The following is a 112,790-nucleotide window of genomic DNA, read 5'->3' on the forward strand; positions in this document are numbered from 1 at the left end:
GAAGTGTTTCCGCCGTTTTGCGTTTTGCGTTTTGCGTTTTGCCTGATGTGCCGTGTGCTTTGGGTTGGCGACTGCTGCGCAGCCGGACGCAGGCTTCGCCAGCTGCTACATAAAGTACGGTTATTTGGGCTCGGGCGTTGCTATCCACTGACCCAAAACTTTTTGGTAGTTGCCTGTGACTTTGGCCAGGTGCAGCCACTGATCGACGTACAACTTCCAAGTCATGTCATCACGCGGTAGCAAGTAAGCCTTTTCGCCGTATTGCATGAATTGCTTCGGGTTCACCGCGCACAGACCGGGTTTGAGTTTCTGCTGATACAGCGCTTCCGAAGCATCGGTGATCATCACGTCAGCCTTCTTGTCCAGCAGCTCCTGGAAGATGGTCACGTTGTCGTGAAGGCGCAATTGCGCCTTGGGTAGAAAGGCGTGAACAAAGGCTTCGTTGGTGCCGCCGGCCGGTTCGACCAGGCGAACCGAAGGCTGGTTGATTTGCTCGACGGTCTGGTACAGCGCCTGATCTTCGCAGCGCACCAGCGGGATCTTGCCGTCGACGTCCAGCGTGGTGCTGAAGAAGGCTTTTTTCTGGCGTTCCAGGGTGACCGAGATGCCGCCCACGCCGATGTCGCATTTGCCGGCCAGCATGTCGGGCATCAGGGTTTTCCAGGTGGTCTGCACCCACTCGACTTTGACACCGAGGCTGTCGGCCAGCGAGCGGGCCATGGCGATGTCGATGCCTGAGTATTCGCCGTCCTCGGCTTTGACGGTATAGGGTTTGTAGTCGCCTGTTGTGCACACGCGCAGTTGACCCTGTTGGATGACGCTGTCCAGATGCGATGGCTCGGCCTGAGCGCCAAACGATAGAGCGAGCAGGCCACCGAGCATCAGTGTGCTTTTCAGGTTGTTCATTGTTATCCGGCTTCCATGATGGAGTGGGGGCTGAGAGTACTTACTTTCTGCTGCCCCGCTCAACATCATCTTCGCCGGGGCGGACTCAGTGACAGCAGCAACTCGAACCGCCGCAGCCAGATTTCTTCTTTACGCCTTCATGTTTGTCTTCTGCCAGTACGCTTGCTGGATACCCTGCCGCCTTCAGTGCCGATAACAGCACATCGCTCTCGGCATCCCCTGTCACCTTGACCCGACCGGACGCCAGATCGACTGTCACTTCACCCACCCCGGCGAGCGGCTGCAACGCGGCGTTGATGTGTTTGACGCAGCTCCCGCAGTTCATGCCTTCGACTTGCAGTTCAGTGCTGTTCATTTCGTAAGCCTCTTTTACTCTGAGCGGCAGGTGGTGTGATGACGTGGATCGATCATTGACCCTGCCACGGTGGCAAGGTCAAGCGCTTCTTTAAGGGCGTTAGTTGTTCATCGGCATCTTCATCATGCTCGACTGCTGATCCATCATTTTCATCATCATGCCCATCATCTGGTCTGAGCGGTCCTTGCCGCCGGACATACCTTTGCCCATTCCCATGCCTTGGCAATGGTTGTGCATCATGCCCATGCTGTCCTTCATCGTGGTCATGCCTTCTTGCATGGCGGCCTGGCGTTCGGCCGGGGTTTTGGCAGCGATCATTTTTTCGTGGGCCGCTTGCATCTTTTGCATCTGTTCGCCCATGGCCTTGTCTTGCGTGGTGGCGGTGGCGGTGGCGGTGGCGGCGGCTGGTGTGGTTGGCGGTGTGTCGGGGTGATGTTCCTCGACGGCCAGAGCAACCAATGGGCTACTGATGAGCAGTGCGGCGACGAGTGCTTTGAAGTGCGTATGCATGGCAATCTCCAGTGAGTCAGGGACGTACAGGAACTATTGAGTCGCGCTAAAGAGGCGAAGCCAAAGGGGGCGTCCGCAATTCCGGACGCTCGGAAGATGGTTTTAATCGTTGAAGCGAACGAAGCGCAGGCGTGCTGGCGGCCCCAGTGCGAGCACTTGGCGGATCAGCAGCGGTAGGTAAGTGCGGAACCAGAGCATGGTGTGTACCCGATCCGAGGGATTATCTTGAGCTTAGTCCCGAGCAAGAGGCCGTCATTGATCCATATCAAGTGGTGCCGCTTTACGTTACTCCGCGCTCATTTGCATCTCTGGACTCAACGTCCCCAACCAAGCCACCAACCCCACAATCAACACCGCCGCCGCCAATTCAACCACCACGCTGCGCCGCAACGTGTTCGCCGCCACCCGATACTGACCCCCACGCAACGACCGCTGCAAAAACGGCCCCAGGTGAAACCGGTTCAAGGCGGCGAGTACCAGCATCCCGGCAAACAGCGCGATTTTGATGGACAGCAAAATCCCGTAGGTAGTGAGCAAGACGTCGTCGAGCGTTGGGCCGACGATGAACAGGTAATTCACGACGCCCGTGACCGTGATGACGGCCACGATCACCGCACCCACCCATTCAAATCGGCGGACAGCCCGAGCCAGTAATCTGATGCGTTCCTCGGTTTGTAGATCGTTGATCTTTGCCATCAAGGCAAGCGCGACCAGCGCACCGAACCAGGCCCCCGAAGCCAGCAGATGCAAAATGTCAGTGATGAAATGCCAATAACGACGGCTGCCTTCATCCATCGCTCCGTGACCGCTCCAGGCCAGGCTGGCCAAGGCGATAGCGCCGGCAAAAGACGCGATCAGCAGGCTGAAGCCGGGCGCACGGTGATTGAGCATCACCGCCAGGCTGGCGATAACCAGGGCGATGATGCGCACGACCCAGGCCAACCCGACATCCGTCTCCAACACCATCATCTCGATATGCGGACGCAGCTCGGCAAAGTCCGTCTCACCGCTCATAGCGCTCGCCATCATCACCATGCTGGCGACAGATAGCAGCACGCCCAGCAACGCCGTTCCCGTCAACATCGACCGAAACGGAAGCGCCACCCCTGACACCCGTTCCTGTTCTTTCAGGCTATAGAGCCCAAACAGCGCCAAGCCAAACAGCAACATCAAATCCACATACAACCCAAAGCGCAGTGCAATGCTGACCGAGTCGCTCATCAATCACTTCACTTTGAACGTAACGTTGCCGGTAATCGGGTGGGTGTCAGAAGACACGGCGCGCCATTCGACTTTGTAGGTGCCGGCAGGCAGTGGCGAAAGCGGTGTGATGACCATGGTTTTCGGATCGCTGCCACCCGAGACTTTGGCTTTCATGGGCATGGGGGAGTGCGCCATGCCGGGCATTTCCGTCATGACCAATTTTGCGCCGGAGAACTGGGTCATGAGGTTTTCGGAAAAGTGCAGTTCGATTTTGGCGGGTGTCGCGCCATCCGCACCTTCCGCCGGGGTGGAGGAGAGCAGTTTCGGGTGCGCTTGAGCGAGCGCGCTCATGAGCAGCCCAATGGCAACGGCGGTCGTTTTAATCATGCGCATGCAAGGCCTCTTACCGCTTTAAGCGGTTGTTTTTTTGGTTGTTGAGTTAATGCGTTTAAAACCACAGGCGAACACCGAGGACCAAGCGTGCTTCGCTGCGATCCTCGCCTTCATCGTTGGCGTAGTCGGCGGTTTTGCCGTAGGTGCGGTTCCAGGTCACGCCGATGTAGGGCGCGATTTCCCGACGGATTTCATAGCGCAGTCGCAAGCCGGCTTCGGTGTTGGATAACCCGGAACCGATACCCCGTTGCGGATCGTTTTTGCCGTAGAAGTTGAGTTCGGCGGTCGGTTGCAGGATCAGCCGGTTGGTCAGCAGGATGTCGTAGTCGCCTTCCAGTCGCGCGGCGGTTTGGCCGCCTTCGCCGATGAAGGCGGTGGCTTCGGTTTCGAAGTTGTACAGCGCCATGCCTTGCACGCCGAACGCGGCCCAGGTTTGCGGGGCGCCGGGTTTGAAATCCTGGCGAACGCCGGTCACCACGTCCCACCACGGGGAGATCGCGTGGCCCCACAGGGCCTGGATTTCGGCGTCTTCGGTTTTGCCGTTGGTGCGTTCGCCTTCGGAGCGCAGCCACAGGCGATCGATGTCGCCGCCAATCCAGCCGGAAAGATCCCAGGCCAGGGTGCTGCCGTCGTCAGCGTCCTGCCATTCGAGTTTATCGGCGAGGAAGTAATGGTTGAGCGCGGTGTCATGCACGCCGTGGCCGGTTGGGCTGGCGTACACGGCGGCGCGGTCGGCATCGGTCAGCGCCGGGATCGGCGTGCGGCTTTCGGTCGGCGCGGCGGGCTGCATCTGGCCGTCGTCCATGCTTTGCATTTGGCTAGGGTCCATGCCCTGCATCTGGCTGTGATCCATGTTCTGCATGTTGTCGGTGGCGGCCATCGCCGAAGAGAGCGTCAGGCTCGCGGTCATGAGTGCCAATGAAATGGGAGTGAGTCTGGTCATCGGTAGGCGCCTCATTCTTCCACCCGAACTTCACGGAACATGCCCATTTCCATGTGGTACAGGAGATGGCAGTGATAGGCCCAACGGCCGAGCGCATCGGCGGTCACCCGATAGCTGCGTCGGGAGCCGGGCGGCATGTCGATGGTGTGTTTGCGCACCATGAACTCGCCGTTCTCGTCTTCGAGGTCGCTCCACATGCCATGCAGATGGATCGGGTGGGTCATCATCGTGTCGTTGACCAGCACCACCCGAACCCGCTCGCCGTATTTGAGGCGCAGAGGTTCGGCATCGGAGAACTTCACACCGTTGAACGACCAGGCAAATTTCTCCATGTGGCCGGTGAGGTGCAGTTCGATAGTACGGCTGGGCTCGCGGCCATCCGGGTCTTCGAAGGTGCTGCGCAGGTCGGAATAGGTCAGGACGCGGCGGCCGTTGTTGCGCAGACCGAGGCCGGGATCGTCGAGTTTGGGGGCGGTGGTCATGGCTTGCATGTCCACCAGCGGGTTGTTGTTTTCCGTCGCAGGGTGGGACTGCATGCCGGGCATGGCCATGGCGCTGTGATCCATGCCCGCCATGCTGCCGTGATCCATCCCGCCCATGCCCATGTCATCCATGGTCACCCGCGGTCGAGGGTCCAGCGGCGGTACCGGCGCGGATAAACCAGCCTTCGCTGCAAGTGTGCCGCGTGCAAAGCCAGTCCGATCCATCGACTGGGCGAACAAGGTGTAAGCCGCTTCGGTCGGCTCGACAATCACATCGAAGGTCTCCGCCACCGCAATGCGAAACTCATCGACGCTCACCGGTTTGACGTGCAACCCATCGGCTGCGACCACCGTCATTTTCAGCCCCGGAATGCGCACGTCGAAGTACGTCATGGCGGAGCCATTGATGAAGCGCAGGCGCAACTTCTCGCCCAGTCGGAACACGCCCGTCCAGTTCGAATTCGGCGCCTGGCCGTTCATCAAGTAGGTATAAGTTGCGCCGCTGACGTCGGCGAGGTCCGTGGGGTTCATCTTCATTTCGGCCCACATCTTTCGATCGGCGACCGTGGAACCCCAGCCTTTCTCGCTGACGTCGTGGATGAAGTCACCCACGGTGGGCTTGTTGTAGTTGTAGTAATCGGACTGTTTTTTCAGCGTCTTCATCAGGTCGACGGCATCTTCGTCGGTCCAGTCGGTCAGCATCACCACGTAATCGCGGTCGTACTGGAACGGCTCCGGCTCCTTCGCATCAATCACCAACGGCCCGTAAACGCCGGACTGTTCCTGTAAGCCTGAATGGCTGTGGTACCAGTACGTGCCGTTCTGCCGAACCTTGAATTGATAGACGTACATCCCACCCGGTTCGATGCCGTGAAAGCTCAGCCCCGGCACGCCGTCCATGTTGGCCGGCAGCAAGATGCCGTGCCAGTGAATGGAGGTGTCGGCGTTGAGTCTGTTTTTCACCCGCAGCGTCACCGTGTCGCCTTCGCGCCAGCGCAGCAGGGGCCCGGGAATGCCGCCGTTGATGGTCATCGCGGTGCGCGGGTTGCCGGTGATGTTGACCGGGGTTTCGCCGATGAACAGGTCGAAATCGGTGCCCGCCAGCACCTGCGGCTCGCCGGGACCGGTGACCGCCCAGACAGGCGTGCGCCATAACCCGAGGCCGCCGAGGAGCCCGCCCGCGGCCAGCCCCTTTACGAAGGTGCGTCTTGATGTGTTGGAGTGCATGCCGTGTTCCCGGTCCGTCAGCGTGGAGAGAGCTTGATGACGAGGCTAGCGGGCGGTGCCTTTCAGCAGGCTGAGGTGGGGATTACAGTTTTGTCAGTTTCATGCCGTACTTATTGGCGTGTACCGGGCGTTGACGCTGCAGCCACAGTGCCGCCACCGCAATTGATATACGAGGACGACTTCAACCAGCGTTGATCCGGGTAATAAGAAAACAACAACTGCCCATCTTTCATCGAATCAATCAACTTATGCGCAATGGCCGGCCGCACAGCCGGACACCCCAGGCTTCTACCGATCCGGCCATTCGCTCGGGCAAGCACCGGACTGACATAGGGCGCCCCGTGAATAACGATCGCTCGCTCGAACGCGTTATCGTTGAAACCCGGCTCCAGTCCTTCCATGCGCAAGGAATAACCGTTCTGCCCGACATAGCTCGACTGGGTGCGGTACAAACCGAGGCTGGTGGCAAAGCTTTCATTCTGATTGGAGAACTTGACCGCCATGTTCTCACCGCTGTTGCGACCGTGGGCGACCAGTTCGTGGAACAGTAATTTACGTTTCTTCAGATCGAACACCCACAACCGTTGTTCGGTCGAAGGCAGTGAGTAGTCGATGACAGCAAGTCTTTGGACAGGTGCTTTACCTTGGGCCAAGCTGCATTGGGTAGCGCGTACGGCCAGCCCGATGACTTTGGCGTTGGCGCCTGGTGCTGCTTTGAGCAGCGCGGCTTCAAGCGAATCGGCGTAGGCTGCCGGTACCGAAACTGACGTCAGCAGCAGGGCCGTGAATAGGAAACCAAAGCGGTCTAGCGCCATATGTAAGTCTCACATTAATGTTTCGAGTCTAGCAGTGTGCAGGATGCTAGCCGTTGAATACGGGGCGATTAAGGATTATCCATGGGGCAGTTAACAAGGTTATTCGTCATAAGCCGCATCTTTTTTATGGGCTTTCTGATCAGCGGCGCAGCGATTGCAGAAACTTCGCCGATTGAGGCGGTATCTGCCGTCATCAGCAGAAATGGCGCAGCACCTGACGATTACGTCGCTCAAACGATTCAGGCGGCACTTGAGCCATTGAGTTCAGCGTTTCCACCTTTGCTCACTTCACGTGGTCATCAACGGGTGGATCCGAGTCGCGTGGTCATGGATTTTTACATGCATCGGAGTTACCGCTCGGCCTGGGCGAACGACAGCGATGTCATTCAGTTATTGAAAAGCCTGAGCGAGACCCAGGCCGATGGGTTGGAGCCTGCGGACTTTCATATCGATGAGTTGGCGAAGGCCAGAGCGTCGATGCAGGCAGCAGAGCCGACGGTGGAGCAACGGGCGGCGTTCGATATCGCGGCGACCCGGACCTTTATCACGGCGCTGCTGCAATTGCGGCGCGGCAAGGTTGACCCTTCGCGTCTGGACATCCATTGGAACTTCGACCCCGTCGGCGCCGATCCTCGTGGCGACATGAATAATTTGTTCGCCGCGCTCGATGCTCATGACGTGGCGCGCGCTTTCGCGCAAGCGCCACCACAAGAGGCGGTTTACCGCAGTCTGCGCGTGGGCCTGGCGCAACTGCGCAAGGTTCGGGACGCGGGCGGCTGGCCGAAGATTGCCGAAGGCCAATCGCTCAAGCCAGGGATGGATGACGCCTCTGTCGCGCAGTTGCGAGCACGTTTGGTGGTGGGTGGTTATCTGGCCCCATCAATCAAGAAACGCACTGATTACGACGACAGCGTCACCACAGCGGTGAAAAAGTATCAGACCGAACAATACCTGGGGGCGGATGGCGTGGCGGGGGCCGCGACACTGGCTGCGCTGAATGTGCCCGTAGAGGCGCGGATAGACCAGGTCCGGGTGAACATGGAGCGTGCGCGTTGGTTGCTGTACAAACTTCAGGGCACTTTTGTCATCGTTGATATTGCGGGTTACAAGGTGGCGCTTTATCGCGACGGTAAAGCGATATGGCGTTCCCGGGTTCAGGTCGGTAAGCCGTTCCGCAGTACGCCGGTGTTTCAATCCGAGATTACTTATGTAACGTTCAACCCCACCTGGACCGTGCCACCGACCATCCTGGTCAAAGACATGCTGCCCAAGATTCAACGAGATCCGGGCTACCTTGCCGCCAGCCGTATAAGAGCCCTTGATCGAGAGGGGAATGTGCTCGACCCGTCGACCGTCGACTGGGATAACGCGCGCGGTATCACGCTGCGACAGGATGCCGGGCCGGATAATTCTCTGGGGCAGGTGGTCATTCGGTTTCCCAATGAGTATTCGATTTACCTCCACGACACGCCGCATCGCGAGATGTTTGCGCAATCACGCCGTGCTACCAGTTCAGGCTGCATACGGGTGGAGAACCCGCTGCAGTTAGTAGAGCTTCTGTTCAACGACCCGGTTCGTTGGAACAGCGCCGGGATACAGGCTCAACTGGCGAACGGCAAGACCGAAAACATCAGGCTTCCCGTCAAGGTGCCGGTGCTGTTGGCTTACTGGACCGTGGACCTGAGTAACGATGGTCGAGTGATATTCAAACCCGATGTCTACGGGTACGATTCCGCGGTACTGCGGGGGTTGAATCTGCCTTCGGAACTGCCCGTTCTGGATGTGCGACGAGCAGGAACTTCTGCTGTGGCGACGGGGCAAAACCGGTAATGCGCATCAGTCAGCGGGTTGCTCTGTGGCAAGAGCACATCTGGCATACGACGGTAGCGGCTGTGGGCGAACTGTATTTACTCGGCCGAGCACCCAAGCTCTCCTGGGCGGACCTGGTTTTCAGGGCCGATAAAGAACTCGTCAGAAGTCGCAAACTCGGAACTGGCCGCAATAGAAACCTTGGTTTCAGCAGGAACCTTAAACGCGGTTTTTTTGATGCCCGTACCGTGGCTTATCTGGCTTTGCAGATTGCGTATCACGTGGGGTTTACCAAGGTGTTTTTGGTTGGCGTCGACTTGAATCAGTCGGTGAGCCGTTTTTACGAAGAGGGCGACACGGTAGCGTCGCCATGCCTGCTCGATCAGCATTTCTATACGAGAATCCTGCCGTCGTTCGAGATCTTGTCGAAGTACGTCGTGGATGATGATTTTCAGGTCTACAACTTGTCCGGTTCTTCCAGGATTCCGGGTGATCTCATTCCCCGAGTGACGCTGGACGAGATCGACAAGTTGATCTAAAAGTTGTCCGTGCTTTATTGAAATGGGCGCCCTCGGGGCGCAATGCCGATCAGTTAAGCCATTTCAGCTGCTACAGATCGTGTTACGGCTTAACTGATCGGCATTGCCCGCGAGGCACCCTTTTTTTCTCTGGTGATTATGTCTGGCGCAGCCCCTCGCGCAAAAACTCCACCAGCGCCCGTTGCAACCCGGTCAGCGCTCCTTCGCGGCTGATTAACGCCAACTCCGTCGGCGGCAGTTCGGGCAGGTCGGTGCACACGCTGTGCTCAGGCAATACGGCCGAAGCGGGCAGTACCGACACCCCCAGACCTGAAGCCACCGCCGCCTGAATGCCCGTCAGGCTATGACTGCCAAACGCAACCCGCCAGGGCCGCTGAGCCACATCCAGCAGGCGGATAGCCCGTTGACGGTAAATGCAGCCCTGCGGGAACAGCGCCAATGGCAATACCCCGTTGGCTGAATCCACGCCGGCACCTTTGACCCACACCAACACTTCCGGCCAGGCTGCCCAGCACGGCCCGCTGTCCGGTTCGCGCTTGACCAGCGCAATGTCGAGGGCGCCCGCGTTCAGTTTCTGCTTGAGATCGATGCTCATGCCGCTGACGGTTTCCAGGCGCGCTTCAGGTCTGGCCCGGTTGAAACCCGCGAGGATGACTGCCAGGCGCCGAGCGTCGAAATCCTCCGGTACACCAATGCGCAAAATCTCCAGATCGAGGTCGCTGGCCAACGCTTCAACCGCCTCAGAGGACAGCGCCAGCAAGCGTCGGGCATAGTGGATCAGCAGTTCGCCATGCTCGGTGAGACTGACGTTCTGCCCGGTGCGATCACGCAGCAACAGCGTATGCCCGACCAGTTCTTCGAGTTTGCGAACCTGTTGGCTCACCGTGGATTGGGTTCGATGCACGCGTTCGGCGGCGCGGGTGAAGCTGCCTTCGTCGACCACGCAGACGAAGGTCTTGAGCAATTCGAGGTCGAGCATGGCGGCTTCCTTGATATTTGATTTGTAACTGACGAGTCGATATTAATTTAATTTAACACTATCACCAATGGCTCGTAGTCTGAAGATCACCTTTCAGAGGACACGAACATGGCACTCAAAAACACCCCACGCCCCGAGTGGCTGACTTTCGATTGCTACGGCACGCTGATTCAATGGGATGAAGGCTTGAAGGCCGTGGCCGCCGAGATTTTGCGCGACAAGGGCGACCACGCCGTTGATGTCGATCGCCTGATCGAGGTGTACGACCGGCATGAACACCGCTTGGAGCAGACCCCGCCGCATCGCTCGTTTCGCCAGTTAAGCACGCAGGGCTTGCACCTCGCGCTGGAGGAGTTGGGGCTGGCGAGCGCGCCCGAAGACAGTCAGCGGCTGGCCGGGGCGATCCCGCGAATGCCGCCGTTCCCCGAAGTGGTCGAGACGCTCGCGCGGCTCAAGGCGATGGGGTTCAAGCTGTGCATCGTGTCCAACACCGATGACGACATCATTGCCGGGAACGTCGCGCAACTCGGTGGGCATATCGACCGGGTCGTCACCGCGCAGCAGGCGGGTGCTTATAAGCCGAATCCGCGGTTGTTTGACTACGCTCATGAACAGCTCGGCGTCAGTCGTGATCAGGTGGTGCACATCTGCGCGAGCCCGATGCTGGACCATACTGCCGCCCGCGACATGCACTTTCGCTGCGTCTGGATTGACCGCGGCACGGGTCGGCAGTTGCTGCCGGACTATCAACCCGATGCGATATTAAGCACGCTGGACCAGGTCGTGCCCTTGTTCACATCCCTTGGCTGGTAAACACGGAGTCGTCATGGCACACACCCTTGCAGGCAGTTCCCGTCCCTCGCGTTACGCCGATCTGAATCTCGATTCGCAGGCTGCCATCACCGCTCGCACGGAATTGGCAGCGTGCTTTCAACTGGCGGCGCTGTACGGACTGGAGGAGGGCATCTGTAACCATTTTTCCGCCATGGTGCCGGGCCGGGATGATCTGTTTTTTGTGAACCCCTACGGCTACGCGTTCGAAGAAGTCACCGCTGACAACCTGCTGGTCTGCGACTTTCACGGCAATGTCGTGATGGGCGAAGGGCTGCCGGAAGCGACCGCTTTCTACATCCATGCGCGACTGCACAAAAAGCTGCCGAGGGTGAAAGTGGCGTTTCACACGCATATGCCGCACGCCACGGCGTTGTGCCTGCTGCAAGGCCCGCCGCTGTTGTGGCTGGGGCAAACGGCGTTGAAGTTCTACGGCCGTACGGCGGTGGACGAGGATTACAACGGTCTGGCGCTCGACGAGTCCGAAGGCGACCGGATTGCCAGCGTCATGGGCGATGCCGACATTCTGTTTTTGAAGAACCACGGGGTGATCGTCTCCGGGCCAACCATCGCCGAAGCCTGGGACGATCTCTATTACCTTGAGCGTGCCGCCCAGGTGCAGTTGATGGCGATGGCGACCCAGCGTGAACTCAAGCCGGTGCCCCATGAGATTGCCCAGCGGGCCTATGAGCAAATGCGCCTGGGGGATGCAGAAAGTGCCCGGGCGCATTTGCACAGCGCGATGCGGCGACTAGCCAAAGGGCATTTGCCCCATACCCCCCCGTAGACTAAGCTCACAAAAAATAAGGGTTTTGGGGTGTTACCCATGCCTTACCCTTACAGGACGAGCTTTTGCCTATCCCCCTTCACGATCCGCACAACGCCACCGGCGTCACGTTGAAACGGTTACCTCTGCGCAAAGCAGCGGTACTGTTTATCGCGGTCGTGTGCCTGAGCCTGTGCGGTTTGCTTTACCTGCAACTGGAGCAGTCGCGCCGGCATGACCTGGCGTTGGCGCAAGTGGCGTCATCAAACCTGACGCGGGCCATGGCGCAGCAGGCCGAAGACACCTTCATGCAAGCCGATCTGGTGCTGACCAGTCTGGCCGACTGGATTCAGGCTGACGGTTTCGGCGCGCCCCAAAAGGCACGCTTGCAGAAAACGTTCGCCCGGCGGGTGCAGGCACTGAATCAATTGCACGGGATATTTCTGTTCGACCAAAAGGGGCAGTGGGTCGTTACCTCTTTTGACGAACTGCCACGCGGACCCGGTGTGGGGGATCGCGATTATTTCAAGTTCCACCAGCAGAATGTCTCCTCGCTGGCGCACATCGGGCCGGCGATTCGCAGTCGGGAAAATGGCGAGTGGATCATTCCGGTTTCCAAGCGTGTGAGCGACAAGAATGGCAATTTCCAGGGCGTCTTGTTGGCCGGCATCAAGATGGCGTACTTCGATGAGTTCTTCAAAAGCTTCAACATTGATGACAACGGTTCGATGTTTTTGGGCTTGACCGACGGAACGGTTCTGGCGCGACGGCCGTTTGTGGATTCGCTGATTGGCACATCGTTGGCCAAGAGCGAGATCTTCGAGAAATTGCTGCCCAACGCGCCTTCTGGTAACGCGATGTTCAGCTCGCTGGTCGATGGTGTTGTGCGGTTGTATGGCTACCGTCAGCTCGACGCTTATCCGTTGGTCGTGTCTGCCGCCTCGTCCAGGGAATCGATTCTCAAGGATTGGTACGACACGGCATTTCACTCCACAGTCATCGTTGCCCTGGTGGTGTTGGGCGTGGGGCTGTTCGGCTGGGTGTTCCTTTATCAGGTGCGTGTCGGCGAACAGGTCGAGGCGGATTTGCGCAAGGCAAAGGAAGCGCTGAAGCTGATCGCGACCCACGACAGCCTGACCGGCCTGGGCAATCGCCGGCTGTTCGAGGGAGCGCTGGACATCGAGTTCGGCCGAGGCGCCCGGCAGTCGAGTTCGCTGAGCCTGATCATGCTCGATATCGATTACTTCAAGCGCTACAACGACGCTTACGGCCACGTGGCGGGAGACCATTGCCTGGCAGAAGTGGCGCGGGCGGTGAAGGGGTGCTGCCATCGAAAAGCGGATTTGGCCGTGCGCTACGGCGGTGAGGAGTTTGCGGTGTTGCTGCCCGACACCGACATTCACGGCGCGATGGTGATTGCCGAGCAGATCCGCCGCAGCGTCATGGACAAGAACATCATCCACAGCGGTTCACCCTCGGGCTTCGTGACGGTCAGTCTGGGTTGTTACTCGTTTGTGCCGGCGGGGCGGGACAGCATGGAAGTGTTCATCGAACGTGCGGACGCGGCGCTGTATCAAGCCAAACATTCGGGGCGAAACCGCTCGGCGGTGCTGTCGATGGAGGGCGGTGTCGAGGCACTGCTGCGTTCGGATCGTTGAGGTGTCTCGAGAGGGTGTTTCACCCGCGCAACACCCCGGCCAGCCGGCTGTCCGCCTGTCAGATCCTCTTCAATTGATCGTCTAGAGTTGCGGTAGCCCTGCCGATCCCGGCAGATCTCCCCACCGCACGGATGATCGTCAAAATGTTGATTACTCAAGCATTGGCAGCCGTTGCTCTAACCGTTGCAGCCTGCGCCATCTTTCCGCTCGCGAGCCACGCTCAATCGAAAGTCACAGCCGAAGAAGCACACGCCATTGGCGTGGATGCCTACCTTTATTTTTACCCGCTGTTGACCATGGACATCACCCGCAAGCAATTCACTAACATCGAACCGGGCAAGGAATTCGGTAAAGGTCCGATGAATATGTTTGTCAGCGTGCCGCAGTATCCACCTGCAGATTTCAAAGGGGTGGTGCGCTCGAACTTCGACACTTTGTATTCCATTGCCTGGCTGGATCTGACCCAAGAACCGCTGGTGATCGCGGCGCCCGATACGGCCGGGCGTTTTTACCTGCTGCCGATGCTCGACATGTGGACCGATGTATTCGCTTCACCGGGCTGGCGCACTACGGGCACCCAAGCGGGGCAGTTTCTGGTGACACCGCCGGGCTGGACCGGGACGGTGCCCGCCGGACTGAACCATCTGCCGGCGCCGACGCCCTTTGTCTGGGTCATTGGCCGCACCAAGACCGACGGCGCTGCGGACTACGCGGCCGTGCACAAAATTCAGGCTGGCTACACCGTGACACCGTTGTCCCGACTGGGTAAAAGCCCCGAGCCGGTCAGCGTGAACATTGACCCGGCCGTGGACATGAAGACCCCGCCCAAGATCCAGGTCGACTCAATGTCGACGGCCGACTACTTCGCCTACGCCGCCGAATTGCTCAAAGTGCACCCTGCGCACATCACCGATCAACCGATCCTCGCGCAGATGAAGCGAATCGGTATCGAGCCTGGAAAATCCTTCAACATGGATGCACTGGCCCCTGAAATCAAAGCAGCGCTTCAGACCGTGCCCGAAGATGCGCAGGCGCTGATGACGTGGAAGGTTCCAACCCTCGCTCGCGTGGTCAACGGCTGGTCGATGAACACCGACACCATGGGCGTCTACGGCAACTACTACCTCAAGCGCGCGATCGTTGCGCAGATGGGGCTCGGCGCCAACTTGCCCGAGGATGCGATTTATCCGCTGAACATCGGCGATGTCGAAGGCAAGCCACTCGATGGAGCGAACAAGTACGTGCTGCATTTCGACAAGGGTGAAATGCCGCCGGTAAACGCTTTCTGGTCGATCACCTTGTACGACCCCGAGGGATTCCAGGTCGGCAATGCGCTCAACCGGTTTGCGTTCAGTAGCTGGATGCCGTTCAAGACGAACGCCGACGGTTCGCTGGACATCTACTTCCAGCACGAAAACCCCGGCAAGGACCTTGAAGCCAATTGGCTGCCGGCACCGAAGGGCGGGTTCAATCTGACCATGCGTTTGTATGGGCCCAAGCCCGAGGTTTTGAACGGCAAGTGGAACCCGCCGCCGGTCAAGCCAGCCTAGTCCCGCGTTTCAGGCCAAAAAGCAGCCGATGATCATCGGCTGCTTTTACGCGTCCAGCTGCCCGTCCCGCCACCGGCACCGCCCGTTCCACCGCCCGCCGCGCCTGTGCCACCCCCCGCGCCAGAGCCGCTGTTCCCGGCATTGCCACCATTTCCGCCACCCGACGAGCCCGATCCGCTATTGCTGCCGTTAGCGTTTTGGTCGCTCGAGGGGTGGTCAGGGTTATTGTTGGGCGCCATGTTCGAGGCGCCGATTGATCCTGACTTGGTTCCGGTCGCTTCAGCGCCATCGCCAGAGGCTGCAAAAGTGCCGACGGCCACGGCGGACAGCACTCCCGCCAGTAACAGCGAGGTCATTTTGATGCTCATCATGGTGCGTCTCCAAAGATGAGTCGTTACCTGATGATGGTATGAAGGGCACGGCGGTTGGTGTCGATTGGTTGACGAGTGGCCGGTGTGCGTTTCAGGCGAAAGCCTCGCGCAGGTGGCTGATCGCTGCTGCTACTGTCATTCCCGGTGCGGTCGGCGGATCAGGCCGCTCACAAAACTCACGCCATACAAACAGCGTTAGCTCGGCACCATCGGTGATGCTGTCCGGGTTGGGGGATGAGAAGGTCTCTAGCACTCTGTAGCGTTCATCCTGCCAGAACAAATCCTCCACCCAGTCGTAGATCGGTATGACATGAAAGTGAATCGGATGGCCGGGTTCATGTCCGTAGCGACCAATGTACAGCCGTTTGGGTTTGAACAACGTTTCGACAATCCGTTGAGTTTTCGCCAGCATCGGGCCGAGCTCGGCGAGGGCGCTTTCGGGCAGTTCGTGGAGCGCGCTGACGTTAGCTCGGGCGCCGAGCATCACGTAACCAGGCAATGCCGAGTTGAGGCGGTGGTTGACGATCCAGTGTTCGGTTTCATGGAGGATGAAGTGCTGGGGGATGAGGGGCATGTCATGACTTCCTTTTCTTGCGCGGCATCAAAAGGTACGCGGGCGATCCGTGCAATTACAGGTTTGCGGCCGTCGATTGGCAAGGGTTGCGTAATCGGTTCTCCATTAGCGGCAATGACTTGCGTTATCCAGGCGCCAGGGCCCAGCATGGCTGCTATGGTCAATAAACGCTCGGCCATCGCTAGCGTTGCATCCCGATCAGGCAATCGATTGACAGGATAAGTGTATGGATATGACCGCCGTTACCACTGTCGCCGCTCCCCGTCATACGCCGATAACCCGCAACCTGGTGTTGGTCGTCGGCTTGCTGTTTGTGCTGGGTGTGCTGATCGCCCTGTTGGCCTTGTTCAACATTGCCGGGCGTCTGGACGCCCAGGACCTGGCCAAGACCACGTTCTACACCCAGCGTGCGCTGGAAAACCGCATCACCGCCTCGAAAAACTACGTCGCCAGTTATGCAAACTGGACGACCGCCTACGACCATTTGAACGGCACGGTCGATGTGCAATGGGCTTACGTCGAGCAGAACCTGGGCAAAACCTTGTTCAGCATCGATCACTACGATGGCGTCTTTGTGGTCGATCATCAGCAAACCAAATACGCCGTGGTGCGCGGGCTTCAGGTGCAGGAGGCGGCGAGCACCTATCTTTCGGCATCAATGGCGACGCTGATACAGGCAGTCCAGCGTCAGGAAAGCCTCATTGATCCGGTCAGCCAGTTCACGCTGTTCGAGGGCAAACCGGCATTGCTGACGGCTGCCGCAATCGTCCCCAATGACGAAAGGCCGGCGGTCGATCCTCAAAGCACCTCGGTGCTGGTGTTCGTCGACCAATTAAACCCTGACAAGCTCAGCGCCCTGAGCGCCGATTACGGTTTGCATGATTTAAACCTGACGCCTGATAACGCCATCTCGCCCGGCAGTCCAGTCGTGGCACTGGCGGACACCGGCTACAGTCTGGTTTCCCGGCTTGAGCAGCCTGGTCACCAGTTGCTCTGGTCGCTGCTGCCGCCATTGGGCGGCGCGCTGTTGGTGCTGGCGTTGTTAACGGCTTATTTCTTCCGGTATGTCTTGCGCACGTCCGGGCACGTGGATGCCAGCTACACCAGCCTCGATTTATCGAACCAGGCGCTGGAGGCCAGTGAAGAACGTTTTCGTGCCGTGGCTGAGGCTGCTTCCGACTGGATCTGGGAAATCGACGACAAGCATTGCATCTCTTATCTGTCAGGACGTTTCGCCACCGTCACCGGTTTTTCCGATCAGCAATGGATAGGGCAGGACATCGGGCAATTGCTCAATTGCGATACGCTGCCCTTGTCGCTGTGGCTGCATAAGCTCAATGAAGAACAGCCCGTCAGCCATTTGCGCTGCTCCTATCGCGATCAGTCGGGGCAACAGCGTATTTGCCGGGTTTCGGCACGACCGATCTATCGCAAGGGCGCGGTGCTGGGCTATCGCGGAACGGCCAGCGACATCACCGATGAAGTCGCCGCCCATGCCCAGATCCAGCATCTGTCGTTGCACGATGCCCTGACGGGGCTGCCGAATCGCAACAAACTGGCGCGCTTCCTCGACGAGGCCCTGGCGCAGAAAGAGCATTCGGCGGCGCTGGTGCTGTTGATGATTGATCTGGATAACTTCAAGCCGATCAACGATTCCCTCGGTCACCCGGCCGGCGACGCCGTGCTGCTGGAAGTGGCCACCCGATTGCGCGAGTGCACACGGGACATCGATCTGGTCGCCCGGCTCGGTGGTGATGAGTTTGTGCTGGTGCTCAACGGCATGGACAGCCACGCCGAAATCGACCGGTTCTGTGAACGTTTGCTCGAGAGCCTGCAGCAGCCGATTCATTACGAGCATCACACGCTGCACATCGGGGCGAGCATCGGTGTCGCCTTGAGTCGGCGTCAGGGGCACATTCCCAATGAGCTGATCCGGTGTGCCGACATTGCGCTGTACCAGGCTAAATCCGACGGCAAGAAGACCTGGTGCTACTTTGCGCCGCACATGAACGATCAGATCCAGCACCGTCGGCAACTGGAAAACGACCTGCGCCGGGCGATCAAAAACAACGAGTTCGTGATGCATTACCAGCCGCGCTACAACATGGGCGGCAAGCAGGTGGTCTCGGTGGAAGCGTTGCTGCGCTGGCAGCATCCGGAACAGGGGCTGCTGGGCCCCGACGAGTTTATCCCTTTGGCTGAACAGACTGACCTGATCGTGCCCTTGGGGCGTTGGGTGTTGCGCGAAGCCTGTGAAACGGCCCTGACGTGGCCCGGTGCGTTGATGGTGTCGGTCAATTTGTCGCCTGTTCAATTTGCCCGCAGCGATGTGGTGGAGGACGTCAGGGAGGCATTGATCCAGTCCCGTTTACCGGCCAGTCGTCTGGAGCTGGAGATCACCGAAAACGTGATGCTCATCGATGTGGAGGGCGCGTTGGCGACCATGAATGCGCTCAAGGAGCTGGGCGTGCGGTTGAACATGGACGACTTCGGCACCGGCTATTCGTCCCTGGGTTACTTGCGCACGTACCCGTTCGACGGGATCAAGATCGACAAGCGTTTCATCTCGTCCATGAGTGGCGGCGGCAATGACCGCGCCGTGGTGCAGGCGATCATCAACCTGGGCAAAGCCATGGGTCTGACCGTGACGGCAGAGGGCGTCGAGACCCTGGAGCAACTGGACTTCCTGGTCTTGGACCAGTGCAACGAGGTGCAAGGTTTTTACTTGAGTCGGCCTATGGAAAAGCAGGCGTTGCTGCCGTTGCTGAAGGCATCGCATGACGAGTTTCCAGTGTAGGGGCGTGCCTTTAGTCGCCTGACTCGCTCGTAGAGGCAACTGTCGGGACGCACTCCCGGTCACAACTGGACATCGACCCTGCGTTGCGAGCGTTGGCCCATGAAGAACCTGAAAATCGCGACATTCAACGTCAACGGCATGCGCGCCCGACTGCCGAACTTGCTGGCCTGGCTTGAGCGAGAGCAGCCAGATATCGCGTGTTTGCAGGAGCTCAAGTCAGTCGACAGTGCATTCCCCGCCGCCGAGCTTGAGGCCGCTGGCTACGGCGCGATCTGGCAAGGTCAGTCTTCGTGGAACGGGGTGGCGATTCTGGCGCGGGATGCTCAGCCGCTGGAGAGTCGTCGAGGCCTGCCGGGCGATGACAGCGACACCCATAGCCGGTATCTGGAGGCCGCCGTGCACGGGATTCTGGTGGGCTGCCTGTACCTGCCCAACGGTAACCCGCAGCCGGGGCCGAAGTTCGATTACAAGCTGGCGTGGTTTGAACGGCTGATCCATTACGCACAGACGCTTCAGGCCAGTGAGCATCCCGTGGTCCTGGCTGGTGACTACAACGTGGTGCCCACCGACCTCGACATCTACAACCCGCGATCCTGGCTGAAGGATGCGTTGCTGCAACCCGAAAGCCGCGAGTGTTATCAGCGCCTGCTGGCCCAGGGCTGGACCGACTCCTTGCGCCATCTGTATCCAGAGGATCGGCTCTATACCTTCTGGGATTATTTTCGCCAGCACTGGCAAAAGAACTCAGGGCTGCGCATCGATCATCTGTTGCTTAACCCGGCGCTCAGCCCTTATCTGCAGGAGGCCGGAGTCGATGCCTGGGTTCGCAACGAGCCCCATGCGAGTGATCATGCGCCGACGTGGATTCGATTGAGTTCGCGCAAGCTGCGTTGATATTGGCGTGTGCGGCGATTGGTTAAATCAATTGTCGGTCGAACCGCTTTTTCCCTTATACATGGCGCCCATCGGCGGAGAAATCCGGCCCCATGCATAAGGACTGAGCAATGAGCGAGCCACACCTGAGCAATCTTGCGTTGTACCTGCAACGCCTGGGCTTCGACGCGCCGCCGGCGCCGACCCTGGAAACCCTGCGCCAACTTCAACTGCGCCACACCGGCGCTTTCGCGTTCGAAAACCTCAGCACGTTGTCGGGTCAGCCGGTGCTCATCGACCTGCCGTCCATCGAGCAAAAGGTTCTGCACGACGGTCGCGGCGGTTACTGCTACGAACTCAACAACCTGTTCCTGGCCTTGCTCCAGGCGCTGGGCTTCGAGGCTCGCGGCCTCTCCGGCCGAGTGGTCATGGGCCAACCCGAAGGCGCATGGACCGCCCGTACACACCGCTTGAGCCTGGTGACCCTGGACGGCGTGCGCTACATCACCGACGTCGGCTTCGGCGGCATGGTGCCCACCGCACCGCTGATGCTCGATACCCCGGCTGAACAGTTCACACCTCACGAACCCTATCGCATCGAGCAGCACGAGGATGGCTACACCCTGCGCGCCAACGTCGCCGGCGAATGGCGGGCGATGTACATTTTCGATTTGCAGCGCCAGGAAGACATCGATTACGCCGTCGGCAACTGGTACGTCTCGACCCATCCCGAATCATCGTTCGCCAGGCAGCTGATGGTGGCGCGCACCGGCGAAGGGTGGCGCCGCACGCTGAACAACGGCAGTTTTGCGATTCATCGGATCGGCAGTGAGACTGAACGGCGGCAAGTGACGGATGTGGATGAATTGCTGGGTTTGTTGCGCAGCGAATTCGACATTCGAGTGCCACGGGAGGCGGCGTTGCGCCGGGTTATTGAAGGGCTGATTCAACAGCCCTGAGCCTCACAGCTGCAGTCCCTCCTGCACCACCGACAGCAGATTGTCTTCGGTCATGGCGATCGCATCCGGTTGTTGCCCGGATTGATCGATCGCCTGCAGCCACCACTGCGTCTCGCCGTGTTCGCTCACGGTTCGCAGCATCGAGAGTGTTTTCCCTTGGGTGCGGATCTCGACCCGCCCGGCACCATCCTCAGTGAAACGAGCGACGGGGTCGAAAGTGATGCTGTGGTGGTTGCCTTCAATCAGTAACTGGTCGATGGCGTAGTCGTAGGTCGCACCGTCAGGATGACGCTCGAAGACGTGCGTCGGCACTCGCCGGATGTTCAGCCCGGCTTCGCTGAGCGGCGCCAGCCAGGTTTCGATGAGGTGGTACAGCTCGTAAACCTGTGCAGGCCAGCTGTCTATTTGGTGATCTACACGAAGTGTCTCGTCGGCGCTGGACTGCTGGGTTTGCTTCAGTTTCGCGGCGAGTTGGTCAGCCTTGCTCATGTCGATTTCCTATCCTGGACTCAGTAAGAGCGTACCTCTATCAAGGTAGTGCACGTCTTGCCTTGCGTCATGTTGCCGGGAGATTTTGGCTTCAAGGGGCTTGTTCCTGTTTTAACGAATATCCCGTCGCCACGTTCCGCTCTTGGGATGAAAGCGCCTGCACGCCACACCCAGTCGCGGGTAAATCCAGGGGATACCGAACCGGCGAATCGTGAAGTAAAACCGGTAATCGGCCAGGCCCGCGAAGGTCGCGAAAAAGTGAGCCTCATCCAGCCATACCAGCTCTTCCAGATAGTACGAGCTGTACATGCATCCGACGACGTGTTCGCCCAATACGCTTTGAAGGTCTTTACTGATCAACGAAAAGCACACGGCTTCTTCAAAGGGGCAATCGAAGTCGGTCACCAACAGATAGCTGGACGCGGTTTCGTATTGGCCCAGCAGCGTGCGACCAGAAATGGCCAGCGCTGAGCGGTGGCCGTCGATGATCAGCGGTGATGCTTCGGGGTTCGGGTCGTCGGGGGCTTCAGGCTGCCAAAGGGCGAATCGCTCCAGGGGATTCATGGTCGTGAGAGCGTCCGTGATTTTGCGTTACGTTGGTTTTTTTGGACTCGACGCCACGCCCAGTGGGTGATCAGCCCGACTGCCGCGCCATCGACCAGCCAGTACGACCACAGCAACCGACATTCCGGGTGAAGACAGACCAGCCCGGCGATCACCAGTCCAGCCAACACGCCAGTCACCCAGTTGGCGTAACCCTTGGCGCTGAGCCAGGCGTACAGCGGCGTGAAACCCAAGAGCAGCGGCACTACGCCGTAAAACATGCCGTCGACCAAAAAACTCACAAGGATGTCAGCGCCAAGGACGAGGCCAAATTCCAGGTCAGGGGGATCCATGGCATAGGGCACGGCAATGGCCAGGGCTTGCACGACGACCACAGTGCAAAACGCGCCGAAGGTCAGGGGCAGGATCCGGGCAAGGTGTTCGAGTGCTGAGCGATTATTCAAGGTGGCGGCTTCCATGTCCGTGATTGTCCGCCAGAGTGCGGAGCGGCAGAGTTTATCAGGGAAGGTGAGGCGCAAGCCTCTGGTGTGGAATGGCCATGTGTCCATCATCTGACTGATGAGTTGTATACAACTCTATAGACATTTGTCCTGAGTCTTGCATACAGTGTGCGCACAACAAAAACCAGGGAACCCCCCAAACCATGAAAACGCCCCATGTTTCACACCAACGGCCTGAGGATGAAAATCTCGGGGTCGGCGCGAATATGGCTTACGGCCTGCAACACGTTCTGACCATGTACGGCGGCATCGTCGCGGTGCCTTTGATCATCGGCCAGGCGGCCGGGCTCTCGCCAGCGGACATCGGTTTGTTGATTGCTGCTTCATTGTTTGCAGGGGGGCTGGCGACATTGCTGCAAACCCTGGGTTTACCGTTTTTCGGCTGTCAATTGCCGCTGGTACAGGGCGTGTCGTTCTCTGGCGTCGCGACGATGGTGGCGATTGTCAGCAGTGGCGGGGAGGGCGGGTTTCAATCGATTCTCGGGGCAGTGATAGCCGCGTCGTTGATCGGCCTGCTGATCACGCCGGTGTTCTCTCGAATCACCAAGTTTTTCCCGCCGCTGGTCACGGGCATTGTGATCACCACCATCGGCCTGACGCTGATGCCAGTGGCTGCACGCTGGGCCATGGGCGGTAACAGCCATGCCCCGGACTTCGGCAGCATGGCGAACATCGGTCTGGCGGCGGTGACGCTGGTGCTGGTGCTGCTGTTGAGCAAGATCGGCAGCGCGACCATCTCGCGTTTGTCGATCCTGTTGGCGATGGTCATCGGTACGGTGCTCGCGGTGTTCCTTGGCATGGCGGACTTCTCGTCCGTCACTCAAGGCCCGATGTTCGGCTTCCCGACGCCGTTCCACTTTGGCATGCCGACCTTCCACTTCGCCGCGATCCTGTCGATGTGCATCGTCGTCATGGTGACCCTGGTGGAAACCTCGGCCGACATCCTGGCGGTCGGTGAAATCATCGGCACCAAGGTCGACTCCAAACGCCTGGGCAACGGCCTGCGCGCCGACATGCTGTCGAGCATGATCGCGCCGATCTTCGGCTCCTTCACCCAAAGCGCGTTCGCCCAGAACGTCGGACTGGTGGCGGTGACCGGGATCAAGAGCCGCTTCGTGGTGGCTACCGGCGGTTTGTTTCTGGTGATCCTCGGTTTGCTGCCGTTTATGGGGCGCGTCATCGCCGCTGTACCGACTTCTGTCCTCGGCGGTGCCGGTATCGTGCTGTTTGGCACCGTGGCCGCCAGCGGTATTCGTACGCTGTCCAAGGTCGACTACCGCAACAACGTCAACCTGATCATCGTCGCCACCTCCATCGGCTTCGGTATGATCCCCATCGCTGCGCCAAACTTCTACGACCATTTCCCAAGCTGGTTCGCCACGATCTTCCACTCGGGCATCAGCTCGTCGGCGATCATGGCCATCGTGCTGAACCTGACCTTCAACCACCTCACTGCCGGTAACTCGGATCAGCAGTCGGTGTTCGCGGCCGGTACTGAGCGCGTTCTGCGTTATCAGGATCTGGCAGCGTTGCGCGAAGGGGATTATTTCAGCGAAGGCAAATTGCGTGACTGCGACGGGAATGAGATTCCGGTGGTGGAGGTGGCCCATGCATCAGATGAGCACCACCCCATCCATGCGAAAAGCAGTGAGCATGTCTGACGGTTTATAGCCGCAGGATCAAAAGATCGCAGCCTGCGGCAGCTCCTACAGAATTTGTGTTCGCCCGATGAATCACGGGTGTACGCGATTCCCATGTAGGAGCTGTCGCAGGCTGCGATCTTTTGACTTTATGAAACGCCACAAAAAAGCCCCTGAACCTTTCGATTCAGGGGCTTTTCGATATTACTGTCTGGCTCCACGACCTGGACTCGAACCAGGGACCCAGTGATTAACAGTCACTTGCTCTACCAACTGAGCTATCGCGGAATGGCGTGTATGTTACTGATTCAAAAAGAGAAGTCAAGCACCTGTTAACAACTTGGCGGGTTCATGGGGACGGACGGTGGTTTATCGACCGCGGGCGGTTACCAGAATCGCCTCAGAGGTCTACCATGGTCGCCCGGAAGTGGTTACACGCGCTGCCGGCCATTCGCCGAAAAGGTACGCGCCATGAATCACCCAACCACCACACCTTGCCACAACGGGGTGTTCGCATGAGCATCGCTCAGATCAGCCTGCCCAAAGGCGTCGGCCCTCACGCCGAAAAACTGTTCGACGCAATCACTCAGGCCAGCACCGCTGACGATTTGAACCGTGCCGGTGGCAAGGCGGAAGGTTTTGTATTGGGCCTGGAAAGCGCCAAGGCCATCAAAAGCCAGGTCGCCGAATCGCTCTACGTCGCCTATGACGACGCTGCCAGCCAGCGCGCAACCGAACTGGCCTAACCGCCGAAAGTTACGGTGGCGAGCATCAGTTTGGCGTACAGCATCGTTGCGGCCAGTTGCACCAGCCACAAGGCCAGGCCGCCGAGAAACACGCCGGCAGCGACTTGCACTACCAGGTTGTTACCGCGTTTGGCCGGGGTGCGAGGCACGAAGTGGTCCAGCTCATCGCGGTCTGCGCGTAGGTCATCGTTTTTCATGTTGGCTCTCAAAAATTCTCGGGTGTACATAAAACCATGTGGGAGCGGGCTTGCTCGCGAATGCGGTGTGTCATTCAGCATAGATGTCGACTGAAACACCGCTTTCGCGAGCAAGTCGGATCGCCGCACCGCCGCTCCCACATTTGATCTGCGTGCAGTCTAGAGCGGTCGTTCGCTGCGCTGGGATTTATCTGAGACAAATAAAAAAACGGGAAGCCATTTGGCTTCCCGTTTTTCGTATCACCGGACGACTCAGATCACCGCAACGATGGCCTTGGTCACAACGTCGATGTTGCTCTGGTTCAACGCGGCCACGCAGATACGGCCGGTGTCCAGGGCATAGATGCCGAACTCGCTGCGCAGGCGGGTCACTTGCTCAACCGTCAGGCCGGAGTAGGAGAACATGCCGCGCTGACGACCGACGAAGCTGAAGTCACGCTGTGGAGCTTGCTTCGCCAGCTGCTCAACCATCTGAATGCGCATCCCGCGAATCCGCAGGCGCATTTCAGCCAGTTCTTCTTCCCACTGCGCGCGCAGTTCCGGGCTGTTTAATACAGCAGCAACGATGCTTGCACCGTGGGTCGGCGGGTTGGAGTAGTTGGTGCGGATCACGCGTTTGACTTGCGACAGCACGCGCGCGCTTTCTTCTTTCGATTCGCTGACGATCGACAGGGCGCCCACGCGCTCGCCGTACAACGAGAAGGATTTGGAGAACGAGCTGGAAACGAAGAAGGTCAGGCCCGATTCAGCGAACAGACGTACAGCCGCGGCGTCTTCGTCGATGCCGTCGCCAAAGCCCTGGTAGGCCATGTCGAGGAACGGTACGTGACCTTTGGCTTTCACCACGTCCAGCACGTTATTCCAGTCCGCCGGGCTCAGATCCACGCCGGTCGGGTTATGGCAGCAAGCGTGCAGGACAACGATGGAGCCGGACGGCAGGGCGTTCAAGTCTTCCAGCAAGCCAACACGGTTCACGTCGTGGGTCGCGGCGTCGTAGTAGCGATAGTTCTGCACCGGGAAACCGGCCGTTTCGAACAGCGCGCGGTGGTTTTCCCAGCTTGGGTCGCTGATCGCCACGACGGCGTTTGGCAGCAGTTGCTTGAGGAAGTCGGCACCGATTTTCAGCGCGCCAGTACCGCCAACGGCTTGGGTGGTGATGACGCGGCCAGCGGCGATCAGTGGCGAGTCATTGCCGAACAGCAGTTTTTGCACAGCCTGGTCGTAGGCGGCAATGCCGTCGATTGGCAAGTAGCCACGGGAAGCGTGTTGAGCGACGCGAATCGTCTCGGCTTCGACAACGGCGCGCAGGAGTGGAATTCGCCCCTCCTCGTTGCAGTAAACGCCGACCCCCAGGTTGACCTTGTTGGTACGGGTATCGGCGTTGAATGCTTCGTTGAGGCCCAGGATTGGATCACGTGGTGCCATTTCGACAGCGGAGAACAGGCTCATTTTGCGGCGGCTCTGAATGGAAAGTGGAGGGACGTGTCGCGCTCCAGCCGAATGCACTAGAGCGGTGCACAAACGGGGAGCTAGTATAGAGGCCATCCGCGATTGATGGCGACAGACGATTCGGCTTTTACGGTAAGTTTTTCCGATTATTTCTCGACCGTTAGTCGATTGACATCGTCAAAGGTTTTACCCGATGTAGGACGTTTGCCTTGAAAGCGATGGCAATCGGCTCCACATTGAGCACAATCCAGTTTTTTCCTCGGGCGACATCGGTCGTTTGCGGTCTTTCCCGTTGCTGCCCGGTTCGCCCGGACAGGCGCGACTCCTGCTTCGAAAACCGAGAGGTATTTCATGTCTGAATTCCAGCTAGTCACCCGCTTCGAGCCCGCCGGCGATCAGCCGGAAGCCATCCGCCTCATGGTCGAGGGCATCGAAGCCGGGTTGGCGCACCAGACGTTGCTCGGTGTGACCGGCTCGGGCAAGACCTTCAGCATCGCCAACGTGATCGCCCAGGTTCAACGTCCGACCCTGGTGCTGGCACCCAACAAGACCCTGGCCGCGCAGTTGTACGGTGAGTTCAAGGCGTTCTTCCCGAACAACGCGGTCGAATACTTCGTTTCCTACTACGACTACTACCAGCCCGAAGCCTATGTGCCGTCGTCGGACACGTTCATCGAGAAAGACGCCTCGATCAACGACCACATCGAGCAGATGCGATTGTCGGCGACCAAGGCGCTGTTGGAGCGCAAGGACGCGATCATCGTCACCACGGTGTCGTGTATCTATGGTCTGGGCAGCCCGGAAACCTATTTGAAGATGGTTCTGCACGTGGATCGCGGCGACAAGCTCGATCAGCGTGCGTTGCTGCGTCGCTTGGCGGACCTGCAATACACCCGCAACGACATGGAGTTTGCCCGTGCGACCTTCCGGGTTCGCGGCGATGTAATCGATATCCACCCGGCGGAATCCGATTTCGAAGCGATCCGCATCGAGCTGTTCGATGACGAAGTCGAGAGCCTGTCCGCCTTCGATCCGCTGACTGGCGAAGTGATCCGCAAGCTGCCGCGTTTCACGTTCTATCCGAAAAGCCACTACGTGACCCCGCGAGAAACCCTGCTGGGTGCCGTCGAAGGGATCAAAGTCGAGTTGCAGGAGCGCCTGGATTACCTGCGCTCCAACAATAAACTCGTTGAGGCCCAGCGCCTGGAGCAGCGCACCCGTTTCGACCTGGAGATGATCCTCGAACTGGGTTACTGCAACGGCATCGAAAACTACTCGCGCTACCTGTCGGGCCGTGAATCCGGCCAGGCGCCGCCGACTTTGTTTGACTATCTGCCGGCTGACGCCTTGCTGGTGATCGACGAATCCCACGTCAGCGTGCCGCAGGTCGGCGCCATGTATAAGGGCGACCGTTCGCGTAAAGAGACGCTGGTGGAATACGGTTTCCGTCTGCCGTCCGCCCTGGATAACCGGCCGATGCGCTTCGACGAGTTCGAAAACATCAGCCCGCAGACCATTTTCGTCTCGGCCACACCGGGCAATTACGAGGCAGAACACGCCGGTCGCGTGGTCGAGCAACTGGTGCGTCCGACTGGCCTTGTAGACCCGCAAATCGAAATCCGCCCGGCGTTGACCCAGGTTGACGATTTGCTTTCGGAGATCGGCAAGCGCGTGGCGCTGGAAGAGCGGGTGCTGGTCACCACGCTGACCAAGCGGATGTCCGAAGACTTGACCGATTACCTGGCCGACCACGGCGTACGGGTGCGTTATCTGCACTCGGACATCGACACCGTGGAGCGGGTAGAAATCATCCGCGATCTGCGTCTGGGCACTTTCGATGTGCTGGTGGGGATCAACCTGCTGCGTGAAGGCCTGGACATGCCGGAAGTCTCGCTGGTGGCGATCCTCGATGCGGACAAGGAAGGCTTCCTGCGTTCCGAACGTTCGCTGATCCAGACCATCGGTCGGGCGGCGCGCAACCTCAATGGCCGGGCGATTCTCTACGCGGATCGCATCACCGGTTCCATGGAGCGGGCGATCGGCGAAACCGAGCGTCGTCGCGACAAGCAGATTGCCTTCAACCTGGCCAATGGCATCACGCCCAAGGGCGTGTTCAAGGACGTTGCCGACATCATGGAAGGCGCCACCGTACCGGGCTCGCGCAGCAAGAAGCGCAAAGGCATGGCCAAGGCTGCCGAGGAAAACGCCAAGTACGAAGCGGAATTGCGCTCACCGGGGGAAGTCGCCAAGCGCATTAAAGCCTTGGAAGAGAAAATGTACGCGTTGGCGCGGGATCTTGAGTTTGAAGCGGCGGCGCAGATGCGCGATGAGATTGGCAAGTTGCGTGAGCGGTTGATCACCGTCTGAGATTCGTGGCGCCAGGGATGGCCTCTTCGCGAGCAGGCTCGCTCCCACAAGGTTCACCGTGATCCCTGTGGGAGCGAGCCTGCTCGCGATGGGGGCGCCGCGGTCTTTAATGTGCCTCGCCAGCCTTCAATCCCGCAGGCAATGCCTTGGTCAGCAACACCGCAATCATGCTGATCCCCAGCGCAATCCCGACAAAGTGAAACGCATCGTTGTAAGCCATGATCGACGCCTGCTGATGCGCGATTTCACTGAGCTTGCCCAGCGCTGCCGTCTCACTGCCAAACCGATCCGTCAGCGACGCCATGCGCTCGGCCACCTGCGGGTTGGTCGGCACAATCGCTTCGCGTAAATAATCAAAGTAAGTCTTGGTTCGCGCATCCAGCAACGTGGCGAGGAGGGCGATGCCAATCGCGCCGCCGAGGTTGCGCAGGATGTTGAACAGGCTCGACGCCGACCCCGCGTCCTGCGGCAGGATGTACGCCGTGGCAATCAACGAGATGGTCACCATGATCAGCGGCTGGCCCAGCGCGCGGATGATCTGGATCTGATTGAACTGCGGCCCGGCGAAGTCCGGGTTCAACACGCCCGATGAAAAACTCGCCAATCCAAACAGCCCGAAACCCAGCGTGGACAGCCATTTCGGCGAGACGTATTTCATCAGCTTCGGCACCAGCGGAATCAGAAACAGCTGCGGCACGCCCATCCACATGATCACTTCGCCGATCTGCAGGGCGTTGTAGTTCTGGATCTGCGCCAGGTACAGCGGCAACAGGTAGATCGAGCCATACAATCCAACACCCATGCCGACACTGGAAATACTCGATAAACCGAAGTTGCGATTGCCCAGGATGCCGAGGTTGATCAGTGGATTGGGCTTGGACGTCTGCACGATCACAAAGGTGATCAGGCTGACGAGCGCAATGCTGCCCAGGGTGACGATCAGGCTCGATTCCAGCCAGTCCTTGCGATGGCCTTCTTCCAAAAACACCTGCAAACAACCGAGGCCGACGCCCAGCGTGAGAATGCCCAGGTAGTCGGTGCTTTTCAGCAGTTCCCAATGAGCTTCTTTCTTCTCCAGGCCGTACATCAGGCCGGCGATCATGATCAGCCCCGGCGGAATGTTGATGTAGAAGATGTATTCCCAGCCCCAATTCTCGGTCAACCAACCGCCGAGGGTCGGGCCGATGGAGGGCGCGAACGTTGCGGTCATGGCAAACATCGCCATGCCTTTGGCGCGGTGGTGTTCGGGGAGTTTGATCAGCGTGAGGGTGAACGCCAGCGGGATCAGCGCACCACCGGTGAAGCCCTGCAAGGCACGGAAGACGATCATGCTTTCCAGGCTCCACGCCATGGAGCAGAGCAGGGAAGCAGCAAGAAATCCGAGGGACACCCATACCGCGAGCCGCCGCGCCGAGAGCAACTGCACCAGCCACGCCGTCAGCGGAATCATGATGATTTCCGCCACCAGGTACGAGGTGGAAATCCACGAGCCTTCTTCCAGGGTGGCCGACAGCGCGCCCTGAATATCCTTGAGCGATGAGTTGGTGATCTGGATGTCGAGCACCGCCATGAAGGCGCCGAGCATCACGCTCATGACCGCGATCCAGTCCCGCCGGGTCGGTTCCCCGACCGGGCGGATCAGTTGATCACCGGCCATCGTCAGGGGCGTCTTTAATGTTCACTTTGGCGGTGACCGACATGCCCGGACGAATCTTGCCTTGCAGCGGATTGTCCGCGGCGAAGGTCAGTTTTACCGGAATCCGTTGTACGACTTTGGTGAAGTTGCCGGTGGCATTGTCCGGCGGCAACAGGCTGAACTGCGCACCCGAAGCGGCAAACAGGCTGTCGACTCGCGCATCAATTGGCATGTCGCTGTAGGCGTCAAAGATCAGTTGGGCTTTTTGGCCGGGTTGCATGTGGCCAATCTGGGTTTCCTTGAAATTGGCCTGAATCCAGATGTCCTGATCCGGGACGATCGACATCAGGTAAGCACCTGCCTGCACATACTGGCCTTCGCGGGCGGCGCGCTGGCCGATCAGGCCGCTGATGGGGGCGTGGATTTCGCTGCGGGTCAGGTTCAGTTCGGCCTGGGCCAGATCGGTTTTGGCGTTGGCGATCATGGCGTCGAGGCGTTTGATCTCGGCGGCCAGGGAGTTGATTTGTTGGCGCTGGCTTTGGGCGTCCGCCTGGGCTTTGGTCACTTGCGAGCGGGCGATGTGGTTGTCGGCGGAGAGGGTGGTCACCCGTTCTTCCGAGACATAGCCGGGTTTGCGCAGGGTCTGCGCGCGAGACAAATCGATCTGCGAACGACCGAGGCTGGCTTGGCTGGAGGCGACTTGCGCCTCGCTGGCGGCGATCAGGCTGGCTTGCTGAGTCAGTTTGCTTCGGGCTTGCAGGCGCTCGGCTTCACGGGTGGCGAGGGTCGCGTTGGCGCGGTCGACGGCGAGGTGGAAGTCATCGCCTTCGAGCTTGATCAGCAACTGGCCTTTCTCGACGTGCTGGTTGTCCTGCACCAGCACCTGATCGATGCGCGCGCCCAATTGACTCGACACGCGGGTGATCTCGCCCTGGACATAAGCGTTGTCGGTGCTTTCATAAAACCGTCCCTTGAAAAACCACTGGGCGAAAAAGCCCCCGGCAATCAGCAGGACGAGCAGCAGGAAAATAAACAGGCGACGCTTGAGTTGGGCAGGCATGGGCAGGCTGTAGTCGAGAAATTGTAAGGAAAGTTATCAGTGGTCAAATCTGGCATACAGCGAATGATGGGTAAATGCCACCGGCTGATAATCGGCCATTCACCAAGGCTGGAGCGCGTTGTAGACGCAACCTTGGCTTAAATGCCCTGCTCACTGGAGCCGGGCGGGCAACGCCTGTTACCATTCGCCCTTTGTTTTATCTTCATTTCGAGACTTGCCATGACCACCGTCCGCACTCGCATCGCGCCATCGCCTACCGGGGATCCCCACGTAGGTACCGCTTACATCGCTTTGTTCAACTACTGCTTTGCCAAGCAGCACGGCGGTGAGTTCATCCTGCGGATCGAAGACACCGACCAATTGCGCTCGACCCGCGAGTCCGAACAACAGATTTTCGACGCCCTGCGCTGGTTGGGTATCGACTGGAGCGAAGGCCCGGACGTTGGCGGCCCGCACGGTCCTTACCGTCAGAGCGAGCGTGGCGACATCTATCAGAAGTACTGCCAGCAGCTGGTCGAGATGGGCCACGCTTTCCCGTGCTTCTGCACCGCCGAAGAGCTGGACCAGATGCGCGCCGAGCAAATGGCCCGCGGCGAAACCCCGCGTTACGACGGCCGCGCGCTGTTGCTGTCCAAGGAAGAAGTCGATCGTCGCCTGGCCGCCGGCGAGCCGCACGTGATCCGCATGAAAGTGCCGAGCGAAGGCGTTTGCGTCGTTCCAGACATGCTGCGTGGCGACGTCGAGATCCCGTGGGATCGCATGGACATGCAAGTGCTGATGAAGACCGACGGTCTGCCGACGTACTTCCTGGCCAACGTGGTCGACGACCACCTGATGGGCATCACTCACGTGCTGCGCGGCGAAGAATGGCTGCCGTCGGCGCCAAAACTGATCCTGCTCTACGAATACTTCGGCTGGGAACAACCAGAGCTGTGCTACATGCCGCTGCTGCGTAACCCGGACAAGAGCAAGCTGTCCAAACGCAAGAACCCGACCTCGGTGACGTTCTACGAGCGCATGGGTTTAATGCCGGAAGCGATGCTCAATTACCTCGGTCGTATGGGCTGGTCGATGCCGGACGAGCGCGAGAAGTTCTCGCTGCAGGAAATGGTCGATAACTTCGACCTGAGCCGCGTCTCCCTCGGCGGGCCGATTTTTGACGTCGAGAAGCTGTCGTGGCTCAACGGCCAATGGCTGCGTGACCTGCCGGTGGAAGAGTTCGCTTCGCGCCTGCAAACATGGGCGCTGAACCCGGAATACATGATGAAGATCGCGCCGCACGTGCAGGGTCGGGTTGAAACCTTCAGCCAGGTTGCACCGCTGGCCGGTTTCTTCTTTGCCGGTGGCGTGAATCCGGACGCCAAGCTGTTTGAATCCAAAAAGCTGTCGGGCGATCAGGTCCGTCAGTTGATGCAGTTGATTTTGTGGAAGCTGGAAAGCCTGCGTCAGTGGGAGAAAGACAGCATCACCGCAACGATTCAAGCGGTGGTCGAATCCCTGGAACTGAAGCTGCGTGACGCCATGCCACTGATGTTTGCCGCGATCACTGGCCAGGCCAGTTCGGTGTCGGTGCTCGATGCGATGGAAATCCTTGGCCCGGACCTGACCCGTTTCCGTCTGCGCCAGGCGATCGACCTGCTGGGCGGCGTGTCGAAGAAGGAAAACAAGGAGTGGGAAAAACTCTTGGGCAATATCGCCTAAACAGCGTTTGACTCTGTAGGAGTTGCCGAAGGCTGCGATCTTTTGATCTCGATCTTCGGCGCTTCTCCCGAATTTACGGGGGGAGGGCGGTAAGTGATTGTTATGTCGGCAAAAAACTTTGAAATATTTTAAAAATAAGTTTGACAGCCTTCCGATGCGCCATTAAGATTCGCCCCGTCCTCAGCGATGAGGGGCTATAGCTCAGCTGGGAGAGCGCTTGCATGGCATGCAAGAGGTCGACGGTTCGATCCCGTCTAGCTCCACCAATTTACACTTCAAGGTCTGGCCACACCGGCCTTGAAGCGATCAACACTCAGTGTTGATCTGTTGTATAGAAGGGTTTGCGTCCCCTTCGTCTAGTGGCCTAGGACACCGCCCTTTCACGGCGGTAACAGGGGTTCGAGTCCCCTAGGGGACGCCAGTTTTACAGAAGCGATGTTGCAAGATGTCGCTCCGCCGCGAGGCGAAAAATCCGGGGCTTTAGCTCAGCTGGGAGAGCGCCTGCATGGCATGCAGGAGGTCAGCGGTTCGATCCCGCTAAGCTCCACCAATTTTACAGTTCAAGGTCTGGCCACACCGGCCTTGAATCGATCAGCTCTCAGCACTGATCAGTTGTATAGAAGGTTTTGCGTCCCCTTCGTCTAGTGGCCTAGGACACCGCCCTTTCACGGCGGTAACAGGGGTTCGAGTCCCCTAGGGGACGCCACGATTACCCGCTCTGCGGGATTTTATAAGGGTCATTCAATTATTGAATGGCCCTTTTGTTTGTCTGGCGTTTGGCCAAATCCCCTAATTCTTTCAAACTGTTCTTCAGACCAGCGGTCACATCCACGACTTGCGTAAAATTATTATGAGAATAATATTCTAGTCGTAATATTCGGAGGCAACGATGAACGATAAAAAAGCTCAAACCCGCGAACGCATCCTCAAGGCTGCCAGCGCAGCGCTGATTCAGCGCGGCCCGGCCGAACCGAGCGTGGGCGAAGTGATGGGCGCGGCCGGCCTGACTGTCGGCGGCTTCTATGCGCACTTCGAAAGCAAGGACGCGATGATGCTGGAAGCGTTCAAGCAACTGCTCGGTCATCGCCGTGGCTTGATCGCCGACATGGATGCCGAATTGACTGGCGAAGAGCGTCGTGCGCTGGTTGCTGCGTTTTATCTGTCACGCAAACACCGTGATTCCTCTGATTCAGCCTGCCCGATTCCGGCTTCTGTCGGTGAGCTGGGCCGTCTGCCGGACGCGTTTCGCGTGGCGTTGAATGAGCATGTGGAAATGATGGTCGCGCAGTTGGCGGCCAGCCCGGAAGACACCGATAAAGCTTTGGCCGACATGGCCTTGATGGTCGGTGGTTTGGCTTTGGCTCGCGCGTTGGGGCCAGGAGAGTTGTCCGATCGATTGCTGCGCGCCGCCAAGTCTGCGGTGCTGTGACCTAAAGGCATTAGCCTGAGGAGTGAGAGCGATGAGCACGTTGAAGTGGGTTCGTGGCGTTAATGGCACCTTGGGCTGGTTCGCACCGAAACTGGTCGCGAGCAAAATGCGACTGGCATTCATGACGCCGCGGGAACTGCCGCCGCGTGATTGGGAATTGCCGCTGCTGGCGAAGTCCGAGCGAATCACCCTGCGCTTCGGCCTCTCGGCGCTGCGTTGGGGGCAAGGCCCCGCGGTGTTGCTGATGCACGGTTGGGAAGGCCGGCCGACGCAGTTTGCCAGCCTCATCACCGCGCTGGTCGATGCCGGTTACACCGTGGTTGCGCTGGACGGCCCAGCTCACGGTCGTTCGCCGGGCAACGAAGCGAACGTCGTGCTGTTTGCCCGAGCCATGCTTGAAGCCGCTGCCGAGTTACCGCCGCTGCAAGCTGTCATCGGTCACTCGATGGGTGGCGCCAGTGCCATGCTCGCCGTTCAGTTGGGCTTGCGCACCGAAACCCTGGTCACTATCGCTGCCCCTGCGCGGATTCTCGGCGTGTTGCGCGGTTTCGCACGCTATGTGCGGCTGCCACCGAAAGCCCGTTCAGCGTTCATTCGTCAGGTCGAAAGAGACGTCGGCATGCGCGCTGCGGCGCTGGATGTTGCGCACTATCAGCTCGACATGCCGGGCCTGATCGTTCACGCCGAAGATGACTGCTTTGTTCCGGTCAAGGAATCGCAGCTGATCAACGAGGCCTGGTTCGACAGCCGTTTACTGCGCTTGGAGGAGGGTGGTCATCAACGGGTGCTGGCTGACCCTCGGGTGATTGAAGGCGTTCTTTCGCTGTTGTCCGGTCGCAGTCTGCAATCGCGCCAATCGGCCTGAGCATCCGTTACACTGCCCCGGTGAAAATTTTCTGACCGGGAGTGGGGCATGGGCTGGGATCGGGCAACGCCATTTATCATTGATCTGGAAGTGGGCGCAGAGGACATCGATGGGTTGGGTCACGCGAACAACGCAGTGTACGTGACCTGGCTCGAGCGCTGTGCCTGGCGCCACTCCCAGCGCCTTGGCCTGGACCTGGTCGAATATCGTCGACTGGATCGGGCGATGGCGGTGGTGCGGCACGAGATCGACTACCTGGCGGCCGCCTATGAAGGCGATGAGTTGCAATTGGCGACCTGGATCGTCGATTGGGACCAGCGTCTGAAAATGACCCGCCACTTCCAGTTGAAGCGACCGAGTGACAACACCACGTTGCTGCGGGCGCAAACCACCTTCGTTTGCATCGAACTGTCGACCGGCAAGCCCAAGCGCATGCCGGCGGAGTTCATCGAGGGCTATGGCCCCGCGTTGCAGATGTTGGAGACGACCAAAATCTAAATGTGGGAGCGGGCTTGCTCGCGAAAGCGGTGTGTCAGTCACATCAATGTTGGATGTGCCGCCGCCTTCGCTAGCAAGCCCGCTCCCACAGTTGATCTGCGATGTTCTGCAGATTTTTCGCGCAATCCAGTAAACTGCCGCACGTTTTTCGTTGAGTGTGTTTTTCATGCAAATTGCTTTGGCGCCCATGGAGGGGTTGGTCGACAACATCCTGCGGGACGTGCTGACCCGTGTGGGCGGTATCGATTGGTGCGTGACCGAGTTCATTCGGATCAACGATCAACTGCTCACGCCTGCCTATTACCACAAGTTCGGCCCGGAGCTGTTGACCGGCGCCCGCACCGCATCCGGCGTGCCGCTGCGGGTGCAGCTGCTCGGTTCCGATCCGGTATGCCTGGCGGAAAACGCTGCGCTGGCCTGCGAACTGGGTTCCGAGGTCATCGACCTGAATTTCGGCTGCCCGGCCAAGACCGTCAACAAATCTCGCGGTGGTGCAGTACTGCTCAAAGAACCTGAGCTGCTGAACCAGATCGTCGAACATGTCCGTCGCGCCGTTCCGGCGCACATTCCGGTGACTGCCAAGATGCGCCTCGGTTTCGACAGCCCGGACGGTGCACTGGTGTGTGCCACGGCCCTGGCCGAAGGTGGCGCGGCGCACATCGTGGTTCATGCGCGGACCAAAACTGACGGCTACAAGCCGCCAGCCCATTGGGAATGGATCCCCCGGGTGCAGGATGTGGTCAAGGTTCCAGTGTTTGCCAACGGCGACATCTGGAGCGTCGAAGACTGGCGTCGCTGCCGCGAAATCAGCGGCGTCGAGGACATCATGCTCGGCCGCGGCCTGGTGTCGCGCCCGGACCTGGCACGGCAAATCGCAATGGCGCGGGCCGGTGAGGACGTCGTCGAGATGACCTGGGCCGAGCTGTTGCCGCTGATTCAGGACTTCTGGCTGCAAGCCAAGGCGCAGATGACAGCACGCCAATCGCCAGGTCGCCTGAAGCAGTGGCTGGCGATGCTGACCCGCAATTACCCTGAAGCGGTTGAGCTGTTCACCGTGCTGCGTCGAGAGACCGAACTGGATCAGGTCTCGCGTTTACTGGGTCTGCAGCACTGAGTCATTCGAAGACACACATTCGTCTGAGCAGGCTGTAATCCGCTGAATGAAGGCCCCGACTCGTCGGGGCCTTTTTGTTACGGCGAAAAAAACAGGCATGCGAGCTTTGCCGCCTTGCGACGGTTTCTCTACAATCCACGCCAGTTTGCCGACTCCCATTCTGCTTGGTCGGCCCGGAGCTTTTTTTCATGGACGAGATACAACAGCGTTGGCTGTATGCGCTTTCTGCGCCTTTGGTTGCCCTTAATCCCGATGCCGATTACACCGCCCCCACGTATTGCTTCGACCTCAAACACGTCGATGTCGAAGGTGGGTGGGGCATCACTTCGCGGCCAGAACTGTTGGAAATGCTGCGCACGGCGGATACCGGTCACGCCACACGGTTGAACGAAGCCTATCGCCAGTGGGAGCGGTGCCTGCCTTCCGAGTGGCATGCGTTGATCGAGGGGCTCGATACCCGTCAGCGGGCCTTTTATGAACTGGCCAGCCGCACGTTCGGAGAGTGCGGGCCGGGTGGCATACGCGCCTGGGACATCGGACGCATGGGCTTTCTGCTACGTAGCGCGGTGCTTCATGGCTGGATCGATCTGACCGAGAGCCTCTGGCTGCACGGCCGCATGGCGGCGCGCGCACGGTATTACTACGACAGCTGGACGACCTACCTGAACGCTTTTATGGTCGGAAAGGCCTTCTGGAGTTGCCTGGGTAATGCCGACGAGCGGTTGACCCACGAGTACGACCGCCAGGGCGACTACCCGGGTAACACCGTCATCCCTGAAAAAATCGACCGCGATGCCCGTGCGCTTTTCGCGCAACTGCCTTGGGACATGCCTCTGCACCTGCCGGAACGCCCGGATACTTTAGGGGAGTTCGACTGGTCATGAGTTGCTGGATTCGCTTGGGTATTGAGCCTACCAAAGACAACGACGCCATTCGCGGAGCCTATCGCGCGCGCTTGCCGCAGCATCACCCCGAGACCGATCCGGAAGGCTTTCAAGCCCTGCGTGAGGCCTATGAAGTGGCTTTACGCTTTGCTCGCGAGGAAGACGTTGATAGCGAAGCATCGCTCGTTGCCGGGCAGAGTGCTGCCGACCAGGTGTTGGTGCGCTTCGAAGCGTTGCTGCTCGACGCGACGCGACGCTTCAATCCGCAGGCCTGGCAAGCGTTCAATCTCGACCTCGATCAAGTGTCGCTAGAGACGCTGGATGAGGTGTGTTGGGCTTTGCTGAGGCAGTTGATCGACGCCGGGCCGATTTCTCACACTTGCGCGCGTTTGCTGGCGCAACGTATGGGTTGGGCAAGCCGGATGTTGGACTTGGCGTTCGAGAATGCCCAGCAGGTCGATGAGTTTCTCCAGCGAATCGATGCACCGGATCCGTTCGACACATCGCTGATGGCCCAATGGTCGGCGTCCGCGCAACTGGAAACCCTCTGGTACGTGCGCACCCTCAATTACCTGCACCACAATGAACCGCTGGCCGATTACAAACATTTCGCAAGCCTTCACACCTGTTTGCCGCTGCCCGCTGACGACAGCCTGCTACAACGTTTGGCCGTGCAGTTCAGTCAGGCCGGAATTGGCAACAAGGATTTTCTCGACATCGTGAGCGAACAGCATCGCCTGGCGCCGCAGAATGTCGACTGGCTTTATTTGGTTGCGTGCCAGCGCAGTGCGCTAGGGCTTGAGGAGCTGGCCTTGCAAGCCTGGGTGCGGCTCTGGAACGAGCATCAGCATCCGAAGGCCGCAACCTGGTTGCTGGAGCTCTGCGCTCGCCACCAACCGTTACGTTTGCCGTTGCTGATACAGGCCTTTGATCGTCTGGAAAACTTTCGCGACTGGTCCCATGACCTCAGCGATGTCACCCAGGAGTACGGCAGCCCGTCTCAACGTCCGGAGACTCTGGCTCGCTGGTTCCACGCCAGGCAACTTGACCTTGTCGGCATTGCGGCGGCCTTCGTCGGATGGCGCATCAGTGGCGACGAATTGCCTTTACTGGCGTGGCTGCTCGAAGAGAGTGACGACCCGCAGCTGCAGACGCTGTACCAACATGCGTGGGCGTTACACCGTGGCGACGTGCCTTTGCTGCAGCGGATGCTGGACGCGCCTGAAAGCCCGGACGTGCTCGACGCGCTGGTATTACAAGGGTTCAAGTATCAGGCCGAACAGCAAATATGCTGGTTGACTCAGGCGCCGATTCCGTTGGCGCTGAAGGCGTTTATCGACTGTCAGTCCGCGCAGCCGGTGCTCGCGCCGGAACTGCAAAAGGGCGAGCCGCGTGAGCTCAGCCTGCTGTGGATGCGTCGTTTGCGATCCTACGACGCTCGAGCATTGGCACGGCTAAATGAGGCATTCGCGCTGGGCAAGCAAGACTCGGTGCTTAGCGGCGTGTGCCTGCAAGCCCAATTGGCCGAGCAGGGCCTGCTGCTGCCCGCCATGGCGACTCAGCGTGATGTTTGGGACTGGCATCGTCAGGCGCTGTACTTGCTGGCAACCCTCGATCAACCGCAGCGTTGGCTGGGCGCGCAATCGGCCGCCTGCGTGGACTCGATGGATGTTCCGCGCGACCATCCGCTGGCTCGTTTGCAGCCGTTGTTGCGCCGATTGAATCGTGAGCAGGGCAGCCTGAGTGGTTTGCTCGGCTGGCTGCAAGCGGCGGATCCGGTTCATGCCTTGCTTGCCCGGCAACTGCTTGGCGTCCAGGAAGCACTCGACAGCACACAGTTGCTGGCCAATGACCGTTTGTTCGAGTGCATGCGCAGCGACATCCACGCGTTCGACGACGATCTGCTAGGCCGGATGCTGTTGTGTGGCGTGCTGTACCAGGACCCGCTGCTCGATGCCGAGCAGCGTGGCTATTTGCTCGGCAGAATTTCCGCCGTCACCAATCCTGAAGAGTGGTTCGACGGATTTCGCGACGGCTTGATTAAAGGTGAGCCGACGCGGCCGCCACGCTCGTCGCTGGAAGACAGCGAAGGGATCGACAGCGAGGCGTTTTACCTTGCCCTCGATGCACTCAAGGGCTTGGCGCGTTATGGCAGTGCCGGGGTGCCGCGCGGGAAGGTTTTGCAGCGTATGCAGCGGGCCAAGGATGATCCTGCTCACGGGCTGGGTTTGCGGTTCGCCTTCAGTGCGTTGCTGTCCTGGAGTGAGCGCCTGCTGCTGGCCAAAGCCGACAGCCGCCCCGCGCCATCCGCGGCTTTCTGGCGTTTAGGCACGCGACTGGGGCGCTCGGCATTTGTCGGACAGGTGCTGGGATGCATGCTGATCACCCTTGTGGCGATGATATTCAGCGGCACCCCTGCTGTATTGTTGCTGGGCGTTGCGTTTCTACTCAGTGCCGTATTAAGGCGCCTGCATGACCTCGGTCGCGGCATTCCCACGTTGCTGATTTGCTGCTGCCTGGCGCCGGCGTTGCCGTTTCTGCCGCTGGTGTTGTTCGGCTTTCCCGGTGACAAACTGCCCAACCGCTATGGCGTACCACCGGACGGCGCGGGTGAGGACACACTGCCCGGTGGTTTGCAGGCCACCCTGCGGCGGCTCAATGGTTAAAGGCGAAGTTGGTCCAGCGCCTTATTGAGTTGTGAGCGATGGCTGGCAATCTCCACGGATTGCTGGCCACCGAGCACGGAGGTAAACGCATCCAGCCAGCCGGCAATTTGTTCACGCTCATCGCCCAGGCTTTGCATCCAGGCACGCTCCAGTCGCGCCAGCAGGGTGCGATTGGGCAGCGCATCGCGCGGGTGAATTTTCAGGGCAGTGAGCCGTTCATGGCTGTTCTGCCGTGATTGCTGATCAAGCCCGGTGGGACTGCGGTCGATGCTGTGGCTGTGACGTTCACCGCTGGCCAGCAAGGTCACATCGACTTCGAGCAAACCATTGATGTCATAGCTGAAGCGTACATCCAGGGCTTGCGTCTGGTCGCCGGGTGTCACGGGTACGTCGAAGGTATCGATGAAAATATTGTCCCGTACCCACGGCCGTTCACCCTGATAGACCGCGATGCGGATAAACGCCTGCTGTGGATGCGTCGTGTAGAAGCGTTGCACCCGGGAGGTCGGGATCACGGTGTTGCGCTCAATGATGGGAGAGAAGGCGCCGCTGACGTCTTCACCGCGATTCGTCGAGATACCCAGCGTGTAGGGGCAGACGTCGGTCAGGATCAGTTCCTCGATGGCGCCATCGCGGGCCTTGCACGCGGCTTGGGTGGCCGCCCCGAGCGCGACAATCGTGTCCGGGTCGAGGTGGCGATAAGGCAGGCGCCCGAAGAGTGTGGCAACCATTTGCTGCACCACGGGCATCCGCGTGGCGCCACCGACCAGCACCAGGCTGTCGAGGTCCCTGGGCTTCAGTCGGGCATCGCGCAGGGCCTGTTCGATGGGGGCGCGTAACCGGGCCAACAGCGGTTCCCAGATTTTCAGCGCCGCGGCTTCATCCAGTGACCATTCGCGCAACTCGCCGGCACCGTTCCAGCTCAGTTGCTGCGCGCCTTCTGTGAGTTTGCATTTGAGTTGCTCAAGCGCATCGCCGAGGCTGGCCATGCCTTGGGCATCAATCATTTGTGTCGTGAGCTGCCAGTCTTTCAGGCAGGCCTGTATCAACGCCGCGGTGAAGTCTTCGCCGCCGAGGAAGTTGTCCCCGGTGGAGGCATGGACCTCGATCAGCGGCAAAGCGTATTCCAGTACCGTGACATCAAAGGTGCCACCGCCCAGATCGAAAATCAGCGTGCGCTCGAACTTTTGCTCGTGCAGCCCATAAGCCATGGCGGCGGCGGTAGGTTCATTGATCAAGCGCGACACTGCCAGGCCCGCCAGTTCAGCGGCAAACAGCGTGCGCTTGCGTTGCTCGTCACTGAAGTAGGCCGGCACCGAGATCACCGCCTCGTGTACCGGGTGGCCCAGCCAGGCTTCGGCATCCTGCTTGAGTGAACCGATCACCAGTGCCGACAGTTCCTCCGGACTGAATTGCCGACCGCCCAATTCGAACTGCTTGTCACTGCCCATGAAACGCTTGAACGCCGCCACCGTGCGTTCCGGATGGGTCGTCAGGCGGGCGCGTGCCGCGTTGCCAACCAGAATGCTGTCGTCCTCATCGAGGCTGACTACGGAAGGGGTGAGGAATTCGCCGAGGGCGTTGGGAATCAACTGTGCCCGACCTTCCTGCCAAACGGCGATCAGGCTATTGGTGGTCCCAAGATCGATACCCAGCAAGGCCGGGCGGGGGAGGGTTGCATCCTGCATGATTGATCTCTTTGAGGCGGTGTAAAAAAACGCGACCCTACAGGTTGAACAAAAAACTGGCAATTGCCCAGGTCAACGCCTCCAAGTAGCAGCAGCCTCGCAGGCTCGGCAGCTGCTAGCGTTATTTGAGGAGCTTTTGGAAGTCCTCCACTGGCAGCGGCGGACTGTGCAGATACCCCTGATAGAAATGGCAACCCAGCCCCTGCAAGAATTCCAGCTGCTCCGGCGTCTCGACCCCTTCGGCAATCACTTTCAATTCCAGGCTGCGGGCCATGGCAACGATGGCGCGGATGATCTCGGCGTCGTTGGGGTCGGTGGTGGCGTCGCGGATGAACGATTGGTCGATTTTCAGGGTGTCGACCGGCAGACGTTTGAGGTAAGTCAGCGAGGAATAACCAGTGCCGAAATCGTCCATGGCGAAACTCACACCGAGTTTTTTCAGGCTACGCATTTTGTTGATGGTGTCTTCCAGGTTCTGGATCACGATGCCTTCGGTGATTTCCAGTTTCAGCAGCGAGCAGGGCAGACCGTGGCTGGCGAGGCTGTGTTCGATGCGTTCGACGAAGTCGTTTTGGCGAAATTGCCGCGGGCTGATGTTCACGCACAGGCTGAAGTCCAGTGGATCGACCAGGCCCTTGGCGATCAGTTGTTTGAAGGCGCTGCAGGCTTCGTCGACGATCCAGGTACCCACTTCCAGAATCAGTCCGCTGTCCTCCAGCACCTTGATGAACTCGGTGGGCGATTGCGCGCCGAGGTCCGGATGGTTCCAGCGCACCAGCGCCTCGGCACCGACGATGCGGTCGTTCCGGGCGTCCACCTGAGGCTGGTAGTGCACGCGGAATTCACCCCGGGAAAGGGCCAGGCGCAGGTCGGTTTCCATGCGCAAGCGTTCGCTCGCCGCCTTCTGCATGGTGTTGTGGTACATCTGCGCGGTGTTGCGGCCCGAATCCTTGGCCCGGTAGAGGGCGATGTCGGCGCGTTTGAGCAGGTCGGTCGGGGTCGAACCGTGATCGGGAATCAGCGCGATGCCGATGCTCGGGGTCACTTGCAGGCGTTGTCCGTCGAGGAACATCGGCTCCGACAGCAACTCACGCAAGGTGTCCGCCAGTTGCAGGACTTGCTCGCTGACCTCGTTGCGCGAGCCTTCGAGTCCGCTGAGCAGCACCACGAATTCGTCACCGCCCAAACGCGCGACGGTGTCTTCCATGCGCACGCTGGCTTCGAGGCGCGCGGTGATGATTTTCAGCACGGTATCGCCCACCGGATGACCGAGCGAATCATTGATGTGCTTGAAGTGATCAAGGTCGAGAAACATCAGGGCGCCGCGCAGGTTGTGGCGCTTGAGCAGGGCGATCTGCTGACTCAGGCGATCCATCAGCAGGGCGCGGTTGGGCAGGTTGGTCAGCGGGTCGTGGTAGGCCAGGTGACGGATCTGCGCTTCGGCGTTTTTCAGCAGGCTGACGTCCCGCGCGGTCAGCAGCAGGCAGGCGGTTTCGTTGAGGGTAATCGGTTCTATCGAAACTTCGACGGTCAGCAACTCGCCGCGTTTATTGCGCCCGAGCATTTCCTGGTGATGCACCCGGCCCTTGAGCTGGAGTTCGGCGAGCAGCGCCGAACGTTGTTTTTCCTCGGCCCAGATGCCGACCTGATACACCGTGCGCCCAACCACTTCATCGGCGCGGTAGCCGGTCAGGCGGCAAAAGCCATCGTTAACCTCCAGATAACGCCCGGTGTCGCGCTCGGTGATGGTGATCGCGTCGGGGCTGGAGTGGAAGGCCTTGGCGAACTTCTCTTCGCTGGCCTTGAGCGCAGCTTCCGAGCGTTGCTGCTGAGTGATATCGCGCAGGGTGGTGACAATGCACGGCTGGTCGCCGACGCTGATCTGGCGGCTGGAAATCACGCAGGTCAGGGCTTGCCCGTCTTTGTGCTGAACGAGGATCGCCACGTTGTTCAGACCCTGTTCGCGGATGACCTGCTCGATCCGTCGCAGGCTTTGCGCCGTAGCATCCCATAGACCGATTTCGTCGGCGCCGCGGCCAATCACATCGGCGGCGCTCCAGCCGAAGGTCTGGGTGAAGCTGGAGTTGATCTCGATAAAGTGGCCGGTGTCCTGACGGGTCACGCAAATCGGGTCCGGGCTGACCTGGAACAGGGTGGCGAACTTCTCTTCGGACGCCACCAGCAGCTGTTCCCGCTCCACCTGATCGGTGATGTCAAGCAGCGTGCCGGCCATGCGCAGCGGGGCACCGTTTTCATCGCGATAGAGTCGGGCGCGGCTTTCCAGGTAGCGCGAGCTGCCGTCCAGCAGTTGCACGCGGTAGGTCAGTTGATAATTGCCGGCCGGGCCTTCTCGCAAGCTGCGATAGGCGTCACGCATGGTGCCGCGTTCTTCGTCGGGCACACCTTCGAAAAACTCGTCGAAGGATTCATGGAAGGGTATGGCTTCCAGCCCATGTAACTGGGCGGCGCGTGCCGAGCCGTACAGCATGCCGCTGGGAATGTGCCAGTCCCAGGTGCCGAGTTGCGCTGAGTCCAGTGCCAGGTCTAGGCGCTCCTGGCTATCTTTCAGGGCATGTTCGGCGGCTTTGCGTTCGGTGGTGTCGAGGAACGTACTCAGCAGATAAGGCTGGCCCTCGAGTTCGACTTTTTGCGCGCTGAGGATGCCGTCGTGGACCTGGCCGTTGCTGGCACGAAATTGCACCTCCATGTTGATCAGTTCGCCCTTGGCCTTGGTGGCTTTGACGAGTTGCGCCCGTTGCTCAGGATGCACCCAGAGGCCCAGTTCCAGGGTGGTGCGACCGATGGCGTCCTGTACTGGCCAGCCAAACAGGCTTTCGAAATACTGGTTGGCTTCGCTGATCAGGCCGTCTTCCTGGCGAGTCAGCAGGACCATGTTCGGACACAGGTGGAACAGCGTGGCGAAGCGTTTTTCCGAGCTGCTCAACGCCTGTTCGCGCTGGCGCTGGTGGGTGATTTCACGGATGACGCCAATCATGCGTGGCCGGCCGTGTTTGTCCGGTAGCAGGCTGCCGTTGATCTCCAGCCAGTGCAGGCTGCCGTCGGGCCAGCGGATGCGGTGATGCATCGCCTGTTCCAGCGGGGCGCCGGCGATCACCGCGTCGAAGGCGCGAATGGTTTTCGCCCGATCCTCTGGCGGCAGCAAGTCGAGGTATTCCAGATCCGCCGGCAGCGGTTGCCGGGGATCGAAGCCGAACAATGCCTGAGTCCCCCGAGACCAACTGATCTGCCCGCGCTCGATGTCCCAATACCAGGCGCCCAAACGTGCACCGTTGAGGGCGGCCAGCAATTGTGGGGCGCTTTCCCAGCTCTGCTCGGACCGTTTTGGGTCAAGCGCCTGTATACGCGGCATCGTCGGAATACGGTCAACAGATTTCGGCATTGGCAAGCCTTGGCTGAGTGGGGTGTCAGGTTCAGTGACCTGAGGCTCTATAGACGTAGCACAGCTTAGCCGAGAGTCCCTGGCAGATCGATTTGAGCATCCAGCAAGGCCATGAAGGCTCGCGCCGCATTCGACAGCGTCCTTTCTGTGTGCAGGATATAGCCTAGCTGGCGAGTGAGTTGTATGCCTGGTAAAGGTATTCGCGCAACCTGATCATCCAGCATCGTGCGCGGCAACACGCTCCAGGCCAGGCCGATCGAGACCATCATTTTGATGGTTTCAAGATAATTCGTGCTCATGGCGATGTTCGGCGTCAGGCCTTGAGCTTCGAACAGACGCTGGACGATGTGGTGGGTAAAGGTGTTGCCGCCGGGGAAAACCGCCGGGTGCAGGGCAATGTCCGCCAGGCTGACCGGGCCGTGGCTGATCAGCGAGTGCTCCGGGGCGACCACGAAGTCCAGCGGGTCGTCCCACACCGGCGTGGCCTTGACCAGTGCGTGGGGCTCCGGCGCCAGGGTGATGACCGCCAGTTCGGCGCGGCCATGGAGGATTTCTTCGTAGGCCACTTCCGAATCGAGGAACTGAATATCCAGCGCCACTTGCGGGTAACGTCGGGTGAACTCCCTTAATAAGGGGGGCAAGCGGTGCAGGCCGATGTGGTGACTGGTGGCCAGGGTCAGGCGGCCGGACACTTCGCCGGTCAGGTTGGTCAGGGCGCGACGGGTGTCGTCCAGCACATTCAGAATCTGATAGGCCCGCGGCAGCAAGGCACGTCCGGCCTCGGTCAGGCTGACTTCACGGCCCAGGCGATCGAACAGGCGCACCTTCAATTGCTGCTCCAGCCCGGCGATACGCTTGCTGATGGCCGGTTGCGTCAGGTGCAGCCGTTCGCCAGCGCCGGAGAAGCTGCCGGTCTCGGCAATCGCGATAAAAGCATTGAGGTTGGCGAGGTCCATTGCGGTATTCCAGTTGGTTATCCAAAGCATGAAAAATATGAATTTGAGTTATTTAATGTAACCCCCTAGGATCGACCTCACAACCCAAGGGGTTATTGAATCTCTCAAGATCCAGGGCATAGAAACACGCTGATGAGGACCGTCTGATGGCCGGCAAAACGCTTTACGACAAGCTTTGGGATTCCCATGAAGTGAAACGGCGCGACGATGGGTCGTCGCTGATCTATATCGACCGCCACATCATCCATGAAGTGACCTCGCCCCAAGCTTTCGAAGGCCTGCGTCTGGCCGGGCGCAAGCCTTGGCGCGTCGACTCGATCATCGCCACCCCGGACCACAACGTACCGACCACTCCTGATCGCAAGGGCGGCATCGAAGCGATTACCGACCAGGTCTCTCGCTTGCAGGTTCAGACCCTCGATGACTACTGCGACGAATATGGCATCACTGAATTCAAAATGAATGACGTGCGTCAGGGCATCGTTCACGTGATCGGTCCGGAGCAGGGTGCCACCTTGCCGGGCATGACCGTGGTCTGCGGCGATTCGCACACCTCGACTCACGGCGCGTTTGGCGCATTGGCCCACGGCATCGGGACTTCCGAGGTCGAGCACGTGTTCGCCACGCAGTGCCTGGTCGCCAAGAAAATGAAAAACATGCTGGTGTCGGTAGAAGGCGAACTGCCGTTCGGCGTGACCGCCAAGGACATCGTGCTCGCGGTGATCGGCAAAATCGGCACCGCCGGCGGTAACGGCCACGCCATCGAGTTCGCCGGCAGCGCCATTCGCGACTTGTCCGTCGAAGGCCGCATGACCATCTGCAACATGTCCATTGAAGCCGGCGCGCGTGTTGGCCTGGTGGCTGCCGACGAAAAAACCGTGGCTTACGTCAAGGGCCGTCCATTTGCCCCGAAAGGCGCGGAATGGGACATGGCGGTCGAAGCCTGGAAAGACCTGGTGTCCGACGCCGATGCGGTGTTCGACACCGTCGTCGAGCTCGACGCTACTCAAATCAAACCTCAAGTCAGCTGGGGCACTTCGCCCGAGATGGTCCTGGCGGTTGATCAGAACGTGCCGGACCCTGCGAAGGAAATGGACCTGGTCAAACGCGGTTCCATCGAACGCGCCTTGAAATACATGGGTTTGAGCGCCAATCAGGCGATCACCGATATTCAACTGGACCGCGTATTCATTGGTTCCTGCACCAACTCGCGGATCGAAGACTTGCGCGCTGCGGCGGTGATCGCCAAGGGCCGTAAAGTCGCTTCGACCATCAAGCAAGCCATCGTGGTGCCGGGCTCGGGCCTGGTGAAGGCGCAAGCCGAGGCCGAAGGTCTGGACAAGATTTTCCTCGAAGCCGGTTTCGAGTGGCGTGAACCGGGTTGCTCGATGTGCCTGGCGATGAACCCGGACCGTTTGGAGTCGGGCGAGCATTGCGCTTCGACTTCCAACCGCAACTTCGAAGGGCGTCAGGGCGCCGGTGGCCGTACGCACCTGGTCAGCCCGGCCATGGCCGCGGCGGCTGCCGTCCACGGTCGTTTCATCGACGTTCGCGAACTGATCTGAGGAACCGCACATGAGAGCTTTTACCCAACACACCGGTTTGGTCGCGCCATTGGATCGTGCCAACGTCGACACCGACCAGATCATTCCGAAGCAGTTCTTGAAGTCGATCAAACGCACCGGTTTTGGTCCGAACCTGTTTGACGAATGGCGCTACCTGGACGTGGGCTATGCCTACCAGGACAACTCCAAGCGTCCGTTGAACAAGGATTTCGTGCTCAACGCCGAACGTTATCAAGGCGCCAGCGTGCTGCTGGCCCGCGAGAACTTCGGTTGCGGCTCCAGCCGTGAACACGCGCCGTGGGCGCTGGAAGAGTACGGTTTTCGCAGCATCATCGCGCCGAGCTACGCCGACATTTTCTACAACAACAGCTTCAAGAACGGCTTGCTGCCGATCATCTTGACCGACGCTGAAGTGGATGAGCTGTTCCAGCAAGTCGAGGCGAATCCTGGTTACGAGTTGACGGTCGACTTGCAAGCCCAGACCGTCACCCGGCCTGATGGCAAGGTCTACAAATTCGAATTGGACGAGTTCCGTAAGCACTGCCTGGTGAATGGCCTCGATGATATTGGTCTGACATTGATGGATCACGAGGCGATTGCGGCGTTTGAAGCCAAACACCGTGCGAGCCAGCCGTGGTTGTTTCGCGACGTTTGATTGATCCGGGATTTACATAGGCAGGACGGGCCTCTTCGCGAGCAGGCTCGCTCCCACATTTGAAATGCATTCCCCTGTGGGAGCGAGCCTGCTCGCGATGACGGCAGCCCAGACAACACAAATACCAGGACATTACGATGACCAGCACCGCCCACAGTCAGGTTGTACAAAAGCAATTCGGTGAACAAGCCTCGGCCTATCTGAGCAGCGCCGTACACGCTCAGGGCACCGAATTTGCGCTGCTACAGGCTGAACTGGCAGGGCAGGGCGATGCTCGAGTGCTGGACCTGGGCTGCGGCGCAGGTCACGTGAGTTTTCACGTGGCCTCGCTGGTGAAAGAAGTGGTGGCCTACGATTTGTCGCAGCAGATGCTCGACGTGGTGGCCGGTGCATCCGTCGATCGCGGTCTGACCAACGTGTCTACCGTGCTGGGCGCCGCCGAGCGCCTGCCATTCGCCGATGGCGAATTCGATTTCGTCTTCAGCCGTTATTCGGCGCACCATTGGAGCGATCTCGGCCTGGCCTTGCGAGAGGTTCGCCGGGTACTGAAGCCGGGCGGCGTGGCGGCGTTCATCGACGTGTTGTCACCGGGCAGTCCGTTGTTCGACACTTACCTGCAAAGCGTTGAAGTGCTGCGCGACACCAGCCATGTGCGTGATTATTCCGCCGGTGAGTGGTTGCGTCAGGTCAGCGAAGCGGGGTTGCATACCCGCAGCACCACCCGTCAACGGCTGCGTCTGGAGTACACCTCCTGGGTCGAGCGCATGCGCACACCCGAGGTGATGCGCGCGGCAATCCTCGAGTTGCAGCAATCGATGGGCAATGAAGTACGCGAATATTTTGAGATTGAGGCCGATGGTTCGTTCAGTACCGACGTGCTGGTGCTGATGGCTGAAAGATAAGCGTCAAACGACTTTTTCCGGGCGTGCCCACGGGCGCACCGACTGATGACATGAGGAAAGCATGAGCAAGCAGATTCTGATTCTCCCAGGTGACGGTATTGGTCCGGAAATCATGGCCGAAGCGGTCAAGGTGCTGGAGCTGGCCAATGACAAGTACAGCCTGGGCTTCGAGCTGAGCCATGACGTGATCGGTGGCGCTGCCATCGACAAGCACGGCGTGCCGCTGGCTGACGAAACCCTGGACCGTGCACGCGCAGCCGACGCCGTACTGCTGGGTGCCGTGGGCGGCCCGAAATGGGACACCATCGAACGCGATATCCGCCCTGAGCGCGGCCTGCTGAAAATCCGTGCGCAACTGGGCCTGTTCGGCAACCTGCGTCCGGCGATCCTGTACCCGCAATTGGCCGAGGCTTCGAGCCTTAAGCCTGAAATCGTGGCTGGCCTGGACATCCTGATCGTCCGTGAACTGACCGGCGGTATCTACTTCGGCGCGCCACGTGGCGTGCGCACCCTGGAAAACGGCGAGCGTCAGGCTTACGACACGCTGCCGTACAGCGAAAGCGAAATCCGCCGCATCGCCCGTGTCGGTTTCGACATGGCCATGGTGCGCGGCAAGAAGCTGTGCTCGGTGGACAAGGCCAACGTACTGGCTTCCAGCCAACTGTGGCGTGAAATCGTCGAGCAAGTGGCCAAGGATTACCCTGAAGTCGAACTGAGCCACATGTACGTCGACAACGCCGCCATGCAGCTGGTGCGTGCACCGAAGCAATTTGACGTGATCGTCACTGACAACCTGTTCGGCGACATTCTTTCCGACCAGGCGTCGATGCTCACTGGCTCCATCGGCATGTTGCCGTCGGCGTCGCTGGATACCAACAACAAAGGCATGTACGAGCCGTGCCACGGTTCGGCGCCGGACATCGCTGGCAAAGGCATTGCCAACCCGTTGGCGACCATTCTGTCGGTGTCGATGATGCTGCGTTACAGCTTCAAACTGCAGGATGCGGCCGATGCGATCGAGAAGGCCGTCAGTCTGGTATTGGACCAGGGCCTGCGCACTGGCGACATCTGGTCGGCCGGTTGTACTAAAGTCGGTACGCAGGAAATGGGTGACGCAGTAGTCGCCGCGCTGCGGAATCTGTAATCTCTCGGGCCCGCTGCAACTTTCACTCTTGAAAGCAGCGGCCCACTTTTTAAAGAAGGTGTAGTTGCGATGAAACGTGTAGGTCTGATCGGTTGGCGCGGTATGGTCGGTTCCGTGCTCATGCAGCGGATGCTGGAAGAGCAGGATTTCGATCTTATTGAGCCGGTGTTTTTCACCACTTCCAATGTCGGTGGCCAAGGCCCGTCCGTGGGCAAGGACATTGCTCCGCTCAAGGACGCTTACAGCATTGATGAGCTGAAAACCCTCGACGTGATTCTGACCTGCCAGGGTGGCGACTACACCAGCGAAGTCTTCCCGAAGCTGCGCGAAGCCGGCTGGCAGGGTTACTGGATCGACGCCGCTTCCAGCCTGCGCATGCAGGATGACGCGGTGATCGTGCTGGACCCGGTGAACCGCAAGGTCATCGACCAGCAGCTCGATGCCGGCACCAAGAACTACATCGGCGGCAACTGCACCGTCAGCCTGATGTTGATGGGCCTGGGCGGTCTGTTTGAAGCCGGTCTGGTCGAGTGGATGAGCGCCATGACTTATCAGGCGGCTTCCGGTGCCGGCGCGCAGAACATGCGCGAACTGATCAAGCAAATGGGTGCGACCCACGCCGCTGTCGCCGATCAACTGGCCGACCCGGCCAGCGCGATCCTCGACATCGACCGCCGTGTGGCCGAAGCCATGCGCAGCGAAGCGTACCCGACCGAAAACTTCGGCGTACCGCTGGCCGGCAGCCTGATCCCGTGGATCGACAAAGAACTGCCGAACGGTCAGAGCCGCGAAGAATGGAAGGCCCAGGCCGAGACCAACAAGATCCTCGGTCGCTTCAAGAGCCCGATTCCGGTGGATGGCATCTGCGTGCGCATCGGCGCCATGCGCTGCCACAGCCAGGCGCTGACCATCAAACTGAACAAAGACGTGCCGATCGCCGATATCGAAGGGCTGATCAGCCAGCACAACCCTTGGGTCAAACTGGTGCCGAACAGCCGCGAAGCCAGCATTCAGGAACTGAGCCCGACGAAAGTCACCGGCACCCTGAACGTACCGGTCGGCCGTCTGCGTAAGCTGAACATGGGCACGCAGTACGTTGGCGCGTTCACCGTCGGCGACCAACTGCTGTGGGGCGCGGCTGAACCGCTGCGTCGCATGCTGCGGATCCTGCTTGAGCGTTGATCGATTGAAGTAATGAACGAACCCGTGCCTTGAAAGAGGTGCGGGTTTTTTCTTTTGGTATGTTCGTCGCCTGCAAAAAGATCGCAGCCTTCGGCAGCTCCTACATTGGCCGCGTGCAAACCTGATCTTGTAGGAGCTGCCGAAGGCTGCGATCTTTTGCTCTAAATTGCCGAACTGCCAACCACCCGGTAAAGTGCCGCTCCCCCCGTTTCGCCAGAGGTAGAACCATGAGCCAGTCCTTTGATATCGCCGTGATCGGCGCCACCGGTACTGTCGGCGAAACGCTCGTGCAGATTCTCGAAGAGCGCGACTTCCCGGTGGGCAATCTGCACCTGCTCGCCAGCAGCGAATCGGCCGGGCATTCGGTGCCGTTTCGCGGCAAGAACGTGCGGGTGCGGGAGGTCGATGAATTCGACTTCAGCAAGGTCCAGCTGGTGTTCTTCGCGGCCGGCCCGGCAGTAACCCTGAGTTTCGCTTCGCGTGCCACGGCCGCCGGTTGCTCGCTGATCGACCTGTCCGGCGCATTGCCGGCTGATCAGGCTCCACAAGTCGTGCCTGAAGCCAACGCGCAGGTGCTGGCCGGTTTGAAAAAACCGTTCCAGGTCAGCAGCCCAAGCCCTTCGGCCACCACACTGGCGGTAGTGCTGGCGCCGTTGCTCGGTTTGCTCGACCTGCAACGCATCAATTTGACCGCCAGCCTGGCCGTGTCTGCCCAGGGCCGCGAAGCCGTCACCGAGCTGGCACGGCAAACGGCCGAGTTGCTCAATGTGCGTCCGCTGGAGCCGACCTTCTTCGATCGGCAGATGGCCTTCAACCTGCTGGCGCAAGTGGGCAAGCCTGATGATCAGGGTCATACGCTGCTGGAAAAACGCCTGGTACGCGAGTTGCGTCAGGTCATGGCGCTACCTTTATTAAAGATTTCCGTCACTTGCATTCAAGCCCCGGTGTTTTTTGGCGATAGCTTTAACGTGACCTTGCAGTCATCGAGCGACATTGACCTGGCAAAAGTCAACGCCGCCCTGGAAGACGCGCCTGGTATCGAGCTGGTGGAAGCCGGCGATTACCCGACACCGGTAGGCGATGCGGTAGGGCAGGACGTGGTCTACGTTGGTCGGGTTCGCAACGGGATCGACGACCTGTCGGAACTAAATTTGTGGCTGACGTCAGATAACGTACGCAAAGGCGCAGCGCTCAATGCTGTGCAGGTGGCTGAATTGTTGATAAAAGACCTACTGTAAAAGATACTTGGCAACAATTTTGTCGAATGAATCCAGCCGGGCGCTATGCTTGGCGGGACTGCTGAAGGCGGGCTCCCTCCGGGGCTTTGCGTGGCATGAATGAAATGACCGCGCGCGACGACTCTTCGCCGCCGCGCGCAATGCCTTACGGCAGCGACTATCAACACCTTCTCGCTGGCCGAGGAATGTTCAAACAAAGGATGAGGCTATGGTTCAAGTTCGCAAACTGGTGTTAGCAATAGCGGCCGCCTCGGCGCTGTCCTCCGGTATGGCGCATGCCCTCGGGCTTGGGGAATTGACCCTGAAGTCGACGCTGAACCAGCCCCTGGTGGCAGAAATCGAGTTGCTCGACGTCAAGGACCTCACCGCTGCCGAAGTGGTGCCGAGCCTGGCTTCGCCCGAAGATTTCGCCAAGGCCGGTGTCGACCGCCAGGCGTTTCTCAATGACCTGACCTTTACCCCGGTGCTCAACGCCAGCGGTAAAAGCATCCTGCGTGTGACATCCAGCAAACCCCTTTCCGAACCCATGGTGAAATTCCTGGTTCAGGTGATGTGGCCCAACGGTCGCCTGCTGCGCGATTACAGCGTGCTGCTCGATCCGTCCAAATTCTCGCCGCAAACCGCTGATGCGGCTGCGCAGCCTGCACCGACGCAAACCGTCACCGCACCGGTGACCGGTGGCACCAAACCAACCCAATACACCACTGCGCCGCGCGATACCCTGTGGGAAATCGCCGAGAAGACGCGCGCTGGCGGCTCGGTCCAGCAAACCATGCTGGCCATCCAGGCGTTGAATCCGGATGCCTTTATCGACGGCAACATCAACCGGTTGAAAGCCGGTCAGGTGCTGCGTCTGCCGGATCAGGCACAGAGCACCAGCCTGCCGCAACCGAAAGCCATTGCTGAAGTCTCCGCGCAGAACACCGCGTGGCGTCAGGGGCGTCGCTACGTGGCGAAGCCCGGGACCGGACAGCAGCAGCTCGATGCCACCAAACGCGCTCGCGGCGAAGGCCCTTCGTCGCAAGCGGCGACAGACAAGCTGAGCCTGGTCTCCGCTGAGTCCGGCAAGGCCGGTGGCAAAGGCGCCGCGGGTGATGCCAAGAATTTGAGCAACAAGCTCGCCGTGACTCAGGAAAGCCTCGACACGACCCGTCGTGACAACGCCGAACTGAAAAGCCGCATGACCGATCTGCAAAGTCAGCTGGAAAAGCTGCAACGCCTGATCGAACTGAAGAACAATCAACTGGCCAAATTGCAGGCTGAAGGCGCCGCGGGTGCGCCGGCACCCGGTGCGACCGCTCCGGCAATGTCAGCCGAACTGGCGGCCAACCCTGCGACAACAACGCCTGCGGACGCGGCTCCGATTGCACCTGAGGCTGCTGCGCCTGAGGCCACTCCGGCTCCGGTCGAGCAGCCTGTCGAGCCGACGCCGGCAGCATCCGACGATCAGCAATTCAAAGAACTGCTGACCAATCCGTGGCTACTGGGTCTGGCAGGTGGCGGTGCCGTGGTGGCGCTGTTCCTGCTGCTGTTGCTGGCGCGTCGCCGCAAAGCCCAGCAAGAAGCCGAGAAGCATTTGCGCATGGCCCGCGACTTGGCCGAGGAGCAGGCGTTCTCCGCTGAACTCGACCTGCCAAAAGGCATCTTCGAAGACCTGGAAGTGCCGCCGCCGAGCGTGAAACTCGCTACCGCGCCAACTCCAACGCCACCGCCTGCACCAGCCCCGGCCCCCGCGCCGGTAATTGCTCCGGTTGTGGTAACGCCGCCGATCGCTGCGCCATTGGTTTCGCCTGCTGGCGAGCGTGATGACGACGTACTGAGCAAGGCGCAGTCGCACATCGCTGCCGGTCGTCTGAATCAGGCGGCTGCCTTGCTGGAAGACGGGATCAAGCAAGAGCCGCAACGCAGTGACCTGCGCCTCAAGCTGATGGAAGTCTACGGTCAGCAAGGCGACCGCGATGCATTCGTTGCCCAGGAACGCCAATTGGTGGCCAACGGTGACAACTTTGCTCAGGTCGAAAAACTCAAGAGCCGCTTCCCGGCCATGGCCATTGCGGCAGTCGGTGGTATTGCAGCCGCCGCAATCGCTGCCGAACTGGACGCACAATACGTCAAGGATTTGCTGCTGGACGAGCCTGAAGCGCCGACTGTGCCCGATGACTTCGACACTGCCTTCGATTTGAGCCTGGATGATCTGGAATCTGCCGCTCCGGCAGTGGTTGCGCCAGAGGCAGAAGCAGAGACCGATGACTTTGACACTGCCTTCGATTTGAGCCTGGATGATCTGGAAGCTGCCTCTCCGGCGGTGGTTGCACCAGAACCAGAACCAGAACCAGAACCAGAACCAGAAGCAGAGGTAAAGTCCGATGACCTCGACAGTGCTTTCGATTTGAGCCTGGATGATCTGGAAACTGCTTCTCCGGCAGTAGTTGCACCAGAGCCAGAGCCAGAAGCAGAGCCAGTGTCTGTGGCTGAGCTGGACGAGTTCCCGCTGGACGACGACCTGAGCTTTGAGTCGGTGTTGCAGCAGCAGACCGAGATCAAGGAAAACCTCGATGACCTGTCGGACTTCGACCTGGATATGGATCTCGGTGGGGATGCTTCGCCAGCGACCCTGGCCGAAGACGACTTCCTGCTGAGCCTGGATGACGGCGTCAAGGACCTGGATTTACCTGCCGCTGAAACGCCGGCTGTTCCCGAGGTAGCGCTGGACGATCTGGAGTTGCCAGCCGATTTCGACCTGTCGCTGGCTGATGAAATGGACGCGCCCGACGCTCCGGACGCGTTTGCCGCCGAACTGGAAGACGTCAACGCCGAGCTGGATCGTCTGTCCCAGAGTCTTGGCGAGCCGAGCTTCACGGCTGAAGACGCCATGGCCTCCGCAGCTGACGAGCCGGAATTCGATTTCCTTTCCGGCACTGACGAAGTCGCGACCAAACTCGATCTGGCCCAGGCCTACATCGATATGGGCGACGCCGACGGCGCCCGGGACATCCTCAATGAGGTGGTGACCGAGGGTAATGCCGGTCAGAAGAGCGAAGCCAAGGAAATGCTTTCGCGTCTGGCTTGAATGATCGGTAAGGCGTAAACAAAGCGGCAGCCCATTGAGGCTGCCGTTTTTTGTTTCAGCCGGTAGTGCGTTGGTGTCTGTCGGGCCGTCTTCGCGAGCAGGCTCGCTCCCACATTGAGTCTCTGGTATTCACAAAACCCCTGTGGGAGCGAGCCTGCTCGCGAAGAGGTCGGCACATTCAACATAATTCCCGATCCCGCAGGCCCCAAAAAACACACGCCTCTGGCGTCCCCGTCCGGCGGCCTTATAATGCCCGCCTTTGCGTACATCAGCAGGCTGTCACTCCTTGGCAAATATAGATAATCCGGCCGCCGAAATGGTGGCTGACGGCTTTTTCCGGATCGCGTTGGGCGTTGAATACAAAGGCTCGCGTTATCGCGGCTGGCAGCGCCAGGCTTCCGGCGTGCTCACGGTGCAGGAAACCCTCGAAAAGGCCTTGTCCAAAGTCGCGGACTCACCGGTGTCGCTGCTCTGCGCCGGGCGTACGGATGCCGGTGTGCATGCGTGCGGTCAGGTGGTGCATTTCGATACTCAGGTCGAGCGTTCGATGAAAGCCTGGGTCATGGGCGCCAATATCAATTTGCCCCACGACGTCAGTGTCAGCTGGGCCAAGGTCATGCCGGCGCATTTTCATGCGCGGTTCAAGGCGATTGCCCGGCGCTATCGCTACGTGATCTACAACGATCAGATCCGCCCGGCGCACCTGAACGAAGAAATCACCTGGAACCACCGTCCACTGGACGTTGAGCGCATGGCCGAGGCGGCGCAGTACCTGGTTGGCACTCACGATTTCAGCGCTTTCCGTGCCGGTCAGTGTCAGGCCAAGTCGCCGATCAAGGAGCTGCATCACCTGCGCGTCACGCGCCACGGCAAGATGATCGTGCTGGACATCCGCGCCAGCGCCTTCCTGCACCACATGGTGCGCAACATTGCTGGCGTGCTGATGACCATCGGTGCCGGCGAGCGTCCGGTGGAGTGGATGAAAGAGGTGCTGGAGAGCCGCATTCGCCGGTCCGGCGGGGTGACGGCGCATCCGTACGGCCTGTATCTGGTGCAGGTCGAGTACCGCGACGAGTTCGAATTGCCCGAGCGTTACATCGGGCCGCACTTCTTGACAGGCTTCTCGGAACTTGACGGCTGACGCCCTCGAACGCTTTTGTTACCATCCGGGACTTTCTCGGATTTACCTTGGGGTTCTATCGACATGTCGGCCGTTCGCAGCAAGATTTGTGGGATTACCCGCATAGAAGATGCGTTGGCAGCGGTCGAGGCCGGGGCTGATGCGATCGGATTTGTGTTCTACGCCAAAAGCCCCCGGGCCGTGACGTTTCAGCAGGCGCGCTCGATCATCAAGGCGTTGCCGCCGTTCGTGACCACCGTAGGATTGTTCGTCAACGCCAGCCGCTGCGAGTTGGGGGAAATCCTCGACGCCGTGCCGCTGGACCTGTTGCAGTTCCATGGCGACGAAACCGCGGCCGACTGCGAAGAATGGAATCGTCCGTATATCAAGGCGTTGCGGGTCAAGGCCGGTGACGATATCGCAGCTGCGTGCGATGCGTTTCCAAGTGCCAGCGGTATCCTGCTCGACGCCTACGTTGAAGGCGTACCCGGCGGAACCGGTGAAGCGTTTGACTGGTCTCTGATACCGCAAGGCTTGAGCAAACCGATCATCCTGGCGGGTGGCTTGACGCCGGACAACGTCGCCGAGGCGATTGCAAGGGTTCGGCCTTATGCCGTGGACGTCAGCGGTGGGGTGGAGGCGAGCAAGGGCATCAAGGATCACGCAAAGATTCAGGCATTCATCAAAGCAGTACGTTGATGTGACGGCTGGCACACTGCCGCCGTCCACAGGCATGGCTGAGGGTTTTTGGGGTGTACGCAGGTCACGTTTAGCTGATCCGGCAACCCATCGATCATCGCCACACATATGAATTTAGCTCAAGGGCATACGCGGGGCTGCGAACCAGAGCGTTCGGGCCGCCGGTACTGGAGAAAGAAAGCATGAGCAACTGGTTAGTAGACAAACTGATCCCTTCGATCATGCGTTCCGAGGTCAAGAAGAGCTCGGTGCCTGAAGGTCTGTGGCACAAATGCCCGTCTTGCGAGGCTGTGCTGTATCGTCCAGAGCTGGAAAAGACCCTGGACGTTTGCCCCAAGTGCAACCACCACATGCGTATCGGCGCCCGCGCCCGTATCGACATCTTCCTCGACGCTGAAGGCCGTGCCGAACTGGGCGCGGACCTGGAGCCGGTTGACCGTCTGAAGTTTCGCGACGGCAAGAAGTACAAGGATCGCCTGACCGCTGCGCAGAAGCAGACCGGCGAAAAAGACGCACTGATTTCCATGAGTGGCACCCTGCTGGGTATGCCGGTGGTGGTGTCGGCCTTCGAATTCTCCTTCATGGGTGGTTCGATGGGCGCTATCGTTGGTGAGCGTTTTGTTCGCGCTGCCAACTACGCGCTGGAAAACAAATGCCCGATGATCTGCTTCGCCGCTTCCGGCGGTGCGCGGATGCAGGAAGCCCTGATCTCCCTGATGCAAATGGCCAAGACCTCGGCGGTACTGGCGCGTCTGCGTGAAGAAGGCATTCCGTTCATCTCCGTGCTGACCGACCCGGTCTACGGTGGTGTATCCGCCAGTCTGGCGATGCTCGGCGATGTGATCGTCGGTGAGCCGAAAGCCCTGATCGGCTTCGCCGGTCCACGCGTAATCGAACAAACCGTGCGTGAAAAATTGCCGGAAGGCTTCCAGCGCAGCGAATTCCTGCTGGAACATGGTGCGATCGACATGATCATTCACCGTCAGGAACTGCGTCCGCGTCTGGGCAATCTGCTGGCACAAATGATGGGCCTGCCGACGCCGAAATTCGTCGCCGCGCCAATCGAGCCAATCGTGGTTCCACCGGTACCCGCCAACATATGATCAAACGTACCCTTGGCGAGTGGCTCGCCTACCTTGAGCAGTTGCACCCTTCGGCCATCGACATGGGCCTGGAGCGCTCGCAACAGGTAGCGTCCCGCATGGGACTGGGCAAGCCGGCGCCTCGGGTGATCACGGTCACCGGCACCAACGGCAAAGGTTCTACCTGCGCATTCGTGGCTTCGTTGCTGCGGGCGCAGGGCCTGAGCGTCGGTGTCTACAATTCTCCGCACCTGCTGCGTTACAACGAGCGGGTGCAAGTCAATGGCGTCGAAGCCACTGATGCAGAGCTGTGCGAAGCCTTTGCAGCGGTCGAGGCGGGCCGTGGCGACACTTCCCTGACGTACTTCGAAATGGGCACCCTCGCGGCGTTCTGGCTGTTTCAACACGCCAGTCTCGATGCAGTGGTGCTGGAAGTCGGGCTGGGTGGGCGTCTGGACACGGTCAACGTGGTCGATGCCGATATGGCGCTGGTCACCAGCATCGGTGTCGATCACGCGGACTATCTGGGCGATACCCGTGAATCCGTAGCGTTCGAAAAGGCCGGCATCTTCCGCCAGGGCGCGCCTGCGCTGTGTGGCGACCTGAATCCTCCACAGCCTCTGCTGGACAAAGCGCGCGAGCTCAATTGCCCGTTTTTCCTGCGTGGACGCGATTTCGACCTCGGCATCACCGATCACAACTGGCAATGGCGCGGTCTTGACGCTCAAGGGCGTGTGGTCGAGCTGCATGATCTGCCGTTGCTCGATCTGCCGATGGAAAACGCCGCGCTGGCGTTGCAGGCTTACCTGTTGCTCGGGTTGCCTTGGGCGGATGCACAAATTATTGCTGCGCTGAAAGCCACTCGGGTGGTCGGTCGCCTCGATCGCCGTCAATTTGACTGGCAGGGCAAACGCCTGAATCTGTTGCTGGACGTGGGGCATAACCCCCATGCGGCAGAATATCTGGCTCGCCGCCTGGCCAGCCGACCACCGGTTGGCAAGCGTCTGGCGGTGTTCGGATTGCTGGCAGACAAGGATCTGGATGGTGTTGTCGGTGAATTGAATGCTAGTGTCCAGCAATGGGCTGTCGCGCCGCTGGATTCACCGCGAGCGCGCCCGGTTGCCGATTTGCACGCAGCATTGCAGAGCCTTGGCGCCTCGGTAACATCCTATGACAGCGTGGCCGCCGCCCTGGATGGGCAGTGCGCGCTGGCGACGAGCGACGACGAGATTCTGTTGTTCGGATCATTTTATTGTGTCGCCGAGGCCCTCGAATGGCTGGCCCGGCGCTCCACGGAGGAAGCGGCAAATGGCATTGCTGGATAAGGCATACAAACAGCGCATGGTTGGCGCCCTGGTTCTGGTGGCGCTGGCGGTGATTTTCCTGCCGATGCTGTTTTCCCGTCAGGATGAACAGCGTCAAGTGACGGTTGAAGCCCCGGCTGCGCCGCAAGCGCCTGCGGTGCCGCAAGTTCAGGTCGAGCCGGTGGTGGTGCCTGAGTCGCAAGCCCTCCCTCAGGAGCCTGTGCCGAGTGATGAGGAAATCGCTCAGCAAGAAGCACCGTCGACAGCGATTGCCCCGAGTGCCCCGGTGGCGCCTGCGCCTGCCGTCAAACCGGTCGCGCCACCTCCGGCGCCGGTCAACAAGCCAACGGTTGCACCTAGCCAGCCCATCACGGCTGCACCCGGCAAGCCGGACACGACTCAAAGCCGCGTCGATGCCAATGGCCTGTCGGTCAGCTGGTCGGTGCAACTGGCCAGCCTGTCGAGTCGTGCAAGTGCAGAAAGCCTGCAGAAATCCCTGCGCAGCCAAGGCTACAACGCCTACATTCGTACTGCCGACGGCAAGAATCGGGTGTTTGTCGGACCGCTGATCGAGCGGGCAGAAGCCGATCGTCTGCGTGACTTGTTGAGTCGCCAGCAGAACCTCAAGGGTTTTGTGGTGCGTTTCCAGCCTGAGCGTGGCTAAAACTATCGCCCCGATTTGAAATGCACTGACAATCGCAGCTTACCGATAGCCATGCGCTCTGCTAAAATGCGCCGCCTTATCCGTCTGTAGGCTGCACTGTGCCATTTACCTGGGTTGACTGGGCGATCGTTGCAATCGTCGCCATCTCCGCATTGATCAGTCTGAGCCGCGGCTTCGTCAAAGAAGCACTGTCGCTGGTGACCTGGATCATCGCAGGAGTCGTCGCCTGGATGTTCGGTGGTTCATTGTCCGAGTACCTCGCCGGATACATCCAAACGCCGTCGGCCCGTGTGATCACGGGCTGTGCCATCATGTTTGTCGCCACGTTAATCGTAGGCGCAATGATCAATTATCTTATCGGCGAATTGGTTCGCGTCACCGGGCTGTCCGGGACCGATCGATTCCTCGGCATGGCCTTTGGCGCCGCGCGTGGCGTGTTGCTGGTGGTCGTGGCGGTCGGGCTGTTGAGCCTGGGGCCGGTACAGCAGGACGGGTGGTGGAAAGAATCACAGCTCGTGCCAAAATTTCTATTGGTTGCAGACTGGTCCAAAAACCTGATTCTCGGGTGGAGCAGTCAGTGGCTTGCCAGCGGTATCAGCGTACCCGCTGAGATACCGTTCAAGGAGCACCTCTTGCCGATGGCCAAAACGCCTCAGTGAGTTGTGTTCAGTTCAGATCCATTAAGTAGGGGTTGCGTCGCATGTGTGGCATCGTCGGTATCGTCGGTAAGTCGAACGTCAATCAGGCGCTGTATGACGCGCTAACCGTCCTCCAGCACCGCGGCCAGGACGCTGCCGGTATCGTGACCAGCCATGATGGCCGGTTATTCCTGCGCAAGGACAATGGCCTGGTACGTGACGTGTTTCATCAACGTCACATGCAGCGCCTGGTCGGCCACATGGGTATTGGCCATGTGCGTTACCCGACCGCGGGCAGTTCGACTTCGGCCGAAGCCCAACCGTTTTACGTCAACTCGCCTTACGGCATCACCCTGGCGCACAACGGTAACCTGACCAACGTTGAACAGCTGGCCAAGGAGATTTACGAATCTGACCTGCGCCATGTCAACACTAATTCCGATTCGGAAGTGCTGCTTAACGTGTTCGCACACGAACTGGCCCAGCGCGGCAAGTTGCAGCCAACTGAAGAAGACGTGTTCGCGGCCGTTACTGACGTGCACAACCGTTGCGTCGGTGGTTACGCGGTCGTGGCGATGGTGACCGGTTACGGCATCGTCGGTTTCCGCGACCCGCACGGCATCCGCCCGATCGTCTTCGGTCAGCGTCACACCGACGAAGGCGTCGAGTACATGATCGCCTCCGAAAGCGTGTCCCTGGACGTGCTCGGTTTCACCCTGATTCGCGACCTGGCACCGGGCGAAGCGGTCTACATCACTGAAGATGGCAAGCTGCACACCCGTCAGTGCGCAACCAACCCGTCCCTGACCCCGTGCATCTTCGAACACGTCTACCTGGCGCGTCCGGACTCGATCATCGACGGCGTGTCGGTTTATAAAGCACGCCTGCGCATGGGCGAGAAACTCGCCGAGAAGATCCTGCGCGAGCGTCCGGAACACGACATCGACGTGGTCATCCCGATTCCGGACACCAGCCGCACCGCGGCCCTGGAATTGGCGAACCACTTGGGCGTCAAGTTCCGCGAAGGCTTCGTGAAGAACCGCTACATTGGCCGGACCTTCATCATGCCGGGCCAGGCTGCACGGAAAAAATCCGTACGCCAGAAGCTCAACGCCATCGAACTGGAGTTCCGCGGCAAGAACGTGATGCTGGTGGACGACTCCATCGTTCGCGGCACCACTTGCAAGCAGATCATCCAGATGGCCCGCGAAGCCGGCGCCAAAAATGTCTACTTCTGCTCCGCGGCACCGGCCGTTCGTTACCCGAACGTCTACGGCATCGACATGCCGAGCGCTCACGAGCTGATCGCACACAACCGTTCGACCCAGGACGTGGCTGATCTGATCGGCGCTGACTGGTTGATCTATCAGGACTTGCCTGACTTGATCGAAGCGGTCGGTGGCGGCAAGATCAAGATCGAGAAGTTCGATTGCGCGGTGTTCGACGGCCAGTACGTCACCGGCGACGTCGACGAGGCTTACCTGAACAAGATCGAGCAGGCGCGTAATGATGCCTCCAAGGTCAAGACGCAGGCAGTCAGTGCGATCATTGATCTGTATAACAACTGAGTAACTACCGGCCCTGAGGGGCCGGTTTTGTATCTACTAAAAAGAGCAAGGCAAGGAGTGACAGCATGAGTCAGGATTGGGATGCCGGTCGGCTGGACAGTGACCTCGAAGGCGTAGCGTTCGACACCCTGGCCGTACGCGCCGGTCAGCACCGCACGCCGGAAGGCGAACACGGTGATCCGATGTTCTTCACTTCCAGCTACGTATTCCGTACCGCTGCTGATGCGGCGGCACGCTTTGCCGGTGAAGTGCCGGGCAACGTTTACTCGCGCTACACCAACCCGACCGTGCGCGCGTTCGAAGAGCGCATTGCCGCGCTGGAAAGCGCCGAGCAAGCTGTGGCCACGGCGACCGGCATGGCCGCGATCATGGCGGTGGTGATGAGCCTGTGCAGCGCCGGCGATCACGTACTGGTGTCGCGCAGCGTGTTCGGTTCGACCATCAGCCTGTTCGAGAAGTACTTCAAGCGCTTTGGCATTGAAGTCGATTACGTGCCCCTGGCGGACTTGTCCGGTTGGGATGCGGCGATCAAGGCCAACACTAAATTGCTCTTCGTCGAATCGCCATCCAATCCGCTGGCGGAGCTGGTGGACATCGCCGAGCTGTCGAAAATCGCTCATGCCAAGGGCGCGATGCTGGTGGTCGACAACTGCTTCTGTACCCCAGCGTTGCAGCAGCCGCTGAAGATGGGCGCGGACATCGTCGTGCACTCGGCGACCAAGTTCATCGACGGTCAGGGCCGTTGCATGGGCGGTGTTGTGGCCGGTCGCAGCGAACAGATGAAAGAAGTCGTCGGCTTCCTGCGGACTGCCGGGCCGACCCTGAGCCCGTTCAACGCCTGGATCTTCCTCAAGGGCCTGGAAACGCTGAGCCTGCGCATGAAGGCGCACTGTGCCAATGCCCAGCAACTGGCCGAATGGCTGGAGCAGCAGGAAGGCATCGAGAAAGTCCATTACGCTGGTCTCAAAAGCCATCCGCAGCACGAGTTGGCCCTGCGTCAGCAGAAAGGCTTTGGTGCGGTCGTGAGTTTCGAAGTCAAGGGCGGCAAAGAGGGCGCCTGGCGCTTTATCGATGCGACCCGCCTGATTTCCATCACCGCCAACCTCGGTGACAGCAAAACCACCATTACGCACCCAAGCACCACCTCCCACGGCCGTTTGGCGCCGCAAGAGCGTGAAGCAGCGGGCATTCGTGACAGCCTGATCCGCATCGCGGTCGGTCTGGAAGACGTGGCAGACCTGCAAGCCGATCTGGCGCGCGGGTTGGCTGCCTTGTGATCGAGTTGTCCACGCCAGGTACTGGCACCAATGGCCGGGTTGCATTGGTCACGGGTGCTGCGCGGGGCATTGGTCTGGGGATTTCGGCCTGGCTGATCAGCGAAGGCTGGCAGGTGGTGCTGACTGATCTTGATCGGGTGCGAGGTTCGAAAGTGGCGAAGGTGCTCGGCGACAACGCCTGGTTCATCGCCATGGACGTCTCGAACGAAGGGCAGGTGGCATTGGGTGTCGGCGAGGTGCTGGGGCAGTTCGGGCGTCTGGATGCGCTGGTGTGCAACGCGGCGGTTGCCGATCCGCACAACATCACCCTTGAAAGCCTTGATCTGGCGTACTGGAATCGGGTGCTGGCGGTGAATCTCAGTGGGCCGATGCTGTTGGCCAAGCACTGTGCGCCGTACCTGCGCGCTCACAGCGGCGCAATCGTCAACCTGGCCTCGACCCGTGCCGGGCAGTCAGAACCCGACACCGAGGCTTATGCGGCGAGCAAGGGCGGTCTGTTGGCCCTGACTCATGCCTTGGCGATCAGCCTCGGGCCGGAAATTCGCGTCAATGCAGTCAGTCCGGGCTGGATCGATGCGCGGGATCCCTCCGCACGTCGTGCCGAGCCGCTGTCCGATGCCGATCATGCCCAGCATCCGGCGGGCAGGGTAGGGACGGTCGAGGACGTGGCGGCGATGGTCGCCTGGCTGTTGTCGAAGAACGCGGGTTTTGTCACGGGCCAGGAGTTCGTGGTCGATGGCGGCATGACCAAGAAGATGATTTACAGCGAGTAATTCGAGCAGGGGCCGCGACAGCGGCGGCTTGAGGTTGCAGGCGGCCGTTGGCAGCGCTGCGGGAAATGACATGATTTTGTCTTTTTCAGAAAAACTTCAAGCGGGGTATTGACTTAGCTTCGGTACCTGCGTAAATTTCGCGGCCTCGGAGATGCAAACGGGTGATTAGCTCAGCTGGGAGAGCGTCTGCCTTACAAGCAGAATGTCGGCGGTTCGATCCCGTCATCACCCACCACTTCCGAGAGTCTTGCGAAAGCAAGATGGAAGCTTTTAAAAGCCTCCACCGACGCGCAGCGGTAGTTCAGTCGGTTAGAATACCGGCCTGTCACGCCGGGGGTCGCGGGTTCGAGTCCCGTCCGCTGCGCCATATTTTCCGAGTCAGGGTTTATTCTGGTTCGAGATTGAAAGCCTCGAAGCTTTCAGTCAGACGAGTTACTTGGACGCAAGTCCAAAGCGATACGCAGCGGTAGTTCAGTCGGTTAGAATACCGGCCTGTCACGCCGGGGGTCGCGGGTTCGAGTCCCGTCCGCTGCGCCATATCTGCCTCAAGGCCCACTGAACGCCTTGGAGCTACGAAGAAAGCTGCTGGTAAAGCCAGTGCCTACTTCGAGTCGATAGCAAAGACCCTGGTCGAAAGACCGGGTTTTTTTGTGTCTGCGATTTAGCTTTTCTCCTTGTCCCCGCAACCATGTGTATTCACATCTGCCGGCCAAATGCGGCCGTGTGTCGAATTCTTACTCCTCTCGACGATTTCCCTCAATAACGCTCAGCCCTGATCAACCGGTGGCTGTGTGGCAGAAACACCTGTCTTTCATTCGCGTATTCAAGTTTTTCCTGGGGGAAAAACGCATAAAGCGCTTGGTTTGAAGTATCAACACTAATTAGAATGAGTCGCATTTAAAATATTTCTTCGCGCAGGGTTCCTTTAGATGAGTGATGCAGCGATGCCGGCGGCGCAAACCTTCCACGACCTGTACCGCGACCATCGTGGCTGGCTCGAAAGCTGGTTGAGACGACGCATGAGCAATGGCCATGATGCGGCGGACTTGAGCCAGGATACGTTCGTGCGTTTACTCGCCAGCTCCCAGCACATCGCTGACCTGCAAGAACCCCGCGCCTATCTGGCGACAGTCGGCAAGCGGCTGCTGACCAACTTCTATAAGCGCCGCAGCCTGGAACAGGCCTACCTCAGTGCGCTGGCGCTGCTGCCTGAGGATTGCGTGCCGTCGCCCGAGCAACGTTGGTTGCTGCTGGAAACCCTGCAAGCCCTGGATGAATTGCTCGATGGATTGCCGACGGCGGTGCGACGGGCGTTTCTCTGGAGTCAACTGGAAGGCCTGGGTTATCACGAGATTGCCGAACGCCTGCAAGTCTCCGAGCGCACGATCAAGCGCTACATGGCGCAAGCCTATGAACATTGCCTGCTGGTGGATTTGTGATCGGCTCGGCCCCTTCGGCAGAAGCCCGGCAAGTCGTGCGGGCTGCCGCTCAATGGCTGGCACTCATGGAGTCAGGCGCCGCCAATGAGCGCGATCGTGCCAATCTGCAGCACTGGCGTGACAGCCATCCCAGTCATGAGCAGGCCTGGCAGAAAGCCCAACTCTTGCGCCAACGCTTTGCCGACTTACCATCGGGACTGGCCATGGCCAGCCTGGATCGGCCGCAGACGAGTCGGCGCACGGTGCTCAAGCGCGCCGTCGGGGCGGTGGCGCTGGTGCCAACCGCTTGGCTGATCAGTCGGCAGCTACCGCTGGATGTCTGGCGCGCTGACCTGCGAACGGCGACCGGGGAGGGCAAAAAAGTCCAGTTGGCCGATGGCAGCTCGCTGCAATTGAACACCGCAAGTGCCGTCGATATCGACCTGAAGAACCGCCGCCTGCGACTCGTGGAAGGCGAAATAGCACTGAATGTGCCCGGTACATCGCCGCTGACGATCCAGACGCACTTCGGGCAAGTGGTCGTCAGCCAGAGCGAAGTGTGCGTTCGTCAGGGGCAGACGGGGTGCAAGGTGTCAGTGCTTAAAGGCGCGGTGCAGTTGCAGCCTTTGCGCGGGCCGGTCTTTTCCTTGCGCGCAGGCCAGCAAGTCAGCCTTCAGGCGATGGGTGCCGGACGCGTCGAACCTTTCGATGTGCTTGCCCCAGGCTGGCGCGACGGCGTGTTGATGGCGCAGAACCAGCCCCTGGGCGATTTTCTGCGCGAACTCAGCACCTATCGTCCGGGATTGTTGCGCTGGGAACCGGAACTCGAATCCCTGCGCGTCACCGGCAGTTTCCGTCTGGAAGACACCGATCGCATCCTTACATTGCTGGCGGCCAGCTTGCCGCTGGAGGTGCATAGGCGAACCCGCTACTGGGTTACGTTGTTGCCGCGCAAAAATAGTGTTTGAGGTGTGTCCCCTTTTTTCGCGTCGCTTGTCATTCAAGGCAAGTGAAACGAAATCAGAGAGATTCTCAATGCCCGTAGTGATGCCCCGCAGTACGCGTCTGGGTTCTTCCAGGCTGCGCCCGTTGTTGCACTTGAGTCTGATGTTGAGCCTGAGTGCCTGTCCGTTGTTCATCACTGCCGGTTGGGCCGAAGACGCGCCTCGACGCAGTTACCAGGTGCCGGCAGGAAGCCTCAGCGCAGCGCTGACCCGTTTCGCCGGGCTGGCCGGGGTCAATCTGTCAGTGGACCCGGCACTGGTGGGCAGTCGCACCAGCCCTGGACTTTCCGGCGAGTACGCGGTGGAGGAGGGCTTTGCCCGACTGTTGCAGGGTTCCGGTCTGCAACTGCAGCCGGTAGGCGAAGAGGCGTACATCCTTACGCCGGCGCCAGAAGGCGGCAGCCTGCAACTGGGTGCCACCTCGATTGTCGGTGCCACTGACTCGGAGCACGGCGATCCGTATGTCGGCGGCCAGGTCGCGCGTCGCGGGTCGCAAGGCTTGCTCGGCTCGAAAGACTTTATGGAAACGCCGTTCAGCATGACCACCTACACCAGTGAGGTGGTCAAGAACCAGCAGGCGCGTACCTTGGGCGATCTGATCGCCAACGATCCCTCGGTTCGCGCCACCAACCCGGCGGGTGGGCGCTATGAGCAGTTCACCATTCGCGGGTTGAGCCTGTTCAACAGTGATGTTGCCTACAACGGCCTCTACGGCGTCCTGCCGACTTATTCGATCGACATGGAGATGGCCGACCGCGTCGACGTCCTCAAAGGCCCGAGCCAGCTCATCAACGGCATCTCGCCGCGGGGCAGTGTGGGTGGCGGGATCAACGTGGTGCCCAAGCGCGCGACCGACAAGCCCATCACGTCATTCACCGGCAGTTACGCTTCCGACAGCCAGGTCGGTGGTGCCGTGGATGTCGGCCGTCGCTTCGGTGAAGACAACAAGTTCGGTCTTCGTTTCAACGGCGTGAAGCAGTCCGGCGACACCGAATGGGATCACCAGAATGTCGACCGCGAAATGGCTGTGCTGGGCCTGGATTTCCGCGGTGAACGCCTGCGACTCTCTACAGACATCGGGCGCACCGAGCGTGATACCGACGCCCCGCAGGAGCGCGTGCAGGTCGGCCCAAATGCGCAGGTTCCGCATGCCAGCGATATTCGCCGCAACTATGCGCAGCCCTGGAGCAAGGCGAGTACCAACGACACGTTTGGCACGGTGAGCGCTGAATACGATGTCAACGATTCCGTCATGTTGTACGGCGGCGTGGGCGCGCGCAAAAGTAACCATGACTTCCTCCGCCATGCCGTTTCGGTCATCAACAACGCTGGCAATTTCAGCGTTCAACCGCGTGACTTCACCCGTGATGAAAATGTCCGGACAGCCACAGCGGGTGTGCGCAACTGGTTCCATACCGGCCCGGTAAGCCATGAAGTCAACCTGGCTGCCAGCTATTACTACATGGACTTTGAAAACGGCGGCGCCCGTTACGCCTCGGCCAACAGCAACATCTATAACCCCGTGGTAACACCAACGCCGGTCAGGCCCACGCGACAGGATTCGGAGGTCTATACCGAAAACCGTTCCACCGGCTTGGCGTTGTCCGACACCCTGGGTTTCTTCGATGACCGACTGCTGCTGACCCTCGGCGCCCGCTGGCAGCGCGTGAAGGTTGACGACTGGACCGATAACGTCAGAGGCGACACCGCCTACGACGAGGAAAAGGTTTCGCCGTCGGGCGGCATCCTGTTCAAGGCCACCGATAAGCTGTCGCTGTATGCCAACTACATGGAAGGCCTGAGCCAGGGCAAGATCGCACCGTCGACCTCGGTGAACGAGGACGAGATCTTCCCGCCGTTCATCAGCCGTCAGGTCGAAGTCGGTGCCAAGTATGACGCCGGTGCGTTCGCCGTCACCGCCGCCGTGTTCCGGATCAAGCAGCCGGCCTACGAGACCAACGCCACGACACGCGTCTTCGGTCCGAACGGCAAGCGTGAGAACACCGGTGTGGAACTGAGTGTGTTCGGTGAACCGCTCGATGGTTTCCGTCTGCTCGGCGGTGTCATGTACATCGACAGCGAGCTGACCAAAACCACCAATGGCACCTTCGACGGCAACCGGGCACCGGCCACGCCGAAATACAACGTCAACCTGGGCGCCGAGTGGGACGTGCCGACTGTACAGGGCCTGACCCTGACCAGCCGCGGCATTTACTCCAGCTCGCAGTACCTGGACCAGTCCAACAACAAGGAAATCGACTCCTGGGAGCGTTTCGACGTGGGCGCACGCTATGCGTTCAAGGTCGACGAAACGAACGTCACTGTGCGTGCCAATGTCGAGAACGTGGCGGACAAGCGCTACTGGAGTTCGGCCGGGGCCTCGGATGACAGCGAGCCTGGCTTGACGCTGTCGACCCCGCGCACCTATCTCCTTTCGGCGACCGTCGACTTCTGATTCACCCGTGTCATGCGCCCCAGGGAGCGGGGCGCCATCGTTGGACCATGACCTGATTCGAATAGAGGAAGGACATATGCACCCCCTCAGTTAATGAACAATCAAGACACTTGCGGATAAGTTACAGTCTGTCGATAACCTATCTCGAAGTTGTCTTTTGCATTACAAGATCATGGCTAGACCATGGCACTTCCGGAGTTTATACCAGGTTTATTAACTTGGTTTTTTGCGTGCCTGATTATTTTTAAAGTAGTTTAAATCGCTATATGTAAACTTCCAGATAGATTGTAAGAATTAGTTGCAACAACTCGGTAATGAGAATAAGTTGCATATCGAATTTAACGAGGGTGAAGCGATGTTGAATGATGGCGTATTGCACTCTAATCCTTTGCAAAAAACCAATGCCGACTATTTGGCTCGACAAAGCAAGTTCGAATCCAATGTACGCAGTTATCCACGCAAGTTGCCGCTGGCCATCGCCAAGGCGCACGGGCTCTGGGTGACCGATGTCGAGGGCAATACTTACCTCGACTGTCTGGCTGGCGCAGGTACTTTGGCCCTGGGGCACAATCATCCGGCCGTCATGGCCAGCCTCGACAGCTTCCTCGCCTCAGGCCTGCCGATGCACACCCTGGACCTGACCACCGCGGTCAAGGACGCTTTCAGCGAAACCTTGCTCAGCCTGTTGCCAAACCAGGGCCGTGATTACTGCCTGCAATTTTGCGGGCCGTCCGGGGCGGATGCAGTGGAGGCCGCGCTCAAACTGGCCAAGACCTACACCGGGCGCAACAACATCATCAGTTTCTCCGGGGCCTACCATGGCATGACCCACGGCGCCCTGGCCCTGACCGGCAACACCGCGCCGAAAAATGCCATCGCCAGCCTGATGCCCGGGGTGCAGTTCATGCCGTACCCCCACGAATACCGTTGCCCGCTGGGCATTGGCGGTGAGGCCGGGGTCGAGGCCTTGACCCACTATTTCACCCAGTTCATCGAAGACGTCGAAAGCGGCGGTGATCCTTGAAGCGGTGCAGGGTGAAGGCGGGGTCAACTGTGCCCCGGCGAGCTGGCTGCGGGCGATCCGCGAGGTGACGCGCAAGCACGGCATCCTGCTGATCCTCGACGAAGTGCAGACCGGTTTCGGCCGCACCGGCAAGATGTTTGCCTTCGAACACGCCGACATCGAGCCGGACCTGATCGTCATGTCCAAAGCGGTCGGTGGCGGTTTGCCCATGGCGGTGCTGGGCATCCGTCGTGAATTCGACGCCTGGGAACCAGGCAACCACGCCGGCACCTTCCGCGGTAACCAGATGGCCATGGCCGCCGGGCTGGCCACGCTGCAGGTGCTGCAACAGCAAAACCTCGCCGGCCAGGCCGAGCGCAAGGGCCAGTGGCTCAAGGACCGACTGGTCGAGTTGCAGGCGCATTATCCGGCCCTCGGCCAGGTGCGCGGTCGCGGCCTGATGCTGGGCATCGAGATCGTCGACGAGCGCCAGCCGGCGGATCGCCACGGGCATTTCCCGATGGACCCGGCGCTGGCCGTGGCCATCCAGCAACAGTGCTTCAAACAAGGCCTGTTGCTGGAACGCGGCGGGCGTAAGGGCAACGTGATCCGCTTGTTGCCGCCATTGATTATCGACGATGAACAATGCCAGCAAGTGATCCAGCGTTTTGATAATGCGATGGCTGCAGCGTTATTGCAGTTGCGCCCTTGAATGAATCAATCGAAGTTGCGCTGGTAGTCCGCCGAATTGCAGTTTGATCACAGTGCTGCAAGTAACTTTGATGGTCGTCTGATTGTTTAAAAAGGTTCAGTGAAGTGATGTCGTTACGTGGGGTTTCGTCGGCCGTCAAACGGGTCGATCAGCAACTAATTTTTTCGCCATATAACGTGTCCAGTGGCCTCGCGGGCTACTGTGGAGCACCCATGAATCATCCAGATCGCAGTGTTTTATCGAATATGGTCAGTGAGTTGGCGACGACGCGCGCGTTGCTTAATTGTTTGATCAAAGAGTTCGCCTTGCCGGAAAACTGCCTCAGTTACAGTTGGCCGACGCAGATGCAAGGTATCGCCCCGGGCAGTTACCTCGAAGGGCTGGAATGGAAGGGCATTCCCCTGACCATCAGCCTGCCCAACCAGCAGCAATTCTTTGTGATGGTGGACCGCCGTGATGGTCTGGGCAGTCACCGTTACCTGTCGGACGTTTATGCCCGGCGTGGCGAGGGCGACTGGTCGTGCCTGAGGTTTGCCGAGTTCGTCGAGCAGTTGCTCGCGGCGTGCGAACACATGACCCGCGCCAGCAACGACGAGTTGCTGGATCAGGTGTTGCAAAGCCAGTTGCTGACCGCCGCCATCGTCGGCCACAACATGGACGGCCAGCACCCGGCACCGCTCAGCAGTTACCTCGCCAGCGAGCAGGGCTTGTGGTTCGGTCATCCAAACCACCCGGCACCCAAGGCGCGCCTGTGGCCAGCTCATCTGGCCCAGGAAACCTATGCCCCGGAATTCCAGGCCCGCACGCCATTGCACCTGTTCGAGGTGCCGCTGGAGGGATTGAGCGTCGGGGCCAACGGCCTGAGCAAAGCCCAAGTGCTGGCCGGTTTTGCCGATCAAGCGCAGGCGCGGCCAGGGCACGCCGTTATCTGCATGCACCCGGTTCAGGCCCAGCTGTTCATGCAGGATGGTCGGGTTCAGCGTTTGTTGAAATCCGCGGCCATCGTCGACCTTGGCGCCACAGGGCTGATGGCCAACCCCACTGCGTCCATCCGAACCTGGTACATCGAGGGCCATGAGTTCTTCATCAAGGGGTCGCTGAACGTGCGCATCACCAACTGCGTCAGGAAAAACGCCTGGTACGAACTGGAAAGCGCACTGATGATCGACCGAGTTTTTCGTCACCTCCAACTGACCCGGCCGGAAACCCTTGGCGGACTCTCGGTGGTGGCCGAGCCGGGCAATCTGAGCTGGGCGCCGCAACAGGCCAGCGAAGCCGATAACCACTGGTTCCGCGAACAGACCGGGGCGATCCTGCGCGAGAACTTCTGCCTCGACACCGGCACCGACTGCAGCATCATGGCCGGCACGTTGTTCGCTCGTGGCCTGCATTTGCCGCCGTTGGTGCATGAGTTCCTGAGCCGGTTCAACGGCAATGACATCGGCGATCAAACGCTGTTGAGCTGGTTCGATGACTATCAGGCGCTGCTGCTGCGGCCGGTGCTGGCGCTGTTCTTCAACCACGGCATCGTGATGGAACCGCATTTGCAAAACAGCGTGCTGGTGCATGACAACGGTCGTCCACAACGCTTGCTGCTGCGGGATTTCGAAGGGGTCAAACTGACCGACGAACTGGGTGCTTCCCGGATCGACGCGGACGCTCATCCACGGGTGCGTGAGTCGCTGCTCTATTCCCGCCAGCAAGGCTGGAATCGCATCGTCTATTGCCTGTTCGTCAACAACTTGTCCGAGGCTGTGCTGGCCCTGAGCTGGGAACGTCCGCACCTGGCGCCGCTGATGTGGCAACGGGTGGAGCAGCAATTGATCAGCATCCGCGCCGAATTGACCCGCGCTGCGCCGGAGCTAGACGCACTGATCGCCGGTCAGCCGATTGCCTGCAAAACCAACCTGAAAGTCCGTCTGGCGGCCAAGGCTGATCGCCAGGCCAGCTACGTCAGCCTGGTGTCCCCGTGGGGCAAGGAGGCCAAGCATGGATAAGCTGCCCGCAACGGTTTTGGCCGCGATCGACGAGGCCCGAACGCAACACGAAGACCCGCTGGCGCTGTTCATCTACGACCTGGATGCGCTGAAACAGCACGTGACCCAGGTGATGGCGGCGTTGCCCAAAGGCGTAGAGCTTTACTACGCGATCAAGGCCAACAGCGAACCGCAAATTCTCGCCGCCGTGGCGCCGTTGGTGCACGGCTTCGAGATTTCCTCCGGCGGCGAGATCGATCGCCTCCAGGCCTGCCCGACGCGCAAGCCATTCATCTTCTCCGGCCCCGGCAAACTGGACTCCGATCTGCGTTCGGCGCTGCAACATCAGGTCGAAGCGATTCACATCGAAAGCCTGAATGAAATCGTCCGCCTGCAACGGCTCGCACTGGAAGCGGGGCGCGTGCAAGACGTCTTGCTGCGGATCAACCCCGAACTGCCTTCACCGCTCTCCAGTAAACTGGCGATGGCCGGCACGGCCACGCCGTTCGGGATCGATGAGTCGGAACTGGCCCAGGCGGTCAGTTGGGTCGATAACGCCAGCCACCTGCGGCTCAAGGGCTTCCATGTGCATGCGATGTCCCATCAATCGCAGGTGGAGCGCCATGAACAATTGCTCGATCTGTACTTGCAGCGTTGGCCGCAATGGAAAGCGTTGTCGGCCGATCCCGCGGCGATCACCCACCTCAATGTGGGCGGTGGCATCGGCGTCAATTACCTCGGGCCTCAGCAATTCGACTGGCAGCGCTTGTGTACGCATTTGGGCCAGTCCCTCGCGGCGTGTGCCGATGCGCCCATCGTGCGCTTTGAGCCCGGTCGATTCATCAGCGCCTTCTGTGGCTATTACGCCATTGAAGTGCTGGACAAGAAAACCAGTCACGGCAAGCACTTCCTGGTCTGTCGGGGCGGCACCCATCAGTTCCGTTTGCCGGTTGCCCAGGGACATGATCACCCGATCATTCATCTGCCCCGGCATCGCGTAACACCAACGGCGACACAGCAGGACTGGACCGTCGTGGGGCAGCTTTGCACGCCCAAGGATGTGCTGAGCCGCGATTGCCCGCTCACGGACGTGGAGATCGGCGACATGCTGGTGCTGCCGCTGGCGGGTGCCTATGGCTACAACATCTCCCATGTCGACTTCCTCTGTCATCCGCGACCGCCGCAGGTGTTTGTGCAACCGACCGGAGTCGCCCCGTGGGATTGACGTTTGCCGTGCCGCGCTGGTTGGTGGTGGTCAATGTGTTGTTGGGCACGCTGACGGTCAGCCTGAACAACAGCTCGCTGAATCCGGCGTTGCCGGCGTTCATGGAGGCCTTCGACATCGGCCCGCTGTTGGCCACCTGGATTGTGGCGGCGTTCATGGTGAGCATGGGCATGACCATGCCCCTCACCAGTTTTCTCAGCCAGCGGATGGGGCGCAAATCCCTGTATTTGTGGGGCGTGGCGTTGTTTGTCTGCGGCTCGTTGCTGGGGGCGCTGGCCAACTCCATCGCGCTGGTGATTACCGCGCGCGTGGTACAAGGCATCGCCAGCGGGCTGATGATTCCGCTGTCGCTGGCGATCATCTTTTCGGTGTACGCCAAGGGCGAACGGGGCAGGGTCACCGGCCTGTGGGGCGCGGCGGTGATGCTGGCGCCGGCATTGGGGCCCTTGTGCGGGAGCCTGATGCTGGAGTGGTTCAGTTGGCGCTCGCTGTTCCTGATGAATGTACCGATTGGCCTGCTGGCGCTGATCCTTGGCGTCGGCGTTTTGCCTGCTTCTGAAGCATCGGAACGTAAACCTTTCGACCTGGCGGGTTACTTGCTGATCGCGACGGGCATCGGTCTGCTGATGGTCGCTGTTGGCCGCCTGCGCCATGCCGAAGCCCTCACTGATCCGCTCAACCTTGGCATGTTGCTGGCGGCCGTCCTGTGTCTGGTTGCGTTTGTACGACTGGAACTGAACCGGACTTCGCCGCTGCTCAATCTGCGCATCTTTGCCCTGCGCGGTTATCGCTTGAGCGTAATCATCGCGGTAGTGCAGTCGGTCGGCATGTTCGAATGCCTGGTGCTGCTGCCGCTGCTGGTGCAAGTGGTGATGGGCTACAGCGCTATCTGGACCGGTCTGTCGCTGCTGTGCACGGCGCTGTTCGCCAGCCTGTTCGGGCATCTCGGCGGCCAGTGGCTGGACCGTCACGGCCCGCGCGGCGTGGTGCTCTGGGGGCTGCTGCTGACCGGGGGTGCCACGCTGGGATTGGGCATGCTAGGGGCTGGTGCTTCAATCGCTGTGGTGTTCTTTCTGATGATGGTCCGCGGCGCCGGATTGGGCCTGTCCTATATCCCCATCACCACCGCCGGGCTTGATGCGCTGCCTGAACCGATGGTCACTCAGGGCGCAGCGATGAACAACATTTCCCGTCGTCTCGTCTCGTCGCTGGCCATCGTGATCGCCTCCCTGTGGCTGGAATTTCGCCTGACTGCCGAGACCGGGGGCGGGGTGGTTTCGATGGCCAGCTCGGGGGCGATCAGCGAGGTCTTCATGGCCACCGGCATCCTCATCCTGCTGGCATTGCCCTGTGCCTGGCGTTTCCCCGTTCACGCATCCGACGAGCCGGCCGAGGCACTGCCCTCGGCCCTCGAACACCGTTAATTCTTTCATGGACAAGGTTATGACTATGGCGACTTCTTCACAGGCAACACATCAGGCTGCGGACTCTGCGCCAGGCGTCTGGCTGGCGACGGCCGATCCGCGCCACTATCAGCAAGTGGAGCAGCGCGTGGTGGGCCAGCTGCTGCAAACGCTGCTGTATGAAAACGTCCTGCCGTATCGCCATTCGCCGCTCGATGGCGGCCAGTACCGTTTTGTCGTCAGCGGCATCGATGCGCAGCAACAACCGGTGGAGTACCACTGCAGCGGATTGCTCAGCGAAAGCTTCGAGCTGATCCGCCTCGACTATGCCAGTCTCGAACGCGTTGACGCGTTGGGCGCGCGCCGCCGGCCGCACCTTCATCAAGCATTGGCGGAGCTGCTGAGCGAACTTCAGGACAGCCCGCACCTGCCACGCTTCACCCATGAGCTTGAACAAACGATGCTCAAGGATCTGCAATCGCGCAGTCAGGGTTATCAAGCGGCCAAACCAAGCCATCAACTGGATGTCGATGCGCTGGAACAGCACTTCATGGACGCCCACAGCTATCACCCTTGCTACAAATCGCGCATCGGTTTCTCGCTCAAGGACAACGCCAATTACGGGCCGGAATTTGCTGCGCCCATCGCGATTGTCTGGCTGGCCGTGGCCAAATCCTGCGGGGCGATGAATATCTCGCAGCACCTGGATTACAACGGGTTTATCCAGCAGGAATTCGGACTTCAGCGCTGGCAGCAACTGGCTGAAAGCCTCACCGACCAAGGCAAGGCGATGGGTGATTACTGGCTGATGCCGGTGCACCCGTGGCAGTGGGAAAACGTCATCGTTCCCGTGTTCTACCCAGAACTGGTCAGCGGTGAAGTGATCTATCTGGGCGCCACCGATGACCGTTATCAGGCGCAACAGTCGATCCGCACCCTGGCCAACGTCACTGAAAAACAGCGGCCTTACGTCAAGCTCGCGCTGAGCATGACCAACACCTCCAGCACCCGAATTCTGGCCCGGCATACGGTGATGAACGGCCCGATCATCACCGACTGGTTGCAGCAGTTGATCGGCAGCGACAGCACCGCCCGCGACCTTGGTTTTGTGATTCTCGGCGAAGTAGTCGGCGTCAGCTTTGACTACGATCACCTGCCTGCCACGCGGATGTCCCAGGCCTACGGCACGATGGGCACGCTGTGGCGCGAGAGCATTCACCAGTACCTGCAAGACGACGAGCAAGCGGTGCCGTTCAATGGTTTGAGCTCCGTGGACAATCGCTACGGCAGCGGTGAACAGAAGCCGTTTATCGATGCCTGGATCAAGCAATACGGCCTGCACGCCTGGACCCGCCAACTGCTGCAGGTGGCGGTGTCGCCGATCATTCACATGCTGTACGCCGAAGGGATCGGCATGGAATCCCATGGGCAGAACATCGTCCTGATCGTGAAGCAGGGCTGGCCGCAACGTATCGCCCTGAAAGACTTCCATGACGGCGTGCGCTATTCACCGCAACACTTGGGGCGCCCCGATCTGTGCCCGACGTTGGTGCCGCTGCCTGCCAGCCACGCCAAGCTCAACCGAAATTCGTTCATCCTCACCGACGACCTGGATGCGGTCCGGGATTTTTCCTGTGACTCGTTCTTTTTCATCGCTCTGGCCGAGATGGCGATCTTCCTGCATCAGCACTATCAGCTCGAAGAGGCTCTGTTTTGGAAAATGACCGCCGAGGTCATCACTGCTTACCAGGCCGAGCATCCGCAACACCGCCCGCGTTATGCAGCGTTTGATGTCTTCGCGCCGTTCTATGAAGTGGAAGAGCTGACCAAGCGCCGCCTGCTGGGCGACGGCGAACGTCGTTTCAAATCGGTGCCGAATCCGCTGCACGCGTTCCGGCCGCAATCATGCTGAAGACCAATCTGCTCAAGCAGAAACTCACCACGGGTGAGCCGGTCTACGGCCTGATCAGTTCGATTCCGTCGCCAGCGGCCATCGAACTGATTGCCGAGGCGGGTTTCGATTTCGTGATCATCGATATGGAACACGTGCTGATCAATCCCGAGACCGTGGAGAACATGATCCGCACTGCCGAGAGTTACGCGTTGACCCCGCTGGTGCGGGTGGCCGACCTCAACCCGAAAACCCTGCTGCGCCTGCTCGATGGCGGCGCCCAGGGCATTGTGTTGCCGATGATCGAAGACCCCGAGCCCTTGGCCGAAAGCATTCGAGCCTGCAAATACCACCCGCAGGGCACCCGCAGCCTGAATGCCGGGCGCCCCGGTGCCTTTGGCAAACACAGCCTGGCGGAGTACGTCGCGCTGGCCAATGAGCAAATCATGGTTGTGGCGATGATCGAAAGTGCCGAAGGCGTGCGGCGGGCGGCAGAGATTGCCGCGGTGCCGGGCCTCGACATGATCCTCGAAGGGGCCGCCGACTTGTCGCAATCGATGGGCATGCCCTGGCAGATCGACCGACCCGAAGTGCAGCAAGCGCTGCTCTCCAGTTGGCAGGCGGTCAGCGCCGCAGGTGTGCCGTATTGCGCGATTCCACGTCAGCCAGGCGACCACGAACGGTGGTTGAGTCGGGGCGTTAAAAGTTTTGTTTTGGGTGACGAGCGAGGCATCGCTTTTCGTGCCCTCCAGGCCAAATTGGCCGCCACTTCAGCAGAAGGAAAATAATCGGATGAACTTCACCGCAATGGCCGCCGACAAGGTGATGCAGGATCTGGTCGATTGTTTGCTGGCCGAACATTTTTTCGGTACCGAGCCGCTGAACCTGGTGGCGCCCTCGTCATCGGCCGATCAACCGTTTACGGGGTTGAGCGCCGAACAACGGATCTGGGAATGGCCCAGCGATCCCCAGGGTTGCATCGTCATTGCCTTGCGTCCCGGCATTACCCAGCAATGGGAAAAAGTACCGGGCACGCCGGTTTGGGCGCGACAGAATGACCAGCTGACCGCGTTGTCACCCGAGGCCTTCACGACCCAGGTGTTGACCGGGATGACCGATCGCTACCCGGACAATGAAAAAGGCTTCGCCCTGTTTCTGGATGTGCTGCGCACCAGCGTCCGCCAGACCGAGTTGTCCCTGGCCCATCGGGTCGACAGCGAACGCTTGCTGGAAAAGAGCAACGCTGACTTCTTCCTGGCGATGGAGCAGTGGGCTTCGCTGCGTGATCGTCCCTACCATCCGCTGGCCAAAGCCAAGCAGGGTTTGGACGACGCGGAATATCAGCAGTATCAGGCGGAGTTCGCCCGTCCGGTGGCGCTCAATTGGGTCGCGGTCGACCGCACGTTGCTGCAATGCGGCGACGGCGTGACGGACCTGGCGCAGAGTTATCCCGCCCACTACCTATTGCCGCCGCTGCTGCAGGCCGACTTGCAAAAAGAGCTGCAGCAGCGGGGCATTGCCCAGAGCCACATCGCGTTGCCGGTTCACCCGTGGCAGTTCGAACACGTGCTGGAGGCGCAACTCGGCGCTGCCTTCGCCAAGGGTGATTGCCATCGACTGGACTTCACCGACGGTGATTTCTTCGCCACCTCGTCATTGCGCTCGATGACCCCGTGCTTCAACAGCGCCGATTACCTCAAGTTGCCGATGGCGATCTATTCGCTGGGTGCTTCGCGTTATCTGCCCGCAGTCAAAATGATCAACGGCGGCTTGAGTGAAGCGCTGTTGCGCCAGGCGCTCGGCAAAGATCAAACCCTGCAACAGTCGCTACATCTGTGCGACGAAACCAAATGGTGGGCGTTCATGCCGCCGGACGCGACGCTGTTCGACGAAGCACCGCGTCACCTGTCGGCCATGGTTCGCGGCTATCCGCCGGCGCTGCTGGAAGATTCGGACACCCGACTGGTGCCCATGGCCGCATTGGGCACACCGCTGCCGGGCAGCAATCAACACTTCTTCGATGACTGGATGGGCTACCGCCAACTGCCGGCCAATGCCGCGTCGGTGATGACGCTGTTCCGAGAGTTGTGCCACAGCTTCTTCGATATCAACCTGCGGATGTTCCGCATCGGCATGCTGGGGGAAATTCACGGACAGAACGCAGTGCTGGTGTGGAAGGCCGGTTATGCCCAGGGCCTGCTGTTGCGCGATCACGATTCGTTGCGCATCTTCGTGCCGTGGCTGGAACGCAACGGTTTGGCCGACCCGGCTTACCGGTTGAAGAAGGGACATACCAACACGCTGTACCACGATCGCCCTGAAGACCTGCTGTTCTGGTTGCAGACCCTGGGTATTCAGGTCAACCTCCGCGCCATCATCGATACGCTGGCTGAGGTCTACGCATTGCCGGCGACCCAATTGTGGAAGGCGATGGGCGAGGTGCTCAACGAGTTGATCGATACCATCGAGTTTGACGCCGAGGCGCGGATCATGATCAAACACCAGTTGTTCGAAGCGCCGCACTGGCCGCAAAAGTTGCTGCTCACCCCGATGATCGAACGTGCCGGCGGCCCTGGCAGCATGCCGTTTGGCAAAGGCCACGTGGTCAACCCGTTTCACAGGCTCGATCGTAATGCCTGAACCGCGAGGCGAACCCTCCAGGCGCACGCTGTTGCGCCTGTCCCTGGGGGCGCTCGCCCTCAGGTTTTCTGCGCCGGCATGGGCCTCGGCCGACACCGCGCCGTTGCGGGTGATCACCCTGTTTCAGGGCGCCACCGACTGCGCCGTGGTGTTGGGCGTGACCCCGTGTGGCGTCGTCGATTCCTGGAGCGAAAAACCGACTTATCGCTATTTGCGCACGGCACTGGACGCTGTGCCCCATGTCGGGCTGGAGACTCAGCCCAGTCTTGAGGACATCGCGCTGCTCAAGCCGGATTTGATTGTTGCCTCGCGCTTTCGCCACGAACGCATTGCACCGTTACTCAAGCAGATCGCCCCGGTGTTGATGCTGGAGGAAGTGTTTGAATTCAAGAAGACCCTGGCGCTGATGGGCGCTGCATTGCACCAGCAACAGAGGGCCGACGAGATTCTGAACCGATGGCAGCAACGCGTGGCGCAGCTGTGCGAGCAACTGCGGCAGACATTTTCCGGACGCTGGCCACCCACGGTGTCGATTCTGGACATCCGCGAAGACCACATCCGCAGTTACCTGCCAGCGAGTTTTCCGGGCTCGGTGCTCACCGAACTGGGATTCAACTGGAGTGACAGCAGTCGGGAGGCGAGCGGGGTATCGATCAAACTCACCAGCAAGGAAAGCCTTGCGGTGGTGAATGCCGACATCTTTTTTGTGTTCCTGCGCGCGCAGAACGCGGCGGTGCAGCGCAACTACGACAGCCTGGTGCAACACCCGCTGTGGAAGCAGATGCGTGCCCCGCAGCAAGGACAGGTGTGGCAGGTCGATGGCGTCGCGTGGAGTCTGTCGGGCGGGATGTTGGGGGCGAACCTGATGCTCGACGACGTGGCCCGCGTGGCCGCCGCGCAGGTGGCCTCATGAGCCCGGGAGTAAAGCTGTGCAGCGCGGGTGTCGTGTTGCTGCTGTGCTGCGTGTTGAGCCTGGCGGTCGGCGCCACCTGGATTCCACTGCCACAGATTGCCGCGGCGTTTGTCGATCCCGACCCGTTGAGCATCAATCATGTGCTGGTGACCACCACGCGCCTGTCGCGCACCTTGATGGCGATTTCCGTAGGCGCCAGTCTGGCGGTCGCGGGCGCGCTGATGCAGGCACTGACGCGCAATCCATTGGCGTCACCCGGACTGTTCGGGATCAACGCCGGTGCGACCTTTTTTATCATTCTGTTTTCCTCGATCTTCTCGTTGTCATCCCCGGATGCCTGGCTATGGTCGGCGTTCATTGGCGCTGCCGTAGCGGGTTGTCTGGTGTGGCTGATCGGCAACATGGGGCAAGGCAGTCTCAGTCCGCTGCGTATCGTGTTGGCGGGCGCGGCGATCGCCGCGTTGTTCTCCGCCTTCAGCCAGGCGCTGCTGGTGGTGAATCAGGATGGCCTGGACACGGTGCTGTTCTGGATGGCCGGTTCACTGACCGAACGCAGCCTGTCGACCGCTGCGCCGTTGTTGCTGTGCGCTGTGCTCGGGGTGTCGGGGGCGCTGTTGCTGGCCGGGCAGCTCAATGTGCTGAACGCCGGGGAAGAAATTGCTACGGGGCTGGGGCAGCGAACCGGCCTGATCCGGCTGCTGATGAGCGTGCTGGTGATCTGTCTCGCGGGCAGCGCGGTGGCGTTGGCCGGCAGCATTGGTTTCATCGGTCTTCTGGTGCCGCACATGGTGCGCAAGGGGTTGTCCATCGACCATCGCTGGTTGCTGCCCGGTTGTGCGCTGCTTGGCGCCATTCTCCTGCTGTTGGCGGATACGCTGTCGCGGGTTTTGATCCTGCCTCAGGAGGTGCCGGTGGGGGTGATGACGGCGCTGTTCGGCGCGCCGTTTTTCATTATGTTGGCCCGGCGTGGAGGTCGTTATGGATAAGGTGGTGACCTGGCGCCGGGGCGGGTATTCCCGGCGGGTCAACCTTTCCACGTGGTGGCGATTGGCGGCGGCGCTGGTGCTGACGGTGCTGGTGATACTCGGCTCGTTATCGCTGGGGAAAGTCATCCTTTCGCCCCTCGAGGTGATACGAATCCTGTTTTCCAGCCAGGACGCCAGCCTGACGTTGATCGTCGAGCAACTGCGTTTTCCACGCATTGTGTTGGCGGCACTGGTGGGCGCTGCGTTGTCGGTGTCCGGGCTGATTCTGCAAAGCATCATCCGCAACCCGCTGGCATCGCCCGACCTGCTCGGCATCACCAGCGGTGCCAGCGCCGCTGCCGTGCTTTACCTGTCGTTCTTGTCCGCGACGTTGGGGCAACAGTTTTTGCCCCTGGCCGCGATGCTCGGTGCGGCTCTGGCGACACTGGCCATTTACCTGCTGGCCTGGAAGCAGGGGACCTCACCGCTGCGGCTGGTGCTGATCGGCGTGGGCGTCTCGGCGATGTTGACGGCCGCTACCACCTTCATTCTGGTGTTCAGTCCGCTGACCACCACCCTGTCTGCCTACGTCTGGCTGACCGGCAGCGTGTACGGCGCCAGTTGGCCCGAACCGTTGGCGCTTGCGAGCTGGTTGTTGGGTATTTGCCCGTTGCTGGTGCTGCTGGCCCGTCAGGTGATGGTGCAACAGCTGGATGACAACCTGGCTCAGGGCATCGGCGTGCGCGTGCAATGGCTGCGCGCCGGTCTGTTGCTGGTGAGTGTGGCATTGGCTGGTGCGGCCATTGCCTGGGGAGGGGCGATCGCGTTTGTCGGGCTGATCGCGCCGCATATTGCCAAACGCCTGGTGGCCCCTGGTTTCGCTGGGCAAGCCGTGATGGCGGCGCTGATTGGCGCAAACCTGGTGATGCTGGCGGACCTGGTCGGGCGCACGCTGTTTTTGCCCCTGGATTTGCCGGCCGGGATCTTTGTCGCGGTGCTGGGCACGCCCTTTTTTCTCTACTTATTGATTAAACAGCGTCATTAAGGAATTCAACGTATGACGTCGATTGCAAGTCGCGGCCTGACCCTGAGTTATCAGCGCCAGGTGATTATTGACGCGCTGGACATGCAACTGCCCAAGGGCAAGATCTCGGTGCTGATTGGCAGTAACGGCTGCGGTAAAAGTACCTTGCTCAAATCCTTCGCCCGACTGCTGAAACCGCAGCAAGGCTCGGTGATTCTCAACGGTGTGGATATCCAGCAAAAATCCACGGCGGCGGTAGCGCGTGAGTTGGCCATCCTGCCCCAGACGCCGACGGCGCCCGAGGGCATTACCGTTCGCCAACTCGTGGCCCTGGGCCGATACCCTTATCAGAGCTGGATGCAGCAGTGGTCGGCCGAGGATGAAACCATGGTCAATCGCGCGCTGACGCAGACCAGTCTGCAGGCGCTGGCGGATCGGCCGGTGGATGCCTTGTCCGGCGGGCAGCGCCAGCGCGCTTGGATCGCCATGACCCTGGCCCAGGACACCGGCATTGTGTTGCTGGACGAGCCGACGACCTTCCTCGACCTGGCTCACCAGATTGAAGTGCTGGACCTGCTGCGCGACCTCAACCGGCTCGAAAACAAAACCATCATCATGGTGCTTCACGACCTCAACCTGGCCTGTCGTTATGCGGATCATATGGTTGCGGTGCATGAACGTACGGCATTTGCCCAAGGCCGCCCTGAGGACGTCTTGACTCAGGCGCTGGTCAAAACCGTGTTCGACCTCAACTGCCGGATTATTCCTGACCCGTTCTTTGGGACGCCGATGTGCATCCCGTTTGGTCGAGAGTTGCCGCAATGAATCTGGCTCACCACTTCACCGCGCAAGAATGGAACGTGCTGGGCGGTGGGTTGCGGTTGAAGGACTGTGCCGAGCGTGACCCATTACGCTCGCTGATGGCGCGTGACCTGTTGCAGGAAGAGGTGTGCGAGCGTTTGCTGGACGCATTGAGCCCGGTCATTGGCTCACCGTCGCGGGCGATCACCGCCTCGCTGCTGGGCAAGCGCCTGTCGTTCCTGGCCACCGGCGCCTGTTTGTACGCCATGTCGGTGTACGACAAAGGGCTGCTGCTGTCGCTGGACAACACGGTGATCGAATACGGCCACGATGAAGGGCTGTGGACGTCTTCGATGCCGCTGGCTCATTCCCCGCCGCTGACGTACAGGCCCGGTGAACGCGAGGCCTGGCGGGAAACCGTGGTGCAGGCACTGTTTGCCGGACTGTTGAAGCCGCTGTGGCAAACCTTCAACCGTGTGAGTGGCGTTTCACGGCGCATCTTGTGGGAAAACACCGCCGTGCGTGTGTATTCGTTGTATGAAAAACGCATGGCGAAAATCGAGGATCCGTCGGTCCGCGAGCGCTATGAAGCCGACTTCAGTTGGTTGCTGACTCAGGCAGAACCTGCGCTGTTCGGACTCGATTACAACCCGCTGAGCCACTTCCGTCGTCCGCCGACACTGCTCGACGAGGGACAGCGCAGCATTCGCTTTCGGCGAACCTGCTGCTTCTACTACCTGGCTACTGAGCCCGCTGAATATTGTTCGACCTGCCCACTGCTGCGTCCGGGGAAATGCCGATGAGTTATCAGATCAACCCTCGCCAGCAATTCGTCACCCCGGAGTTGCTCAACGCCTACCGGTCGATCCCTTCGTCAACCATCGGCCATTTTTCCGATCGGGGCTTCCTGCGGGGGATCAAGCCGCTGTTCAACAACATCCGCATGGTCGGTAATGTCGTCACCGTCAAAGTTTTCCCGCCGGATGGCAGCATTCTGCGTGAGGCCTTGTTGCTGAGTGAGCCGGGTGACGTGTTGGTGATCGAGTGTGCGGGCGACGAGGAGTGTGGCTGCTGGGGCGAACTGCGCACCCTGGCCGGGCTGATCAAAGGATTGGCCGGGGTGGTGGTGTCGGGTGCGGTCACGGATGTCAGTGCATTGCGTCGCCATGGGTTGCCGGTCTTTTGCCGTGACGTCAGTGCGTACACGACTCGGGGCATTGGCGCCCGTGGGGAAGTCAATCAGTCGATCAGTGTGGGCGGGGTTCAGGTGCAGCCGGGGGACCTGGCCATTGGTGATGATGACGGTGTCTACATCCTCGATGCCCCGTGTGCGACCGAGTTGCTTCCCGAACTCTTGGCCAAAGAGGACATGGACCAGCAGCGCCGGGCTGAATTCTTGCAGAGGCTCAATCAGCGGAAGAGCTGACTTCCCGAGCTGGAATGAAAAGGGGCAACTGTGCAGTTGCCCCTTTTTTGCATCTATCGGTCAGAAGCCGAATTTGTCCCGCAGTCCGTAATACCAGGCGCCCAGCGCAGCGAATGGTGTACGCAGCAGTTGTCCGCCGGGGAACGGGTAGTGGGGCAGGTCGGCAAACGCGTCGAAACGCTCAGCCTGGCCACGTAATGCTTCAGCCAACACCTTGCCCGCCAGGTGCGTATACGTCACGCCATGGCCGCTGCAACCCTGGGAATAGTAGATGTTGTCGCCCAGGCGTCCGACTTGAGGAAGTCGCGACAAGGTCAGCAGGAAGTTGCCGGTCCAGGCGTAATCGATCTTCACGTCCTTGAGCTGCGGGAAAGCCTTGAGCATCTTCGGTCGAATAATCGCCTCGATGTTCGCCGGATCCCGCGCGCCGTACACCACGCCACCGCCGAAGACCAGGCGCTTGTCGCCGGTCAAACGGTAGTAGTCGAGCAGGTAGTTGCAGTCCTCGACGCAGTAATCCTGCGGCAACAGGCTCTTGGCCAATGCTTCGCCCAAGGGTTCGGTGGTGATCACCTGCGTCCCGCAGGGCATCGATTTGGCGGCCAGTTCCGGCACCAGATTACCGAGATACGCATTGCCCGCCACGATGATGAACTTGGCCCTGACCTTGCCCTGAGGCGTATGCACCACCGGATTAGCGCCGCGCTCGATGCGCACCGCCGGCGATTGCTCATAAATGGTACCGCCCAACGACTCCACAGCTGCGGCTTCGCCCAGTACCAGGTTCAGCGGATGAATGTGCCCGCCGCTCATGTCGAGCATGCCGCCGATGTACTGGTCGCACGCGACCACTTCACGGATGCGACGCTGATCCATCAGTTCCAGCTGCGTGTGACCGAAGCGCTCCCACAGACGCTTCTGGGATTCCAGATGGCCCATCTGCTTGGCGGTAATGGCGGCGAATACACCACCGTCCTTCAAGTCGCACTGGATATTATATTTGGCAACCCGCTCACGAATGATCCGGCCACCTTCGAACGCCATCTGTCCCAGCAACTGAGCCTGCTTGGGACCGACACTGCGCTCGATCACATCGATGTCGCGGCTATAACTGTTAACGATCTGGCCACCGTTACGTCCCGACGCACCAAAACCTACCTTCGCCGCTTCAAGCACCGTTACCCGGAAACCGTTTTCCAGCAGAAACAGGGCAGAGGACAGACCGGTGTAACCGGCACCGATCACACAGACATCAGTCTCCACGTCATCCTGCAAGGCCGGGCGCGGCGGAACCGCATTGGCCGATGCGGCGTAGTAGGATTCCGGGTAGGAGGTGTTCGCCATCCTGCAGCCTCTGTTTAATATATTTTACGAGTGCATCGATCCTACCCGAGATAAAAAACGACCGCCAGCCACCGCAAAATCTTCTTTGCGGCGGCAAAATTAAATATTTTGCATATTCATAGGGTTAGCTCGAAAAAAGGTGTTGACACCCCTCCGGAATTCCGTAGAATGCCGCCTCACAGCAGGCACGTAGCTCAGTTGGTTAGAGCACCACCTTGACATGGTGGGGGTCGTTGGTTCGAGTCCAATCGCGCCTACCAAACAAAATCCGCTCTGCTGGGCGGTCTAGAAGGGCTCACCGAAAGGTGGGCCCTTTTTTGTTGCCTGCGATTTGCAAAACTTTTGCAAAGCTCCCACCTCAGAACGCCAAATCGGCTTTCACCTTCATGTAAACCATTCGAGGGAGTGGGGAGCTTTGCAGCTGGAATGGCTGAAACAAAAAGCCCGCGCATGGCGGGCTCTCTGTATGGGGTCAAATCCTTTTGTCTGCTCAATCTGCGCTGCGTCCTGTGAGTGTTTCGTGAAAAGCATGTCGATGGAACGAAAAAAAACCGGCACTTGGCCGGGTTCTCTGTAGATGGGGCCAAATCCTTTTGGCTGGCTGCATTGTGCAGGGTGGGTGTGACGAAGGCGTGACAGGGCAAATACGAAAAGCCCGAATCTGGGCAAACTCGATGATGGATGCCTATTGATACCGCCAAGGCATTACGCCTCACAAGCAGTTGGATCTCATAGACTTCGCACCACGCAGTCTTCATTAGCGGCTTGCACTCCGCGTCAAATTTCCCCCACCGCTTAGCAGTGCCAGCCGGGTCATCGGCCCTGGCATCTCCTCGCCTATGTCCACCATTTTTTGCGCCACGGCGTTCTGGACTTCGCTGTATCTGACCAGTGAATCATTGAGCGGCCGCACGGTCCTATCGCTGACCTTTGCATTCAGGACGTTCAAATGAAGCGTGCAGTAATAATGTTCATGGCCATTTCAGGCTCTCTCCTGCTGGGAGGTTGCGGGCCTCACTGGGACGACGGAGAAAGGTACGGTCGAGATCGTGATCGAGGTCATGATCACCGTCGTGGATACGACCGAGATGATGACGACGATCGAGGGTATGACCGCAGATATGATCGTCGTGACAATGATCAGGGGTATGAGCGCAATCACGGTCGTGATCGTGACGATAGAGACGACTGAAGGCGGTGACGATTTTTCCTCGGATCGGTCAATGATCACCCGGTTTGTTGATTGTCTTCAGCGGCACGGATTGCCAGTGATTCAGGCGTAAGATAGCGGTGCTACCTCATCAAAAGGAGCCGCATATGATCGCCGACCAAATGAACAAGCCGGTATCTGAGGGCAGAGCTGTTTGGGATCAATACTTCTGCGCTGCGTTGATTGCGGAAAGCAATTTGACGGCACCGGTCGTAGGAGGAGCTACTCATGAAGACAGGCAAAACCTGTTGATTGAAAGGGCCAAAGCTCTCGCCGACAAGATGATGGAAAACAGAAAATAACCAGAGCCCAGCCATCGCGCTGGGCTCTTCACATCTGGATCTCGGCATTGATGCAGCGCTAATGAATCAGGCAATCAAGTCTACTTTGCCGCTGGCGAGGCGATAGACGCCTCCCACGATCTTTAACGTCCCCTTGCTGAGCGCATCAGTCAGCAGTGGTGAGGCATTTTTAAGGCGGTTAACCGAGTCTTTGACATTTTGCGCTGTAGCGTTGTCGATAAGGCTTCCGGGTTGATTGAGTACTTTCTCGATTGAAGGTTTAAGTGCATCAGTCAACTTTGGGATGTGGCCAGGGAAAACAGTGTGATCTTTTACTGCCTTTATACCTGCACTGATGGCGCCGCAGCTCTCATGCCCCAGTACGAGGATCAGTGGTGCGCCGAGTACCGCGACTGAGTATTCAAGGCTTGCCAAACCCTCATCGGTAACGAAATTGCCCGCGACGCGTATGGCGAAAAGATCGCCTCGTGCCGTGTCAAAAGCATACTCGGGGGCGATACGGGAGTCAGAGCAACCTAGTACCGACACGAACGGGTTCTGGCCTGAGACCAGGGCTTCCCGCTCGGACTTGAAGTCATGTGTCTTGGAGCTGCCGGAAACATACCGTTCATTTCCCTCCATAAGCCTTTGAAGTGCCATGTCAGGACTGACGGAGTTTTGTGGTTTTGGCGGGGCGGCGGTTTTCTCGGCAGCCTGAACGAATGTGTCGGGCAGTGCACCGGCAAGTAGCAGAGCGCCTGCTCCAAGTCCGGCAACCTGAAGAAATCTACGACGACCACTCGCCTTTTGAACAGGGGTTGAATCACATGATTTACACATGATCTTGTGTGCTCAGGTCGGTTGATGGGAATGACTTGCTGTTGGGGGGCAAGTGCTTCCAGGGACCTTTGGCACTTGTGGTTGGAGTCTAGACGGGATGTAACATTATGTTGTTCGGGGCTTGTTCGGTCGTTTTCTAGTACCGAGAACCTCAAATACTTTTCAGCGTTTTCAAAAACGTTCGGATGTGTCCGGCCGCCTCTTCGGGCGCGATCTGAAGCAGACAGTGCGGTGCTTCGATTTCAATGATTCGTGTATCACGTTTCATTGAAGAGACCAGCGCGGACGCTGTCCCTGGAACCACCAAATCATGCGTAGCGCGTAGGTAAATAGTCGGGACGCTGACTTCGGCGAGGGTGGCGGATACGTCAACGGCAAGAACCGATCGTAGTCGTGAACGCATTACCGAAGGGCTCACTTGAGTGATGGCTTGGCGTAGCGCTGTGCGCAAGGCGCTCGTGGAAAACCGGCCGAGCAGTACTTTGCTGATCCATCCGACAGGCGCAAGGCTGAGCGGCAGTGCGCCTAGCAAAAAACTCAAGTGCCTGAATATCGGTCTTGGATTGCGTGCGAATGTGCTGCATAGCACGAGTCCCACCTGCCGGGGGAGTTGCCTGGCGCTCAGGGAAATAGCGATCGGTCCCGAGAAGGATTCACCCAGCAGCACGAATGGGCGGTCGGTCGGCAGCGACTCTCGGACCAGCGACTCCAGCGCTGTGTAGCTCAGCGGAATATTGGGGGGATAGGTGATGATTAGCGTATCGAACTCGTGCTCCATGATCGATACAAAGGCTGCGAACAATTCACCTGTTCCATCCATTCCAGGTAGCAGAACGAGTGTGGGAGTTGATCGATTCATGTGTTCCGTCCTTGCCTTTGAATCGTTGGCGTCGGCCGCAAGCCTGGGTCGTCGCCAGGCACTGTAACGAGGAGATTGCCCCCTCGTTACAAATGTTGCATGAAGAGCACGAATCACTACTGGCGTGGTTCATCTCAACAACGTCGGACCTGTGTGGCAGGTCCAGCCAACTAAAACCAATCTTACCTGGCGTTCAACTTCTTCAGTTCTTCATAAGTCGCCGACTGTACAAACCAGAAGCCGGAGATGATGCACCACGTCAAGGTGCCGGTAATGAAAACGCCTGCCCCGGACCAGAAGCCCTGAACGAAGATCATGACCACTGCGGCGATCCAGATAACGGCCAGTGCGACGTACAGAACTACGTTGTTTACGCCAATTACGAACTCTTTCACGTTTATTCCCTTTTGAATGTCTATCCTCTGGCTCCTTACGCAGGGCCAGTGGGCGGCATGATAGGGGGATAGCTGGCTGTTCGCCAGTCATGTCACGGCCTGCAGGCAGATTTCCAGATTTTGGACTACTACTGACAAGCCCATTTCCTTCTCCCTGTCAGGAGCATCCCTATGCTGTTTCACTGGTTTCTTGCGGCGATCCACCTCTTGGCTGTTGCCTTGGGTCTCTGGGCGGTGCTCACCCGAGGGACGGCGTTAAGCCGCCTGGTCGACGGTAAGGGGCAGGTTCGCAGCGTGCTGGTAGCCGATAACGTATGGGGCATCTGTGCGGGTATTTTGCTGATCACAGGTTTGATGCGGGCCTTCGGTGGGTACGAAAAAGGCACCGACTATTACCTTCATCAGCCGTTGTTCCATCTGAAGATGACGCTGTTCGTGATCATCCTGCTGCTTGAAGTGGCGCCAATGATTACCTTGATAAAGTGGCGGATCGCCTTGGGCAGGGGCGCTTCGATTGACCAGGGCCGAGCCAGGCTGTTTGCGCGCATCAGCCATATCGAAGCGCTGTTGTTGATGTTGATGGTGATTGCGGCCACCGGCATGGCGCGCGGTGTGACCTTCGGCTAATAACGGCGTGATTCGTCGGGGTTAAAGCGAATGATCTGACAGCCACGGCGTGGCCGAAGCCGGTAGCATCGGCTTCACGTAATGGGGGAGGAGGCGAGAGCTCAGCAAAATGCCGAGCAAGAATCTTTAGCCAGCCATTGCGCTGTAACGAACGGGCTGGCTACTGACTGCAACAGGATTCAGGGAGTCTGCGGTTTGTCTGGAGCGGTGAGGCCAGCCTGAATGCGCTGATAGATTTCTTCGCGATGAACCGCAACGTCTTTCGGGGCATTGATGCCAATTCTGACTTGCTGGCCGCTAACGCCCAGAATGGTGATCGTAATGTCATCACCAATATTTATGCTTTCACCGACTTTGCGGGTGAGTATCAGCATGGTCTTCTCCTTGATTGCTTTGTAGGGCACCTGATTCGGACAGTGCAGAGGTCGGTGGTATGTATAGATTAGTGCGAAGCTCACAGTTTGGGTGCCTCTTTCTGACGCGCAGATGCTGCATTAATTCCCAAGGCGTAACTATACAGAGGCCGTAACCATCATTCTCGTTGTTTTGAGCCCATTTTGCGGCACTCGGGAAGTATTCATGGATGCTAAAATCGCCGCTTTAAGCATTCTGAGGGAAACGTTGTGCGCAAAATGGTCTTGGTAATCGCGGTACTGGCGCTGGCGGGATGCGGTGAGGGCAAGAGTGTTGAGGTGCAAAAGCCGCAACCGGCAGCTGCGACTACAGCCTCGGTGGTATCCGCGCCACAATGGGATCTCGAAGTTCGAGGCGAAACACCTCAGGCGGTCAGCGATTTGAGCGGCTGGCTGATTGAGCACAGTTTCGTTTCCAATATCGTCAAGGAAAATGGAAAGACCCGGATTCTGCTCGGGCCATTCAGTTCGAAAACCGAGGCCGAGGCCAAACAGACAGAAGTTCGCGCGGCGCTCACCCGGGCGAAGAAACAGAATATCGAATTGCTGGTTGTCGACCACCCCGTGACCCGATAACGGTCTTTTCCAGGGGGATTTCGACGGAACGCCTTAAAGGGGATCCACATTGACTCGTTTCTAGACGTAGTCACTGTTGATTCTCAGTAGGAGTTCCCCCGATGGCCTCCGCCACCCCTTACAAAATACTCGACGCAGTCCTGCGGCGCAAAAAGATGCTGAGTCCTCATTTGATGCGCGTCACTCTCGCCGGTCCGATGGTTACGGAAATGGCGACCTGGGCACCCGACCAGCGCGTGAAGCTGTTTTTTCCTGCTGTGGACGGTTCGCCAGCCAGGCTCTCTCATGGCGATGGCTGGCACGCACGTTACCGCTCAATACCGGTTGCCCAGCGCCCGGCAATGCGCACTTATACCATCCGACATTTGCGTGCCGAGCAGGGCGAAGTGGATATCGACTTCGTGTTGCACGGCGAAACCGGACCCGCATCCCGTTGGGCAATTCATGCAGCGGCGGGTGAGCCGATCCAGATCGTCGCGCCTGATCGCCAGTTTTCGGCACAAGACGCGGGCGGTTTCGAATGGAAGCCGCCTCTACAGCTCAAGCATCTGTTACTGGTCGCCGATGCCACGGCCTTGCCCGCGGCGCTTGGCATTCTGGATGAGCTGGCAGCGCTTGCCGTGCCACCGATAACCCAGGCATTTTTTGAAGTAGGCAGCGTGGACGATGCGTTGCCGGTTCCTGACTGGCCGGGGCTTTCGGTGGAATGGCTGATCCGAGATCACGCCACCGCGACTGGCGCGGGTTCGCTGATGGTCGACGCGGTCCGTCGGGCCATTCTGCCGTCATCCTCTTCGAAAACATTCGAAGCGGTAGAACTGGCGGAAGTCGATGTCGACGAAGATATGCTGTGGGAAACGTCCGACTCTGCCCGTGATGGCTTCTACGGCTGGGTCGCCGGGGAAACGGTTGCAGTGATGAGTCTGCGCAAATACTTGATCAAGGAATGCGGCATTGCCAAGGAGTCACTCAACCTGATGGGCTACTGGCGCTACAACAAAGTGGGCGGGTAGAAACGAAAAAAGGCCTCGGGTGTTAAACCCGAGGCCTTTGTGTTTTCAGCGAGTGCTTAACTGCAGGTTTTCATGTCGACCGGGCCGACAAACTCGTTGCCGCGGCCCATGACGCACGCCACGCTTTGGTTACGCTGTCTTTCCCAGGCCTCTACCGGATAGGTTTTGTTCCAGGCTTCGTACAGTTGTCGATCCTGTTTCGACAGGCGCAGACCGTACTGCTTGCTCATATAGAAATACGTTCGGGCGATCATGCCGCGTATGGACGGGCGGGGCATGACCTTCTTCGCCTTGAAATCGACCTGGGTCAGGCACGAGCCATATTGGCCCGACTGCACCGGCAACCAGCCGAAACTGAAGTTGCTGCGATCGCCATTCACTTCGCCAATGCTCGGCACCAGGTTGTGCAGGTCGGCTTCGGCCTTCTGGTAGCTCGGATCGTAACGCGTGCAATTCTTGCGCCCACCCTCTTGCCAGCACTGACGCTGATGGCCGATCTGCCAGGCCGGAACAATGTGCTCCCACTCGATGCGGGAAGCGCGCTTGGCGTTTTTGCGCGGTACATAACCGCAGGCTGCGAGGTTGACCTTGTTGCCTGTGTATTTGCACCCGCAATAGAACTCTGTGGATTGCGGTGCGTAGAGCTTCCAGGCAACTTTCTTGGCTTCGTTGAAAGTGCGTGGCGCGCCAGCCTGGGCGCAGAGGGTGATGAACAAAAACAGCAAAGCAAACCAGCGGACACTCATTGACTCAATCTTCCTTCGGCACAACCCAAAAAATCTGCACGCCGCCATCGTCGCGATAGGCGAGGGTGACGTTGTCGTTCTCGTCGATTTCTTCGAGCAATTGTTCCCACTCATCCACAGGTTCGTCCGGTAGACGGAAGATCAAGGCTGCTTTGGCTTTTTGGGCGGTGGGGGAGTTGATGATTTTTTGAACGCGCATACCCATGCGTTCATAGGAGTCAGGAGAGGCAGAGGTGGTGGCCACGGAATTATCCTTATTAAGCTGTACGTGCATACAGTATTTAACTGTAAGCATTTTCGCAACTGCTTAAAACTCAAGAAAATCCTCTGACAGCAATTTTTTCCGTTTGGTGTAGGACGAAGGGAAATTTTTTATCGAAATATCGGAAGGGGGTGTGAGCCACTCGCCTAGGTTGGCGAGTGGTGAAAGCAGTGCCCGACCGGAACCGGTCGGGCGAGGGCGAATCAGTATTCCCAGAACATCCGTTGCAGCTCTTTGCTGTCGTTGGTCTTGGTCAGTGCGACCATGGCCAGGATGCGGGCCTTTTGCGGGTTCAGGTCATGCGCCACAACCCAGTCGTACTTGTCGTCTGGCTGTTCGGCGTTACGCAGTACAAAACCGCCGGCGTTGACGTGGGACGAGCGAATGATTTGCACGCCGTCCTTGCGCAGGGCTTGCAGCGATGGGACTACACGGGACGAGACAGAGCCATTGCCGGTGCCGGCGTGAATGATGGCTTTGGCGCCAGACTGAGCCAACGCTTTGTAAGCTGTATCGCTGACATTGCCGTAGGAATAGGCGATTTCCACGTCAGGCAGGCTCTTGATGGTTTTGATGTCGAATTCCGAGTCCATGGTGTGGCGCTTGGCCGGCAGACGGAACCAGTAGGATTTGCCCTCGACCACCATGCCCAGTGGACCCCAGGCACTTTTAAACGCCTCGGTCTTGATGTTGATCATTTTGCTGACGTCGCGACCCGACTGGATTTCATCGTTCATGGTCACCAGTACGCCTTTGCCGCGTGCCTCTTTGCTGCTGGCCACGGCCACTGCGTTGTACAGGTTCAGCATGCCATCCGCCGACATGGCGGTGCCTGGGCGCATGGAGCCGACAACGATGATTGGCTTGTCGGTTTTTTCCACCAGGTTCAGGAAGTAGGCGGTTTCTTCCAGGGTGTCGGTGCCGTGGGTGATGACAATGCCGTCGACGTCTTTGCTGTCGGCCAGTTCAGCCACGCGACGACCCAGTTGCAGCAGGTTGTCGTTGGTGATGCTCTCGGACGCGATCTGCATGACCTGTTCGCCACGAACGTTAGCCAGCTGGCTGAGTTCTGGAACCCCGGCGATCAATTGTTCGATGCCGACTTTCGCCGCTTGATAGGTAGCGCTGTTAGCCGCGCTGGCGCCCGCGCCGGCAATGGTGCCGCCAGTGGCCAGGATCACCACGTTCGCCAGTTTCTGTTGGGTTTCGACTTCTTTTGCCTGAAGGGCGGTGGGCAGGAGCAGCAAGAGGGCTAAAGCGCCCGGAACGAAGGTCTTGAAAGCAGATGTCATTATTTTTCTCTCTAGTAGTGAGACGGTGCTGATGCAGGTTCATCTAGATGCGCCCCAGGCGGATCTGAACGCTTGGGGTGAATGAGATGAGCAGGATCTGTACCAGTCGTACTTTGAATGAGAAAAACTTTTAACTTTATGATTTATATCAGTATTTATTTAGTTGGCCAGAATGGTTGCACAGTCTGTTGTCCGGGTTTCCGAACGCGTTGAGCGTTTGTGTTCGGCTCTCCGAAAAGCACTACGACCTCTGTAGAACAAATCGCCTTGCAAGCTTACGAATCAGTGCTAAAGAAACCCACACCTCGGTCGATGTTCCTTTAAAGGATCTTTCTACTCAGGAGTTCACATGTCGTTATCCATTGGTATCCCAAACGCCGCAGGCGTCACCATCGTCGGCAAGTCCGCCGCTACGATTCAAGCGTTGAGCGATCAAACGGCCGATGCCGCGAATCAAGCGTTGGGTACGAAGGAAAGCGACAGCAAGCAAGTCAGAACTGGCGCTGTGGGCCTGGATAAAAGTGCGGAGGCATCGACTGAAGCGGGTGGCGCCGACAACGCCTCGGTGGCGCAAAAGATTTTGCTCCAGCGTCTGAAAGAACTGCAAGAGCAGTTGCAAGAGCAACAGCAACAATTGGCGGCGGCCCAATCGGCGTCTTACCCAACACCTGAAGCCAAGGCCACCGTGGTAATGGCGATTCAGGGGCGAATGGCTGATACCACTGCTGCAATACTGGAAACGGCCAACAGCCTTTACAAGGAAATGGCCAAAGGCTCCAGCACAGGATCGGTGGTCAATACGACGGCATGACATGAATGGCGGCATTTGCGGTTTCCCCGCAAAACGGCTTTTCTGGTCGTTGACAAATCTCGACAGGGTTCGCATAGTTCGGTCTCCGCAAACGTTTGCGCGGTGCTCCCGGTGGTTTCCATCAGCGAGTGCAATGAAGCCTGCGCCAGCGCAAGCGTTGCTCACAATAATCATAAGATCGGAGTGAACCCATGAAGCTGCCATTCGCTGGACGTCTTCTCGCTGTCGCTATGCTGGCTGCCGCGTCCGTCGCGTTACCCGTCTCTTCGGCCTTCGCCGAGACTGAAAAACCCAAAGTCGCGCTGGTCATGAAATCCCTGGCCAATGAATTCTTCCTGACCATGGAAGACGGCGCCAAGGCCTATCAGAAAGACCACTCCGGCGATTTCGAGCTGATCTCCAACGGCATCAAAGACGAAACCGACACGGCTGGCCAGACACGCATCGTCGAGCAAATGATTCTGGCCAAGGTCAATGCGCTGGTCATCGCACCGGCTGACTCCAAGGCCATGGTTCCAGTGATCAAGAAAGCCATCGATGCCGGTATCACCGTGATCAACATCGACAACCAGCTGGACCCGGCTGTGGTCAAAAGCAAAAACATCACCGTACCGTTCGTAGGCCCGGATAACCGCAAAGGTGCGCGTCTGGTGGGCGAGTACCTGGCCAAGCAACTGAAGGCCGGAGACGAAGTCGGCATCATCGAAGGCGTTTCAACCACCACCAACGCACAGCAAAGAACCGCAGGCTTCAAGGATGCGATGGAAGCGGCGCAGATCAAGGTCGTCTCTTTGCAGTCCGGTGACTGGGAAATCGACAAAGGCAACAAGGTTGCTGCCTCGATCCTCAGCGAATACCCGCAAGTCAAAGCCCTGCTGGCCGGTAACGACAGCATGGCCGTCGGCGCAGTATCCGCCGTGCGCGCAGCGGGCAAGGCCGGCAAGGTGCAAGTAGTCGGTTATGACAACATCAACGCCATCAAGCCAATGCTCAAGGATGGTCGCGTTCTGGCCACCGCTGACCAGTTTGCAGCCAGGCAAGCCGTGTTTGGCATCGAGACTGCGCTGAAGATCATCAAGGGTGAGAAAGTCGACAGCGGCACCAATGGCGTGATCGAAACTCCGGTAGAGCTGGTCACCAAGTAGTCCTTCTGGCGACACAACGGTGCTCGCCCTTTGGGGCGAGCGCATGGAGAGTTTTTATGTCAGTTTCTGCCCCGAACGCTGTCCTCTCGGTCAGCGGTATCGGTAAGACCTACGCCCAACCGGTCCTGACCGGCATCGACCTGACGCTGATGCGCGGTGAAGTGCTGGCGCTGACCGGCGAAAACGGCGCGGGAAAAAGCACGCTGTCGAAGATCATCGGCGGACTGGTCACACCGACCACCGGCCACATGCAATTCCAGGGGCAGGATTACCGCCCCGCAAGCCGCACCCAGGCCGAAGACCTCGGCATCCGCATGGTGATGCAAGAACTCAATCTGTTGCCGACCCTGTCGGTGGCGGAAAACCTGTTTCTCGACAACCTGCCCAGCAAGGGCGGCTGGATCAGTCGCAGGCAATTGCGCAAGGCGGCGATCGAAGCCATGGCCCAGGTCGGCCTCGACGCGATTGACCCGGACACGCTGGTGGGCGAATTGGGCATCGGTCACCAGCAAATGGTGGAGATCGCCCGCAACCTGATCGGCGATTGCCACGTGCTGATCCTCGACGAACCGACCGCAATGCTGACGAACCGTGAAGTCGAGATGCTGTTCGAGCAGATCACTCGTCTGCAAGCTCGCGGCGTGTCGATCATCTATATCTCGCACCGTCTCGAAGAACTGGCGCGGGTCGCCCAGCGTATTGCGGTACTGCGCGATGGCAACCTGGTTTGCGTCGAGCCCATGGCCAATTACAACAGCGAGCAACTGGTGACGCTGATGGTCGGTCGTGAACTCGGCGAACACATCGACATGGGGCCGCGCAAGATCGGCGCTCCAGCCTTGACGGTTAAAGGGCTGACCCGCTCCGACAAGGTTCTCGACGTGTCCTTCGAAGTGCGCGCCGGCGAGATCTATGGGATTTCCGGCTTGATCGGGGCAGGGCGCACTGAGTTGCTGCGCTTGATCTTCGGTGCTGATACAGCGGACAGCGGCACGGTTGCACTCGGTTCGCCAGCACAGGTCGTCAGTATCCGGTCACCGGCTGACGCGGTCGGTCATGGCATCGCCCTGATCACCGAAGACCGCAAGGGCGAAGGCCTGCTGCTAACCCAATCGATCAGCGCGAATATTGCCTTGGGCAATATGCCGGCGATTTCCAGTGGTGGTTTCGTCAACAATGGTGACGAGATGGCGCTGGCCCAGCGTCAGATCGACGCCATGCGCATCCGCAGCTCCAGCCCGACGCAACTTGTGTCGGAACTGTCCGGCGGCAACCAGCAGAAAGTCGTGATCGGCCGGTGGCTTGAGCGTGATTGCTCGGTGATGCTGTTCGACGAGCCAACGCGTGGCATCGACGTCGGCGCCAAGTTTGACATTTATGCCTTGCTCGGTGAGTTGACCCGTCAAGGTAAGGCGCTCGTGGTGGTGTCCAGCGATCTGCGTGAACTGATGTTGATCTGCGACCGCATCGGCGTGCTCTCGGCAGGACGTCTGATCGACACCTTTGAGCGTGACAGCTGGACCCAGGATGATTTGCTTGCCGCCGCGTTCGCCGGCTACCAAAAACGTGATGCGTTGCTCAATGAAGCAACGCCTAGGGATCTCGCATGAATACTGCAGTGACTGCCGGCAAACGTAGTGGCAACTTCTACGGCCTCGGTACTTATCTGGGACTGGCCGGTGCCTTGCTGGCAATGGTCGCGCTGTTCTCGGTTCTGAGCAGCCATTTCCTGTCATATGACACCTTCAGCACTCTGGCCAACCAGATTCCGGACTTGATGGTGCTGGCGGTCGGCATGACGTTCGTGTTGATCATCGGCGGCATCGACCTGTCGGTGGGTTCGGTGCTCGCGCTCGCGGCGTCAACGGTCAGCGTGGCCATTCTCGGTTGGGGCTGGAGCGTGTTGCCTGCGGCGCTGCTCGGAATGGCGGCGGCAGCACTGGCCGGAACCATCACGGGTTCGATCACCGTGGCGTGGCGGATTCCGTCGTTTATCGTGTCCCTCGGCGTGCTGGAAATGGCCCGCGGCGTGGCGTATCAGATGACCGGATCGCGAACGGCCTACATCGGTGATGCCTTCGCCTGGTTGTCCAACCCGATCGCCTTCGGCATCTCGCCGTCGTTCATCATTGCCTTGCTGATCATCTTCATTGCCCAGGCAGTGCTGACGCGTACCGTGTTCGGTCGTTACCTGATCGGCATCGGCACCAACGAAGAGGCGGTGCGTCTGGCAGGGATCAATCCGAAGCCCTACAAAATCCTGGTATTCAGTCTGATGGGTTTGCTGGCTGGTATCGCAGCGCTGTTTCAGATTTCTCGCCTGGAAGCGGCGGATCCGAATGCCGGCTCCGGGCTTGAGCTGCAAGTGATCGCCGCGGTCGTGATCGGCGGCACCAGCCTTATGGGTGGTCGCGGTTCGGTCATCAGTACGTTCTTCGGGGTTCTGATCATTTCCGTATTGGCGGCCGGTCTCGCGCAGATCGGCGCGACGGAGCCCACCAAACGCATCATCACCGGCGCAGTGATCGTGGTGGCGGTGGTGCTTGATACTTATCGCAGTCAGCGCGCAAGCCGGCGGACCTGAGTCATGGCAACAATCAAGGATGTGGCAGCGCTCGCGGGAATTTCCTACACCACGGTTTCCCACGTGGTGAACAAGACTCGACCGGTAAGCGAGGAGGTGCGGGTCAAGGTTGAGGCAGCAATCAAAACCCTCGACTACGTGCCCAGCGCCGTCGCCCGCTCCCTCAAAGCCAAAACCACGGCAACCATCGGTCTGCTGGTGCCCAACAGCCTCAACCCGTACTTCGCCGAACTGGCGCGCGGCATCGAGGATTACTGCGAGCGTAATGGCTACTGCGTGATTCTCTGTAACTCCGATGACAATCCGGACAAGCAACGCAGCTACCTGCGCGTATTACTGGAAAAGCGCATCGACGGGCTGATCGTCGCTTCGGCTGGCGGTGACGCGGGGTTGGCGGAAGGCTTGGCAGGTGTGCGTACGCCGATGGTGATCGTCGACCGTGGACTGGAAGGTGTGAATGCCGATCTGGTGCGAATCGATCACGAATACGGCGCCTATCTGGCGACCCGCCACCTTCTGGAATTGGGGCACCGGGACATCGCCACTATTGGCGGCCCGGCGAGTACCAGCGTGGCGCAGATGCGTCTGGCCGGTTATTGCCGTGCCCTGAAAGAGGCGGGTGTCGAAGTATCCCGCGAGCGTATGCTGGAAAGCGACTTCACCAGCACCGGCGGTTACAACGCCGCCGCGATGCTGCTGGAAAAGAACCCGCCGAGCGCGATCTTCGCCGGTAACGACATGATTGGCATCGGTGTGCTGCGAGCGGCGGCCGAGCGCAATATTCGCGTGCCGACGGACCTGTCGGTGATCGGCTTCGACGATATTCAGATGAGCCGCTATGTGTACCCGGCGCTGACCACCGTGGGGCAGTCGATCCTGCAACTCGGCGAGATGGCGGCCGAAGTGCTTTTAAGAAGAATCGCCACACCGGATATGGCCACTGATCAACGGATCGTGACGCCCAGTATTGTCCTGCGGGAGTCGACTGCGCCGCTGGCCGGCGTGTTCGCCCAATTCCGTTGAAATAGAAAGCCGCTAAATCAAAAGCACCGCCGAAACAGAATTGATGAGTAGTGATGTATGCCAGCAAAAGTAGTGGTTATAGGCAGCCTGAACATGGACCTGGTCACCCGGGCGCCACGGCTGCCCCGTGGCGGTGAAACGCTGATCGGCGAGTCATTTTCCACGGTTTCCGGTGGCAAGGGCGCGAATCAGGCCGTCGCCGCGGCGAGGCTGGGGGCGCAGGTGTCGATGGTCGGTTGCGTGGGCAGCGATGCCTACGGCGAAGAACTGCGCGGGGCGCTGTTGGCCGAGCAGATCGACTGCCAGGCAGTCAGCACCGTCGACGATTCCAGCGGCGTAGCGTTGATCGTGGTCGACGACAACAGCCAGAACGCAATCGTGATCGTAGCCGGTGCCAACGGTGCGTTGACTCCAGAGGTGATTGATCGTTTCGACGCAGTATTGCGGGCGGCGGACGTGATCATCTGTCAGCTGGAAGTCCCGGATGCCACTGTCGGTCATGCGCTCAAGCGTGGTCGTGAATTGGGCAAGACCGTGATCCTCAATCCGGCGCCGGCCAGCCGCCCGCTGCCGGCGGACTGGTACGCGTCCATCGATTATCTGATTCCCAACGAAAGCGAGGCCTCGGCGCTGAGTGGGTTGCCAGTCGATTCTCTGGCCTCTGCCGAAACCGCTGCAGCCCGGTTGATCGTCATGGGTGCTGGCAAGGTCATCATCACCCTCGGTGCTCAAGGTTCGCTGTTTGCCAACGGCAATGGCTTCGAGCATTTCCCTGCACCGAAGGTGAAAGCTGTCGATACCACGGCGGCTGGCGACACCTTCGTCGGTGGTTTCGCCGCCGCCCTGGCGGCCGGCAAAAGCGAGGCCGAAGCGATCCGTTTCGGCCAGGTCGCCGCGGCGCTGTCGGTGACCCGTGCTGGCGCGCAACCCTCGATTCCCACCTTGTCCGACGTACAGGCCTTTAAAGCACCATGAAAAAGACACCTTTGCTCAACGTTGCGCTGTCGCGGCTGATCGCTTCCCTGGGTCATGGCGACATTGTGGTGATCGGCGATGCAGGTTTGCCGGTGCCACCTGGCGTTGAACTGATCGACCTGGCCCTGACCCACGGTATCCCGGATTTCGTCAGCACGTTGAAGGTTGTGCTCAGCGAAATGCAGGTCGAGAGCCATGTATTGGCCCAAGAAATCCTGGACAAAAAGCCGTCAGCATTGGCGACGCTCGATGAGCTGAATGCCGAAGGTGCGCTGGGTCGGCGTGAGCTGCTCAGTCATGACCAATTCAAAGTCCTCAGCCGACAGGCACGGGCGATTGTTCGTACAGGCGAATGTCAGCCGTACTGCAACATCGTGCTGGTGGCAGGGGTTACGTTCTAACATCGCTGTTGTCTTTCTGCTGTTCCACGCACAAGGAGTGCGCTATGCACCGCTATGCTCAGAAACTGCACCACCTGCTCCGGAGTCTGCTGCTTTTGTCCCTGATTACCGCAACAAGCGCCCAAGCGGCGGAAAAGATCGACTTGATCATCGACACCGATCCGGGTGCCGACGACGTGGTTGCCTTGCTGTTTGCCCTGGCATCGCCGCAAGAGCTGAACATTCGTGCGCTGACCACCGTCGCCGGCAATGTGCGTCTGGACAAGACTTCGCGTAATGCGCGACTGGCCCGCGAGTGGGCAGGGCGCGAGGAGGTGCCGGTCTACGCGGGCGCTCCGAAGCCGCTGATGCGCACGCCGATCTATGCCGAGAACATCCATGGTAAGGAAGGCCTTTCGGGTGTCACCGTGCATGAGCCGAAGAAAGGCCTGGCCCAGGGCAATGCGGTCAATTACCTGATCGACACCTTGAAAGCCGCCAAGCCCCACAGCATCACCATCGCCATGCTCGGTCCGCAGACCAATCTGGCTTTGGCGCTGATCCAGGAACCTGAAATCGTTCAGGGCATCAAGGAAGTGGTGATCATGGGCGGTGCGCACTTCAATGGCGGCAACATCACCCCGGTGGCGGAGTTCAACCTGTTCGCCGACCCGCAGGCTGCGGAAGTGGTATTGAAAAGCGGCGTGAAGCTGACCTACCTGCCGCTGGACGTGACCCACAAGATCCTCACCAGTGAAGCGCGCCTGAAGCAGATCGCAGCGATCAACAACAATGCCAGCAAACTGGTGGGCGATATTCTCAATGAATACGTCAAAGGTGACATGGAGCACTACGGCATTCCGGGTGGCCCGGTGCATGACGCTACTGTCATCGCCTATCTGCTCAAGCCTGAGTTGTTCACCGGTCGCTCAGTCAACGTAGTCGTTGATAGCCGCGAAGGCCCGACATTCGGCCAAACCATCGTCGACTGGTATGACGGCCTGAAAGCGCCGAAGAACGCTTTCTGGGTCGAAAGTGGTGATGCCCAGGGTTTCTTTGATCTTCTGACTGAAAGGCTGGCTCGCCTGAAGTAAGCTTCAAACCCGCAGGTGCCAGCCTGCGGGTTTCACTCCCTTTCGTTTTATTCCGCGCCCTTGTAGTCAGCCGGATACTTCTCGAATACCTGCGCGATGAAGGATTGTGCAGCTTCGGTTCCCAGTTCCTTGACCAATAGATCGATACCAATGATTGCCAACTCTTCCGGGCTACCCGGGCTGTAAGAGCTGTGGCCCTGTGGCCACTTGGCTTTGATGTCGGCGTCGATACTTACGGTGGTCATGATGGCGCTCGTGAAGTCGGGAAAGGCTGAGTGTCGAGTTAACCATTTTGCGCGGCTTTTGGCACTCCGACTTAGGCATGAGGGGAGGGCTATGCGACACTTGGTCTTTGACGAATTTTCAAGGACTGTGCTGTGCAAATCGATTTGAACACTCCTGACGGCTTGACCCTTGAGGCGGTGCGTCAGCTGCTGGCCTCTGCCAGCGACGATGAGCACACTCAATTGCGAGTCACCAAGGGCGGCATCGCCTACATTTCCTCAGGCGTTGTGGGCGGTACTGATATCAGCGGGCTGTTGTTTCGTCTGGAGACGTGGGCCAAGGGTTCCGGTTATGTCGGATTGGTCGCGGCCAGTGACGAGGTCTGGGTCATGCAGATTTTCAATGCGCTGAAAGAGAACTGGCCGAATCCGCCGTTCGACTACATTGACGTCTATTGAACGCTGTTCATATTCAGTCACGATTGAGTGGTAAACGGCAGGGCGATGCTCAGGCAAACTCGCCGCGTGTCCGGATCAAGGGCAGGGTGCTAGCACCCCCCGTGAAACAAAACGCCAGATTGGCGGTCGCACGATCTCAGCTTAACTATTGAAAAAAGGAGGCTTCATGCCTTGGAAGCTCGCGTCATTGGGTACTTTGTTGGCCGTTGCCATGCTGGCCGGTTGCAGCACTCCCTCCACCGAGTCGACAACAGATCCTGTCACCACGACTGACACGGGTCACAGCCGTTGTGAGGCAAAGGCTGCCGAATTCACCATTGGCAAAAAGGCTTCGCCTGAACTGCTGGAGCAGGCGCGTACTCGCGCAGGTGCGCAGAATGCACGGTTCCTCTTGCCCACCGACATGGTGACCCTGGAGTACCGCTCCGATCGCCTGAACCTGAATACCGATGCCAATCGAGTCGTCACCCGCGTCAACTGCGGCTGATCGCTCAAGGCTTTTGTTTCGCCCATAAAAAACCCCGTCACGTGGACGGGGTTTTTTTAGTGCGGCTGAAAATTACTCAGCGCGGACTTGTGCAGCTTGCATACCCTTTTGGCCTTTCTCAGCCACGAAGGAAACGGTCTGGCCTTCTTTCAGGCTTTTGAAACCGTCGCTTTCGATAGCTTTGAAGTGTACGAACAGGTCGTCACCGCCACCTTGAGGAGTGATGAAGCCGAAGCCTTTTTCATCGTTGAACCATTTAACGGTGCCGGTTTGGCGATTAGACATGGTGTATCTCCAAGAAACATATATTTTCAGTAGTGCTGTGCTGCTCAGGCCAACTGGGCACACCGGGGTATCATAGTCGAAATGTTCGCTTTGGGAGCCCCCCGGACGTGCTGTTTGCCCTACAGTCGCGTTTCGTTTGCTGCTTTGTTTGGCTGCAAGCCCCGTTTTAAAAGGCTTTCAGCCAAAAGTAAAGACAATAAAAAAACCTGTAAAACCTGCATAAATTGTACGAAAAGGCGATTTTCAGAGGCTTTTTACTGTCGTGGCAGGCGCAAAAAGCGCTCTGCCGGGCTTATTTTTTCGCTTTGTTATCGGCTTTGCACGACGAGATTTGGGTCAGTGCTTTTTGTTTCAGGGCATCACTGGCGGTGTTGTCCATCAGGGACTGGATGTCTTTGGCAGGGTACGATTTGATGGCATCGGCGCCGCAAGCGCAGTGAGCCTTCGCTGCTGCAGCACCGATCTGCGGGGTGGCCGCTTCTGTGCACTGAGCCATATATTTCTCGCGTTCGCCCTTCGGCCAATCGGCATGGGCGGCCAGTGGCAGCAGCAAAACGATAGGGGCGACTACTGCGAATAAACGTTTCAGATGCATGCTGGGATGCTCCTTGTGGGTCAATGTCTTGTTATCTGAGGGGTAAAGCAGCGTTCTAGTTCAGCACTCTGGCATAAAATTGCCCGATTTGCCCCAAGACAAAGCCTCGGTGCATCGACGACCGTTCATCTGTGCTAGCATGCCTGGCTCGGGCGTTTGCAGGCTCCGGATGACCTCAGTCCCGGTAGCGGTAAATGTGCGAATAACCCTGATTTGAATCCCAGTCACTCTGGTTCGGTTTTCCGGTTGGCCGCAAGGCTCCTGCCGCTGTAAGGCAGGCGTTCGTCATTGAATGGCCTGGATCGGATCTTGTACTGGCTCATCCCAACCCACGTGACCTTTGGTAGGGGTCACCACTAGGAGAGGAGGCGCCATGCCAACTATTACTCTTCCCGACGGCAGTCAACGTTCATTCGATCACCCGGTATCCGTAGCCGAGGTCGCCGCATCCATTGGTGCAGGTCTGGCCAAAGCCACCGTGGCCGGCAAGGTCGATGGCAAGCTGGTCGACGCCAGCGACATCATCGGCAGCGACGCTACGCTGCAAATCATTACGCCAAAGGATGAAGAGGGGCTGGAGATCATTCGCCACTCTTGCGCCCACCTGGTTGGCCATGCGGTCAAGCAGCTGTACCCGACGGCCAAAATGGTTATCGGCCCGGTTATCGACGAAGGCTTCTATTACGACATCGCCTTCGAACGTCCTTTCACTCCGGACGACCTGGCCGCCATCGAACAGCGCATGCAGCAGCTGATCGAAAAAGATTACGACGTGATCAAGAAAGTCACTCCGCGCGCCGAAGTGATCGAAGTGTTCAAGGCCCGCGGCGAAGACTACAAACTGCGCTTGGTCGAGGACATGCCGAACGAACAGGCCATGGGTCTGTACTATCACGAAGAATACGTCGACATGTGCCGCGGTCCGCACGTGCCGAACACGCGCTTCCTTAAATCCTTCAAACTGACCAAGTTGTCCGGCGCCTACTGGCGTGGCGATGCCAAGAACGAGCAATTGCAGCGCGTTTACGGCACCGCATGGGCAGACAAGAAGCAGCTGGCAGCTTACATCCAGCGCATCGAAGAAGCTGAGAAGCGCGATCACCGCAAGATCGGCAAGCGTCTGGGCCTGTTCCACACCCAGGAAGAGTCGCCGGGCATGGTGTTCTGGCACCCGAACGGCTGGACTCTGTACCAGGTGCTCGAGCAATACATGCGCAAGGTTCAACGCGACAACGGTTACCTGGAGATCAAAACTCCGCAGGTCGTTGACCGTAGTCTGTGGGAGAAGTCCGGGCACTGGGCCAACTACGCCGACAACATGTTCACCACGCAGTCGGAAAACCGCGACTACGCCATCAAGCCAATGAACTGCCCTTGCCACGTGCAAGTGTTCAACCAAGGCCTGAAAAGCTACCGCGAATTGCCGATGCGTCTAGCCGAATTCGGTGCTTGCCACCGTAATGAGCCATCAGGTGCGCTGCACGGCATCATGCGTGTGCGTGCGTTCACTCAGGACGACGCCCACATCTTCTGTACTGAAGAGCAGATGCAGGCCGAATCCGCTGCGTTCATCAAGCTGACCATGGACGTTTATGCCGACTTCGGCTTTAAAGACGTTGAGATGAAGCTGTCCACTCGTCCGGAAAAACGCGTTGGTTCCGACGAACTGTGGGATCGCGCCGAAGCGGCCCTGGCTGCAGCCCTTGATAGTGCTGGCTTGCCGTATGATCTGCAGCCGGGTGAGGGTGCGTTCTACGGTCCGAAGATCGAGTTCTCGCTAAAAGATTGCCTTGGTCGGGTCTGGCAGTGTGGTACCCTTCAGCTCGATTTTAACCTGCCTGTCCGTCTGGGAGCCGAATACGTCTCTGAAGACAACAGTCGCAAGCACCCGGTGATGTTGCACCGGGCGATCCTTGGCTCCTTCGAACGTTTCGTCGGAATCCTGATCGAGCACTACGAGGGTGCATTCCCTGCGTGGCTGGCTCCGACCCAGGCAGTGATCATGAATATCACTGATAAACAGGCTGATTTCGCCGCTGAGGTTGAAAAAACCCTCAACGAAAGCGGATTTCGTGCCAAGTCTGACTTGAGAAATGAAAAGATCGGCTTTAAAATCCGCGAGCATACTTTGCTCAAGGTTCCTTATCTCTTGGTTATCGGAGATCGGGAAGTCGAGATGCAGACTGTCGCTGTGCGTACTCGTGAAGGTGCTGACCTGGGCTCGATGCCCGTCGCCCAGTTCGCCGAGTTCCTCGCTCAAGCGGTTTCCCGGCGTGGTCGCCCAGATTCGGAGTAATTACTATTAAGCGTGAAATGAGACAAGATAAACGAGCTGCACCGAAGGCCCCGATCAACGAGAATATCTCGGCACGCGAGGTTCGGTTAATTGGGGCTGAAGGTGAACAGCTTGGGATTGTGTCAATTGAAGACGCGCTTCTTAAGGCTGAAGAGGCCAAACTGGATCTGGTGGAAATTTCCGCCGATGCAGTACCCCCTGTTTGCAAACTGATGGACTACGGCAAATCGATCTTCGAAAAGAAGAAGCAGATTGCCGCGGCCAAGAAAAACCAGAAGCAGATTCAGGTTAAAGAAATCAAGTTTCGTCCAGGGACGGAGGAAGGGGATTACCAGGTAAAACTGCGCAACCTGGTACGTTTCCTGAGTGATGGGGACAGGGCCAAGGTATCCTTGCGATTCCGCGGCCGTGAGATGGCCCACCAGGAGCTGGGGATGGAACTCCTCAAGCGAGTTGAAGGTGACTTGCTCGAGTACGGTTCGGTCGAACAGCATCCTAAGATGGAAGGACGCCAGCTGATCATGGTCATCGCCCCGAAAAAGAAGAAGTAATCAATAGGGCACGGCAGGCCTTCTGATTATGTTTATCAACTGAATGCGGAGTATCCGAACATGCCAAAAATGAAAACTAAAAGTGGTGCTGCTAAGCGGTTTCTGAAAACTGCTAACGGTATCAAGCACAAGCACGCTTTCAAGAGCCACATCCTGACTAAAATGTCGACCAAGCGTAAGCGTCAACTGCGCGGTAGCAGCTTGCTGGCACCGTGTGACGTGGCAAAAGTCGAGCGCATGCTGCGCCTTCGTTAATTTAGTCAAGAATAGAGGAAGTAACTCATGGCTCGTGTAAAGCGTGGCGTCATTGCCCGTAAACGTCACAAAAAAATTCTGAAACTTGCTAAAGGCTACTACGGCGCTCGCTCGCGCGTATTCCGTGTTGCCAAGCAAGCGGTAATCAAGGCAGGCCAATACGCCTACCGTGACCGTCGTCAGAAAAAACGTCAGTTCCGCGCTCTGTGGATCGCTCGTATCAACGCTGGTGCACGTATCAACGGTCTGTCCTACAGCCGTTTCATCGCCGGCCTGAAAAAAGCGTCCATCGAGATCGACCGTAAGGTTCTGGCTGATCTGGCAGTGAACGAAAAAGCGGCGTTTGCTGCGATTGTCGAGAAAGCTAAAGCCACCTTGGCTTAAGTACCCCCGACAGTCACCCGGCCTCACCTCTGTGGGGTCTGGTGTTAAACGTCATAAATAGGGGAAGAGCCTTCAAGCTCTTCCCCTATTTTGTATCTGGAGTCTGTACATGGAAAACCTGGATGCGCTCGTCTCTCAAGCTCTAGAGGCTGTGCAAAGCGCTGAAGATATCAATGCCCTGGAGCAAATCCGGGTTCACTACCTTGGCAAAAAGGGCGAATTGACTCAGGTGATGAAGACCCTGGGGAATTTGCCGGCAGAAGAGCGTCCGCAAGTCGGCGCCCTGATCAACGTTGCCAAGGAGCGTGTCACAGAGGTTCTCAATGCGCGCAAGGCACTGTTTGAAGAGGCCGACCTGGCCGCCAAACTGTCCGCCGAGTCCATTGACGTGACCCTGCCTGGCCGCGGTCAGACCTCGGGTGGTCTGCATCCGGTTACTCGCACTCTGGAACGTATCGAGCAGTTCTTCACTCACATCGGCTACGGCATTGCCGAAGGCCCTGAGGTCGAAGACGACTATCACAACTTCGAAGCGCTCAACATCCCAGGCCATCACCCGGCCCGGTCGATGCATGACACCTTCTATTTCAATGCCAACATGTTGCTGCGCACCCATACCTCGCCGGTACAGGTCCGCACCATGGAATCGAAACAGCCGCCGATCCGCATCGTCTGCCCAGGCCGTGTGTACCGTAGCGACTCCGATATCACCCACTCCCCGATGTTCCACCAGGTCGAAGGCCTGTTGGTCGACCGCGATATCAACTTCGCCGACCTGAAAGGGACCATCGAAGAGTTCCTGCGCGTGTTCTTCGAAAAAGAACTGGCCGTGCGTTTCCGCCCTTCGTACTTCCCGTTCACCGAGCCGTCTGCTGAAGTCGACATGGAATGCGTGATGTGCAGCGGTAAGGGCTGCCGTGTCTGCAAACAGACTGGCTGGCTGGAAGTGATGGGCTGCGGCATGGTTCACCCGAATGTGCTGCGCATGTCCGGGATCGACCCGGAAGAGTTTTCGGGCTTTGCCTTCGGCATGGGCGTTGAACGTCTGGCCATGCTGCGTTACGGCGTGAACGACTTGCGTCTGTTCTTCGACAACGACTTGCGGTTCCTCGCGCAATTTCGCTAGTCGTAACGAATTCTTAGGAGAGCAGGATGAAATTCAGTGAACAATGGCTGCGTGGCTGGGTAAGCCCGCAGGTAAGTCGTGACGAGCTGGTTGCTCGTCTGTCGATGGCCGGTCTTGAGGTCGATAGCGTTACGCTGGCCGCCGGCGAATTCACCGGTGTGGTGGTGGGCGAGGTGCTGAGCACCGAACAGCACCCGGACGCTGACAAGTTGCGTGTTTGCCAGGTCAGCAATGGCTCGGAGACCTTTCAGGTCGTTTGCGGTGCGCCTAACGTGCGTCCGGGCCTGAAGATCCCGTTCGCCATGATCGGTGCCGAACTGCCAGGCGATTTCAAAATCAAGAAAGCCAAGCTGCGTGGCGTTGAGTCCAACGGCATGTTGTGCTCGCAAGTCGAACTGCAAGTCGGCGAAAACAACGATGGGCTGATGGAATTGCCGGCCGATGCGCCGGTCGGTCAGGACATTCGTGAGTACCTGAGCCTGGACGACGCCAGCATCGAGGTCGACCTGACCCCGAACCGCGGCGACTGCCTGTCCTTGGCCGGTCTGGCCCGTGAAGTCGGCGCGCTTTACGACGCTGTCGTCACCCGTCCGGTGGTTGCTGTCGTGCCAGCCGTGCACGACGAAGTGCGTTCGATCGAAGTGCTGGCGCCAGCCGCTTGCCCGCGTTACCTGGGTCGTGTGATCCGTAACGTTGACTTGTCCAAACCAACTCCGCTGTGGATGGTCGAGCGCCTGCGTCGTGGTGACGTGCGCAGCATCGATGCTGCCGTCGACATCACCAACTACGTGATGCTGGAACTGGGTCAACCGCTGCATGCGTTCGATCTCGCCGAAATCAATGGCGGCATCCGCGTGCGCATGGCTGAAGAAGGCGAGAAACTGGTATTGCTCGACGGTCAGGAAGTCAGCCTGCGTAGCGATACGCTGGTGATTGCTGACCACACCCGCGCTCTGGCCATCGCCGGCGTGATGGGCGGTGAGCACAGCGGCGTCAACACCGCGACGACTCGCGACGTGTTTCTGGAAAGCGCGTTCTTCGACCAGATTGCTGTCGCTGGCAAGGCCCGCTCCTATGGTCTGCACACCGATGCCTCGCACCGCTACGAGCGTGGCGTGGACTGGCAACTGGCTCGTGAAGCCATGGAGCGCGCCACCGGCCTGCTGCTGGAAATCACTGGCGGCGAAGCTGGCCCGATCATCGAAACCGTCAGCGAGCAGCACCTGCCGTCGATTGCGCCAGTGACTCTGCGTGCGCAACGCATCACTCAGATGCTGGGTATGGGAATGGACCCGGCCGAAGTCGAGCGACTGCTCAGCGGCTTGGGTCTGAAGATTTCTGCCGATGGGGCAGGGCAGTGGCGCGTTGAAGTTCCAAGCCATCGCTTCGACATCAGTCTGGAAGTCGATCTGATCGAAGAGCTGGCTCGTCTGTATGGTTACAACCGTCTGCCGGTTCGCTACCCGCAAGCTCGTCTGGCGCCGCAGGCCAAGGCTGAAGCGCGTAGCGATCTGCCTGAGCTGCGTCGTCTACTGGTGGCTCGTGGTTATCAAGAAGCGATTACCTACAGCTTCATCGATCCGAAACAGTTTGAGCTGTTTAATCCAGGTGTCGAACCGCTGTTGTTGGCCAACCCGATTTCGAACGACATGGCCGCCATGCGTTCGTCTTTGTGGCCAGGCCTGGTCAAGGCGCTTCAGCACAACCTGAACCGTCAACAGGATCGCGTTCGTTTGTTCGAAAGCGGCTTGCGTTTTGTCGGTCAGCTGGAAGGCCTGAAGCAAGAGCCGATGCTGGCGGGAGTTGTTTGCGGTAGCCGCCTGCCGGAAGGCTGGGCACAAGGTCGCGATGTCGTGGACTTCTTCGATGTCAAAGCCGACGTAGAAGCAGTGCTGGGCTTTGCAGGTGCACTGGATTCGTTCACTTTTGTACCGGGCAAACACCCTGCGTTGCACCCGGGTCAAACCGCGCGCATCGAACGTGAAGGTCGCTTGGTCGGTTTCGTCGGTGCTATCCACCCTGAATTGTCGAAAACTCTCGGTCTCGACCGTCCGGTCTTCGTATTCGAGCTGGCTTTGGCCGAAGTGGCGTTGGGCAAAATGCCTAAATTCCAGGAGTTATCGCGCTTTCCT

The 112,790-nt window shown here is 59.2% G+C and carries 103 protein-coding genes, 9 tRNA genes and 1 pseudogene (1 of these 113 running past the window's edge); 80 read left to right on the forward strand and 33 right to left on the reverse strand.

Annotated elements, in window-relative coordinates:
• Positions 1-120: 120 nt before the first annotated feature.
• The 8 genes from ACMXYJ_RS11605 to ACMXYJ_RS11640 all read right to left on the reverse strand — a co-directional run bounded on the left by ACMXYJ_RS11605 (position 121) and on the right by ACMXYJ_RS11640 (position 6,834).
• Positions 121-906: a transporter substrate-binding domain-containing protein gene (locus ACMXYJ_RS11605; RefSeq protein ID WP_415759917.1), complete on the reverse strand. Its 786-nt coding sequence runs from the start codon at positions 904-906 to the stop codon at positions 121-123.
• A gap of 85 nt (positions 907-991) precedes the next feature.
• Positions 992-1,261 carry a heavy-metal-associated domain-containing protein gene (locus ACMXYJ_RS11610; RefSeq protein WP_415759918.1) on the reverse strand — a complete coding sequence of 90 codons (270 nt, stop codon included), beginning with the start codon at positions 1,259-1,261 and terminating at the stop codon, positions 992-994.
• Positions 1,262-1,360: 99 nt separating this feature from the next.
• Positions 1,361-1,771: a hypothetical protein gene (locus ACMXYJ_RS11615; protein WP_415759919.1), complete on the reverse strand. Its 411-nt coding sequence runs from the start codon at positions 1,769-1,771 to the stop codon at positions 1,361-1,363.
• Positions 1,772-2,056: 285 nt separating this feature from the next.
• Positions 2,057-2,992, reverse strand: coding sequence for a copper homeostasis membrane protein CopD (copD, locus tag ACMXYJ_RS11620; protein WP_415759920.1), 936 nt, complete (start codon positions 2,990-2,992; stop codon positions 2,057-2,059).
• 3 nt (positions 2,993-2,995) lie between these two features.
• A complete protein-coding gene (gene copC, locus ACMXYJ_RS11625; RefSeq protein WP_415759921.1) occupies positions 2,996-3,367 on the reverse strand; it encodes a copper homeostasis periplasmic binding protein CopC in 372 nt (123 codons plus the stop codon).
• A 55-nt stretch (positions 3,368-3,422) separates the two neighbouring features.
• A complete protein-coding gene (locus tag ACMXYJ_RS11630; RefSeq protein ID WP_415759922.1) occupies positions 3,423-4,310 on the reverse strand; it encodes a copper resistance protein B in 888 nt (295 codons plus the stop codon).
• 11 nt (positions 4,311-4,321) lie between these two features.
• Positions 4,322-6,019, reverse strand: coding sequence for a copper resistance system multicopper oxidase (locus ACMXYJ_RS11635; RefSeq protein ID WP_415759923.1), 1,698 nt, complete (start codon positions 6,017-6,019; stop codon positions 4,322-4,324).
• Positions 6,020-6,129: 110 nt separating this feature from the next.
• A complete protein-coding gene (locus ACMXYJ_RS11640; RefSeq protein ID WP_150655366.1) occupies positions 6,130-6,834 on the reverse strand; it encodes a murein L,D-transpeptidase catalytic domain family protein in 705 nt (234 codons plus the stop codon).
• Between the two features lie 81 nt (positions 6,835-6,915).
• Between ACMXYJ_RS11640 and ACMXYJ_RS11645 the strand changes: the two genes are divergently transcribed.
• Positions 6,916-8,664, forward strand: coding sequence for a L,D-transpeptidase family protein (locus ACMXYJ_RS11645; protein WP_415759924.1), 1,749 nt, complete (start codon positions 6,916-6,918; stop codon positions 8,662-8,664).
• On the forward strand, positions 8,664-9,182 hold the full coding sequence (locus ACMXYJ_RS11650; RefSeq protein ID WP_415759925.1) for a lipopolysaccharide biosynthesis protein: 519 nt from the start codon (positions 8,664-8,666) through the stop codon (positions 9,180-9,182). The genes ACMXYJ_RS11645 and ACMXYJ_RS11650 overlap by 1 nt, the downstream gene beginning before the upstream one ends.
• 136 nt (positions 9,183-9,318) lie before the next feature.
• On the opposite strand, the gene ACMXYJ_RS11655 is transcribed toward ACMXYJ_RS11650, so the two are convergent.
• Positions 9,319-10,161 (reverse strand): LysR substrate-binding domain-containing protein, encoded by an 843-nt coding sequence (locus ACMXYJ_RS11655; protein WP_415759926.1) that lies wholly within the window; start codon positions 10,159-10,161, stop codon positions 9,319-9,321.
• A 108-nt stretch (positions 10,162-10,269) separates the two neighbouring features.
• Between ACMXYJ_RS11655 and ACMXYJ_RS11660 the strand changes: the two genes are divergently transcribed.
• The 4 genes from ACMXYJ_RS11660 (at position 10,270) to ACMXYJ_RS11675 (ending at position 14,966) form a co-directional block, all read left to right on the forward strand.
• On the forward strand, positions 10,270-10,974 hold the full coding sequence (locus ACMXYJ_RS11660) for a haloacid dehalogenase type II (protein WP_415759927.1): 705 nt from the start codon (positions 10,270-10,272) through the stop codon (positions 10,972-10,974).
• 13 nt (positions 10,975-10,987) lie between these two features.
• Complete coding sequence (locus tag ACMXYJ_RS11665) at positions 10,988-11,779, forward strand: aldolase (RefSeq protein ID WP_415759928.1); 792 nt, start codon at positions 10,988-10,990, stop codon at positions 11,777-11,779.
• 65 nt (positions 11,780-11,844) lie between these two features.
• Positions 11,845-13,416: a sensor domain-containing diguanylate cyclase gene (locus tag ACMXYJ_RS11670; RefSeq protein WP_415759929.1), complete on the forward strand. Its 1,572-nt coding sequence runs from the start codon at positions 11,845-11,847 to the stop codon at positions 13,414-13,416.
• A gap of 143 nt (positions 13,417-13,559) precedes the next feature.
• A complete protein-coding gene (locus tag ACMXYJ_RS11675; RefSeq protein ID WP_415759930.1) occupies positions 13,560-14,966 on the forward strand; it encodes a DUF1254 domain-containing protein in 1,407 nt (468 codons plus the stop codon).
• A 32-nt stretch (positions 14,967-14,998) separates the two neighbouring features.
• Here ACMXYJ_RS11675 and ACMXYJ_RS11680 read toward each other — a convergent pair whose 3' ends face one another.
• Together ACMXYJ_RS11680 and ACMXYJ_RS11685 are read right to left on the reverse strand one after the other, a co-directional pair.
• Entirely contained in the window at positions 14,999-15,337 is a 339-nt protein-coding gene (locus ACMXYJ_RS11680; protein WP_415759931.1) for a hypothetical protein, read from the reverse strand.
• Positions 15,338-15,428: 91 nt separating this feature from the next.
• Complete coding sequence (locus ACMXYJ_RS11685) at positions 15,429-15,911, reverse strand: HIT family protein (RefSeq protein WP_415759932.1); 483 nt, start codon at positions 15,909-15,911, stop codon at positions 15,429-15,431.
• A gap of 226 nt (positions 15,912-16,137) precedes the next feature.
• On the opposite strand from ACMXYJ_RS11685, the gene ACMXYJ_RS11690 reads away from it, so the two are divergent.
• The 3 genes from ACMXYJ_RS11690 (at position 16,138) to ACMXYJ_RS11700 (ending at position 20,540) form a co-directional block, all read left to right on the forward strand.
• A complete protein-coding gene (locus ACMXYJ_RS11690; RefSeq protein WP_415759933.1) occupies positions 16,138-18,708 on the forward strand; it encodes a bifunctional diguanylate cyclase/phosphodiesterase in 2,571 nt (856 codons plus the stop codon).
• A gap of 99 nt (positions 18,709-18,807) precedes the next feature.
• The gene (locus ACMXYJ_RS11695) at positions 18,808-19,602 is read left to right on the forward strand and encodes an exodeoxyribonuclease III (protein ID WP_095128615.1); all 795 of its coding nucleotides are present in this window, start codon (positions 18,808-18,810) and stop codon (positions 19,600-19,602) included.
• A gap of 110 nt (positions 19,603-19,712) precedes the next feature.
• On the forward strand, positions 19,713-20,540 hold the full coding sequence (locus ACMXYJ_RS11700; RefSeq protein WP_415759934.1) for an arylamine N-acetyltransferase family protein: 828 nt from the start codon (positions 19,713-19,715) through the stop codon (positions 20,538-20,540).
• 3 nt (positions 20,541-20,543) lie between these two features.
• Here the strand turns inward: ACMXYJ_RS11700 and ACMXYJ_RS11705 are convergent, their stop codons facing one another.
• The 3 genes from ACMXYJ_RS11705 to ACMXYJ_RS11715 all read right to left on the reverse strand — a co-directional run bounded on the left by ACMXYJ_RS11705 (position 20,544) and on the right by ACMXYJ_RS11715 (position 22,051).
• A complete protein-coding gene (locus ACMXYJ_RS11705; RefSeq protein ID WP_095128613.1) occupies positions 20,544-21,029 on the reverse strand; it encodes a hypothetical protein in 486 nt (161 codons plus the stop codon).
• A gap of 111 nt (positions 21,030-21,140) precedes the next feature.
• Positions 21,141-21,593 carry a hypothetical protein gene (locus ACMXYJ_RS11710; RefSeq protein ID WP_415759935.1) on the reverse strand — a complete coding sequence of 151 codons (453 nt, stop codon included), beginning with the start codon at positions 21,591-21,593 and terminating at the stop codon, positions 21,141-21,143.
• A complete protein-coding gene (locus ACMXYJ_RS11715) occupies positions 21,590-22,051 on the reverse strand; it encodes a hypothetical protein (protein WP_415759936.1) in 462 nt (153 codons plus the stop codon). The genes ACMXYJ_RS11710 and ACMXYJ_RS11715 overlap by 4 nt, the downstream gene beginning before the upstream one ends.
• A gap of 185 nt (positions 22,052-22,236) precedes the next feature.
• Between ACMXYJ_RS11715 and ACMXYJ_RS11720 the strand changes: the two genes are divergently transcribed.
• Positions 22,237-23,754: a nucleobase:cation symporter-2 family protein gene (locus ACMXYJ_RS11720; RefSeq protein WP_415759938.1), complete on the forward strand. Its 1,518-nt coding sequence runs from the start codon at positions 22,237-22,239 to the stop codon at positions 23,752-23,754.
• 191 nt (positions 23,755-23,945) lie between these two features.
• Here ACMXYJ_RS11720 and ACMXYJ_RS11725 read toward each other — a convergent pair.
• Positions 23,946-24,021: transfer RNA gene (locus tag ACMXYJ_RS11725), tRNA-Asn, on the reverse strand.
• A 227-nt stretch (positions 24,022-24,248) separates the two neighbouring features.
• Here ACMXYJ_RS11725 and ACMXYJ_RS11730 point away from each other — a divergent pair.
• Positions 24,249-24,479 carry a hypothetical protein gene (locus ACMXYJ_RS11730; protein WP_010456061.1) on the forward strand — a complete coding sequence of 77 codons (231 nt, stop codon included), beginning with the start codon at positions 24,249-24,251 and terminating at the stop codon, positions 24,477-24,479.
• Here the strand turns inward: ACMXYJ_RS11730 and ACMXYJ_RS11735 are convergent.
• Together ACMXYJ_RS11735 and ACMXYJ_RS11740 are read right to left on the reverse strand one after the other, a co-directional pair.
• Positions 24,476-24,676, reverse strand: a complete 201-nt coding sequence (locus tag ACMXYJ_RS11735) for a hypothetical protein (protein ID WP_415759939.1) — start codon at positions 24,674-24,676, stop codon at positions 24,476-24,478. The two genes, ACMXYJ_RS11730 and ACMXYJ_RS11735, sit on opposite strands and share 4 nt — an antisense overlap.
• 252 nt (positions 24,677-24,928) lie before the next feature.
• Positions 24,929-26,125, reverse strand: coding sequence for an amino acid aminotransferase (locus ACMXYJ_RS11740; RefSeq protein ID WP_046047749.1), 1,197 nt, complete (start codon positions 26,123-26,125; stop codon positions 24,929-24,931).
• 351 nt (positions 26,126-26,476) lie between these two features.
• On the opposite strand from ACMXYJ_RS11740, the gene uvrB reads away from it, so the two are divergent.
• The gene (uvrB, locus tag ACMXYJ_RS11745) at positions 26,477-28,492 is read left to right on the forward strand and encodes an excinuclease ABC subunit UvrB (protein ID WP_415759940.1); all 2,016 of its coding nucleotides are present in this window, start codon (positions 26,477-26,479) and stop codon (positions 28,490-28,492) included.
• 106 nt (positions 28,493-28,598) lie between these two features.
• Here the strand turns inward: uvrB and ACMXYJ_RS11750 are convergent, their stop codons facing one another.
• Together ACMXYJ_RS11750 and ACMXYJ_RS11755 are read right to left on the reverse strand one after the other, a co-directional pair.
• Positions 28,599-30,149, reverse strand: a complete 1,551-nt coding sequence (locus tag ACMXYJ_RS11750; protein WP_415759941.1) for an MDR family MFS transporter — start codon at positions 30,147-30,149, stop codon at positions 28,599-28,601.
• Complete coding sequence (locus ACMXYJ_RS11755) at positions 30,139-31,188, reverse strand: HlyD family secretion protein (protein WP_415759942.1); 1,050 nt, start codon at positions 31,186-31,188, stop codon at positions 30,139-30,141. The genes ACMXYJ_RS11750 and ACMXYJ_RS11755 overlap by 11 nt, the downstream gene beginning before the upstream one ends.
• 219 nt (positions 31,189-31,407) lie before the next feature.
• On the opposite strand from ACMXYJ_RS11755, the gene gltX reads away from it, so the two are divergent.
• From gltX to ACMXYJ_RS11810, 11 genes are all read left to right on the forward strand, one after another.
• A complete protein-coding gene (gltX, locus tag ACMXYJ_RS11760; protein WP_415759943.1) occupies positions 31,408-32,889 on the forward strand; it encodes a glutamate--tRNA ligase in 1,482 nt (493 codons plus the stop codon).
• A 190-nt stretch (positions 32,890-33,079) separates the two neighbouring features.
• Positions 33,080-33,155, forward strand: a tRNA-Ala gene (locus tag ACMXYJ_RS11765).
• Between the two features lie 79 nt (positions 33,156-33,234).
• Positions 33,235-33,310 (forward strand) — tRNA-Glu (locus ACMXYJ_RS11770).
• 53 nt (positions 33,311-33,363) lie between these two features.
• Positions 33,364-33,439, forward strand: a tRNA-Ala gene (locus tag ACMXYJ_RS11775).
• Positions 33,440-33,519: 80 nt separating this feature from the next.
• Positions 33,520-33,595 (forward strand) — tRNA-Glu (locus ACMXYJ_RS11780).
• A 183-nt stretch (positions 33,596-33,778) separates the two neighbouring features.
• Entirely contained in the window at positions 33,779-34,318 is a 540-nt protein-coding gene (locus ACMXYJ_RS11785; RefSeq protein ID WP_008151286.1) for a TetR/AcrR family transcriptional regulator, read from the forward strand.
• Between the two features lie 31 nt (positions 34,319-34,349).
• Entirely contained in the window at positions 34,350-35,183 is an 834-nt protein-coding gene (locus tag ACMXYJ_RS11790; protein ID WP_415759944.1) for an alpha/beta fold hydrolase, read from the forward strand.
• Positions 35,184-35,231: 48 nt separating this feature from the next.
• Positions 35,232-35,681 carry an acyl-CoA thioesterase gene (locus ACMXYJ_RS11795; RefSeq protein WP_415759945.1) on the forward strand — a complete coding sequence of 150 codons (450 nt, stop codon included), beginning with the start codon at positions 35,232-35,234 and terminating at the stop codon, positions 35,679-35,681.
• Positions 35,682-35,847: 166 nt separating this feature from the next.
• On the forward strand, positions 35,848-36,795 hold the full coding sequence (locus ACMXYJ_RS11800) for a tRNA dihydrouridine synthase (protein ID WP_415759946.1): 948 nt from the start codon (positions 35,848-35,850) through the stop codon (positions 36,793-36,795).
• A gap of 188 nt (positions 36,796-36,983) precedes the next feature.
• On the forward strand, positions 36,984-37,679 hold the full coding sequence (locus tag ACMXYJ_RS11805; protein ID WP_415759947.1) for a DUF1266 domain-containing protein: 696 nt from the start codon (positions 36,984-36,986) through the stop codon (positions 37,677-37,679).
• Complete coding sequence (locus tag ACMXYJ_RS11810; RefSeq protein ID WP_415759948.1) at positions 37,676-40,345, forward strand: DUF805 domain-containing protein; 2,670 nt, start codon at positions 37,676-37,678, stop codon at positions 40,343-40,345. Before ACMXYJ_RS11805 ends, ACMXYJ_RS11810 begins: the two co-directional genes overlap by 4 nt.
• Here the strand turns inward: ACMXYJ_RS11810 and ACMXYJ_RS11815 are convergent.
• The 3 genes from ACMXYJ_RS11815 to ACMXYJ_RS11825 form a co-directional block, all read right to left on the reverse strand.
• Entirely contained in the window at positions 40,342-42,033 is a 1,692-nt protein-coding gene (locus ACMXYJ_RS11815) for an Hsp70 family protein (RefSeq protein WP_415759949.1), read from the reverse strand. The genes ACMXYJ_RS11810 and ACMXYJ_RS11815 overlap by 4 nt on opposite strands.
• Before the next feature lie 121 nt (positions 42,034-42,154).
• Positions 42,155-45,433, reverse strand: coding sequence for an EAL domain-containing protein (locus tag ACMXYJ_RS11820; RefSeq protein ID WP_415759950.1), 3,279 nt, complete (start codon positions 45,431-45,433; stop codon positions 42,155-42,157).
• Positions 45,434-45,498: 65 nt separating this feature from the next.
• Positions 45,499-46,389, reverse strand: a complete 891-nt coding sequence (locus tag ACMXYJ_RS11825; protein WP_415759951.1) for a LysR family transcriptional regulator — start codon at positions 46,387-46,389, stop codon at positions 45,499-45,501.
• A 146-nt stretch (positions 46,390-46,535) separates the two neighbouring features.
• Between ACMXYJ_RS11825 and leuC the strand changes: the two genes are divergently transcribed.
• The 35 genes and pseudogenes from leuC to ACMXYJ_RS12000 all read left to right on the forward strand — a co-directional run bounded on the left by leuC (position 46,536) and on the right by ACMXYJ_RS12000 (position 86,126).
• Complete coding sequence (gene leuC, locus ACMXYJ_RS11830; RefSeq protein ID WP_415759952.1) at positions 46,536-47,954, forward strand: 3-isopropylmalate dehydratase large subunit; 1,419 nt, start codon at positions 46,536-46,538, stop codon at positions 47,952-47,954.
• A 10-nt stretch (positions 47,955-47,964) separates the two neighbouring features.
• Positions 47,965-48,609: a 3-isopropylmalate dehydratase small subunit gene (gene leuD / locus ACMXYJ_RS11835; RefSeq protein ID WP_074875228.1), complete on the forward strand. Its 645-nt coding sequence runs from the start codon at positions 47,965-47,967 to the stop codon at positions 48,607-48,609.
• A gap of 137 nt (positions 48,610-48,746) precedes the next feature.
• On the forward strand, positions 48,747-49,511 hold the full coding sequence (locus ACMXYJ_RS11840) for a class I SAM-dependent methyltransferase (protein WP_415759954.1): 765 nt from the start codon (positions 48,747-48,749) through the stop codon (positions 49,509-49,511).
• Between the two features lie 61 nt (positions 49,512-49,572).
• Positions 49,573-50,655: a 3-isopropylmalate dehydrogenase gene (gene leuB, locus ACMXYJ_RS11845; protein WP_415759956.1), complete on the forward strand. Its 1,083-nt coding sequence runs from the start codon at positions 49,573-49,575 to the stop codon at positions 50,653-50,655.
• A 69-nt stretch (positions 50,656-50,724) separates the two neighbouring features.
• Positions 50,725-51,837, forward strand: a complete 1,113-nt coding sequence (gene asd / locus ACMXYJ_RS11850) for an aspartate-semialdehyde dehydrogenase (RefSeq protein WP_415759957.1) — start codon at positions 50,725-50,727, stop codon at positions 51,835-51,837.
• Between the two features lie 227 nt (positions 51,838-52,064).
• Positions 52,065-53,075 carry an aspartate-semialdehyde dehydrogenase gene (locus tag ACMXYJ_RS11855; protein WP_201186989.1) on the forward strand — a complete coding sequence of 337 codons (1,011 nt, stop codon included), beginning with the start codon at positions 52,065-52,067 and terminating at the stop codon, positions 53,073-53,075.
• A 208-nt stretch (positions 53,076-53,283) separates the two neighbouring features.
• On the forward strand, positions 53,284-56,145 hold the full coding sequence (locus tag ACMXYJ_RS11860) for a FimV/HubP family polar landmark protein (RefSeq protein WP_415759959.1): 2,862 nt from the start codon (positions 53,284-53,286) through the stop codon (positions 56,143-56,145).
• Positions 56,146-56,461: 316 nt separating this feature from the next.
• Entirely contained in the window at positions 56,462-57,286 is an 825-nt protein-coding gene (gene truA, locus ACMXYJ_RS11865) for a tRNA pseudouridine(38-40) synthase TruA (protein WP_046047735.1), read from the forward strand.
• 63 nt (positions 57,287-57,349) lie between these two features.
• Positions 57,350-57,964 (forward strand): phosphoribosylanthranilate isomerase, encoded by a 615-nt coding sequence (locus ACMXYJ_RS11870; protein ID WP_415759960.1) that lies wholly within the window; start codon positions 57,350-57,352, stop codon positions 57,962-57,964.
• Between the two features lie 182 nt (positions 57,965-58,146).
• Positions 58,147-59,067 (forward strand): acetyl-CoA carboxylase, carboxyltransferase subunit beta, encoded by a 921-nt coding sequence (gene accD / locus ACMXYJ_RS11875; protein WP_027921583.1) that lies wholly within the window; start codon positions 58,147-58,149, stop codon positions 59,065-59,067.
• Positions 59,064-60,371 (forward strand): bifunctional tetrahydrofolate synthase/dihydrofolate synthase, encoded by a 1,308-nt coding sequence (gene folC, locus ACMXYJ_RS11880; protein WP_415759961.1) that lies wholly within the window; start codon positions 59,064-59,066, stop codon positions 60,369-60,371. Before accD ends, folC begins: the two co-directional genes overlap by 4 nt.
• Entirely contained in the window at positions 60,355-61,014 is a 660-nt protein-coding gene (locus ACMXYJ_RS11885) for an SPOR domain-containing protein (RefSeq protein ID WP_415759962.1), read from the forward strand. The genes folC and ACMXYJ_RS11885 overlap by 17 nt, the downstream gene beginning before the upstream one ends.
• A 98-nt stretch (positions 61,015-61,112) precedes the next feature.
• The gene (locus ACMXYJ_RS11890; protein ID WP_008145596.1) at positions 61,113-61,673 is read left to right on the forward strand and encodes a CvpA family protein; all 561 of its coding nucleotides are present in this window, start codon (positions 61,113-61,115) and stop codon (positions 61,671-61,673) included.
• A gap of 41 nt (positions 61,674-61,714) precedes the next feature.
• Positions 61,715-63,220 (forward strand): amidophosphoribosyltransferase, encoded by a 1,506-nt coding sequence (purF, locus tag ACMXYJ_RS11895; RefSeq protein WP_010456022.1) that lies wholly within the window; start codon positions 61,715-61,717, stop codon positions 63,218-63,220.
• A 65-nt stretch (positions 63,221-63,285) separates the two neighbouring features.
• On the forward strand, positions 63,286-64,497 hold the full coding sequence (locus ACMXYJ_RS11900) for an O-succinylhomoserine sulfhydrylase (protein WP_046047729.1): 1,212 nt from the start codon (positions 63,286-63,288) through the stop codon (positions 64,495-64,497).
• Positions 64,494-65,270, forward strand: a complete 777-nt coding sequence (locus tag ACMXYJ_RS11905; protein WP_415759964.1) for an SDR family oxidoreductase — start codon at positions 64,494-64,496, stop codon at positions 65,268-65,270. The genes ACMXYJ_RS11900 and ACMXYJ_RS11905 overlap by 4 nt, the downstream gene beginning before the upstream one ends.
• 159 nt (positions 65,271-65,429) lie before the next feature.
• Positions 65,430-65,505, forward strand: a tRNA-Val gene (locus tag ACMXYJ_RS11910).
• Positions 65,506-65,560: 55 nt separating this feature from the next.
• Positions 65,561-65,637, forward strand: a tRNA-Asp gene (locus ACMXYJ_RS11915).
• A 93-nt stretch (positions 65,638-65,730) separates the two neighbouring features.
• Positions 65,731-65,807: transfer RNA gene (locus ACMXYJ_RS11920), tRNA-Asp, on the forward strand.
• Between the two features lie 392 nt (positions 65,808-66,199).
• Complete coding sequence (locus tag ACMXYJ_RS11925; protein WP_415759965.1) at positions 66,200-66,709, forward strand: sigma-70 family RNA polymerase sigma factor; 510 nt, start codon at positions 66,200-66,202, stop codon at positions 66,707-66,709.
• A complete protein-coding gene (locus ACMXYJ_RS11930) occupies positions 66,706-67,656 on the forward strand; it encodes a FecR domain-containing protein (RefSeq protein WP_415759967.1) in 951 nt (316 codons plus the stop codon). Before ACMXYJ_RS11925 ends, ACMXYJ_RS11930 begins: the two co-directional genes overlap by 4 nt.
• A 67-nt stretch (positions 67,657-67,723) precedes the next feature.
• Positions 67,724-70,147, forward strand: a complete 2,424-nt coding sequence (locus ACMXYJ_RS11935; RefSeq protein WP_415759968.1) for a TonB-dependent siderophore receptor — start codon at positions 67,724-67,726, stop codon at positions 70,145-70,147.
• A 355-nt stretch (positions 70,148-70,502) separates the two neighbouring features.
• A pseudogene (locus ACMXYJ_RS11940) lies at positions 70,503-71,862 on the forward strand (diaminobutyrate--2-oxoglutarate transaminase).
• 212 nt (positions 71,863-72,074) lie between these two features.
• Entirely contained in the window at positions 72,075-73,859 is a 1,785-nt protein-coding gene (locus ACMXYJ_RS11945) for an IucA/IucC family protein (RefSeq protein ID WP_415759969.1), read from the forward strand.
• The gene (locus tag ACMXYJ_RS11950) at positions 73,852-75,063 is read left to right on the forward strand and encodes a type III PLP-dependent enzyme (protein ID WP_415759971.1); all 1,212 of its coding nucleotides are present in this window, start codon (positions 73,852-73,854) and stop codon (positions 75,061-75,063) included. The genes ACMXYJ_RS11945 and ACMXYJ_RS11950 overlap by 8 nt, the downstream gene beginning before the upstream one ends.
• A complete protein-coding gene (locus ACMXYJ_RS11955; protein WP_415760714.1) occupies positions 75,060-76,487 on the forward strand; it encodes a DHA2 family efflux MFS transporter permease subunit in 1,428 nt (475 codons plus the stop codon). Before ACMXYJ_RS11950 ends, ACMXYJ_RS11955 begins: the two co-directional genes overlap by 4 nt.
• A 19-nt stretch (positions 76,488-76,506) precedes the next feature.
• A complete protein-coding gene (locus tag ACMXYJ_RS11960; protein ID WP_415759972.1) occupies positions 76,507-78,378 on the forward strand; it encodes an IucA/IucC family protein in 1,872 nt (623 codons plus the stop codon).
• On the forward strand, positions 78,372-79,145 hold the full coding sequence (locus ACMXYJ_RS11965) for an HpcH/HpaI aldolase family protein (RefSeq protein WP_415759973.1): 774 nt from the start codon (positions 78,372-78,374) through the stop codon (positions 79,143-79,145). Before ACMXYJ_RS11960 ends, ACMXYJ_RS11965 begins: the two co-directional genes overlap by 7 nt.
• A 4-nt stretch (positions 79,146-79,149) precedes the next feature.
• Positions 79,150-80,997 (forward strand): IucA/IucC family protein, encoded by a 1,848-nt coding sequence (locus ACMXYJ_RS11970; protein ID WP_415759974.1) that lies wholly within the window; start codon positions 79,150-79,152, stop codon positions 80,995-80,997.
• On the forward strand, positions 80,990-81,910 hold the full coding sequence (locus ACMXYJ_RS11975; protein ID WP_415759975.1) for an ABC transporter substrate-binding protein: 921 nt from the start codon (positions 80,990-80,992) through the stop codon (positions 81,908-81,910). Before ACMXYJ_RS11970 ends, ACMXYJ_RS11975 begins: the two co-directional genes overlap by 8 nt.
• The gene (locus ACMXYJ_RS11980) at positions 81,907-82,896 is read left to right on the forward strand and encodes a FecCD family ABC transporter permease (RefSeq protein ID WP_415759976.1); all 990 of its coding nucleotides are present in this window, start codon (positions 81,907-81,909) and stop codon (positions 82,894-82,896) included. Before ACMXYJ_RS11975 ends, ACMXYJ_RS11980 begins: the two co-directional genes overlap by 4 nt.
• Positions 82,889-83,920, forward strand: coding sequence for a FecCD family ABC transporter permease (locus ACMXYJ_RS11985; protein WP_415759977.1), 1,032 nt, complete (start codon positions 82,889-82,891; stop codon positions 83,918-83,920). Before ACMXYJ_RS11980 ends, ACMXYJ_RS11985 begins: the two co-directional genes overlap by 8 nt.
• 12 nt (positions 83,921-83,932) lie before the next feature.
• Positions 83,933-84,724, forward strand: coding sequence for an ABC transporter ATP-binding protein (locus tag ACMXYJ_RS11990; RefSeq protein ID WP_123365512.1), 792 nt, complete (start codon positions 83,933-83,935; stop codon positions 84,722-84,724).
• A complete protein-coding gene (locus ACMXYJ_RS11995; protein ID WP_415759978.1) occupies positions 84,721-85,503 on the forward strand; it encodes an IucA/IucC family C-terminal-domain containing protein in 783 nt (260 codons plus the stop codon). Before ACMXYJ_RS11990 ends, ACMXYJ_RS11995 begins: the two co-directional genes overlap by 4 nt.
• Entirely contained in the window at positions 85,494-86,126 is a 633-nt protein-coding gene (locus ACMXYJ_RS12000; RefSeq protein WP_415760715.1) for an RraA family protein, read from the forward strand. Before ACMXYJ_RS11995 ends, ACMXYJ_RS12000 begins: the two co-directional genes overlap by 10 nt.
• Before the next feature lie 60 nt (positions 86,127-86,186).
• Here the strand turns inward: ACMXYJ_RS12000 and ACMXYJ_RS12005 are convergent, their stop codons facing one another.
• Positions 86,187-87,470, reverse strand: coding sequence for an NAD(P)/FAD-dependent oxidoreductase (locus tag ACMXYJ_RS12005; protein ID WP_415759979.1), 1,284 nt, complete (start codon positions 87,468-87,470; stop codon positions 86,187-86,189).
• A gap of 183 nt (positions 87,471-87,653) precedes the next feature.
• On the opposite strand from ACMXYJ_RS12005, the gene ACMXYJ_RS12010 reads away from it, so the two are divergent.
• The 3 genes from ACMXYJ_RS12010 (at position 87,654) to ACMXYJ_RS12020 (ending at position 88,982) form a co-directional block, all read left to right on the forward strand.
• A tRNA-Val gene (locus ACMXYJ_RS12010) sits at positions 87,654-87,730 on the forward strand.
• Positions 87,731-88,419: 689 nt separating this feature from the next.
• Positions 88,420-88,662 (forward strand): hypothetical protein, encoded by a 243-nt coding sequence (locus ACMXYJ_RS12015; RefSeq protein ID WP_415759980.1) that lies wholly within the window; start codon positions 88,420-88,422, stop codon positions 88,660-88,662.
• A gap of 125 nt (positions 88,663-88,787) precedes the next feature.
• Positions 88,788-88,982, forward strand: a complete 195-nt coding sequence (locus ACMXYJ_RS12020; protein WP_415759982.1) for a hypothetical protein — start codon at positions 88,788-88,790, stop codon at positions 88,980-88,982.
• A gap of 66 nt (positions 88,983-89,048) precedes the next feature.
• On the opposite strand, the gene ACMXYJ_RS12025 is transcribed toward ACMXYJ_RS12020, so the two are convergent.
• The 3 genes from ACMXYJ_RS12025 to ACMXYJ_RS12035 form a co-directional block, all read right to left on the reverse strand.
• A complete protein-coding gene (locus tag ACMXYJ_RS12025; protein ID WP_415759983.1) occupies positions 89,049-89,801 on the reverse strand; it encodes a carbonic anhydrase in 753 nt (250 codons plus the stop codon).
• Positions 89,802-89,952: 151 nt separating this feature from the next.
• The gene (locus ACMXYJ_RS12030; protein WP_415759984.1) at positions 89,953-90,660 is read right to left on the reverse strand and encodes an alpha/beta fold hydrolase; all 708 of its coding nucleotides are present in this window, start codon (positions 90,658-90,660) and stop codon (positions 89,953-89,955) included.
• A gap of 182 nt (positions 90,661-90,842) precedes the next feature.
• Complete coding sequence (locus tag ACMXYJ_RS12035; RefSeq protein ID WP_033061943.1) at positions 90,843-91,055, reverse strand: hypothetical protein; 213 nt, start codon at positions 91,053-91,055, stop codon at positions 90,843-90,845.
• A 171-nt stretch (positions 91,056-91,226) separates the two neighbouring features.
• Between ACMXYJ_RS12035 and ACMXYJ_RS12040 the strand changes: the two genes are divergently transcribed.
• Positions 91,227-91,682: a DUF2214 family protein gene (locus ACMXYJ_RS12040; protein WP_415759986.1), complete on the forward strand. Its 456-nt coding sequence runs from the start codon at positions 91,227-91,229 to the stop codon at positions 91,680-91,682.
• A 179-nt stretch (positions 91,683-91,861) separates the two neighbouring features.
• Here ACMXYJ_RS12040 and csrA read toward each other — a convergent pair whose 3' ends face one another.
• On the reverse strand, positions 91,862-92,056 hold the full coding sequence (csrA, locus tag ACMXYJ_RS12045) for a carbon storage regulator CsrA (protein ID WP_007938114.1): 195 nt from the start codon (positions 92,054-92,056) through the stop codon (positions 91,862-91,864).
• 249 nt (positions 92,057-92,305) lie between these two features.
• Here csrA and ACMXYJ_RS12050 point away from each other — a divergent pair, with 249 nt between their 5' ends.
• Positions 92,306-92,671, forward strand: coding sequence for an SPOR domain-containing protein (locus tag ACMXYJ_RS12050; RefSeq protein ID WP_415759987.1), 366 nt, complete (start codon positions 92,306-92,308; stop codon positions 92,669-92,671).
• Between the two features lie 101 nt (positions 92,672-92,772).
• Entirely contained in the window at positions 92,773-93,684 is a 912-nt protein-coding gene (locus tag ACMXYJ_RS12055) for a siderophore-interacting protein (protein ID WP_415759989.1), read from the forward strand.
• A 56-nt stretch (positions 93,685-93,740) separates the two neighbouring features.
• Here the strand turns inward: ACMXYJ_RS12055 and ACMXYJ_RS12060 are convergent, their stop codons facing one another.
• From ACMXYJ_RS12060 to ACMXYJ_RS12070, 3 genes are all read right to left on the reverse strand, one after another.
• Positions 93,741-94,430 (reverse strand): endonuclease, encoded by a 690-nt coding sequence (locus tag ACMXYJ_RS12060; RefSeq protein ID WP_415759990.1) that lies wholly within the window; start codon positions 94,428-94,430, stop codon positions 93,741-93,743.
• Positions 94,431-94,434: 4 nt separating this feature from the next.
• The gene (locus ACMXYJ_RS12065) at positions 94,435-94,725 is read right to left on the reverse strand and encodes a DUF1654 domain-containing protein (RefSeq protein WP_095128572.1); all 291 of its coding nucleotides are present in this window, start codon (positions 94,723-94,725) and stop codon (positions 94,435-94,437) included.
• 170 nt (positions 94,726-94,895) lie between these two features.
• On the reverse strand, positions 94,896-95,984 hold the full coding sequence (locus ACMXYJ_RS12070; RefSeq protein WP_046047713.1) for an asparaginase: 1,089 nt from the start codon (positions 95,982-95,984) through the stop codon (positions 94,896-94,898).
• Positions 95,985-96,333: 349 nt separating this feature from the next.
• Between ACMXYJ_RS12070 and ACMXYJ_RS12075 the strand changes: the two genes are divergently transcribed.
• The 8 genes from ACMXYJ_RS12075 to ACMXYJ_RS12110 all read left to right on the forward strand — a co-directional run bounded on the left by ACMXYJ_RS12075 (position 96,334) and on the right by ACMXYJ_RS12110 (position 103,996).
• Entirely contained in the window at positions 96,334-96,795 is a 462-nt protein-coding gene (locus ACMXYJ_RS12075) for a hypothetical protein (RefSeq protein ID WP_415759991.1), read from the forward strand.
• A gap of 191 nt (positions 96,796-96,986) precedes the next feature.
• A complete protein-coding gene (locus tag ACMXYJ_RS12080; protein ID WP_046047711.1) occupies positions 96,987-97,940 on the forward strand; it encodes a sugar ABC transporter substrate-binding protein in 954 nt (317 codons plus the stop codon).
• Positions 97,941-97,996: 56 nt separating this feature from the next.
• Positions 97,997-99,550: a sugar ABC transporter ATP-binding protein gene (locus tag ACMXYJ_RS12085; RefSeq protein WP_415759992.1), complete on the forward strand. Its 1,554-nt coding sequence runs from the start codon at positions 97,997-97,999 to the stop codon at positions 99,548-99,550.
• Entirely contained in the window at positions 99,547-100,524 is a 978-nt protein-coding gene (locus tag ACMXYJ_RS12090; RefSeq protein WP_008145645.1) for an ABC transporter permease, read from the forward strand. Before ACMXYJ_RS12085 ends, ACMXYJ_RS12090 begins: the two co-directional genes overlap by 4 nt.
• A 3-nt stretch (positions 100,525-100,527) precedes the next feature.
• Positions 100,528-101,547: a LacI family DNA-binding transcriptional regulator gene (locus ACMXYJ_RS12095; RefSeq protein ID WP_415759993.1), complete on the forward strand. Its 1,020-nt coding sequence runs from the start codon at positions 100,528-100,530 to the stop codon at positions 101,545-101,547.
• A gap of 57 nt (positions 101,548-101,604) precedes the next feature.
• On the forward strand, positions 101,605-102,522 hold the full coding sequence (gene rbsK, locus ACMXYJ_RS12100) for a ribokinase (RefSeq protein WP_415759994.1): 918 nt from the start codon (positions 101,605-101,607) through the stop codon (positions 102,520-102,522).
• The gene (gene rbsD, locus ACMXYJ_RS12105) at positions 102,519-102,923 is read left to right on the forward strand and encodes a D-ribose pyranase (protein WP_076030448.1); all 405 of its coding nucleotides are present in this window, start codon (positions 102,519-102,521) and stop codon (positions 102,921-102,923) included. Before rbsK ends, rbsD begins: the two co-directional genes overlap by 4 nt.
• A 44-nt stretch (positions 102,924-102,967) precedes the next feature.
• Positions 102,968-103,996 carry a nucleoside hydrolase gene (locus tag ACMXYJ_RS12110; protein ID WP_095128565.1) on the forward strand — a complete coding sequence of 343 codons (1,029 nt, stop codon included), beginning with the start codon at positions 102,968-102,970 and terminating at the stop codon, positions 103,994-103,996.
• Positions 103,997-104,043: 47 nt separating this feature from the next.
• Here ACMXYJ_RS12110 and ACMXYJ_RS12115 read toward each other — a convergent pair whose 3' ends face one another.
• Positions 104,044-104,241 carry a hypothetical protein gene (locus ACMXYJ_RS12115; RefSeq protein ID WP_415759995.1) on the reverse strand — a complete coding sequence of 66 codons (198 nt, stop codon included), beginning with the start codon at positions 104,239-104,241 and terminating at the stop codon, positions 104,044-104,046.
• Positions 104,242-104,373: 132 nt separating this feature from the next.
• On the opposite strand from ACMXYJ_RS12115, the gene ACMXYJ_RS12120 reads away from it, so the two are divergent.
• Together ACMXYJ_RS12120 and ACMXYJ_RS12125 are read left to right on the forward strand one after the other, a co-directional pair.
• Positions 104,374-104,679 (forward strand): hypothetical protein, encoded by a 306-nt coding sequence (locus ACMXYJ_RS12120; RefSeq protein ID WP_008145652.1) that lies wholly within the window; start codon positions 104,374-104,376, stop codon positions 104,677-104,679.
• A 166-nt stretch (positions 104,680-104,845) separates the two neighbouring features.
• Positions 104,846-105,166, forward strand: coding sequence for an I78 family peptidase inhibitor (locus ACMXYJ_RS12125; RefSeq protein ID WP_415759996.1), 321 nt, complete (start codon positions 104,846-104,848; stop codon positions 105,164-105,166).
• Positions 105,167-105,238: 72 nt separating this feature from the next.
• Here ACMXYJ_RS12125 and ACMXYJ_RS12130 read toward each other — a convergent pair whose 3' ends face one another.
• Together ACMXYJ_RS12130 and ACMXYJ_RS12135 are read right to left on the reverse strand one after the other, a co-directional pair.
• Positions 105,239-105,451, reverse strand: coding sequence for a cold-shock protein (locus ACMXYJ_RS12130; protein WP_007905882.1), 213 nt, complete (start codon positions 105,449-105,451; stop codon positions 105,239-105,241).
• Positions 105,452-105,743: 292 nt separating this feature from the next.
• Positions 105,744-106,046, reverse strand: a complete 303-nt coding sequence (locus ACMXYJ_RS12135; protein WP_347802706.1) for a hypothetical protein — start codon at positions 106,044-106,046, stop codon at positions 105,744-105,746.
• Between the two features lie 373 nt (positions 106,047-106,419).
• Here ACMXYJ_RS12135 and thrS point away from each other — a divergent pair, with 373 nt between their 5' ends.
• From thrS to pheT, 6 genes are all read left to right on the forward strand, one after another.
• Positions 106,420-108,342 carry a threonine--tRNA ligase gene (gene thrS / locus ACMXYJ_RS12140; RefSeq protein WP_008145656.1) on the forward strand — a complete coding sequence of 641 codons (1,923 nt, stop codon included), beginning with the start codon at positions 106,420-106,422 and terminating at the stop codon, positions 108,340-108,342.
• Positions 108,342-108,893, forward strand: coding sequence for a translation initiation factor IF-3 (gene infC / locus ACMXYJ_RS12145; protein WP_169857083.1), 552 nt, complete (start codon positions 108,342-108,344; stop codon positions 108,891-108,893). Before thrS ends, infC begins: the two co-directional genes overlap by 1 nt.
• Positions 108,894-108,953: 60 nt before the next feature.
• On the forward strand, positions 108,954-109,148 hold the full coding sequence (gene rpmI, locus ACMXYJ_RS12150; RefSeq protein WP_008145659.1) for a 50S ribosomal protein L35: 195 nt from the start codon (positions 108,954-108,956) through the stop codon (positions 109,146-109,148).
• Between the two features lie 27 nt (positions 109,149-109,175).
• Positions 109,176-109,532 carry a 50S ribosomal protein L20 gene (gene rplT / locus ACMXYJ_RS12155; protein ID WP_007905879.1) on the forward strand — a complete coding sequence of 119 codons (357 nt, stop codon included), beginning with the start codon at positions 109,176-109,178 and terminating at the stop codon, positions 109,530-109,532.
• Positions 109,533-109,641: 109 nt separating this feature from the next.
• Positions 109,642-110,658 carry a phenylalanine--tRNA ligase subunit alpha gene (gene pheS, locus ACMXYJ_RS12160; protein WP_007905876.1) on the forward strand — a complete coding sequence of 339 codons (1,017 nt, stop codon included), beginning with the start codon at positions 109,642-109,644 and terminating at the stop codon, positions 110,656-110,658.
• Positions 110,659-110,684: 26 nt separating this feature from the next.
• Positions 110,685-112,790, forward strand: the 5' portion of a protein-coding gene (gene pheT / locus ACMXYJ_RS12165; RefSeq protein ID WP_415759997.1) for a phenylalanine--tRNA ligase subunit beta. 276 nt of this gene lie beyond the right edge of the window; 2,106 of the gene's 2,382 nt are visible here — the first part of the coding sequence; it begins with the start codon at positions 110,685-110,687; the stop codon falls past the right edge of the window.

Source organism: Pseudomonas arabinosi (assembly GCF_047758675.1).
GTDB lineage: Bacteria > Pseudomonadota > Gammaproteobacteria > Pseudomonadales > Pseudomonadaceae > Aquipseudomonas > Aquipseudomonas arabinosi.

What these genes read in the sequence shown, in the direction of transcription:
- ACMXYJ_RS11730 (WP_010456061.1), top strand. Translation starts at nt 24,249, where the DNA reads ATGAGCATCGCTCAGATCAGCCTGCCCAAAGGCGTCGGCCCTCACGCC.
- ACMXYJ_RS11785 (WP_008151286.1), top strand. Translation starts at nt 33,779, where the DNA reads ATGAACGATAAAAAAGCTCAAACCCGCGAACGCATCCTCAAGGCTGCC.
- ACMXYJ_RS11605 (WP_415759917.1), bottom strand. Translation starts at nt 906, where the DNA reads ATGAACAACCTGAAAAGCACACTGATGCTCGGTGGCCTGCTCGCTCTA.
- ACMXYJ_RS12030 (WP_415759984.1), bottom strand. Translation starts at nt 90,660, where the DNA reads ATGAATCGATCAACTCCCACACTCGTTCTGCTACCTGGAATGGATGGA.
- ACMXYJ_RS12000 (WP_415760715.1), top strand. Translation starts at nt 85,494, where the DNA reads ATGCCGATGAGTTATCAGATCAACCCTCGCCAGCAATTCGTCACCCCG.
- ACMXYJ_RS11665 (WP_415759928.1), top strand. Translation starts at nt 10,988, where the DNA reads ATGGCACACACCCTTGCAGGCAGTTCCCGTCCCTCGCGTTACGCCGAT.
- ACMXYJ_RS11965 (WP_415759973.1), top strand. Translation starts at nt 78,372, where the DNA reads ATGCTGAAGACCAATCTGCTCAAGCAGAAACTCACCACGGGTGAGCCG.
- ACMXYJ_RS12040 (WP_415759986.1), top strand. Translation starts at nt 91,227, where the DNA reads ATGCTGTTTCACTGGTTTCTTGCGGCGATCCACCTCTTGGCTGTTGCC.
- rbsD (WP_076030448.1), top strand. Translation starts at nt 102,519, where the DNA reads ATGAAAAAGACACCTTTGCTCAACGTTGCGCTGTCGCGGCTGATCGCT.
- accD (WP_027921583.1), top strand. Translation starts at nt 58,147, where the DNA reads ATGAGCAACTGGTTAGTAGACAAACTGATCCCTTCGATCATGCGTTCC.
- ACMXYJ_RS11680 (WP_415759931.1), bottom strand. Translation starts at nt 15,337, where the DNA reads ATGATGAGCATCAAAATGACCTCGCTGTTACTGGCGGGAGTGCTGTCC.
- ACMXYJ_RS11970 (WP_415759974.1), top strand. Translation starts at nt 79,150, where the DNA reads ATGAACTTCACCGCAATGGCCGCCGACAAGGTGATGCAGGATCTGGTC.
- ACMXYJ_RS11860 (WP_415759959.1), top strand. Translation starts at nt 53,284, where the DNA reads ATGGTTCAAGTTCGCAAACTGGTGTTAGCAATAGCGGCCGCCTCGGCG.
- ACMXYJ_RS11710 (WP_415759935.1), bottom strand. Translation starts at nt 21,593, where the DNA reads ATGAATCCCCTGGAGCGATTCGCCCTTTGGCAGCCTGAAGCCCCCGAC.
- ACMXYJ_RS11755 (WP_415759942.1), bottom strand. Translation starts at nt 31,188, where the DNA reads ATGCCTGCCCAACTCAAGCGTCGCCTGTTTATTTTCCTGCTGCTCGTC.
- ACMXYJ_RS11820 (WP_415759950.1), bottom strand. Translation starts at nt 45,433, where the DNA reads ATGCCGAAATCTGTTGACCGTATTCCGACGATGCCGCGTATACAGGCG.
- ACMXYJ_RS11635 (WP_415759923.1), bottom strand. Translation starts at nt 6,019, where the DNA reads ATGCACTCCAACACATCAAGACGCACCTTCGTAAAGGGGCTGGCCGCG.
- ACMXYJ_RS11885 (WP_415759962.1), top strand. Translation starts at nt 60,355, where the DNA reads ATGGCATTGCTGGATAAGGCATACAAACAGCGCATGGTTGGCGCCCTG.
- ACMXYJ_RS11935 (WP_415759968.1), top strand. Translation starts at nt 67,724, where the DNA reads ATGCCCGTAGTGATGCCCCGCAGTACGCGTCTGGGTTCTTCCAGGCTG.
- ACMXYJ_RS11700 (WP_415759934.1), top strand. Translation starts at nt 19,713, where the DNA reads ATGAGCGAGCCACACCTGAGCAATCTTGCGTTGTACCTGCAACGCCTG.
- ACMXYJ_RS12060 (WP_415759990.1), bottom strand. Translation starts at nt 94,430, where the DNA reads ATGAGTGTCCGCTGGTTTGCTTTGCTGTTTTTGTTCATCACCCTCTGC.
- ACMXYJ_RS11995 (WP_415759978.1), top strand. Translation starts at nt 84,721, where the DNA reads ATGAATCTGGCTCACCACTTCACCGCGCAAGAATGGAACGTGCTGGGC.
- ACMXYJ_RS11825 (WP_415759951.1), bottom strand. Translation starts at nt 46,389, where the DNA reads ATGGACCTCGCCAACCTCAATGCTTTTATCGCGATTGCCGAGACCGGC.
- ACMXYJ_RS11945 (WP_415759969.1), top strand. Translation starts at nt 72,075, where the DNA reads ATGAATCATCCAGATCGCAGTGTTTTATCGAATATGGTCAGTGAGTTG.
- ACMXYJ_RS11855 (WP_201186989.1), top strand. Translation starts at nt 52,065, where the DNA reads ATGAGCCAGTCCTTTGATATCGCCGTGATCGGCGCCACCGGTACTGTC.
- ACMXYJ_RS11985 (WP_415759977.1), top strand. Translation starts at nt 82,889, where the DNA reads ATGGATAAGGTGGTGACCTGGCGCCGGGGCGGGTATTCCCGGCGGGTC.
- ACMXYJ_RS11655 (WP_415759926.1), bottom strand. Translation starts at nt 10,161, where the DNA reads ATGCTCGACCTCGAATTGCTCAAGACCTTCGTCTGCGTGGTCGACGAA.
- ACMXYJ_RS11615 (WP_415759919.1), bottom strand. Translation starts at nt 1,771, where the DNA reads ATGCATACGCACTTCAAAGCACTCGTCGCCGCACTGCTCATCAGTAGC.
- leuC (WP_415759952.1), top strand. Translation starts at nt 46,536, where the DNA reads ATGGCCGGCAAAACGCTTTACGACAAGCTTTGGGATTCCCATGAAGTG.
- truA (WP_046047735.1), top strand. Translation starts at nt 56,462, where the DNA reads ATGGTGGCTGACGGCTTTTTCCGGATCGCGTTGGGCGTTGAATACAAA.
- ACMXYJ_RS12115 (WP_415759995.1), bottom strand. Translation starts at nt 104,241, where the DNA reads ATGACCACCGTAAGTATCGACGCCGACATCAAAGCCAAGTGGCCACAG.
- ACMXYJ_RS12020 (WP_415759982.1), top strand. Translation starts at nt 88,788, where the DNA reads ATGATCGCCGACCAAATGAACAAGCCGGTATCTGAGGGCAGAGCTGTT.
- ACMXYJ_RS11750 (WP_415759941.1), bottom strand. Translation starts at nt 30,149, where the DNA reads ATGGCCGGTGATCAACTGATCCGCCCGGTCGGGGAACCGACCCGGCGG.
- ACMXYJ_RS12055 (WP_415759989.1), top strand. Translation starts at nt 92,773, where the DNA reads ATGGCCTCCGCCACCCCTTACAAAATACTCGACGCAGTCCTGCGGCGC.
- purF (WP_010456022.1), top strand. Translation starts at nt 61,715, where the DNA reads ATGTGTGGCATCGTCGGTATCGTCGGTAAGTCGAACGTCAATCAGGCG.
- ACMXYJ_RS11980 (WP_415759976.1), top strand. Translation starts at nt 81,907, where the DNA reads ATGAGCCCGGGAGTAAAGCTGTGCAGCGCGGGTGTCGTGTTGCTGCTG.
- ACMXYJ_RS11705 (WP_095128613.1), bottom strand. Translation starts at nt 21,029, where the DNA reads ATGAGCAAGGCTGACCAACTCGCCGCGAAACTGAAGCAAACCCAGCAG.
- ACMXYJ_RS11650 (WP_415759925.1), top strand. Translation starts at nt 8,664, where the DNA reads ATGCGCATCAGTCAGCGGGTTGCTCTGTGGCAAGAGCACATCTGGCAT.
- ACMXYJ_RS11960 (WP_415759972.1), top strand. Translation starts at nt 76,507, where the DNA reads ATGACTATGGCGACTTCTTCACAGGCAACACATCAGGCTGCGGACTCT.
- rbsK (WP_415759994.1), top strand. Translation starts at nt 101,605, where the DNA reads ATGCCAGCAAAAGTAGTGGTTATAGGCAGCCTGAACATGGACCTGGTC.
- ACMXYJ_RS11790 (WP_415759944.1), top strand. Translation starts at nt 34,350, where the DNA reads ATGAGCACGTTGAAGTGGGTTCGTGGCGTTAATGGCACCTTGGGCTGG.
- ACMXYJ_RS11870 (WP_415759960.1), top strand. Translation starts at nt 57,350, where the DNA reads ATGTCGGCCGTTCGCAGCAAGATTTGTGGGATTACCCGCATAGAAGAT.
- rpmI (WP_008145659.1), top strand. Translation starts at nt 108,954, where the DNA reads ATGCCAAAAATGAAAACTAAAAGTGGTGCTGCTAAGCGGTTTCTGAAA.
- ACMXYJ_RS11715 (WP_415759936.1), bottom strand. Translation starts at nt 22,051, where the DNA reads ATGGAAGCCGCCACCTTGAATAATCGCTCAGCACTCGAACACCTTGCC.
- ACMXYJ_RS11795 (WP_415759945.1), top strand. Translation starts at nt 35,232, where the DNA reads ATGGGCTGGGATCGGGCAACGCCATTTATCATTGATCTGGAAGTGGGC.
- folC (WP_415759961.1), top strand. Translation starts at nt 59,064, where the DNA reads ATGATCAAACGTACCCTTGGCGAGTGGCTCGCCTACCTTGAGCAGTTG.
- ACMXYJ_RS11630 (WP_415759922.1), bottom strand. Translation starts at nt 4,310, where the DNA reads ATGACCAGACTCACTCCCATTTCATTGGCACTCATGACCGCGAGCCTG.
- ACMXYJ_RS11695 (WP_095128615.1), top strand. Translation starts at nt 18,808, where the DNA reads ATGAAGAACCTGAAAATCGCGACATTCAACGTCAACGGCATGCGCGCC.
- ACMXYJ_RS11925 (WP_415759965.1), top strand. Translation starts at nt 66,200, where the DNA reads ATGAGTGATGCAGCGATGCCGGCGGCGCAAACCTTCCACGACCTGTAC.
- ACMXYJ_RS11610 (WP_415759918.1), bottom strand. Translation starts at nt 1,261, where the DNA reads ATGAACAGCACTGAACTGCAAGTCGAAGGCATGAACTGCGGGAGCTGC.
- ACMXYJ_RS11685 (WP_415759932.1), bottom strand. Translation starts at nt 15,911, where the DNA reads ATGCCCCTCATCCCCCAGCACTTCATCCTCCATGAAACCGAACACTGG.
- ACMXYJ_RS11660 (WP_415759927.1), top strand. Translation starts at nt 10,270, where the DNA reads ATGGCACTCAAAAACACCCCACGCCCCGAGTGGCTGACTTTCGATTGC.
- ACMXYJ_RS11900 (WP_046047729.1), top strand. Translation starts at nt 63,286, where the DNA reads ATGAGTCAGGATTGGGATGCCGGTCGGCTGGACAGTGACCTCGAAGGC.
- ACMXYJ_RS12075 (WP_415759991.1), top strand. Translation starts at nt 96,334, where the DNA reads ATGTCGTTATCCATTGGTATCCCAAACGCCGCAGGCGTCACCATCGTC.
- csrA (WP_007938114.1), bottom strand. Translation starts at nt 92,056, where the DNA reads ATGCTGATACTCACCCGCAAAGTCGGTGAAAGCATAAATATTGGTGAT.
- ACMXYJ_RS11740 (WP_046047749.1), bottom strand. Translation starts at nt 26,125, where the DNA reads ATGAGCCTGTTCTCCGCTGTCGAAATGGCACCACGTGATCCAATCCTG.
- ACMXYJ_RS12005 (WP_415759979.1), bottom strand. Translation starts at nt 87,470, where the DNA reads ATGGCGAACACCTCCTACCCGGAATCCTACTACGCCGCATCGGCCAAT.
- ACMXYJ_RS11950 (WP_415759971.1), top strand. Translation starts at nt 73,852, where the DNA reads ATGGATAAGCTGCCCGCAACGGTTTTGGCCGCGATCGACGAGGCCCGA.
- ACMXYJ_RS11640 (WP_150655366.1), bottom strand. Translation starts at nt 6,834, where the DNA reads ATGGCGCTAGACCGCTTTGGTTTCCTATTCACGGCCCTGCTGCTGACG.
- rplT (WP_007905879.1), top strand. Translation starts at nt 109,176, where the DNA reads ATGGCTCGTGTAAAGCGTGGCGTCATTGCCCGTAAACGTCACAAAAAA.
- ACMXYJ_RS12025 (WP_415759983.1), bottom strand. Translation starts at nt 89,801, where the DNA reads ATGTGTAAATCATGTGATTCAACCCCTGTTCAAAAGGCGAGTGGTCGT.
- leuD (WP_074875228.1), top strand. Translation starts at nt 47,965, where the DNA reads ATGAGAGCTTTTACCCAACACACCGGTTTGGTCGCGCCATTGGATCGT.
- thrS (WP_008145656.1), top strand. Translation starts at nt 106,420, where the DNA reads ATGCCAACTATTACTCTTCCCGACGGCAGTCAACGTTCATTCGATCAC.
- ACMXYJ_RS12015 (WP_415759980.1), top strand. Translation starts at nt 88,420, where the DNA reads ATGAAGCGTGCAGTAATAATGTTCATGGCCATTTCAGGCTCTCTCCTG.
- ACMXYJ_RS12110 (WP_095128565.1), top strand. Translation starts at nt 102,968, where the DNA reads ATGCACCGCTATGCTCAGAAACTGCACCACCTGCTCCGGAGTCTGCTG.
- ACMXYJ_RS11720 (WP_415759938.1), top strand. Translation starts at nt 22,237, where the DNA reads ATGAAAACGCCCCATGTTTCACACCAACGGCCTGAGGATGAAAATCTC.
- ACMXYJ_RS11675 (WP_415759930.1), top strand. Translation starts at nt 13,560, where the DNA reads ATGTTGATTACTCAAGCATTGGCAGCCGTTGCTCTAACCGTTGCAGCC.
- pheS (WP_007905876.1), top strand. Translation starts at nt 109,642, where the DNA reads ATGGAAAACCTGGATGCGCTCGTCTCTCAAGCTCTAGAGGCTGTGCAA.
- ACMXYJ_RS11800 (WP_415759946.1), top strand. Translation starts at nt 35,848, where the DNA reads ATGCAAATTGCTTTGGCGCCCATGGAGGGGTTGGTCGACAACATCCTG.
- ACMXYJ_RS12085 (WP_415759992.1), top strand. Translation starts at nt 97,997, where the DNA reads ATGTCAGTTTCTGCCCCGAACGCTGTCCTCTCGGTCAGCGGTATCGGT.
- uvrB (WP_415759940.1), top strand. Translation starts at nt 26,477, where the DNA reads ATGTCTGAATTCCAGCTAGTCACCCGCTTCGAGCCCGCCGGCGATCAG.
- ACMXYJ_RS12135 (WP_347802706.1), bottom strand. Translation starts at nt 106,046, where the DNA reads ATGCATCTGAAACGTTTATTCGCAGTAGTCGCCCCTATCGTTTTGCTG.
- ACMXYJ_RS11975 (WP_415759975.1), top strand. Translation starts at nt 80,990, where the DNA reads ATGCCTGAACCGCGAGGCGAACCCTCCAGGCGCACGCTGTTGCGCCTG.
- copD (WP_415759920.1), bottom strand. Translation starts at nt 2,992, where the DNA reads ATGAGCGACTCGGTCAGCATTGCACTGCGCTTTGGGTTGTATGTGGAT.
- ACMXYJ_RS11990 (WP_123365512.1), top strand. Translation starts at nt 83,933, where the DNA reads ATGACGTCGATTGCAAGTCGCGGCCTGACCCTGAGTTATCAGCGCCAG.
- ACMXYJ_RS12095 (WP_415759993.1), top strand. Translation starts at nt 100,528, where the DNA reads ATGGCAACAATCAAGGATGTGGCAGCGCTCGCGGGAATTTCCTACACC.
- ACMXYJ_RS12080 (WP_046047711.1), top strand. Translation starts at nt 96,987, where the DNA reads ATGAAGCTGCCATTCGCTGGACGTCTTCTCGCTGTCGCTATGCTGGCT.
- ACMXYJ_RS12090 (WP_008145645.1), top strand. Translation starts at nt 99,547, where the DNA reads ATGAATACTGCAGTGACTGCCGGCAAACGTAGTGGCAACTTCTACGGC.
- ACMXYJ_RS11805 (WP_415759947.1), top strand. Translation starts at nt 36,984, where the DNA reads ATGGACGAGATACAACAGCGTTGGCTGTATGCGCTTTCTGCGCCTTTG.
- ACMXYJ_RS12125 (WP_415759996.1), top strand. Translation starts at nt 104,846, where the DNA reads ATGCCTTGGAAGCTCGCGTCATTGGGTACTTTGTTGGCCGTTGCCATG.
- ACMXYJ_RS12130 (WP_007905882.1), bottom strand. Translation starts at nt 105,451, where the DNA reads ATGTCTAATCGCCAAACCGGCACCGTTAAATGGTTCAACGATGAAAAA.
- leuB (WP_415759956.1), top strand. Translation starts at nt 49,573, where the DNA reads ATGAGCAAGCAGATTCTGATTCTCCCAGGTGACGGTATTGGTCCGGAA.
- ACMXYJ_RS11815 (WP_415759949.1), bottom strand. Translation starts at nt 42,033, where the DNA reads ATGCAGGATGCAACCCTCCCCCGCCCGGCCTTGCTGGGTATCGATCTT.
- ACMXYJ_RS11690 (WP_415759933.1), top strand. Translation starts at nt 16,138, where the DNA reads ATGGATATGACCGCCGTTACCACTGTCGCCGCTCCCCGTCATACGCCG.
- ACMXYJ_RS12070 (WP_046047713.1), bottom strand. Translation starts at nt 95,984, where the DNA reads ATGACATCTGCTTTCAAGACCTTCGTTCCGGGCGCTTTAGCCCTCTTG.
- copC (WP_415759921.1), bottom strand. Translation starts at nt 3,367, where the DNA reads ATGCGCATGATTAAAACGACCGCCGTTGCCATTGGGCTGCTCATGAGC.
- ACMXYJ_RS12065 (WP_095128572.1), bottom strand. Translation starts at nt 94,725, where the DNA reads ATGCTTACAGTTAAATACTGTATGCACGTACAGCTTAATAAGGATAAT.
- ACMXYJ_RS11735 (WP_415759939.1), bottom strand. Translation starts at nt 24,676, where the DNA reads ATGAAAAACGATGACCTACGCGCAGACCGCGATGAGCTGGACCACTTC.
- asd (WP_415759957.1), top strand. Translation starts at nt 50,725, where the DNA reads ATGAAACGTGTAGGTCTGATCGGTTGGCGCGGTATGGTCGGTTCCGTG.
- gltX (WP_415759943.1), top strand. Translation starts at nt 31,408, where the DNA reads ATGACCACCGTCCGCACTCGCATCGCGCCATCGCCTACCGGGGATCCC.
- ACMXYJ_RS11810 (WP_415759948.1), top strand. Translation starts at nt 37,676, where the DNA reads ATGAGTTGCTGGATTCGCTTGGGTATTGAGCCTACCAAAGACAACGAC.
- ACMXYJ_RS11840 (WP_415759954.1), top strand. Translation starts at nt 48,747, where the DNA reads ATGACCAGCACCGCCCACAGTCAGGTTGTACAAAAGCAATTCGGTGAA.
- ACMXYJ_RS11645 (WP_415759924.1), top strand. Translation starts at nt 6,916, where the DNA reads ATGGGGCAGTTAACAAGGTTATTCGTCATAAGCCGCATCTTTTTTATG.